The sequence below is a fragment of the Microbacterium esteraromaticum genome (genome assembly GCF_900163815.1).
GTDB lineage: Bacteria > Actinomycetota > Actinomycetes > Actinomycetales > Microbacteriaceae > Microbacterium > Microbacterium esteraromaticum_B.
Genome location: NZ_FUKO01000019.1, coordinates 57,672 through 170,842 on the forward strand (window position 1 = coordinate 57,672; position 113,171 = coordinate 170,842).

Sequence of the window (113,171 nt, forward strand, 5' to 3'; positions counted from 1 at the left end):
ACTCGTCGTCGTAAACCTGTATCCGTTCGTCGAGACCGTGGCCTCGGGCGCTGAGCCCGACGCCATCGTCGAGCAGATCGACATCGGTGGGCCCGCGATGGTGCGCGCCGCGGCGAAGAACCATGCGAACGTGGCGATCGTCGTGTCGCCTGAGTCGTACCCGGCCATCATCGAGTCGGTGCAGGCCGGGGGCACCAGCCTTATTCAGCGCCGTGAGCTGGCGGCCCGCGCTTTCTCGCACACCGCCAATTACGACTCCGCGGTCGCGCAGTGGTTCGCCGAGGGCACGCTCGCCGAGGACGGCGACCTGCCCGCCCACCTGACAGTGAAGGCCGAACGTCTCGCCACGCTGCGCTACGGCGAGAACTCGCACCAGCGCGGCGCGATCTACACCCGCGCTGGCGGCCACGGCATCGCGCAGGCCACGCAGCTGCAGGGCAAGGAGATGTCGTACAACAACTACGTCGACGCGGATGCCGCCCTGCGCGCCGCCTACGACATGGTGCTGCCCGCCGTCGCGATCATCAAGCACGCGAACCCCTGCGGCATCGCCACGACCGCACCCAACGCCCTCGACCCGATCGCCAGCGCCCACCTGCGCGCCCACGAGTGCGACCCGGTATCGGCGTACGGCGGCGTCATCGCGGCGAACGGCACCGTCACGCTGAAGATGGCCGAGAACCTGAAGGACATCTTCACCGAGGTCATCGTCGCCCCCGACTTCGAGCCGGCCGCCCGCGAGGTCTTCAAGGCGAAGAAGAACCTGCGGCTGCTGCAGCTGCCGGTCGACTGGCAGCAGGAGCGGATGGATGTGCGTCTCGTCTCGGGCGGCATGCTGCTGCAGGATGCCGATCGGTTCCCCGACGACATCGTCTCGGTGGCCAAGAACTGGGAGCTCGTCTCTGGTGAGCGCCCCGACGATGCCGAGATGGAGAACCTCATCTTCGCGTGGAAGGCGTGCCGCGCGGTGAAGTCGAACGCGATCGTGCTCGCCAAGGACAATGCCACGGTCGGCGTCGGCATGGGACAGGTCAACCGGGTCGACTCCTGCCGCCTCGCCGTCGAGCGCGCCGGCGATCGCGCTGCGGGTTCGGTTGCGGCATCCGATGCCTTCTTCCCGTTCGCCGACGGGCCGCAGGTGCTGCTCGACGCCGGTATCGCGGCGATCGTGCAGCCGGGTGGATCGGTGCGCGACAGCGAAGTGGTGGATGCTGCGCGCAAGGCGGGCGTGACGATGTTCTTCACCGGAGAGCGTCACTTCTTCCACTAATCCCCACGCCGCACTCGCGACAGCGCTCCGCGCTGCCGCGAGCCTCGGCGGCGCGGGGCCCCTCTACATGTCGATCGCTCTTGCGCTTCGCGCGGGGGACAGCGCTCCGCGCTGCCGCGAGCCTCGGCGGCGCGGGGCCCCTCTACATGTCGATCGCTCTTGCGCTTCGCGCGGGGGACAGCGCTCCGCGCTGCCGCGAGCCTCGGCGGCGCGGGGCCCCTCTACATGTCGATCGCTCTTGCGCTTCGCGCGGGGGACAGCGCTCCGCGCTGCCGCGAGCCTCGGCGGCGCGGGGCCCCTCTGCGGGTGGAGCGCTCTTGCGCTTCGCGCGGGGGACAGCGCTTCGTTGTCGCGTGAGAAATCGTCGAGACCCCAACTTGCTGTCGAGACCCCGGGCTGTGGGCGTCCGTAGCCCGGGGTGTCGGCGACAGGGCGGGGTCTCGGCGAAAAAGGGAGGGGGCGGGGAGTGCGTTCGGCGCCGTCAGACTGTGGCGGAGCTCAGCAGGATGCTGCTCTCGCTGTCGCGAATGCCGTCGATCTCGCGGATCGTGCCGAGGGTCTCGTCGAACGACGCCAGGCTGTCGCAGCTCACCTCGGCGACGAGATCCCAGCGGCCGTTCGTCGTGTGCAGCGCGGCGATCTGCGGCACACCCCGCAGGCTTCGGATGACTTCGCCGGTATTGCGCCCCTCCACGGCGATCAGCATGATCGCCCGCACGACGGATGCTGCTGAGGCGTCGCGCACCCGCACAGAGAAGCCGACGATCACCCCGCTGTCGATGAGGCGACGAAGACGACTGTCGACGGTTGCCCGGGTCACCCCCAGGCGTCGCGCGAGGTTCACGACCGATTCGCGACTGTTCGCGCGCAGCAGCGACAGCAGACGGCGATCGAGGTCATCGAGAGTGCTCATGACACAAAATGTACAGCAAGGCTGAACACAGTGCGTGCTTGATGGCTCAAATGATCCATGTTGGTGATTGAAAGTGACAACGGAGTTTTCTAGCCTGGAAGCATCTAGTGAAGGGATGGGCGATGGTCCGTTTTGTCGATGTTCCGAACATGCGCCGGTGGCTGATCGATACCGGCATCGAGTCCGCGATCTCAGGCATCGCCGACACCCTCGTGGAGGACTTTCTGCGGTGGCCGGAATTCGACAAGACCGCACGCGTCGCCAGCCACTCCGACATCGGAGTGATCGAGCTGATGCCGGCGAGCGACGGCCGACAGTACGGATTCAAGTACGTCAACGGTCACCCCAGCAACCCGGCTCGCGGACTGCAGACGGTGACCGCGTTCGGCGTGCTCGCTGACGTCGACAGCGGTTACCCGACGCTCTGGACCGAGATGACCATCCTCACGGCGCTGCGCACCGCAGCCACCTCGGCGATGGTCGCCCGCGTGCTCGCACCCGCTGGAGCGACGACGATGGCGATGGTCGGCACCGGCAGCCAGTCCGAGTTCCAGGCACTGGGATTCCGCGCGCTGCTGGGTATCGATCGCCTGCGCGTTTGGGACACTGATCCCGAGGCACTCGATGTGTTCGAGGCGAACATGCGACCGCTGGGCTTTGAGATCGTTCGCGCCGAGAGCGCCGCCGAGGCTGTCCAGGGGGCGCAGATCATCACCGTCTGCACCGCCGACAAGACCAACGCCACGGTGCTCACCGACGACATGGTGGGCCCCGGCGTGCACGTGAACGCGATCGGCGGCGACTGCCCGGGCAAGACCGAGCTCGACGCACGCATCCTGCTGCGCAGCGACATCTTCGTCGAGTACCCGCCTCAGACCCGCATCGAAGGCGAGATCCAGCAGCTCGATCCCGAGCACCCGGTCACCGAACTCTGGCAGGTGCTGCGCGGCGACGCCGCTGGTCGCACCTCCGCCGAGCAGATCACCATCTTCGACTCGGTCGGCTTCGCGATCGAAGACTTCTCGGCGCTGCGGTATCTCGACGCGGCCGTCGAAGGCACGGACTACTACACCGAGGTCGACATCATCGCCGAGCCTGAAGACCCCAAGAACCTCTTCGCGCTGGTGGCGCAGGGCGCTGCCGCGCCGAGCCTGGCGTGAGGGCAGCATCCGCTCAAGCGCCGGGGGCCGTGGCGCTGATCCGACCGCATCACTTCCGTCCCAACCCGCAAACCGCGGCCGACAACGCGTTTCAGAGCACTGCTGATCACGACGTCTCCACAGAGGCGTACGACGTGTGCACTCGCGTCGCCGAGCAGCTGCGCGAGGCAGGCGTGCGGGTGCATCTGTTCGAGGACGAGACGCACGAGCATCCCGACAGCGTCTTCCCGAACAACTGGTTCTCCACGCACGCGGGCGGCCGGGTGGCGGTGTACCCGATGTATGCGGCCAACCGCCGCGGTGAGCGTCGCCAAGATGTGATCGAGATGCTTAAGACCGAGTATCGCGTGCAGGAGGTCATCGACTACTCCGGCCTCGAGCCCGACGATCTGTTCCTCGAGGGCACCGGCGCGATGGTGCTCGATCATGTGTCGCGGATCGCCTATGCCGTGCGCTCGAAGCGCTGCGACCCGGTGCTCGTCGAGCGCTTCTGCACCGTGTTCGGCTACGAGCCCGTGGTGTTCGACGCCGTCGATACGCACGGTGTGCCGATCTATCACACCAACGTGATGATGTGCATCGGCACCGACATTGCCCTCATCGGCCTCGACGCGATCGTCGGAGATGCGCGGCGAGACGAGATCGCGCGCCGCATCCGCGAGACCGGACGCACCCTGATCCCGCTCACCGCGGCGCAAGTGGCCGCATTCGCTGGCAATGCTCTCGAGGTGCGCGGCCACGGCGGAGAGCGGATCCTCGTGATCTCCGAGACCGGACACCGCAGTCTCACCGAGGAGCAGCTGAGCGTCCTGTCCGAATCATGCCGCATCCTGGTGCTCGATGTCGCGCCGATCGAACTCGCCGGCGGCTCAGTGCGCTGCATGATCGCCGGCATCCACCTCGACCCGCGCTGACAGCTTCCGGACGCCACCGTCGTGTCCGATTTCCGCCAGCTGAGCGGTTTCGGACGTGGCAGAGTGGAGTCATGAGCAGCACCACGGACCACGATGAGCGCTACCGCGCGATCGTGGCGCGCGACACCCGCTTCGACGGGCAGTTCGTCACCGCCGTGCGCTCGACGGGCATCTACTGCCGCCCCAGCTGCCCGGCGCGCACGCCGAAACCCGAGAACGTCACCTTCTACCCGACGAGTGCGGCCGCGCACGAAGCCGGCTACCGGGCATGCAAGCGCTGCCTGCCGGAAGCAGCCCCCGGGTCTCCGGCCTGGAATCTGCGCGGCGATGCTGCAGCCAGAGCGATGCGGCTGATCTCCTCCGGTGTCGTGGAGCAGGAGGGCGTACCGGGCCTCGCCGCGCGGCTGGGCTACTCGCCGCGGCACCTGACTCGACTGCTCACCGCCGAGCTCGGCGCAGGTCCGCTGGCGCTGGCCCGAGCTCATCGCGCGCACACGGCTCGGATGCTGCTGGTCGGCACGGACATGCCGATCTCCGAGGTCGCGTTCTCAGCGGGCTTCGCCAGCATCCGTCAGTGCAACGAGACGATCCGCGAGGTCTTCGAGATGACCCCGGGGCAGCTGCGCGAACGGCGTCGCACGCGGGGGCCCGACTCGGGAGCCGAGGCGGATGTGACCGGCATGATCGATCTGCTGCTGCCGCACCGCATGCCGATGGATGCCGCTGGCATCTTCGCCTGGATGGCGGCGCGCGCTCTGCCCGGCATGGAGGCCGCGACGGAGTCCTCCTTCGCGCGGAACCTGCGCATGCCGGGTGGCCCTGCGCACCTCGAGATCAGGCAGACCCCGGCGGGGCAACTCCGGTTGCGCGCGCGAGTGACTCGGCTCGGAGACGTGGCACCTCTCGTCGCCACCGCGCGTCGGCTGTTCGATCTGGATGCCGATCCGACAGCGGTGGATGCCGCCCTCGCCGCCCATCCGGAGCTCGGCCCTCGGGTGGCGGCCATACCCGGCATCCGCGTGCCCGGCGCCGCTGACCCGCACGAGATGCTCATCCGCGCGATGCTCGGGCAGCAGGTCTCCGTGGCGCGAGCGCGAGCGATGCTGACCGCGCTGACTGAACAGCTGGGGGAGCGCACCGTCGATGGCGGTCTGCTTTTCCCGACCATGGCGGCGATCGCCGAGCACGGTGCGGAGGTGCTGCGAGGCCCAGCCGCCCGCATCCGCGCCATCACCAATGCCGCGGCAGCTCTCGCCGACGGCTCGCTGATCCTCACCGTCGGCGACGACGGCGCCGAGCAGCGCGCGCGACTCATGGCGATGCCCGGCATCGGGTCGTGGACCGCCGATTATGTGCGGATGCGCGTGATCGGCGACCCGGATGTGTTCCTGCCCGGCGACGTCGCCGTGCGCGCCGGGGCTGTCGCCTGCGGCCTGCCCGGCGACGCAGCGCCAATGGCCGCTCGGGCCGAACGCTTTGCCCCGTGGCGCAGCTACCTCACCGCGCATCTCTGGCGCGCGGCACCGGTGCGCCCGTCCCGCGCTGCGAAGCGCGAGCCCACCTCTCAGGAGTCCTCATGACTGCACTCATCCAGACCCTCGCCACCCCCGACGGCGCACTCACGATCCTCGCGGATGCGGAGCAACGGGTGCTCGCTTCCGGGTGGACCGACGACCACGAAGCCATCATCGCGCGAGTGCATCCGTCGTTGCGTCCGGGCGAGATCGTCGAGGGCGTGACGGATGCTGCCGACGCCGCACTCGCCTACTACGCGGGCGAACTGACGGCGATCGAGACCGTGCGCGTGCGCCAGCGCGGCACCGAACTGCAGCAAGCCGGATGGGCGGCGTTGCGGCGCATCGCGGCTGGAAGCCCGCTCACCTACAGCGAGTTCGCCATCGAGCTGGGCAGTCCGCAGGCGGTGCGCGCGGCGGCATCCATCTGCGCCCGCAACGCACCGGCGTTGTTCGTACCCTGTCACCGCGTGCTGCGCGCAGACGGCTCCCTGGGCGGCTTCGCGTGGGGGCTGCCTGTCAAGCAGCGTCTGCTGGATCGCGAGAGCGCGGGGCGTTAAAGCGGCTCTTCCCAGATGAGGGTGTAGGTCGGCCGGGCGCGTCGGTCCGCAGATAGACGTCGAGGTCTCCCGACGACGGAGGTTCCTACGCCATCCATCCGAAAGACCTCGACGTGACCGACGCTACCCCGCCGGCCGGCTTCGGCCGCCCTGACCTGACCGCCTTCGCGTCTCATCCCAATCGACTCTGATCGAGTCTGCTGACCCCCTCGACGAGAACGCAGCGACATCACAGCCACCCAACCCCGACCGTCCGGGAAGCCGGGACACGTCACATGACCTGTGCTGCGGGCGTGGGACTGTGGATTTAACGGTGTTTCCGGCCCTGACGCGCCGCGCGTGATGCGTGGTGGGAAAGCTGCCGTGATGACTACGACACTGGACGTTGTGAGTTCGAAGAAGCACCAGAACGATGACCGATCCGAGGAGGCTGCTGCGGCGGCCGAGCTGGTCCGGCTGGCCAAAGAACAGGGCCTTGCCCTGACGGGGCCGGACGGGCTGTTGAAGCTGTTCACGAAGAACGTGCTCGAGACAGCGTTAAACGAGGAGCTCACCGAGCACCTCGGGCACGAGAAGAACCGTGCCGGCCCTGACCGTGAGGGCGGAAACGTGCGCAACGGAACCCGACCCAAGACGGTGCTCACCGAAGCGACCGGTCAAGTCACGATCGAGGTCCCTCGGGACCGGGACGGGTCGTTCGAACCGCAGATCGTAAAGAAGCGCCAGCGCCGTCTGAACGGGGTCGAGGAGATCGTGCTGTCGCTGTATGCGAACGGGCTCACCACCGGCGAGATCAGCGCGCACTTCGCGCAGATCTACGGCGCCTCGGTCAGCAAGGAGACGATCTCGCGGATCACGGACAAGGTCATCGAGGAGATGAATGAATGGGCTGCTCGGCCTCTGGACGAGGTGTACGCGGCGATCTTCATCGACGCGATCGTCGTCAAGATCCGTGACGGGCAGGTCGCCAACCGGCCCATCTACGCCGCGATCGGGGTGACCTTGGCCGGGGAGAAAGATGTCCTCGGGCTGTGGGTCGGGACCGGAGGTGAGGGTGCGAAGTTCTGGATGAGCGTCCTCACGGACATCAAGAACCGTGGCGTGCGTGACACGTTCTTCCTCGTCTGCGACGGACTCAAGGGACTGCCCGAGGTTGTCAGCAACGTGTGGCCGCTCACGACGGTGCAGACGTGCATCCTTCACCTGATTCGCAACACGTTCAAGCTCGCCTCGAAGAAGGACTGGGACGCGCTGAAACGCGACGTGAAGCCGATCTATACCGCCCCGAGCCCGACCGCCGCTCGGGTGGCGCTGGAGGAACTGAACGAGAAGTGGGGCAAGAAATATGGGGCGATCATCCGGCTCTGGGAATCAGCATGGGAAGAGTTCATCCCGTTCCTGGACTACGACCTCGAGATACGGAAGGTGATCTGCTCCACGAACGCGATCGAATCCCTCAACGCCCGATACCGACGCGCGGTGCGGGCGCGGGGACATTTCCCGACCGAGCAGTCGGCGCTGAAGTGCCTGTATCTTGTCACCCGTAGCCTCGACCCCACCGGTCGCGGCCGCACCCGATGGACGATGCGGTGGAAGCCCGCTCTCAACGCATTCGCCATCACCTTCGCCGACCGCTGGCCGGCCGCGGAGACCTACTAAATGAAAACCGCCGGAAACACCGTTACTGAGATAGTCCCGCGGGCGTGTCGAGTGGGTCGTCCAGGGGCGACGCAGGAGCGTCGACGCGACGTGCTGAGAGGTGGTTCCAAGGCATGGCGTAAGGTCAGGAACGGCGTCGCTCCCTGCGCAGGAGGGAGCGCAGAGTCTCGGCGTTCGCGTAGCCGACCCGTAGCGCGATCTCGGCGGAGGTGAGGTCCGTGGTTGCTGAGAGGTGCCGAGCTCGTTCGATGCGAAGCCGTTGGACGAAGCCGAGCGGAGTGAGGTTGAGCGCCGCACGGACTCGTCGTTCGAGGGTGCGCCGGCTGGTGCCGAGCGACTGCGCGACGAAGGCGACGTTGAACGGTTCGTCCAGGCGGGCGCGCACGAAGCGTTCGAACTCGACGACGATCGGGTCCTCGTGCCGGAGATGTTCGTAGGCGACGAAGGCCGCCTGCGACGGACGCTCGTCGATGATGAGGAGCTTGGCGACATGTTGGGCCAGGTCGGGGCTGATCGATCGCACGAGTGAGAGCGCGAGGTCGATGTGGGCGAACGCTGCGCCGGCGGTGACGAGGTTCCCGTCGACCACGACCATGGTGTCGAGATCGAGGGCGACGGTCGGATAGCGCTTCAGGAACTCCGGTCCCAGGAACCAGCTGGTCGTCGCCCGCCGATGATGCATCCGTCCGGTCTCGGCGACAGCGAACACGCCGGTGCACGCCGCGGCGATCCGGGTGGTCGCCTCGTCGAGGCGCCCGAGCGAGGCGATGACCGCACGAGCATCTCGGCTCTGGAGGGCGTCGTTGGTAGCGGCGGCCGTAAGGGTTCCAAGTGCAGGGACGACGACCACGTCGAACTCTGCGGACTCCGACAGCGGGTGGTCCACCGACAGGGTCATCGATGCCGTCGTGGTCACTCTCCGTTTCGGTCCGAGGATGGCGAGTTCGATCGGGTCGATCCGCGGGTCGACATCGCCGCGGGCTCCGTCGGCCACCCGCACGATGTCGATGATCGACGCGATAGCCGAACCGAAGCAGCCGTCGATCGCGATCAGTCCGATACGCATGACGTAAACAATAGCAATACTGCCGTATACGCCACTTCCCACCGGCCATCGCTCGTCATACGCTGAACTCGTCCCACGAAGAACCACGACCTCAAGGAGAGTCCCTCATGTCCACACCCGCATCACTTCCGTATGCTTTCGTCGCCAAGATCGTCGCGGCCGATGGACAGCACGACGCGCTCGCCGATCTGCTCGCCGGCGCTGTCGCACTCGCCAACGAAGAAGTAGGAACGATTGTCTGGTTCGCGGTCAGGACCCACGCCGACACCTTCTGGATCTTCGATGCATTCCCCGACGAGGCCGCTCGAGACGCCCACGCCAACGGCGCCATCGTCGCAGCCCTGATGGCCAACCAGCACCTCCTCGGCGCAGCACCCGAGATCCTGGCGGCCGACGTCCTCGCGTCCAAGCTCCCGTAGTCCGCCAACGCACGAGACGATCGCGCCCCGCCGAGCCGTCGGACCCGACCGCCTCGACACCCGTACCACGTTGACGATCCCCGACGGGCCGATCACGGGGAGGCCAGGCAACACCAGGCGCAAGCCTGGAGCGGCACTGGTTCACCGGTGGTCATCGAGAGAGCCAGCGCGGTTCCATGGCAGCGCAACTGTGGCAACTTGCCTTCCGTCCCGCTAGGCGCTGTGGGCGGGTCTTGGTTGCGATCCGTTGCCGTGACGGGAGACGCGTTGCGCGTCGCAGCGATAACGGGTCGTTGGCGTTCCGGGGTCGTTGCGTTCGTGCGCGCCGCGCGTGCGGCATGGAGCATCTCGCTGCGCACAAAACGATCGCTGCGCCTACGCACCGTTGACACATCGCACGTCCAGGTCGCGACACAACGCCCCGCCGCGTTGCCAAGCGGAGCGAGGCCTACCGGCACACGGACAGGATGCCGGCCGCGAGCGCTCAGCCGGCGAGGGGTCCGTCGCAGAGGAGAGCGACGTCGGTGTCAGGCAGAGCCGTGAGGCCAGCGCATCGGGCGACCACCAGAACCGAACAGCCCCTGGCCTGCGTTTCCGCAGGTCAGGGGCTGTTCGCCGGAGCTGCCTGTCGGAATCGAACCGACGACCTAATCAGGCTCTTCCCAGATGAGGGTGTAGTTGGCGTTGGCGTGGCGGTCCCGGGATGGACGTCGAGGTCTCCCGAGGATGAAAGGTTCCTACACGCTGCATCCGAGAGACCTCGACTTGTCTGACGCTACCGTCGGCGAGCGCTCTGGCGCGTTCGCCCGCCCTGACCTGACCACGTTCTGCCGCCTCGATGAGCTCGACCTCGTCGTGACCGGTCAACGCCTCGAGCCCGCGCGAGCGGTGCTCGCCTGCCGGGTCCTGACCCCTGATGAGTGGTTCCGACGCTGCGGCGCCGAGGGCGCTGCTCGGGACACGGTCATCCGTTGACTCGCGCACGAGCCGCTGGGGTGGCGACCCACCGTCCTTGAGGTCGCGGTGCGTCGCTACCGCTGCACCGGCTGCGGACACGTGTGGCGCCAAGACACCACCCGCGCGGCCGAGCCACGGGCGAAGCTCTCGCGCCGCGGGCTGCGGTGGGCACTCGAAGCGCTCGTCGTGCAGCACCTCACTGTTGCCCGGATCGCCGAGGGGCTCGACGTCGCCTGGGACACCGCCAACGACGCGGTCCTGGCCGAGGGCAAGAGGGTCCTGATCGACGACGCCGACCGGTTCGACGGCGTGAAGGTCGTCGGCGTCGATGAGCACGTGTGGCGCCACACCAGGCGTGGCGACCGGTACGTCACCGTGGTCATCGACCTCACCCCGATCCGCGATGGCACCGGGCCGGCACGACTGCTGGACATGGTTGAGGGCCGCTCGAAGGAGGCGTTCAAGACCTGGCTCGCCGCCCGCCCCGACTCCTGGCGCGACGGTGTCGAGGTTGTGGCGATGGACGGGTTCACCGGCTTCAAGACCGCGACCACCGAGGAACTTCCCGACGCGGTCGCGGTCATGGATCCCTTCCACGTCGTCCGCCTCGCCGGCGACGCACTCGACCGGTGCCGCCGGCGTGTGCAGCAAGCCATCTACGGCCACCGCGGGATGAAGGGAGATGGCCGCCTCGAGCACCTCCGCGGCTCCGCGCTCGGGTTCCGCAATCTCACCAACTACATCGCTAGAAGCTTGCTCGAGACCGGAGGCTTCAGACCGCGCCTACACCCTGGATTGGGATGAGCCGTTAAAGCACGGGGCGTCAGAGCACGGGGCGTCAGAGCACGGGGCGTCAGGGGCCGACCGCGGTGCTCTCATCGTCGATATCGGTGATGAACGCAACGGCCGCGTAGACGATCTTCGCGAAGTCGAGCGCCCCGTCCTGGATCGCGGAATTGTCGATCACGTAGGCCAGCGACACCGGGAAATTCTTCATCCCCGCATGCGGCGCCTCGCCAGCGATCCGGCCCGCGAAGACGATCCCGAAGATGCGCAGATCGACGGAGCCGTCGTCGTTGATGCGGATCAACCGCGGATCCGCGGCATCCGGATTCACACCCTGTTCCTGCAGCGCAACCAGGGTGGTGCGGTAGGCGATGGCCTCGTCGAGAACCGCGAAGAAATAGTCGGGGCGGTCCGGTCCGGGCACCTGCCGCAGCAACCGCGCTTCGGCAGGAAGCTGTGCCGGCAGATCGGCGGGTCCGGTCTCGGCTTCGACGATGCGCAGGCGGGAACTCATACAGTCAGCGTACCGGCGTCGGCAATATCTCTTGCGACGCACTTCTGCACGGGAATAGGATGGAAGGCTGTCGCGCCGACCGGCCGACGAAGCCGAGCTGAGGAGGACACCATGGCCCCGACGACTGTCACGATGTCCATCGCCTCCGGCTCGCGCGCACACCACCAGCGCGACTGACCACCGCTCGCAGCTGGTCAGCGCTCCGCCCCGGCTGCAACACCGGATGCCGCAGCATCCGCCCTGTCTTCGTCTTCGTCTTCCGCTCGCAACGCAACTGAGAGTCATGTCTGTCACTTCCTCCTCGTCGTCCCTCTCCACCTTCGCCGCACTCTGGCGGCTGAAACCCTTCGTGCGCCCCATCGTGGGCCGCTTGATCGGCGGCGCGGCCAGCGCGCTCGCCGCCGCCGTCATCGCCCTGATGATCCCGATCGTGCTCGAGCAGATCGTGCAGGGCCCGATCAAGTCAGGCGTCTTCGGACTGCTTCTCGCGGGTGCATTCGCCGTACTCGCACTGGGTCTCGGCGAGGCCGCGATGGTGTGGCTGCGCCGCTGGTTCGTGCTCACGCCGGCCACCGAGGTCGAGTTCCAGATGCGGGCCACGCTGTATGCACGACTGCAGAACCTCCCGGTCGCATTTCATGACCGCTGGCAGTCCGGGCAGCTGCTCAGCCGGATGATGCAGGACATCAGTCTCATCCGCCGCTGGATCGCGTTCGGGCTGATCCTGCTGGTCGTCAACATCCTCACTATCGGCATCGGTGCCGTGCTGCTGTTCCGCTGGCACTGGCTGCTCGGCGTGATCTTCCTCGTCACCGGTGTGCCGATGTGGATCCAGGGATACCTCTTCGAGAAGCGCTACGGAGTGCTCGCTCGCCGCAGCCAGGACCAGGCCGGCGACCTCGCCACCAGCGTCGAGGAGAGCGTGCACGGCATCCGCGTGCTCAAGGCATTCGGCCGCGGCACGCACGCCCTCCGCCGATTCAGCAGCCAGGCCGAGACGCTGCGCGAGACCGAGATGAACAAGGCTCGGTCGGTCGGCCAGATCTGGTTCTGGCTCGACCTCATGCCGCAGATCGCCTTCGGCCTCAGCCTCATCACCGGCATGTGGCTGATCTCCATCGAGGCCATCGAGCTGCCGCAGCTGTTCGCCTTCTTCGCGATGGCCACGGTGCTGCGCTGGCCGATCGAATCGATCGGCTTCCTGTTCTCGTTCATGCTCGACGCCCGCACCGCCACCGACCGCGTGTTCGACATCTTCCAGGAGACGAACACCATCACCGACCCGGACGACCCGAAGCACCTGCAGAATCCGCGCGGCGAGCTCGCCTTCGAGGGGGCACGGTTCCGGTACCAGGATGCCGGCGTCGCCGAGCGCGATCTGCTCGACGGCATCGATCTCGTGCTGCGGCCCGGCGAGACCATGGCACTGGTGGGCCTGACCGGCTCCGGCAAGACGACGCTGACGACCCTGCCCGCACGCCTCTATGACGTGACGGGAGGCCGCGTGACGCTCGACGGCGTCGACATCCGCGACCTGGAACTGAGCGAGCTGCGGCGGCACATCGCGATGGCGTTCGAAGATGCCACGCTCTTCTCCGCATCCGTTCGCGAGAACGTGCTGCTCGGCCGGGCCGAACTCGACGTGCACAGCGCCGAAGCCGAACGTGTGCTGCGCGAAGCGCTCGACGTCGCGCAGGCGGGCTTCGTCGACACACTCCCCGAGGGAGTGGAAACGGTCATCGGCGAAGAAGGTCTGAGCCTCTCCGGCGGTCAGCGGCAGCGCCTGGCGCTCGCCCGCGCGGTGGCGGCCCAGCCGAAGGTGCTCGTGCTCGACGACCCGCTGTCGGCTCTCGACGTCGACACCGAGGCTCTCGTGGAAGAAGCGCTGCGTCGTGTGCTCGCCGAGACGACTGCACTGATCGTCGCGCACCGACCGTCTACTGTGGCGCTCGCCGACCGTGTCGCACTGCTCGAACGAGGCAGGATCACCGCTGTCGGCACGCACTCCGATCTGCTGCGCACCAGCGCCCACTATCGGCATGTGATCTCCAGCCTTGAGGCGGATGAGGCCGTGCGCACCGGAACGATCCCGATCATCACCGACGCCGTCGCAGCAGCTGACGCGCAGAACCGCGACGAGGGGGTGCAGGCATGACCGTCATCGGAACCCAGGGCGAGGACCGCTCGAACTACACGAAGGAAGAGAGCCGTGCCATCCGGCAGCGCTCGCTGCGCCTGCTCGGCTCGCTGATTCAGCCTTTGCGCCTGCGCATCATCGTCGCCGCCCTCGTGCTCGTGGTGTCGACGGCGCTGCAGGTCGCCGGCCCCATCCTCATCGGCATCGCGCTCGATGACGCACTGCCGCAGCTGCTGGAGGCTGCGGATTGGATGCCGGCCATCATGGTGACGGCGGTATTCCTGCTCGCCGGCATCTTCGGCGCCGCGCTCATCGGCATCTACGTCGTGCTCGCCGCGCGCATCACCCAGGCGGTGCTGCTCGACCTGCGAAAGCGCATCTTCCTGCACACTCAGCGCCTCAGCCTGGAATTCCACGAGTCGTACACCTCGGGCCGGATCATCTCGCGCCAGACCAGTGACCTCGACTCGATTCGCGAGCTGCTCGACGGCGGACTGAACAACCTGGTCTCCGGCGTGCTCTTCGGGCTGTTCACGTTCATCGCGCTCGTGATCGCCGACTGGAAGTCCGGTGTCATCCTCGCACTCGCCGGCATCCCGCTCGCGCTGCTGATGCGCTGGTTCTACCAGCGCTCGCAGCTCGTGTACCGCGAATCGCGCGTGATCAGCGCCAAGGTGATCGTGCAGTTCGTCGAGACCATGACCGGCATCCGCGCGGTGAAATCCTTCCGCAAGGAGCCGCGCAATGACGTCGCCTTCCGCAAGGTGGCCGGCGACTACCGCGACGTGAACCGACGCTCCATGGTGCTGTTCGGCACCTTCGAGCCGGGGCTGATGGCCGTCGCCGGGCTCACGCTTGCGCTCGTGGTGCTGTGGGGCGGCATCCGCGTCTCCGAGGGCACGCTGGGAGTCGGCGTGCTGCTGGCCGCCGTGCTGTACGTGCGCAACTTCTTCGCGCCCATGCAGGACGTGGCGATGTTCCTGAACTCGTACCAGTCCGCGACAGCGGCGCTGGAGAAGGTCTCCGGCGTGCTCGACGAGCAGCCGACAGTGCCCGACCCGGAAAAGCCGGTCGACCTGTGGACCGCGCGCGGCGCCGTCCGCTTCGACGAGGTGACGTTCGGGTACAACGGCGAGAAGACGATCCTGCCGAACTTCACACTCGACATCCCCGCCGGACAGACGGTTGCGCTCGTCGGCACGACCGGCGCCGGCAAGTCGACCCTCGCGAAGCTCGTCTCGCGCTTCTACGACCCGACGGTGGGTGCAGTCACGCTCGATGGCATCGACCTGCGGATGCTGCATCCCAAGGACCTGCGGCGTGCGATCGTGATGGTCACGCAGGAGGCGTATCTGTTCAGTGGGACCGTCGCCGACAATATCGCGCTCGGCAAGCCCGATGCGACGCTCGACGAGATCCGCGCGGCCGCGCGGGCCGTCGGCGCCGATGGCTTCATCTCGTCGCTTCCCGACGGGTACGGCACCGATGTGAACAAGCGCGGCGGTCGGGTGTCGGCGGGGCAGCGGCAGCTGATCTCGTTCGCGCGTGCGTTCCTCGCCGACCCGGCAGTGCTCATCCTCGATGAGGCGACCGCGTCACTGGACATTCCGTCCGAGCGGCTCATCCAGGAAGCCCTGCAGACACTCCTCGCCGACCGCACGGCGATCATCATCGCGCACCGACTGTCGACGGTGGCGATCGCAGACCGTGTGCTCGTGATGGAGCACGGCGAGATCATCGAGGACGACACCCCCGCGGCGCTCATCGCCGGCACCGGAAAGTTCGCGCAGCTGCACGCCGCGTGGCAGGAGACCCTCGTCTAGAACATGGGGCGCGGTGATGGCGAGCGTGATTAGGGTGAGTGTGTGGAACCGTTCTGGACGCTGGCAGCTGAGCTCTGGTGGATCGTGCCCGTCGTCGGCGGCACCGGAGCGGCGCTGTTCGCGGTATTCCGGAGGCACGAAGTCGTGAACGGCAAACGGCTCGGCTATGACGCTGCGCGGCTCGAGCTGCGACAGGCACAGGAAGACGCCAAGACGGCGACGGTCTCCGCGCGCGTGGCGCGAGCCGAGGCGGCGCGCGTGCACGCCGATCGTGCGGCATCACGGGCGGACGCTGCGGCCGTCGCCACCGCACGACGGGTTCTGCGCGAGGCCCAGCTGCAGTCGAAGGCAGCGGCCGCCAGGGTGAAGGCCGGGCGGGCGCGGGTGGCGGCTGAACGCACAGCACTGAGCGCCGGCGGATTGCGTCCCTTGGACCGGCTTCGCGGACGCCACGATGCCGTGCTCGCACGTTGGATGGAGTATGAGACCGATCCAGCGAAGATCCTCGCCTTCCCGGCGATGAGCGATGGCCGGCATCCGGTGACGGCTTCTTTCCTGGCTGCGCTGCAAGACGCGCGCGACCGGCGGCCCCATACCGATGGTGCGCGCTTCACGGCATCCGACTACGGCGCGTACCGCGATGCGGTGGAGCGGCTCGAGCGCAACTTCGACGCGGCCGAGCGCTCGGTGCGCGGTGAGTCGAGGTCTACGGACATGCCGGAGGCGCTGCGCGATGCGGCGCGCACCTTCGTCGAGAAGTCGACGGATGTGCTGAACCAGACCACCGACGCGCTGAACCGGTTCTGGCCGCCGCGTCGTCCGCACGACGGCTGATCGACCTCCGTCAACTCATGCGTGCGCGGGGGCGGCGACGGAGCCTCGGTGGGGGAGGGGATCCGAGACCCCGCCGCCGGTCTAGTTCGTGACGCGGATCTGTGCGATGACTTCGGAGTACTCGGTCTCGCCGACGGGTTCGAAGCCCATATGGCGGAAGAACGCCTCCGGGCCTTCCTCGCCGGCTTCGTAGATCACGTTCACGTGATCGACTCCGCGGGCGCGGGCCTCGTCGATCAGAGCCTTGACGGCGAAACTGCCGATACCGCGACGCTGATCATCAGCATCGACGTTGATGCGCCACAGCACGCTGCGGAAGTACTCGTCCGGAGTATCGGCGTCGAAGCTGGCACTGACGAAGGCGACGACCTCATCGCCATCGAGCACGACGCGCTGCCACGATGTCTGCGGGTTCACGACCGTGGCTGCGATCCCGTATGAGACCGGAGCCAGGAACTGCTCCTGCCCAGGTTTGAGGGACAGGTTGTTGACGGCGACGATCGTCGCCGCGGAGAGTTCTACCACGCGCAGTTCCGACATGCTCCCAGGCTAACCCCTGGAGGACGATCGTGGTGGAAACCGCAGAAACCGGCGACATGAATGGTCGCAAACGACGCACACCTGGCTCGGGTATCTTGGTATCGAGATAAAATCTGCACTTGCGAACGGAGATCCGGTGACCGACGACGCCATCATCTACACCTACACAGACGAGGCGCCAGCCCTGGCCACCGCCTCGTTCCTGCCGATCATCAAGGCCTACACGGGTCAGGCGGGCATCGAGGTGGAGACGCGCGATATCTCGCTGGCGGGCCGCATTCTGGCGGCCTTCCCCCAGAAGCTGACCCCCGAGCAGCAGGTCGGCGACGCGCTGGCCGAGCTCGGCGGCCTGGCCACGCTGTCCGAGGCCAACATCATCAAGCTGCCGAACATCTCGGCATCCATCCCGCAGCTGAAGGCCGCCGTCGCCGAACTGCAGGCCGCCGGCTACGACATCCCCTCCTACCCGGACGAGCCGCAGTCCCTCGATGAGAAGGACGTGCGCGCACGCTACGACCGCATCAAGGGATCCGCCGTGAACCCGGTGCTGCGCGAGGGCAACAGCGACCGACGCGCGCCGCTGGCAGTGAAGAACTACGCCAAGAAGCACCCGCACCGCAACAAGCCCTTCGCCGAGGGTTCCAAGACTCGCGTCGCCACGATGGGGCACGACGACTTCAAGCACAACGAGCGATCCTGGGTCGCAGCCCACGATGAGGTGCTCAGCTTCCGCCACACGGCGGAAGACGGCACCGTCACGGTCCTGAAGGAAGGACTGAAGGTGCTGCCGCGCGAGATCATCGACGCGACGTTCCTGTCGGCATCCCACCTCGACGAGTTCCTCGCAGAGACGCTCGAGGCCGCGAAGGCCGATGACGTGCTGTACTCGGTGCACCTCAAGGCCACCATGATGAAGATCAGCGATCCGATCATCTTCGGCCACGTGGTGAAGGTCTTCTTCAAGGACGTCTTCGCGCAGTACGGCACGCAGCTCAAGGCCGCAGGCCTCAGCGCCAATGACGGTCTCGGCTCGATTCTCTCCGGTCTCACCGATGTCGCCGACGGCGAAGAGATCGCCGCCGCCTTCCAGAAGGCCATCGAGCAGGGCCCCCGACTCTCGTACACCAACTCCGATAAGGGCATCACCAACCTGCACGTGCCCAGTGACGTGATCGTCGACGCGTCGATGCCCGCACTCGTGCGCAACGGCGGCAAGCTGTGGGGCGCTGACGGCGGCGAGAGCGACACCCTCGCGGTCATCCCCGACTCGTCGTACGCGGGCGTCTACCAGACGGTGCTCGACGACGTCATCGCGAATGGACCGCTCGACCCGGCGACCATCGGCACGGTGCCCAACGTCGGCCTGATGGCCCAGGCCGCCGAAGAATACGGCAGCCACGACAAGACGTTCGAGATCCCCACCGCTGGCGTGGTGCAGGTGCTCGACAGCGAAGGCGCGGTGCTCATCGAGCACACCGTCGGCGCTGGCGACATCTGGCGTGCCACGCAGACGAAGCACATCCCGGTGATGGACTGGGTGCGTCTCGCCGTGACCCGCGCCCGCGCGACCGGCGACCCCGCCGTGTTCTGGCTCGACGCGAACCGCTCGCACGACGCGCAGATCATCGCCAAGGTGCACCAGGGCCTCGCAACACTCGACATCGAGGGCCTCACCATCACGATCCTCGCCCCCGAAGAGGCCACTCGCTACACGCTCGCGCGCATGCGCCACGGCCTCGACACGATCTCGGTGACCGGCAACGTGCTGCGCGACTATCTCACCGACCTGTTCCCGATCCTCGAGGTCGGCACCAGTGCGAAGATGCTCTCGATCGTTCCGCTGCTCGCAGGCGGTGGGCTGTTCGAGACGGGAGCCGGTGGGTCCGCGCCGAAGCACGTGCAGCAGCTGGTCGACGAGAACTACCTGCGCTGGGACTCGCTCGGCGAGTTCTTCGCGCTCGCCGCATCGCTCGAGCACTTCGCTGATCACGCCGGCAACGAGAAGGCACGCATCCTCGCCGAGACGCTGGATGCCGCCACTGGAACGTTCCTCGAAGAGGACCGCTCACCCGGGCGCGCTCTCGGCACGATCGACAACCGCGGCAGCCACTTCTACCTCGCTCTGTACTGGGCGCAGGAACTGGCTGCGCAGACGAAGGACGCCGACCTCGCGGCCGCTTTCGGGCCGATCGCGGAGACCCTCGCCGCGAAGGAGTCGCAGATCGTCGAAGAGCTGAAGGCCGTGCAGGGTTCGCCGGTCGACATCGGCGGGTACTACCGACCCGACGTCGAGAAGGTCGAGAAGGCGATGCGCCCGTCAGAGACGCTGAACAGCGTCATCGACGCGATGATCTGATCGCACGCATACAGACGAAAGAGGGGCGGATGCTACGGCATCCGCCCCTCTTTCAATCTCTGATCGATCAGTCGTGCACCCAGACCTCTGTGCCCTTGGTGGCCCATTGCCAGACGAAGTGCGCGGAATCGGTGGTCATGTTCACGCAGCCGTGGCTCATCGGCTGGCCGAAGTTGCTGTGCCAGTAGGTGCCGTGCAGCGCTTCGTCTCCATTGAAGTAGGTGATGTACGGAACGTTCTCGGTGACGTACTTGCTGCCGTCTGCGTTGGACCCGCGCATGTCCTGTGTACGCAGCTGCGCGTAAACGCGGAATCGGCCGGTGTGAGTGGGGGTGCCGGATCGACCCGTCGAGACCGCCCACGACTTGACGAGCTTCTCGTTCTCGTACAGGTAGGTGCGCTGCTCGCTGAGATCGACTTCTACGCGACGGAAGAGGCTCGTCGATTCGAAGGGCGTCGCGGTCACCGGCAGGGCGAAAGCCGCATCACCGTCGGCGAGATGCGATGCGAAATCGGATGCCACGCCCGAGGTGTCTCCCAGCACACGACCCTCGACACCGGGTGTCAGCGCCTTCAGAACAGTGCCGGCGGAATCGACGATGTTGGTCGCGTTGACGATGTCACGGTTGACCAGGTCGGGAAGGGTGTCGACCATCGTCTGGATGGCCGTCTGATCGGCAGTGATCTTCAGCTCGCCGTCGACGGGGGCCACGTCCAGCCAGGTGGCGGCTACGGCCGGGGTGACTGGCACCGTGCGCTCGTCGCCGACGTAGAAGCCGATCTTGGACAGCATCTCGTTGAGCTGAGTGGCGGTGGCGGCGGCTTGGTCGTCGGTGATCTGTGCGCCGACTTCGGTGGAATCGGCAGAGAACGCGAAAGTGGTCTCGCCCTTGGCGGCCGCGGTGGAGAACGCCTTGGTCAGTGCATCGACTGAGATGCCCGTGCCGGCGGCGGCGGCGGTGGTCGTGTACTTCGCGGCCGCGGGATCGAACACGACGGTGGCGTCGGTGGGCTCGGTGTAGCTGATCGGCACGGCGGCGCGCAGCACGCGATCAGCCGCATCCTGGTTCAGCGTGATCTTCGCGGGGACGGGGTCGCCCATCCAGGTGGTGAGGTTCCACATCGGGCGGTCTGCGAATGCCTGCTCGGCGAGGGCAGTGGCGTCGACGCTGACGCCGAGGTCAGCGCCCTTGATCGTCGTGCCGTCTTCGGCTCCGGTCAGCTCGATCTGGGTCGACGCGAGCTGGCCGCTGACCGACTCCGCGGCCATACCCGGCGTCATTCCGCCGACGGAGACACCGGCGATCGTCGTGCCGGGCGCGATGAGGACAGTAGATGCTCCGGCCGCGGCCAGCAGCAGGACACCGACTCCGATGCCGATCCAGAGACCGAGGCGCCGCTTCTTCGGCGCAGGCTCGGCTGGAGCCCACTCGACAGGCTGGCTGCCATCGCTCGGCGGCAGCACAGCGGTGGGAGCGTCAGAAGAGGTCGCATCGTCAGCGCCCGTTCCAGGTCCGGTGATCAGATCAGTCACGAACTCACCCCCCAAGGCACAACGTGACGTATGAATTCATGCTACGGGACGGTATATAACGACGGGGCCACGGTGGGCAGTCGCACGCTTCTGGTGGGTAACATTTGGGTAACCTGCGGTGCCGAGATCGGGCTGCTCACCAAGGTGAGACAATCGGAGTTCGCCCTCGACAAGGAGATCCCCGCCCATGGCTGAAGTCGTCATCGTAGAGAACAAGTCCGCAGCCGGTGCACTGGTCGCCGATGAGATCGTGCGGCTGATCGACACGCTCGCCGAACCTGTTCTCGGACTGGCCACCGGCTCCACGCCGCTCCCGGTGTACGAGGCGCTGCGCGAGCGACTCGCCGGGCACGACATCGCGCATCTGCGCGGCTTCGCGCTGGATGAGTACGTCGGCATCGACCCCGCCCATCCCGAGAGCTATCGCTCGGTGATCATGCGCGAGGTGATCGAGCCGCTGGGTCTCGACCCGGAGCTCATTCGCGTTCCGAACGGCGCCGTCGAGACGATCGAGCACGCCGGAGCCGACTACGAGCAGGCGATCGCAGAGGCCGGTGGCGTCGATCTGCAGATCCTCGGCATCGGCACCGACGGGCACATCGGCTTCAACGAGCCCGGATCGTCGTTCGCCTCGAGCACGCGGGTGAAGACGCTCACCGAGCAGACCCGGAAGGACAACGCCCGCTTCTTCGACTCGATCGACGATGTGCCGCGGCACTGCATCACCCAGGGGCTCGGCACGATCCAGCGGGCGCGGCACCTGGTGCTGCTCGCCTTCGGAGAGGGCAAGGCACGCGCTGTCGCCGCCGCCCTCGAGGGGCCGGTGAGTGCGCTGGTGCCCGCATCATCGATCCAGCTGCACCCGCACGTCACGGTCGTGCTCGATGAGGCGGCCGCCAGCGAACTGAAGCTCGCGGACTACTACCGCTACAGCTTCGCGAACAAGCCGGCCTGGCAGGGCATCTGATCGTGCTGCTGTCGGTCGCGGCGGCTCAGGCCCACGCGATCGGCAGCAGATGCTCCTCGCTGAGCGGTGCCAGCGGCACACTGGTCCAGTCGCCGCGCTCCAGCCAGCGCAGTTCGGCGATCTCGGCCTGAACGACCACATCCGCTGGCTCTGCGCGCAGCGAGAAGGCATCCGCCACGACGCGATGATCCGGCTCATTCGCTGCGGCCGAGATGAACCGCCCGAGCGGCTGGAGGTCGGTCGTGTCGACCCGCAGCGACAGCTCTTCGTCCAGTTCGCGGACGAGAGTCTGCGCTGGTGTCTCGCCGGCCTCGGGTTTGCCGCCAGGCTGCATGAAGCGGGTCGTGCCCTGCTTTCTCACCACCAGGGCGCGGCCAGCGGCATCGACGATCACCGCCGCGCTCACATGGATGTCAGGCACGCGCGAACACCTTTCCGGGGTTGAGGATGCCCTGCGGATCGAAAACGCGCACGATCTGCCGCTGGAGCTCCCACTGGTCGTCGCCGAGCTCGTCGGCCAGCCAGCGACTCTTCAGCACCCCGATGCCGTGTTCGCCCGTGAGAGTGCCGCCGAGTCCGATCGCGGCGCGGAACAGCTCGTCGGCTGCAGCCCAGATGTGCGTGGGAACCTCGGCGCCGTCGAAGATGAAGTTCGGATGCAGGTTCCCGTCTCCGGCATGAGCGACCGTGGGGATGCTGATGCCGTACGACCGTTCGATGCGTGCGATCTCGTCGAACATCGCCGGCATGGCGCTGCGCGGCACGGCGACGTCCTCGATCAGTGTGGTGCCGAGCGACGCCATGGCGGCGTGCATTGAGCGGCGAATGCGCAGCAGCTCTTCGCCCTGAGCGGGATCATCGGTCATCGCGACGGCGCCTCCGGCGGCCTGCAGCACTTCGACGATGCGCGCAGCCTCATCGCGCGACGCGGGCCCGTCGGTCTGGATCGTCAGCTGCGCGGTGCCGTCAGCGGGAGTGGCCAGCGAGAGGAGGGTGTGCACTGCGGCGAGAGATGCGGCATCCATCAGCTCCATGATCGCCGGCTGGACACCGGACGCGGCCACCGCGGCGGCGCCCGCGGCCGCGTCGCGCACCGTGCGGAAGGATGCTGTCACCGTGCACACGGTGCCCTCGGTGAGCCGGCGCAGCTTCAGGGTGGCGGCGACAACGACGCCGAGCTGCCCTTCGGATCCGATGACAAGGGAGGTGAGGTCGAGGCCGCTGACGCCCTTGACCGTGCGGCGCCCGAGGCGCAGCATCCGTCCGTCTGCGAGAACCAGGTCGACGCCGAGTACGGCATCGCGGACGACGCCGTACTTCGCGCACAGCAGCCCGCCGGCCCCGGTGGCGATGTTGCCGCCGACGGTCGAGATGTCGCGGCTGGCGGGGTCGGGTGCCCACCACACGCCGTGGTCGGCGAGCAGGGTATTCAGCTGCGCGTTCAGGATGCCGGGCTCGACGACTGCGATGAGGTCATCCGGGCGCACGTCGAGCACCCGGTCCATGCCGGTCATCGACAGCACGATCTCGCCGGGGCCGGCGTTGGCGGCTCCAGCAAGGCCAGTGCCGGCACCGCGCACGACCACAGCGGTCGCGGTCTGGGAGGCGATGCGCATGGTGGCCTGCACATCGTCGACGGTTCGTGCGTGCACGACGGCGAGCGGCCGGCCGGTCGAGCGGTGCCCGCTGCGGTCGGCGCGGACGGCTTCGAGCAGCTCAGGTGAGGTGTCGACGATGTCGCCGAGCTCGTCCCGAAGCCGCTCGATGACACTCATGCGAGCGCGCGGCGCCCCGCGATGACGCCGGTGGCCACGGCCACGACGGCAAAGGCGATGCCGATGCCGGCCTGCCCCATCGACCACCAGGCGAGCGTGACGCCCGCGTAGATCAGCAGCTCGACGGCCGCGCGCAGGAACGGATGCAGGTGCAGCACGGGTCGGGGGGAGAGGAACAGTGCCCATACCAGCAGCAGCACGACCGGGGCGCCGATGCCGATGACGATGTTCCACGGCATCGCCCACGATCCGAAGCCCCAGAGGGCGAGCGTGGCGAGCGCCACAAGCAGCACGAGCACGCGAACGATCTCGAGCGGGCTGATGGCGGGGCGGTTCACGCCGGGTTCGGCGACGGAGTCGTGGGACATGTCATCAAGTCTATTCCGCGGGAGCATCACCGCAGACGGGCTGAAGGTTGTCGTCTAGCGCAATGAGCGCAGATCGGTCAGAGCCCATTCGCCGGGAACACCGTCGACGACGTAGCGGAAGCCGACCGATGGGTTCACGAGCAGGTCCTTGGCGCTCGGGCGCAGGTCAGCGATGCCGTTGCCGGCGTCGTCGAGGGTGATCTGATCACTGCGATCCGACTTCTGGTCGATCCAGACCTGCACGGTGGCGCCGGGAGTGCCGCTCACCGGGACCAGATAGTGGACCTTGAGTCCCTCGAACTGCACGGTTGCAGTACCCCAGCTCACCGCAACAGGTGCGGGGGCCTCGGGCTCCGTGCCTTCGTCGGGAGCCGGGTCCGGATCGGTACCGGGATCGGGCTTCGCGTCGGTGTCCGGATCCGTGCCGGGGTCTGGAGTGGGATCCGTTCCGGGGTCTGGAGTGGGGTCCGTGCCGGGGTCGGGTGTTGGTTCGGGAGCGGGATCCGGCGTCGGGTCCGTGCCGGGGTCGGGTGTCGGTGCTGGAGCCGGGCCCGGGTCCACGCCCGTATCGCCTCCTCCACCTTCGCCCGGTGAGGGCTTCAGTTCGGGAGTCACGTCGGGTTCAGGGGGGATCGACGCGGGCGGAACTACCGGCGCGAGCGGAACGGATGTCTCGATCGTCGGCGGCGCGTCTGCATCTGACGGCGGCTCGACTTCGGGAACCGGTGCCGGCACCGTCTGATCATCGAAGACATTGATGACGACGGGCTCATCTATCGCCATCGACGCGTCGGGAGACACCTCTGAAGCGATCGAGGAGCCGTCTGAGTCGGAGGCGTTGGGCGGCGATGTCGCGGGCGCGCCATTCAGCATCCCTGGCACAACGGCGGCTGCCGCAACGACCCCGGCTACGACGAGCGCAGCGGATCCCACACTGACCAGCGCGCCTATTCCCGCCGCTGCTCCGGATCCGGTGCTCGTAGAAGAGGCGGATGCCGTCGATGCGCCTGCGCCGCCGGCGGCGGCCGCGGATGGCGCGACGACGACCGCGCCTTCGATGATGGTGGAGGGCATCGCCGCCAGCGCGACGATCGGTGCACCCCCACCCTGCACAGCCGCGAGGTAGCCGGACGCGCCGGTGACACCGAGAACGAGTGGAAGGAGCACGAGGGCAAGGCGGCTGGAGACATCTTTCGCCTCGGCGGCGACGATCATGCATCGCGCGCATGATTCGAGGTGCTCATCTGCGCGCTTCTGTGCGCGGGCGCCGAGGTTTCCTCGTGCATGTGCGCCGAGCTGCTCAATCGTCCACTGGCATTCCGAGCCATCGCCGACGCTGCGCAGGTGCGCCTGGATCCACGCCTCGCGCAGACCTTCTCTGGCCCGGAACATGAGCTGGGAGACGGCTCCGGTGGTCATCCCGAGGAGCGGCCCGATCGCGGCGGGCTTCATCTGCTCGATCTCCGAATACCAGAGCACCTCCTGCCAGCGCGAAGGAAGAGCCCGGAAGGCCTGAGCCGTCAGGCCGTGATCGAGCGCCTCACTGGCGGCCGTATCGGTGGTGCTCGGATCAGCGATCGTCTCGAGTTCATCGATCGCCGTCTCGCGCTTCGCGCGGCCCCAGGCTGCCGCAGTGTTGCGGATGCTGGTGAAAAGGTAGGCGCGGAAGGATCCGTTGGGTCCGCCGCCCTTCAGGATGGCCTGGTAGATGCGGGCGTAGGCCTCTTGCACGAGATCGTCAGGGTCGATCGATGATGTGATCGACCTCGCGACTGTCATGCCGGATGCGTAGTGGCGGCGCCAGAGTTCGCCGAACGCATCTGCGTTCCCGGAGCGGGCGCGCAGTACGAGGTCAGCATCTGCTGACGCCTCGTGATCGCCGTTGTGCTCTACCACTGCTGCTTTCCTGTCGGTTCATGGGGAGCGCTCTCAGGTGATGCGAACGCTCTCACAAGAAGAGACGCGTGAATGACCGGTTCATCACGCGCCTCGTCCATTCTCACCCGAAAACGGTACTGAGGCCACCCCTGTGGAGAACTCGTCCAAGCCGCGGCCAGGTCGTCGAAAAGTTTTCGTGAGAAGTCGCGTAATGAAACCGGGATGAGGTCGTCTCTTCATGTGGAGCACTCCTGATGCACCGCCGGGGGGCGGTTGCTGAGGAGGTCGATGCCGGGGGTATCGCTTCGAGAATGGCCGGGCAGGAAACCTCGGGGGAGGAGCTTCCCGTCCGGCCAGCTCCGGGGAAGGGAAGGCCGCTGTACTGGGGAGTGCAGCGGCCTCCCGCACTTCCGCCGCGAGATCACAAGCGTCCGGTGGCACGATTCAGCGACTCGGCGCAGCTCCGGCCCATACGCCCCGAACGGTGAGGTCGGCGTCCAGCAGGACAGCATCCGCCACGAAACCCGCCTGCAGCAGCCCGAGCGACGAGCCGTACCCGATCGCGCTGGCAGGGGTCGCGGTGAGCGCGCGCACGGCGTCGACGAGCTCGACTCCCGCCTCAACCGCGCGCCGCAGCGCGATGTCCTGGGTGAGCGTCGAGCCGGCGATCGACCCCGTGTCGTCTGCGCGGGCGATGCCGTCCTTGACCGTGACCTTCACCGCACCGAGATCGTAGTGTCCGTCGGCGCTGCCGGCGGCGGCCATGGCATCCGTGATCAGGGCGACGCGGCCGGGAGCCGCGTCGAACAGCAACTTGATGATGTGCGGATCGAGGTGGATGTTATCGGCGATGCCCTCAAGCACCACCCGGTGGTCGGCCGCGGCGATCAGCACCGGCCCCGGCGCGCGGTGATGGATGCCGTTCATCGCGTTGAACGCGTGGGTGAGGATCGACGCACCGGCTTCGAATGCGGCCCGGGCGGCAGCAGCATCCGCTCCGGTGTGACCCACGGCGGCCGCCGCACCTGATGCGACGATCTGACGCACTGCATCGAGGCCGCCGGGCAGCTCGGGTGCGAGAGTGACCTGCCGCACGGTGCCGCGGCCGGCTTCCAGCAGACGCGCGACGTCGGCGGGTTGCGGATGCCGCAGCAGCGAAGGCTCGTGTGCGCCGTGCTTGCTCGGCTCGAGGAAGGGCCCCTCCAGGTGGCTGCCGAGCACATCCGGATCGCTCTCGACCAGATCTGCGATCACCGACACCTGCTCTGCGAGCTCGTCGAGCGTTGCCGTGACGAGCGAGATCACCGCGCGCGTCGTGCCGTGCGAGCGGTGCATTCCTCGGCCGGTGCGGATCGCCTCGACGCCGTCGTCGTACGCTACTCCCGCCCCACCGTGACCGTGGATGTCGATGAAGCCCGGGGTGAGCAGCGCGTCGGAGCCGGCGACGGCCGCGGCATCGACCACGTCATCGGCATCCGTCCAGTCGGATCCGGTGCCGCGTGCAGCGATGATGCCGTCTTCGAAGCGAACCCATGCGTTCGGGGTGGTCGTGCCGTCGCCGTCGACGAGCTGCGCGGAGTGGATGACTCGTGAGCCGCGGAAGTCAGTGATAGGGGTCATCGTTCGCGCCAGTCGATTTCGGCGGTGGGGTGGAACCGGATGCCGTCGGCCCGCCACAGCGGGGCCAGCTGGCCGACGCGGGCGCGGAAGGAACCCCAGCCGCGTCCGGTGGCATCCGGTGCAGACCAGGCGAGTTCCGCGACGGCCGCGATGCGCGGATACAGCAGCTGATCGGCGTCTTCGAGGGTGTGCACCGTCTCGGTCCACAGCGGAGCCTCGATTCCGGCGATGGCGTCGGCGGGGAGGTCGAGCAGCGACGTCGGCTCCCACTCGTATGCGCGACGCACATCGACGGTGCCGGCCCAGGTCAGCCCCAGTGGGAAGTCCTCGTCGTATTTGATGTCGAGGTAGATGGCATCGGCGGGCGAGAGGATCAGCCGGCCGCCCTGTTCGACGATATGCGCGACCTCGGCGGCGTGCGCATCGGTGGGGTCCAGCATCCCCCAGTACTGACCGTAGGTGCCTGGAGCGATCTTCTCGACGGCGCCTGCTTCATGCCAGGCGACCGGGATCTTCCCCAGTGCCATGACCATCTCGCTCACGCGCTCGACGAAGAATGCGAAGTCCTCGGCGGTCGTGCCTCGGGACTCGTCGCCGCCGATGTGCAGGTACGGGCCAGGGGTGAGCTCGCTCAGCTCGGTGAGAACGTCGCGCACGAATTCGTAGGTGCGCTCCTCGCCGATGCGCAGGCTCGAGTAGCCGACGCTGGTTCCGATGTACGGCTCGCCCATGATCGGGAGTTCCTGGCCGAGCTGGGCGGCGTCCGCTCGGAGCTGATCGGTGATCACCGGCTCTTCGACCAGTTCGGGGTAGGCGACACCGACCGCGTGGGTGTGCCCGGGCAGATCGATCTCCGGAACCAGGGTGACGTGACGGGATGCCGCGTGCGCGACGATCTCGCGGAAGTCATCCTTGCTGTAGAAGCCGGCGGAGTCGCCGTTCGCACTCGACGTGGAGGCCTTCTCCGACAGCAGCGGCCACGCGTCGATATGCAGGCGCCAGCCCTGATCATCAGTGAGGTGCAGGTGCAGGTGGTTGAACTTCAGTGCGGCGATGCGGTCGATGACCGCCTTCACCTCAGCGACGGGAAAGAAGTGCCTGGCGACATCGAGCATGACGCCGCGGTAGGCGAACCGTGGAGCATCCGCGACCTCGACGTGCGACCACCCCCAGCCTGCGTCCGTCTCCCGCAGCAGTTGCAGGAGAGTCTGGATGCCGTAGTACAGACCGGCAGCATCCGCTCCGACCACCTCGATGCTCTCCGCGATCTGCAGGGTGTAGCCCTCGGCGTCGGCAACTCTCGGGTCGACGCGCAGGGTGATGCCGCCTGTCGCCGCGTCGCCGTCGGCCTGGAGGCGGATACCGCAGCGGTGCTCGATCGCCGTGATGAGCCCAGCGGCTGCGGTGGTGTCGCCGAGCACGCGCACGACATCGGTGAGCGGCAGCCAACCAGCTTGCAGATCTGCGGTTCTCGGCATCGGAACGAGGGGAAGAACAGGAAGGACCATGAACAAAACCTACCTTGCCCACCGGGTCTATCCGCTAAGCTTTTCAACGTCGCGACTGGCGTCTGGGTGGGTCACCACCGGGGAGCGGCCTCATATGGAATCGACCGCGCGCCTGGGCCGATGAGGAACACCCCCTTTTCCCTATGTGAACTGGAGACAGCCATGACCGACCGTTACTTCGACGCCCCTCTCTCCGAGGTCGATCCCGAGATCGCCGATGTGCTCGAGCGCGAACTGAACCGCCAGCGCACGTACCTCGAGATGATCGCATCCGAGAACTTCGTCCCCGTCTCCGTGCTGCAGTCGCAGGGATCGGTGCTCACCAACAAGTACGCCGAGGGATACCCCGGTCGGCGCTACTACGGCGGATGCGAAGAGGTCGACGTCGCGGAGTCGCTGGCCATCGAGCGCGCCAAGAGCCTGTTCGGCTCCGCATTCGCGAACGTGCAGCCGCACTCGGGAGCCAGCGCGAATGCGGCGGTGCTGCACGCGATCGCACGCCCCGGCGACACGCTGCTCGGTCTGTCTCTCGACCACGGCGGCCACCTCACCCACGGCATGAAGATCAACTTCTCCGGCCGTCTTTACGACATCGTCGCCTACGGCGTCGACGCCGAGACCTCGCGCGTCGACATGGACGAGGTGCGCGCGCTCGCGCTCGAGCACAAGCCCAAGGTCATCATCGCTGGCTGGTCGGCGTACCCCCGCCAGCTCGACTTCGAAGCCTTCCGCGCCATCGCCGATGAGGTCGGTGCGCTGCTGTGGGTCGACATGGCGCACTTCGCGGGCCTCGTCGCAGCAGGCCTCCACCCGAACCCGGTGCCGCACGCGCACGTCGTCTCGTCGACCGTGCACAAGACGATCGGCGGACCGCGCTCGGGGTTCATCCTCACCAATGACGCCGACATCGCCAAGAAGATCAACTCGGCCGTCTTCCCCGGTCAGCAGGGTGGGCCGCTCATGCACGTGATCGCCGCGAAGGCGACCGCGTTCAAGCTCGCCGCGACACCGGAGTTCGCGGAGCGTCAGCAGCGTGTGCTGAGCGGCGCGTCGATCCTCGCCGACCGTCTTTCGCAGCAGGACGTGAAGGACGCCGGCATCGCCGTGCGCTCCGGTGGCACCGACGTGCACCTGGTGCTCGTCGACCTGCGTGACGCCGAGATCGATGGCAAGCAGGCCGAGGACCTCCTGCACGAGATCCACATCACCGTGAACCGCAACGCTGTTCCGAACGACCCGCGGCCGCCGATGGTCACCTCGGGCCTGCGCATCGGCACGCCCGCGCTCGCCACTCGCGGCTTCGGCGATGCCGAGTTCACCGAGGTCGCCGACGTCATCGCGCTGGCTCTGCTGCCCGGTGCCGATGTCGAGGCGCTGCGCGCCCGCGTCGACGCACTCGCCACGGCGTTCCCGCTGTACCCCGGCCTCTCCCAGTAGCACCCGTCTATATGGCGCAAAGTACCGCTATCACGGAGGTATAGCGGTACTTTGCGCCAAATAGATGCTCAGGCGTGGAAGAGAGGAATCGCGTGTCAGCGAAGTTGTTGGATGGGAAAGCCGCGGCGGCGGAGATCAAGAGCGAGCTCGGCGAACGGGTCGAGGCGCTGAAGGCCCGCGGCGTCGTCCCGGGCATCGCAACAGTGCTCGTCGGCGCCGACCCGGCCTCTCAGCTGTACGTCGGCATGAAGCATCGGCAGTCCGAGGCGATCGGGATGAACTCGATCCAGCGCGAGCTGCCGGCTGATGCTACGCAGGGCGAGGTCGAGGCGCTGCTCGACGAGCTCAATGCCGACGACAGCTGCCACGGCTACATCGTGCAGCTCCCGCTGCCGAAGCACATCGATACCGACGCGATTCTGGAGCGGATCGACCCCGCGAAGGATGCCGATGGCCTGCATCCGACCAACCTCGGTCGGCTCGTGCTGAACGTCAATGCACCGATTCACACGCCGTTGCCGTGCACGCCGCGCGGCGTGATCGAGCTGCTGCTGCGGAACGGCTACGACTTCAACGGCAAGCACGTGGTGGTGGTGGGGCGCGGTGTGACGATCGGTCGGTCGATCGGGCTGCTGCTGACGCGGCGCGATCTGAACGCCACGGTCACGCTCACGCACACGGGCACCGTCGACATGCCGAGATACCTCCGCGAGGCAGATGTCATCGTGGCCGCGGCCGGGGTCAAGCACCTCATCCGTGCCGAGGACGTCAAACCGGGCGCGGCTGTGCTCGATGTGGGGGTCACCCGTGAGGACGACCCGTCGACGGGCAAGTCGCGGGTGTTCGGCGATGTGCATCCCGATGTCGCGGACGTCGCCGGGTACCTGTCGCCGAACCCGGGCGGGGTCGGGCCGATGACGGTCGCGCTGCTGATGACTAATGTGGTCGAAGCCGCCGAGAGGTCGGTCGAGAGCCTGTAGCGCCCCCGGCGCACGGAGCTGTCGGCGTCACTGCATCAGGGTCGCTGCGGCGAGGGCTCCGAGCTCGGCGCAGGCGTCGTGCGCTGCAGCATCCGTCATGTCGACGAGGCGCAGCGGAGCCTGCATCCGCCGCCAGCGCAGCGCGGTCGCGATGCGCTCGACACTGCTCTCTGCGCCGGCGGTGTCGTTGTCTCCGCTCACCCAGAGCGCGTAGGGGAGACCCGCCGTGGCCTCAAGCACCGGGTAGTAGATCTGGTCGAAGAAGTGCTTGAGCGCGCCGGACATGTACCCGATGTTCGCGGGGGTGCCGAGCAGGATGCCGTCTGCCGCGAGCACGTCAGCGGGGCCCGCTGACAATGCCGGGCGGACGACCACGTCGACGCCCTCGATCGCATCGTCGTTCGCGCCCGCGAGCACAGCTTCCAGCATCGTCTGCATCCGCGGCGACGGCGTGTGGTGCACCACCAGCAGAGTCGTCACCGCGATCGGGTCCGCTCGTCGATGTTCTTCATGGCCCCAGGATGCCATGCCGCGGCGCGCGCGGGCGCGCACTCGCGGATGACCAGCGTCGCCCGGGGAACTCGATAAGGTCGAGGCACATACCGAAACGAAGGAGTTTCAGTCATGCCTACCACGCAGACGAAATCAGAGCGGCGCAGCATCATGCGCCCGGTGAACAGGTTCCTCGAGCGATGGGTGCCATCGGCGCTCACCTTCGCCATCGTGCTGACGCTTATCGTCGCCGTTCTGGCGATAACGCTCACTCAGACGAGCCCAGTGGATGTCATCAAGGGGTGGGGCGATGGGCTGGCAGGCCTTCTCGCCTTCATGACCCAGATGTCGCTCATCCTGCTGCTGGGGTACATGCTCGCCAACACCAAGCCCGTGCGCAAGCTGCTGCGCTGGCTCGCGCGCATCCCCACCAGCGCGGCGACAGCCTACGTCTTCGTGTTCATCGTGGCGGCACTGGCGAGCCTCATCACGTGGGGCCTCGGGCTGATCGTCGGCACGCTTCTGGCTCGCGAGATCGCTGTGCAGGCGCGCGAGCGCGCGATGAAGGTGCACTTTCCGCTGCTGGTCGCGGCCGGCTACTCCGGTTTCGTCGTCTGGCACATGGGGTACTCGGGCTCGGGTCCGCTGACTGCTGCGACGCCCGACTCCTTCCTCGCGGAAAGCCTCGGCGGCAAGGTCATCCCCGTCACCGAGACGATCTTCTCGACGTGGAACATGCTCGCGGCTCTCGCTGTCATCGTCGTGTGCGCACTGCTGTTCCTGCTCATCCGGCCCCGTAAGAACGACCCGATCTACGAGCTGCCGGCGAACGTCGGCTCGGAGCAGAGCGACGAGGCCGACGATGAGGTCGTCACGCCGGCCGACCGCATCGATGCCTCGCGCATCCTTACCCTGGTGCTCGGCGCCGCGCTCGTCGCATACCTGGTCATCCACTTCGTGCAGGGTGGCACGCTGACCCTCGACATCGTGAACTGGTCGTTCCTCGCACTGATCCTGCTGCTGGTGCGCAACCCGTTCGAGCTGATCCATCTCACGAAGAAGGCGGCGTCGAACGTCGGCGAGATCCTGCTGCAGTTCCCGCTGTATGCCGGCATCCTCGGCATCATGTCGAGTTCGGGTCTGATCACGCTGTTCTCCAACGCGTTCGTCTCGATCGCCACGCCGGTCACCTTCGGTGTGCTGGCGCTGCTCTCCGCCGGCATCGTGAACTTCTTCGTGCCCTCGGGCGGCGGGCAGTTCGCGGTGCAGGGACCGATCATGCTGGATGCGGCGAACCAACTGGGCGTCGATCCGTCGGTCGCGATCATGGCGGTCGCCTACGGCGACCAGTGGACGAATATGATCCAGCCGTTCTGGGCGCTGCCGGTGCTGGCGATCGCGGGGCTGAAGATGCGCGACATCCTCGGCTACACCTTCGTCACACTGCTCGGATCGGGCGTAGTGATGGCCGCCGTGCTGATCATCATCAGCCTGTGACCTGAACCCTCTCGGCCGGCGGAGCCGTCAGTAGGTGTCGGCGTCCGCCGCGTCGGATGCGGGGATCAGACGCGCGGCGAGAGCCTCAGCGCCCCGTGCCAGCAGCGTGACATCGGCGCTGGCCGAGAGGAAATCCGCCCCCGCGGCGAGGTAGTGCGCGGCCGCAGCCGGGTCGAAGGCGTTCACGCCGACCTTCTTGCCAGCGGACTGCGCGGCGGCGAACACGCGCAGCACCGCGGCCATGACTTCGGGGTGCGTCTGCTGGCCGGCGAGCCCCATGGATGCCGCAAGATCGGCCGGTCCGATGAGGATGCCGTCCACGCCGTCGACTGCTGCGATCTCGGCGGCATGCTCGACAGCATCCGCCGATTCGATCTGCACCAGCAGTGAGATCGTCTCGGAAGCCTGCTGCAGGTACCCCTCGACCCGACCCCACCGCCCGCTGCGCGCCAGCGCCGACCCGACGCCGCGGACGCCCTCGGGCGGATAGCGCACCGCGGCGACGGCAGCGGAGGCCTCTTCTGCCGACGCGACCATCGGCACGAGCAGATTCTGGGCGCCCGCGTCGAGCACCTGCTTGATGATCACCGGCTCGTTGCACGGCACGCGCACAACCGTCGTCACCGGGTACGCGGCGATCACCTGCAGCTGCTGCTGCACCGTGGTCAGTGTGTTCGGACCGTGCTCCATGTCGATCAGCAGCCAGTCGACACCGGAACCCGCGCAGATCTCGGCGTTCAGCGGCGAGCCGGTGCACAGCCACATGCCCACCTGCGCGCGATCGGCGTCGGCGAGCACATCGGCGAACGTGGGGGCTAGACGAAGCGACATTCGATGATTCCCATCTCTCGGTAATCGCACCGCACGACATCGCCGCGCGAGACCCACATGGGTCGTGTGAAGGATCCTGCCAGGATGATCTCTCCCGCCTCCAGGCGGGCGCCGTGCTGGTGGAACTTGTTCGCCAGCCAGGCGACCCCGGTGGCCGGGTGTCCGAGCACCCCGGCGGCGACGCCCGTCTCCTCGATCTCGCCGTTGCGGGAGAGCACGCCAGGCACCCAGCGCAGATCGATCTCGTCGGGGCGCATGCGCACATCGCCGAGCACCATCGCGCCGTACGCGGCGTTGTCGCTGATCGTATCGACGATCGTGCGGCCCTCGAGTTCGATGTGCGAATTGAGCACCTCGAGCGCCGGCACGGCGTAGTCGATCGCGGCGAGAGCGTCGTCGAGGGTGCAGTCAGGGCCCTCGAGCGGATGCTGCAGCACGAATGCCAGCTCGACCTCGATGCGCACATTCGAGAAGTCGTCGAACGGGATCTCTGAACCCGAGGCGTAGACGGTGTCATCGAACATCACGCCGTAGTCGGGCTCGGTGATGCCGGTCGCCTGCTGCATGGCCTTCGACGTCAGACCGATCTTGCGCCCGACGAGCGTGCGACCCGCGGCGATCTGAGAGTCGCGCCAGACGCCCTGGATCGCGTAGGAGTCCTCGATCGTCGCTTCCGGATGCCGGGCGGTGATGCGCGGGATCACGCTGCGTGTGCGCTCTGCATCGGCGAGTTCGGCAGCCAGCTGCGCGATCGTCTCTGCGGGGAGGGTCATAGCTGGTGACCGAGCTTGTACTCGCCCTGCTTCCACTCGGGCATCGACTCCTCGCCCTCCTCCGGGCGGGTGTAAGAGAACCCATCGGCGCCGATCGTGACAGCCATCTCGCTGCTGTCGGTGCGGGCGATGACGGGCTGCGGGTTGCCGTCGAGATCGAGTACGAGCGATGCGTCGGTGTACCAGCTGGGCACGACCGGGTTGCCCCACCAGTCACGGCGCTGGTTGTCGTGCACATCCCAGGTGATGACCGGGTTGTCGGGGTCGCCGGTGTAGTAGTCCTGCGTGTAGATCTCCACGCGGTGGCCGTCGGGGTCGCGCAGGTACAGGTAGAACGCGTTGCTCACGCCGTGGCGGCCAGGGCCGCGCTCGATGGCATCCGAGCGACGCAGCGCACCCAGCTTGTCGCAGATGGCGAGGATGTTGTGCTTCTCGTGCGTGGCGAACGCGACGTGGTGCAGGCGCGGGCCGTCGCCGCCGGTCGCCGCGGTGTCGTGCACGGTGGGCTTGCGCCGCATCCAGGCGGCGTAGACGGTGCCAGCCTCGTCCTGGATGTCTTCCGTGACGCGGAAGCCGAGGTCCTGGTAGTGGCGCACGGCGCGCGGCACATCAGGGGTGACCTGATTGAAGTGATCCAGCCGCACCAGTTCACCGGGCGTGTGCAGGTCGTACCGCCACGACAGCCGCTCGACGTGCGTGGTCTCGAAGAAGAACTCGTACGGGAATCCGAGCGGATCCACGACGCGCACCGAATCGCCGATGCCCTTGACGAATCCGTCCGGGTTGCGGCGCACATCGCATCCGAGCTCGGTGTAGAACTCGACCGCACGGTCGAGGTCCTCCGCCGCGCGCACGCGGTAAGAGAACGCCGCAGCGGCCGCGACCGGACCCTTGCGCAGCACGAGGTTGTGGTGGATGAACTCCTCGGTGGAGCGCAGGTAGATCGCCTCGTCGTCCTCTGCCGTGACGTACAGGCCGAGAACGTCGACATAGAACACGCGGGATGCCGCGAGGTCGGTGACGACGAGCTCGATGTATGCGCAGCGCAGGATGTCCGGCGGCGAGGCCTTCGGCGTCGCCACGGCGTTATCGGAGTGGATCTGCGCCTCCTGGCTCACGTAGTAGCCGGATGAGGTGAGCGTCATGCGTGCGCGGCGCGATGATTCGGTGGGATTGGTCATGTCAGCGTCCTTGCTTCTCTGAGGTTGTTTCGTCGTTCCGGGGTCAGCGGGGATCCGGATCGTCGAGATCCTGCTTGCCGAAGGCCGGGTTGTGAGGGTCGCCGAGCGTGATGTGCACGCTCTGCTGATCGGTGTAGAAATCGATCGAGCGGTAGCCGCCCTCGTGGCCGAGCCCCGAGGCCTTGACACCGCCGAACGGAGTGCGCAGATCGCGCACGTTGTTGGAGTTCAGCCACACCATGCCCGCCTGCACCGACTGTGCGAAGTTGTGAGCGCGCTTCAGATCGTTGGTCCACACGTAGGCGGCAAGGCCGTACTTCGTGTTGTTGGCCAGCTCGAGAGCTTCTTCGTCGGTGTCGAAGGGCGTGATCGCCACGACGGGGCCGAAGATCTCCTCCTGGAAGATTCGTGCGTCTGGCGACACATCAGCGAAGGCGGTGGGAGAGACGTAGTTCCCGGTCGGGAATCCCTCGGGGCGGCCGCCGCCGGCGATGAGACGACCCTCGGACTTGCCGAGTTCGACGTAGCTCATCACCTTCTCGTAGTGCTCGGGGTGTACCAGTGCACCCACCTCGGTGGTCGGGTCGTGCGGCAGTCCGACCTTCACTCGCTTGGTGATCTCGCCGAAGCGCTCGACGAACTCGTCGTAGACGTCACGCTGCACGAGGATGCGTGAACCTGCGGTGCAGCGCTCGCCGTTGAGCGAGAAGACGCCGAAGACGCAGGCGTCGATCGCCGTGTCGAGGTCGGCGTCGGCGAAGACGATGGCCGGGCTCTTGCCGCCCAGCTCCATCGAGAGTCCCTTCAGGAAAGGGGCCGAGTTGCCGAAGATGAGCTGTCCGGTGCTGCTCTCGCCGGTGAACGAGATCAGCGGCACATCCGGATGCTTGACGAGTGCGTCTCCGGCATCTTCGCCGAGTCCGTTGACGAGGTTGAAGACGCCGCGGGGGAGGCCGGCCTCTTCGAAGATGCCCGCCCATAGCGAGGCCGACAGCGGCGTGAATTCTGCAGGTTTGAGCACGACCGTGTTGCCGGTCGCGAGTGCCGGCGCGAGCTTCCACGATTCGAGCATGAACGGCGTGTTCCACGGGGTGATGAGGCCAGCGACGCCGATCGGCTTGCGATTGACGTAGTTCATCTGACGGCCCGGCACCTTGTAGGCGTCATCGGCCTGCGCGACGATCAGGTCGGCGAAGAAGCGGAAGTTCTCGGCAGCCCGTCGAGCCTGGCCGAGCGCCTGGGTGATCGGCAGGCCCGAGTCGAACGACTCCAGCTCTGCCAGCCGCTTGTCACGCGACTCGACAAGATCGGCGATGCGGTTCAGCACGCGAGAGCGCTCGCGCGGCAGCATCCGGGGCCACGGGCCCTCGTTGAAAGCCTTCGTCGCGGCTGCGACCGCACGTTCGATATCGGCCTTCTTGCCGGCGGCCGCGTGCACGTAGGTCTCATTGGTGACGGGGTTGAGCACCTCGAAGGTGTCGCCGTCGAGCGAGTCGAGGAGTTCGCCGTCGATGTAGTGCTGGATCTTCTCCGGCAGATCGGCCGGGATGTATGCGTCGGTCATGATCATCCTTCTTCGCGGTGGTTGGAGTGCCGGGCTTCGAGGAACGCATCCAGCGTGCGCCAGCGGTGGTTTCGTGCAGCGAGTTCGATCTCAAGCGGGTCGGCGTCGGCGCGGATCAGTTCGAGGATCTGAGAGTGCTCCTCGACGGAGTGCTGCGCGCGCCCTGGCACGAATGAGAAAGTCGTGTCGCGGATGCCGGAGAGCCGACCCCAACCGCGGTGGACCAGGTCGAGGATGTGCGGGTTCGGGCACGGTTCGTAGAGCACAGAGTGGAACTGCTGATTGAGCTGAGTGAAGCGGTGGGCGTCGAAATGCTCGAGCAGCTTCAGCATCCGCTCGTTGATCTCAGCGGCGCGGTCAAGGGCGACGCCGTCGAGGAGCGGAGCCGACAGGGCCGTCGCCGCGCCCTCGACGAGACCGAGCGTCTGCATCGTGTGTGCGTACTCGCTCTCGTTCACCAGCGAGACGTGCGCGCCGACATTGCGCTCGAACGTCACCAGACCCTCGGCTTCAAGTCGCCGGATCGCCTCGCGCACCGGGACGACGCTCATGCTCAGATCGCGCGCGATCGAACCCAGCACCAGGCGGTACCCGGGGCCGTACTCGTGCGAGCCGATGCGCTTCCGGATCCAGACATACGCCTGTTCGGACTTGCTCGCCTCGCGGACCGATGCGCTCATGCGTCGCCCTTGGGCTCTTGAGCCTGGTGAGCGACGAACTTCGCTCGCCACTCGGCGTTCATGGGGAACAGCCCATCGACGGCGTGCCCGGCCGCGACCTGCTCGGCGATCCAGGTGTCTTCGTCTTCTTGCGCGAGGGTGGCGTCAACGACTTCTTCCACAAGGTTCGCCGGAATCACGATCACGCCGTCGCCATCGCCCACGATGATGTCGCCCGGCTGCACCGTCGCGCCGCCGCAGGCGATGGTGACATCGAAGTCCCATGGCACGTGCCTGCGTCCGAGTACGGAGGGGTGAGCGCCCCGTGAGAACACCGGCAGGCCGATCTCGGCGACGGCGTCGAAGTCGCGCACGCCGCCATCGGTGACGACGCCCGCGGCTCCGCGGGTCTTCGCACGCAGGGCGAGGATGTCGCCGAGGGTGCCGGTGCCCGACTCTCCGCGCGCTTCGATGACGATGATCTCGCCCTCGTCCACCGCATCGAACGCGCGCTTCTGCGCGTTGTAGCCTCCGCCGTGCGTCTTGAAGAGGTCTTCGCGCGCTGGCACGAAACGCAGAGTCTTCGCCGTGCCGACGATCTTGGTCCCGGCGATGTTCGCCGTGACGCCGTCGATGAAGCAGGAGTGCAGACCGCGCTTGCGCAGCTGGCTGGAGAGCCCGGCGGTCGGGGCTTCGAGCAGCTTCGCACGCAGCGCAGGAGTGAGCGCGGCTTCGGCCTTCTCTGAGAGTCCGGCGGCCGCGCGCGAACCCCATGCTTCTTCGCGCTGCAGATCGTCGACGGCGGGCATCGAGCCCAGTGCGCTGTCAAACGGAACTTCCCCCTGGGTGACAGTGGTGCGCAGACGTCCGGAAGAGGGGGCGCCGGCAGCATCCGGAGCATCGACCTCGACCTCGACCACGTCGCCGGGCTCGATCACGCTGGATCCGGCCGGGGTGCCGGTGAGGATGACGTCGCCGGTCTCGAGCGTGAAGTGCTGAGACAGGTCGGCGACGAGCTGGGGGAGCGAGAAGAGGAGGTCGGCCGTGGTGTCGTCCTGTGCCAGGTCGCCGTTCACCCAGGCGCGCACGCGGAGTGCTGCGGGGTCGACCGATGCGGCGTCGATGAGCTCCGGCCCGAGGGGCGTGTAGCCGTCGCGACCCTTGGAGCGCACGTTCGAGCCCTTGTCGTTCGCGCGCAGATCGTAGAGCCCGAGGTCGTTGCTCGCGGTGACGTATGCCACGTGCGACCAGGCGTCGGCCAGCGAGACATGACGTGCCGGGGTGCCGATGACGAGCGCGATCTCCCCCTCGAAGGCGAGCAGTTCGGTACCGGCGGGGCGCTCGATTGTGCTGCCTGTGGCGGCGATAGAGCTGCTCGGCTTGAAGAAATACGAGGGAGCCGCGGGGCGTCGACCTCGCTGTTCTGCGCGTGACGGGTAGCTGAGGTGGATCGCGATGATCTTGCCAGGTCGAGGTAACTCGGTCACAGGGGCGCCTCCTCGCGCTCGGTTCACACATGTGCAGAGGATCCTGCGGACAGGGGTTGTGCGCCTGTCTTGTGCGTCGTATTTGAAATCGTATATGATCGTCGAACCGGTGGCAAGCAGGTCACCCGACGAAGATGTCAAAGGAGCATGATGAGCGATCAGCCCGACCCGTCCAGGGCCGCACACGCATCGGCCGGGTTCACCCCGACCGGAACCATTGCCAATCCCCACGACCGCCGCCGCGTCGTCGTTGCCACAGTGATCGGAACCACGGTCGAGTGGTACGACTTCTTCATCTACGCCTTCGCTGCGGCGACCGTCTTCGCGACGCTCTTCTTCGAGCCGATGGGCTCGGAATTCGCACAGATCGTCTCGTTCTTCACTGTCGGTGTGAGCTTCTTGTTCCGCCCCCTCGGCGCGTTCCTGGCCGGCCACTTCGGCGACAAGATCGGCCGTCGCCCGATGCTCGTGCTGACGCTGCTGCTGATGGGTGTAGCCACGACGCTCGTCGGCCTGCTGCCCACGCACGCCGCGATCGGCATCTGGGCCCCGATCCTGCTGATCCTGCTGCGCGTCATCCAGGGCATCTCGGCGGGCGGTGAATGGGGCGGCGCCGTGCTGATGGCCGTCGAGCACGCACCTAAGACCAAGCGCGGTGTCTTCGGCGCCTCTCCGCAGATCGGCGTGCCGATCGGCTTGCTGCTCGCGTCGATGATGCTCGCGCTGATGGCGCAGATCGCTCCCGGCGATGCCTTCCTCGAGTGGGGCTGGCGCGTTCCGTTCTTGCTGTCGATCGCCCTCATCGGAGTGGGCTACTGGGTGCGTCGTCGTGTGTCGGAGAGCCCCGTCTTCACCGAGATCGCCGAGCGCAAGGAAGAGAGCCGGATGCCGATCGTCCAGCTGCTGCGCAACCACCTGCCGCTGGTGATCGTCGCCGCTCTGGTGTTCTCGGGCAACAACGCGGTCGGTTACATGACGACGGGCGGCTACATGCAGCGCTACGCCACCGCCGTGCCAGGGCCGATCGAGCTCGACACGTCGGCGGTGTTCTGGGTCGTGGCGCTGTCGGGCGTGACCTGGCTCATCTCCACGTGGTTCGGCGGCTGGGTGTCTGACCGCTGGGGTAGGCGCAACACCTACATCGTGGGCTGGATCCTGCAGCTGGTCGGTGTATTCCTGCTGTTCCCGCTGACGAACGTCGGAACCGTGCCGTCGCTCGCGGCCGCGCTGGTGATCCTCACGGTGGGTCTCGGCCTCACGTATGGCCCGCAGGCGGCGCTGTATTCGGAGCTGTTCCCGGCATCCATCCGGTTCTCCGGAGTGTCGATCTCGTACGCGATCGGTGCGATCCTCGGTGGTGCGTTCTCGCCCATGATCGCGCAGGCGATCTTCCAGGCGACGGGTTCGACGATGGGCATCACCTGGTACCTCGCGGGAATGACCATCATCGGCCTCATCGCCACGCTCCTGCTGCGTGATCGCACTGGCATCCCGCTGGGGCCGGAGCATGAGGCCGAGCAAGCGAAGAGCCCGATCTACGGCCTGTCGAAGGCCTGACGCCACTCGACCCAGCAAGCGAAGGGGCCCTGCGCGAGAATCGATCTCGCGCAGGGCCCTCTTGCTTGCGGCGGGTCAACCGTTGATCACCTGCGGAACCGCCAGCGACTTCAATCCGTCGACGCCGAACTCGAGTCCATAGCCGGACTTCTTCACGCCGCCGAATGGGATGAGCGGGTGCACGCCGCCGTGCGAGTTGATCCACACGGTGCCCGCTTCCAGGCGCGCCGCAACGTCGCGTGCGCGGTCGCGGTCGCCCGACCACACTGAAGCGCCCAGCCCGACATCCAGCGAGTTGGCCATCGCCACAGCTTCGTCGATGTCGCTGTACCGCACGATCGGCAGAGCCGGGCCGAACTGCTCTTCGACGACCAGCGCGTTATCGGCAGGCAGGTCAGCGATCAGCGTGGTCGGGTAGAAGTTTCCGGCGGCGTCACGATCGGGCTCCCCGCCGAGCACGACGCGGCCGCCATCGGCCTTCGCCGCCTCGACCAGACGATCGACGACATCCCACTGCATCCGGTTCTGCAGCGGACCGAGCACGTTGTTCTCGTCGGTGCCGATGCCCATCGGCATCGCCGATGCGACTCCACGCAGAGCCTCGACCACCTGGTCGTACACATCGTCGTGCACGTACAGGCGCTTGAGAGCCGCGCAGGTCTGGCCGGTGTTGATGAAGGCACCCCAGAACAGATCCTCGGCGATTGCAACCGGGTCGACGTCCGGGAGCACGATGCCCGCGTCGTTCCCGCCGAGCTCGAGGGTGAGGCGGGTGATGGTGTCTGCCGAACCCGCGATGATCTTCTGGCCGGTGCTGGTCGACCCGGTGAACATGATCTTGCCGAACGCCGGATCGGCGACCATCGCCGCTCCCAGCTCCCCGTCGCCGCAGATCGCCTGCAGGACGCCTTCCGGCAGCACTTCATTCATCACAGCGATGAGGCCCAGGCCGCTCAGCGGCGTGTGCTCGCTCGGCTTCGCCACGACGGCGTTGCCCATGCGCAGAGCCGGCGCGATCTGCCAGATGGCGATCATCATCGGCCAGTTCCACGGTGTGATCGCCGCGACAAGGCCGATCGGACGGTAGTGCAGCTCGGCATAGTCGGTGCCGTCATCGACGACGACCTCGACGGGCAGGTCGGTTGCGGCAGTCGCGCGCAGCCAGGCAGCGCACGCACCGACCTCGAAGCGTGCGTTCGGGCCGTTCAGCGGCTTGCCCTGTTCGCGCGAGAGCAGCAATGCAAGCGGCTCGGCGGCGGCCTCGATGGCATCGGCGACGCGCATGAGCATGTCGCGTCGTGCCTGGTCGCTCAACGCGGCCCAGCCGGGCTGCGCTTCTTGTGCGGCGGTGATGGCTTCGGTCAGCGCTGCTGCGTCGTGCACGGGTGCGGTGCCGATGCGCTCGCCGGTCGCCGGGTCGAGCACGTCCCGAGTCGGGCCGTCGCTTGGCATGATCGCTGCGAGCAGCTCGTCGTAGCTGTTCATCGATTTTCTCCTTGTGTGAGGGTCTGCGGAAAAGTTGAAAGACAAGCGGCGCGCGTCTGGCTGGGCGAGCAGCCGAACTCGGCGCGGTAGGCGCGGCTGAAATGCGCGGCGTCGGTGAATCCGCACTCGACGGCCACGCTCATCACCGACTGCCGGGTGTGCGTCGGGTCTGCGAGCCTCGCTCGGGCGCGTTCGAGGCGTCGCGTGCGCACCCGTGTCGCCACGCTCATGCCGTGTTCTCTGAACAGCCCATGCAGCAATCGTGACGAGACGAAATGTGCGGCAGCGATGCGGGCCGGATCGAGGTGCGGAGAGGAGAGGTGGTCGTCGATGTACTGCAGCGCGGCGGTGAACAACTCGCGGCGCGGGTCATCGGGGCCGGCAGTGATGGCCAGGCGCTCGGCCAGAACTGTCGCGACCAGGTCGACGGTGTTTCGGGCCAGGCGTGTGCCGGTGCTCCCGGTGACAGCCTCAGGATGCTGCGCGAGTGCGTAGAGGTACGGCAGCAGCAGCGTCGCCGCACCCCGTTCTTCATGCAGTCCGCTTGCCGTGAGTTCTGCGACGGACGTGGCGGGCAGATCCAGCATCCGCGAGGGGAACATCAGCACGAGCGAGCGGAAGTCGCCATCGAAGGCCAAAGAATAGGGGCGGGCGGTGTCGTACAGCGTCAGGGCGCCAGGCTGCAGCACGACCTCGCGGTTGCCCTGCACCAGCAAGCCGTTTCCGGCCAAGTGCAGGCCGACCTTGAAGTAGCCGCCGGGTCGAGCTGCGATAAGCGCGGGAGTGCGTTCGACCATGTGCTCTGCAGCCTCGACGACCGACACATGCAGGTCTGTCGAATCGGCATGACGGATGGCGCCGCGAAATCGCGTCTCACGCACAGAGGTCACACGCAACGGGACGAACGACTGGTTGACCGCAGCTCGGAACTGCGGGAAATCGAGCACCGGGGTTGCGCGGGGGGTCAGGACAGCCATGGCGTCACCGTGCCCGCAGCTCATTGATCAGACCGCGTGCGGTGGTGATGCCGGTTTCGATGGCGCCGTCGACGACAACGCCGTTCCACCCCGTTGCCCAGTCGGCTCCGGCGAAGCGAAGCCGAGTGTCTGTGCCGCGGAAGAGGCTCCAGCCCTCGAGGAACTGTCCGGAACGTGGTGTCGCCCAGGTCTGGCCGGACCAGCGGTCCGCCGCCCAGTCGTGGCCGGTGCACTCGAGCACTTCGAGGTCGGGCCGCCAGCGGTTCAGGAGCTCCTGCACTTGAGTCTTGTCATCGAGATCGATGGCGGTGTGATCGGGGCCGAAGCCGACCATGATCGTCGTGTCGTCCTCGAGGAAGTACTCGCTCCGAACCAGCGCGAGAGGGTTGCCCGTGGGGGCGTACGCGATCAGTGAGTGGTGTCCGCGGATCTTGATCCAGATCTTGAAGCCGGTGCAGTTGAAGCCCTTCTCCACCACCGACTGCGCAGGCGCCGGCAGCGCGGGGCTGAACTCGATCGAGCCGAGGGCACCCAGCGGAGCGGTGACGATCACGGCATCCGATTCGACGACGGTTCCGTCCGCAAGCGTGACTCGCGCGCCGTCGGAGTCGTGCTCGACGGCGCTGACTGGCGTAGAGAGCTGGACGGGCGCGCGGAGATCCGCAGCGATCCCCTCATAGATTCCGCGCATGCCGTTCTCGAGCTTGAACCGGAGCGTCTGCTCGTCGAGCAACGACAGTCGATGGTCGCTCAGTGAGGCCCAGTGCTTGGCCATCAGTGGAGAGGCCGTGCGGGTGTAGCCGTTGTACCCTGCCGACCAGTAGGCATCGGCGAGGTCGATTTCCTCTTGGCTGAACGAGCCATCGCGCAGAACGTCGAGTACACCGCCCTTGTCGGCCGCCCGGAACCGCTCGACGAGTGCGGAGTCATCACCGTCGAGGATGTGCAGCGGGTCGTGCGGGAACGGGAAGAAGTCGCGGGAGTCCTCGAAGATGCGCTCTTGCGGGCGAATGAGCTTCTCGTCGAGATCAGCCTCGCTGCCGTGGTGGACCTCGCCGCCGCTGAGCCAGTACGCATCGTCGGCGACGGGGCTCGAGTAGATGCGCTGACCGTACCGGGTGATCTCGGTCCAGATGAACGGCTGCATCCAGTGCACCCAGGTGGCCCCCATCTCGAGGGTGTGGCCGAGACGGTCCTCGGTCCACGCGCGGCCTCCGATGCGATCGCGCGCTTCGTAGATGGTCACGTCGATGCCGCTCGCTTCGAGCTCGCGCGCTGCGACGAGCCCGGAGAAGCCTGCTCCGACGATGGTCACTCGTGGTCTGGTCGAGTCATGCATGGACAGCCGCCTTTGGTCGTGTTCCAAGTGGCCACGAGCGTATGACTATCCAAATGGATAGTCAAGCGGGATGCGAGGCTTCGCGCACGAGACGACGGATGCGCGTGAGCACGCGATCGATGTCGTCGCCGCCGCCGAGCGTCAACTGCTTCAGGACGATTCCATCGAGGGCGAACCAGATCGCCTGCATGAGTTCTTCGTCCTCGACGCCCAAGCGCCGCAGCCGCTCGTACGTCGCGTCGCGGTACGTCTCGTAGTAGCGCTCGACGTGGGGTCGCAGCTCTGGCCGCCGGCGTGATTCGAGCAGCAGCTCGTACTGGAACGCCTGCACATCGGTGCTGCGCGAGGCTATGGACTCGAGACCGGAGGCGAAGTCGTCAGCGTCTTCGATGTCGTCGTGCATGCTCGATTCGCGCAGGCTGTCCTCGATAGCGAACTCCAGCGCAGCGGCGATCAGCTGATCGCGGGTACCGAAATGATGTCGGACCAGCCCGTGCGACACTCCGGCGCGACCCGCCACCGCGCGGTAGGTGAGGGCACGCAGCCCCTCATTGGCGACGATGGCGATGGTGGCCTGCAGCAGCGCTTCGCGGCCCGGTGAGCTGGTCATTCGAGTAGGTTACGCGGCGCTGCGCACCTGGCTCGCCGGCGACGCCGCTGACACGCGCTGGTGACGGGCTGTGCGCTGTTCGTCAAGCACTGTGCATGATCCGACAACTCTGGTTCGCGACTGGCGAGCATGATGGTCAGCACCCGGCATGCACTCTACGACCATTGGAGTTCCTATGAGCGCCACCACCGACCCATCCGTCGGCACCCGCAAGAAGCTCGGTGTCGCATCGATCACGGTGATGATCATCGCGGCATCGGCGCCGCTGACTGTCATCGCTGGCGGTGCGACCACCGCGTTCTCCGTCACCGGCTCCGACGCTGTCCCGATTGGATACGTCGTATTGGCGCTCGCGCTGGCGATCTTCGCCGTCGGCTACGCAGCGATGAGCAGGTTCGTCACGAACGCGGGAGCCTTCTACGCCTATGCCGCGCAGGGCCTGGGTCGGCCCTTCGGCGTCGGTGCTTCATTGATCGCTCTCGTCGCGTACAACTGCATGCAGGTCGGAATCTACGGCATGTTCGGTTTTCAAGTTTCGATGCTGCTGACCGAGAAGCTCGGCTGGGATGTGCCCTGGTGGGTGCCGGTTCTGGTCTGCATCGCCATCGTCGGCGTCATGGGGGTGAATCGAGTCGATCTCTCGGCGAAAGTGCTGGGTGTCATCGTGCTCCTCGAGTTCGCCGTCGTGCTCATCTTCGACATCACGGCGTTCGCGAACCCTGCCGAGGGGTTCACCGCGCAGCCGATCTCACCTGCAGCTCTGTTCACCCCCGGAATCGGTGCGGTCCTCGTGTTCGGGATCGCGGCCTTCATGGGATTCGAATCCGGGGCGATCTACGGCGAAGAGGCGAAGGATCCCAAGCGCACCGTCGCCCGCGCGACCTTCAGCGCTGTGCTCATCATCGGCGCTTTCTACGCGCTCTCATCGTGGGCTCTGGCTCTTGCGATCGGCACGGAGAAGATCACCGGTGGCGGCATCACCCCCGACGAAGCCGGCCCGCCGCTGTTCTTCGACTTCATCGCACAGCGCATCGGCGTGCTATTTGTCGACATCACCTCGCTGCTGTTCATCACCAGCCTGTTCGCCGCGCTGGTCGCGTTTCACAACGCCGTCGCGCGTTACATCTTCTCCCTCGCCCGTGAACAGGTGCTTCCGCGTCAGCTCTCGGCAGTGCGCAACGATCACGGAGCTCCATGGGCGGGATCTCTCACTCAGACCGTTCTGGCCGCGGTCGTCATCGCGCTGTTCGCCATCGCGGGGGCGGGGTCCGAGTTGGGTCCGCTGTTCCCCGTCGTCACCCTCTTCTCATGGCTGACCAACACCGGAGCGCTGGGGCTCGTGCTGCTGATGGTGGTCGTCGCCGTGGCTGTGATCGGCTTCTTCCGTCGTGATGCACGCGGGGTGGGAATCGGCTCCAGGCTCATCGCGCCGCTGGTTTCGGTCGTCGTGCTGCTGCTGGTGTTCGTACTGATCCTGGCGAACTTCAACGTGCTGCTGGATCAGGCTGAGCCCGATCTGACGACCTTCGTCCTGCCGGCTCTGGTCATCGTGCCCGGCTTCATCGGAGTGGCCTGGGGTGTATGGCTCCGCCGTGCGAAGCCTGCCGTATACGCCCGGATCGGACACGGGGCAGAGCATCCGATCGAGGCCCCCGTCACGACGCGCTGATCATCGACCGAGGCTCCGTCTACCGGGCGGGGCCTCGACTCAGCCGCCGAGGGCCTCGCGGATCGCCGCGGCCGAATGCAGGAGACGCTGGGCGATCTCGGCATCCGGCACGGGCGACGCCACACGGATGACCGCGAGAGCCGCTGGGCGCCGACCGCGCAAGGCGAGTGGCACGGCCACCGACTGCACGGTCGGGATCACTTCGTCGTGGCTGGTGGCGTAACCGCGCCGCCGCACTTCGGCCACCTCGTCGGCGAGGCGCGACGGAGCGTGCGTCGGCCATTGCTCCGTGGGCATCAGCGAGAGGATGGCCTTGCCGGGGGCTCCCACCGTGACCGGATGCCGTGCGCCTGGGCGCTGCGCGACATTCGCGATGGTGTGCCGCGGTTCGACACTGCTGAGCGTGATGCATTCGTCTGCGTCGAGAACCGCCAGGAATGTCGTCAGAGCAAGTTCATTCGCCACGGCAGTGAGTTCGGGGAGGGCTGCTGCCTGCAGGTCGTGGGCTACCCCGGCCGCGAGCGCCGCCATGCGCGGGCCGAGCGCGACCAGCCCATTCGCTTCGCGTACGGCGAGACGGTGGTCCTCGAGGGTGCGCAGCAGTCGGTAGGCGATCGACCGGTGCACCTCGAGGCGGGCGGCGATCTCGTCGATCGTCAGCGGTTCGTCGGCGAGGATCTCCAGAATGCGGATGCCGCGGCTGAGGGTCTGTGAGGCGGGTACCGACATGCGTGCTCCTCGATGCTCCTTGTGAGTATGGCTCAGGTCGTATACGATCTGTTCAATAGTAGAACACAGCGTTCGATTATAGAACAACTGTTTCGACTCCCGCTTGACGATGACGTCCCGGAAGGACCCGATGATGCAGTTCCACCACCACGGCTACGTGTCCCAGGACCCGCGGGTGCTTCCCGCAGAGGGAATCGGAAGCGACCGTTCTGTCGATCTGCCCGACGAGATCGACGTCCTGATCGTCGGGTCGGGCCCGGCCGGCATGCTGCTCGCCGCCCAGATGTCGCAGTATCCGGGGGTGAACACTCGCATCATCGAGAAGCGCGAGGGTCGGCTCGTGCTGGGCCAGGCCGACGGCATTCAGCCGCGCAGCGTCGAGACCTTCCAGGCGTTCGGATTCGCCCCGCGGATCATCGCCGAGGCGTACAACATCGGCTGGATGAACTTCTGGGGTCCCGATCCCGACAACGTCAACAACATCATCCGCACCGCGCGCACCGCCGACTACGCCTACGACATCTGCGAGTTCCCGCACCTGATCGTGAACCAGGCGCGCGTGCTCGACTACTTCGCGGAGGCCGCTCTGAACGGCCCAGGGCGCATCGTCCCGGACTACGGGGTGGAGTTCCTCGGGCTCACCGTGCATGACGAGGGCGAGTATCCGGTCGAGGTGCGGGTGCGCGACTCATCCGGTGAGCGCACGGTGCGCGCGAAGTACGTGGCCGGCTGCGACGGTGCGCGCAGCGGTGTGCGCGAGGCCATCGGCCGCAAGCACGTCGGCGGCAAGTCGGCGCATGCATGGGGCGTCATGGACGTGCTCGTCAACACCGACTTTCCGGACTGGCGAACCAAATGCGCGATCAACGCCGAGGCGGGGAACATTCTGCACATCCCTCGCGAGGGCGGGTATCTCAGCCGGATGTACATCGATCTCGGGGCGGTCGCCGATGACGACGACCACCGGGTTCGGCAGACGCCGATCGAGGAGATCATCCGCCGGGCGAACGAGATCATGCACCCGTATTCGATCGATGTGAAGAACGTGGCCTGGCACAGCGTCTACGAGGTCGGCCACCGGGTCACCGACGGCTTCGATGACGTGATCGACGGGTCGGGGCGCACGCCGCGCGTGTTCCTCACCGGTGATGCTTGTCACACGCACAGTGCGAAGGCCGGGCAGGGCATGAACGTGTCGATGCAGGATGGCTTCAACCTCGGCTGGAAGCTCGGCTCGGTGCTCACCGGTCGCAGTTCTGAGGCTCTGCTGGCGACTTACGGCGCGGAGCGCAAGCCGGTGGCGCAGCAGCTCATCGACTTCGACCGGGAGTGGTCGAGCCTGATGGCGCGCAAGCCGGAGGAGATCTCGGACCCGCAGGAACTCGCCACGTATTATCTGGCGACGGCTGAGTTCCCCTCGGGCTTCATGACGCAGTACACGTCGTCGATGATCACCGGCACGGACGCGCACCAGGCGCTGGCTGTCGGCTTCCCGCTGGGCAAAAGGTTCAAATCAGCTGAGGTTATTCGCATCTGCGACGGCAATGTTATCCACCTCGGACACCATGCCAAGGCAGATGGCCGCTGGCGCGTCTACGCCTTCGGTGATCGCGATGGGTCAGCACTCGACGCGTGGGCAGCGCGGGCCGCGGACGTGTTCGCGCGGTTCACGCCGGCGGATGCCGATGTCGACGCGGTCTTCGATGTGAAGGCGATCTACCAGCAGCCGTTCGAGGAGTGCGAAGTCACATCGGTGCCCGAGCTGTTCCAGCCGAAGACCGGGCCTTTCGGGTTGACCGATTGGGAGAAGGCGTACTCGGCGGGGCCCAGCAAATGGACCGAGACCGACATCTTCGAGGCGCGTGAGCTGTCGCGTGACGGCGTCGTCATCGTGGTCCGCCCGGATCAGTACGTGGCGGGGATCTTCCCGCTGGATGCCGTCGACGAGCTCGGGGACTTCCTCGCGAGCGCGCTGCTGCCGGCCTGATCGGCATGCCGCCGCCGGACTGGCCGTAGTGCGGCTGTCGGCACGGATCAGAACGGCGCGCGTGCCACGGTCTCGATGGGGCCTTCAATGTCTGCGGCGTGTGCTTCGGAACGCGCCGCGATGTCGGCGAAGGTGACGTGCGCGGCTGTACCCGGTGGCCGATCGACATGTCGACGCCCTGTTGGACTGGTCCATTCCAGCACTCCGCCACCGAGCTGCTTGACCTTCCACGGCGTGTGGTGCTTGGTCACGTGGTGCCGCCGACAGGTGCCGGCGAGATTCTCGACATCCGTCGCTCCGCCATGCGCATGGTCGACAGTGTGATCGTCGTCGCATTTGCGCGCGATGATCCCGCAACCCGGGAACCGGCACCGTCTATCGCGCGCTCGGAGATGTCGGCGCATCTCCTCACTGGGGCGGTAACGGTCTACAGACAGCACTGCACCGCTGACGGGGTCGGTCATCACGCGATCCCACCCCGGCGCGTTCCCTGCCAGAATCCGCGCTGTCTCGGGATCGACCGGACCGATGCCCTCCAACTGTGCCGGCGGTTCGCCTGCTCCGGCGCGAGTGAGCGTCGTTACCGGAATGGTGACTTCGACGAAGCCCTGAATCGATCCGAGCAGTCCTGCCAGCGTGTCGTGCCCCGATGGGACACCGGAAAGAAGCAGATCAGCGGCGAGATCAGCTCGAATCTCGTTCAGCACGCGCTCGTCGAGCGCTGATTCGGCGCCGGCCAGATCTGCGGCCGCGCTGCCAGTCATGCCGCTCTTCTGGGCGCGTGCCTTCTGTGCTCTGGCCGTCTGGTCGTTTTCGGTCTTGACCGCATGACTCATCTGAGTGATGCGCTCGAAGATCCCGTGGATGATCGCGGATGGCCCTGTGACGCACAGCTGGCTCTGCCCGTCTTCTAGATCGCGCACCCATGCGGCGCGTCTCATGCGGGCTTGGTCGCTGCGCTCTTGGAACGACACTTCGCGATAATGCTCCGACAGGCGCTTCGCGAACGGGCGCAGCCGGTTCGGGGAATCGGTGCCGGCCTTGTCGAGCACGGCTTCTTCGAAGGCTGCTCGGCGCGCGGCATCCGTGATCTCCGCACCCGCCTCGGTGATCACGCGCACATGCGCGGGCGAGATGCGCCCTCGCTGGAACGCGGCTGCCGTCGCCGGGAAGTTCTGCAGCAGCTGGAAGGAATCGCCCATCTGCCGCTCGAGCGTGCGGTCGGACACGCGAAGCGCCGAGCCGAGCTCCGTGGCGACCGCCCGGTGGGCCATCTCGCGGGAGCGGACGTCTTCGATCTGCGGGTCATCGTCGGCGATGCGGTGGGCGGTCGCCAGCAACGATGCCCGCAGCGACTGAAGCTGGTTCAACGTCTGATCGAGCGCGACCAGCGTGCTCACGACATCACTCAGCAGCTCTTGCCGGGGAGGTGCCGTGGGCATCGTTTCGGTCATGAATCCATCAAAACAGCACCCTCTGACATTCGAACAAAGATTCCATCGAAACGCTCGACCTCAGGTTGAACCCAGTTCCATGCCGCACGGCAAACCCGCGCAGCGCACCCGCACATGACATCTGTCATGCGCAACGCATGACACCGGCATCCGGCACCCACTGGCCTGGGCGGTCAGGCTGGAAGCATGCACATCGCAACAGCTTCCCGCACTCAGGCTCCGCCGTCGTCGCGAACGGATGCCGTCATCGACCTGCGCGGCGTCCGGCGCCACTTCGGCTCCGGTGAACACCGAGTCCAGGCGGTTGACCTCGTCGACCTCACCATCGGCCGCGGCGAGGTCGTCGCGCTGCTCGGGCCGAACGGCGCGGGCAAGACGACCACCCTCGACGTGCTCCTCGGCCTCACCGACCCGAGTGAAGGCACGGTGCAGGTGCTCGGCGATCGACCAATCCGCGCGGCGAAGAGCGGTGCCATCGCCGGCGTCCTGCAGACCGGCGGACTGCTCTCCGACCTCACCGTCGGCGAGACGGTGCGGCTGATCGCTTCGCTGCATGGCCCCGCCTGCCTCGCGCGCGTTCCCGACGTGCTGCAGCGCACCGACCTCGAGCATCTGGCGCGACGGCGCGTCTCGAAGTGCTCCGGCGGTGAGCAGCAGCGCGTGAAGTTCGCCCTCGCGCTCGTCGCCGATCCGGAGATCCTCGTGCTCGACGAGCCGACCGCCGGCATGGACGTCACCGCCCGGCGCCGGTTCTGGGACGTCATGCGGGCGGATGCCGACGCCGGCCGTACCATTCTGTTCGCCACTCACTATCTCGAGGAGGCAGAGCAGTTCGCGCGTCGCACGGTGGTCATGCATCACGGTCGCATCGTCGCCGATGCGCCGACCGCGCAGTTGCGGGCGAGTCTCGGTGCGCGCTCTGTCGCAGCCACGCTGCCCGCCGATGCGGACGCCCTGCTGAGCACACTGCGCGGCAACGCTCAGATCGCCGAAGTGCGGGTGGATGCCGGTCGGCTCAGCCTCCGCGCCGCCGATTCGGATGCTGTCGCCCGCATCCTGCTCGCCGCCGGCGCCCACGATCTGGAGATCGCCGCGCCCACCCTCGAAACCGCATTCACCGCCCTGACGGAAGACTGACCCATGATGATCTCGCAGACGATGCTTCGCATCGAAGGGGTGCGCCAGTTGCGCAACCCGTACACGCTCGCCTTCACCCTCGCCATGCCGGTGCTGATGTACCTGCTGTTCGGCGCTTCTGCGTCGTACGGCACGCTCTCTGCCGGTCACGGCAACGTGTCGTTCTACGTGATGATCTCGATGGCCGCCTATGGCACCGCGGTGGCGATGAGTTCGCTCACGTCGCTGGCGGCCGTCGAGTCGAAGCAGGGCTGGGGTCGACAGCTCGCGATGACCCCGCTGACGACCGCCGGCTACGCGATGACGAAGCTCATCACCGCTGTTTCCTTCGCCGCGCTCGCCCTGATCGTCGTCTTCGCCGCCGGGCTGATGACCGGTGCGACCGCTGAAAACGGGTGGCGGTGGGCTGCTGCCGCCGGCATCATTCTCGCCGCGGGGCTGGTCTACGGTCTGTACGGTCTCGGCGTCGGGCTCTTCTTCAACTCCGACTCCGCCGCCGCGCTGGCCTCGATCTCGATGACGTTCTTCGCGTTCTTCGGGAACGTGTTCATCCCGCTGGACGGTGTCATGCTCGACATCGCGCGCTTCACACCGCTGTACGGATTCGTCGCGCTGAGCCGCTGGCCCCTCACCGATGGCGTACTGACAACCGGACAGAGCGACGCGCTGTGGATGGTGCTGCTGAACCTCGTCGTCTGGATGCTGGTCTTCGCCACGCTGGTGTTCGTCGGAGTGAAGCGCTCGCGCTCACGTCAGTAGGTTGGAACCATGACCCGCAACGACGTGCCGAGCGCCCGAGCGGCTGAGACCCGGCCGACGGCCGCCCAGAAGAATCCCTGGGAGCGGTTCGGATGGCTGATGGCCGTGATCTGGCTGGTATTCCTCGTCTATCCGATCATCGCGCTGATCGGTTCCGAAGCGTCGATCATCTGGATCGTGATCGGCTGGGCCGCGCTGGTCGCCTTCGTGCTGCTTTACGTAGTCGGGTTTCTGCGCGGGATGCGCGGTGGCGGTGGACTCGGACGACCGCCCATCCGTGGCCAGTGGCTCTTCTTCTCAGGCCTGATCGCCTGCGCTCTGATCTCGGTGCCGGCCGAGGGCGGGTCGGCGCTGAGCTACCTGCCGTTCATCATGTCGTTCGCCTCCTATGGACTGACCAGGCTGGCGCACTGGATCACGACGGTCGGCGCGATCGTGCTCACCGGCCTGTGCGTTCTGCTGCTCCCCGGTGGCAGTGAGAACCTCAGCGTCCTCGCGATCGTCATCATGCTGGGCGTGGTCAATACGGTATCGACCTGGCTGATCATCCGTTCGGCAGAGGCGGAGCGACTGGGCCTTGAACTGGCGACGAGCGAGGGGCGAGAGACCGTCGCTCGTGACGTGCACGACCTGATCGGCCATTCCCTGACCGTCGTGCAGCTCAAGGCGCAGTTGGCCAGGCGGCTGATCGACTCCGATCCGCAGCGGGCGAAGGCAGAGCTGGCCGACATCGAATCGCTCACTGCCGAGGCGATCGCCGGGGTGCGGGTGACCGTGTCAGGCGCCCGAGCGACCACGCTGATCGAGCAGCTCGCGTCGTGTCGGGATGCGCTGCACGCGGGAGACGTCGCGCTGCGGGTCGACGGCGAGCCGTCTGCGCTGTCACCGGTGCAAGCGCTGACAGCAAGTTGGATCCTGCGCGAGGCCACGACCAACGTGCTGCGACATGCGGAGGCGAGCGCGGTCGAGGTGACGATCGCCCCCGGTCTGCTGGCGGTCGAAGACAACGGTCGCGGGCCGGGCGACGGGGACGGGAATGGCGTGCGAGGAATGCGCGAGCGCGCGGCTGCAGCCGGCGCGGCGCTGGAGTTCGGCGCAAGAGCCGGCGCCGGCACTCGGGTGGAGGTGAGGTGGTGAGCATCCGTCTGGTCATCGCCGACGATCAGGCGCTTGTGCGCGGGGCGCTCGCCGCGCTGCTGGAGCTGGAAGACGACCTCGAGATCGTCGGCACTGCGGCCGACGGCGCCCAGGCCGTGCGCGTGGTGCGCGAGACCTCACCGGATGTCTGCCTGATGGATATCCAGATGCCCGACGTCGACGGCATCGAAGCGACGCGGATGCTGCGCGAGGCCAGCAGCGCCACCCGCATCCTCATCGTGACGACTTTCGCTCGCCCCGGCTATCTGCGGGCGGCGCTGGATGCCGGCGCCAGCGGTTTCATCGTAAAGGACACTCCCGCGGAGAAACTAGCCGAGGCGGTGCGCCGCGTGCACTCCGGGCTGCGCGTGCTCGACCACGCCCTCGCTGAAGCGAGCCTGTTCGAGGGCGCGAACCCGCTGAGCGAGCGAGAACAGCAGGTGCTGCGGCTGGCGGCGGATGGTCGGTCGGCAGGCGCGATCGCCGCGGAGGTCTTCCTGTCAGCGGGCACCGTACGCAACCACCTGTCGTCAGCCATCGGCAAGACGGGCGCGGCAAATCGTGCTCAGGCGGTGCGCTTCGCGCAGGACAAGGGGTGGATCTGACCGCAGGGGCGGTGTGCAGCGCTCCGGTCAGGAGTTCACGCGGATGATCTCCTCCTGGTACGGCGCGATCACCGCGCCGGAGATGCGCAGATCGAGCACGAGGAAGCGTCGTGCAGCCGGGTCTTCCGCCGTCCACGTGCGCAGGCGGTCGAGATCGTCGAGGGTGCGCACGACGACGCCCTCGGCGCCGACAGCACTGGCGAAGCCTGCGAAGTCGACCTCGGGGATCAGCATCGGGCCTTCGGCAAGACCCTTCAGCCCGTACAGGTTCACCTCTGCGCCGTAGGCGGCGTCGTTCCACACGACCGCGCAGCCATGACCGCTCGCCGCGCGAACGGCGGATTCGAGGTCGGAGATCGCCATCAGCCCGCCGCCATCACCCGATGTCAGCACGACGGTGGCCTCGGGGCGTGCGCGTGTCGCGCCGACGACGCTCGGCCAGCCCTGGCCGATCGATTGGAAGGCGGTGCCGATCATCATCATGCGGTCAGGTGAAGCCACCGGCCAGTACATGTTCGCCCAGCCGATGAAGTGCCCGCCATCCGAGACGACGACGCGATCCTCGGGCAGCAGCTCGGCCAGGCGACGCGCCGCCGAGCGCGGGTCCAGACGCCCATCGGGTGCGAGTTCGTCGCCCTCGGCGTAGGCGCGAGCGGATGCCACATCCACGCTCTCGCGCCACCGGGCGTGCGCTTCGCACGGAGATGTGCGCTCCGCGCGGAAGGAATCGGCCGAATCATCCGCGGCCGGCGTACTTTCCCGCGCCGAGCGCGCGGAGGCAGGGGAGGTGGCGGATGCTGTCAGACGCTCGACCAGGGCGGATGCCACGACCCGGGCATCTCCGCGCACGAAGCCGCCGACATGCGCGTGCGTCGCCGCCGCGCCGATATCGACCTGGAACACTCGCGTACCGGGGGAGAACAGCTCGCCGAAGCGCATCGTGAACTGGTTGAGCGACGCTCCGAACACCACGGCGACGTCGGCTTCGCGGATCAGCTCCATCGCGCCTTCGGCGCCGAACCCGCCGGTCACGCCCAGGTCGTAGCGACCGTCCGGGAAAATACCGCGACCGAGTGCGGTCGAGGCAGTGACGGCTCCAGTGGCATCCGCCAGCTCTCCCAGCGCATCGGCAGCGCCTGCGAGCCAGGCACCGCGCCCCGCGAGCAGGAATGGCCGTTCGGCGGTGCGCAGTGCGTCAGCGATCTCGTCGAGCATGCCTTCGGCGAATTCTCCGCGAGGTGCGAGTGGTGCCGGGATCCGCGGAGCGGGCGCGGCAGCGACGGGGCCTGCTTCGAGAGCCGCGACGTCATAGGGGATCGCGAGCACCACGGGCACCCGATAGGTGAGTGCGTGCTCGATGGCGATGACAGTGGTGGCGGCAGCATCCGCCCGCCCGGTCGTGTACGTGCGCGCACCGACGGCGGATGCGAGGGCGACCTGGTCGACGTCCCACGGACGCGGCCCGGAGGTGGGCTCGTCGCCGACGACGAGCACCAGCGGAACATGCGCCTGCACGGCCTCGGCGAGCGAGGTGAGCGTGTTCGTGAAACCGGCGCCATACGTCGACGTGGCGGCGGCGATCCGGCCGGAGGCGCGGAAGTGCGCGTCGGCGGCGACGACCGCGCCCTGTTCGTGGCGGACGGCGGTGAACTCTGCAGACGTCTGCGTCTCGATCGCGTCGAGGAAGTAAGCGTTTCCGTTGCCCATGACCCCGAAGACATGGTCGATGTGCTGGGAGAGGGTGAGGGCGACATGAGCGGACACGGTGGGCATGGAGAGGCCTTTCGACAGAACGGAGAGATCCGTATGTGTCTCGCGCCTCACGCGTCATAGAGGAGAGCTTCGTGCCCCTTTTTCGGGCACCGACCATGCCGGGTCGGACTCTTCGATAGTAGCCGTTCGATCACCCATGTGCGGCTGCGGACGACAGCTCGACGGTGGTGCGGGTGCGGTCATCGAGGCGGATCGCGGTCACCGATTCCGCGGGCATCGGTGTCCACCCCGCGCCGGTGACGCCCGTGGAGCCGATGGCGATCGTGCCGTCGGCGGACTCGCGCCAGCGCAGCGCGAAGTAGTCCTCATTGTGCTCGCTCGGCAGCTCGCGCGACAGCGGCAGGAGCCGGCTCAGGTCGTGCTCGGTGAGGAAGCTGCTCGCGCTGGCATGCACGACGACGAGCTGGTCGCGACCGAGCAGGATCGCATTCAGGCTGGCGAAGGGGAAGGCCTCCCGCAGCCGGCGCACAGCGTGCACGGTCGCGTCGAGCAGGGAGCGTCCTCGCGCGATGTGCTCGCGGATCAGCGCGAAGTACATCTCGCTGTCGGTGTCACCTGACAGCGCCGTGAGACTTGCGGGGGAGAGCAGAGTCCGCAGCGCTTCGATCGGCTTCAGCGTGCCGTTGTGCTCGAAGGCGATGCCATCGATGTGAAATGGATGCGCGTTGCACTCGCGCACCGGAAGCCCCGCAGTCGCCCAGCGCAGGTGCACCATGGCCGCACGCGCCTTGGTCGCGACGGCGGCTTCGAATCGTGGATCGGCCACCGCCGTATGCTCGGACTTGATGGACACGGGTGCCATGCCGGGGTCTTCGACTGCCGCCCATCCCCAGCCGTCGCCGTGCAGACGGGCAAGCGAGAGCAGACTCTCCATGCCGGCGTGGCCGAGTTCCCGTCGCGCGGATGAGCGATCGGGAGCCACGAAGGCGAACAGGCGGCACATGGATGCAGAACCTCGAGTCGTTGGAGATCACATCGGGTCGTGGTCTCTTCTCTCGTTTGTACCTCATCTGCGCGGTCGGCGCTGTGCGTGTCGCGGCGGACCACCCCATGGGTGGGAGGATGAGCACGTGACGGAAACTGCGATCGAGCGCGAGACGCTCACCTGGGACGGATTCGGCGACGCGACGAGAGATCTGGCCCGCCGTGTCTTGGAAAGCGGCTTCGTGCCCGAGGTGGTCGTGGCCATCGCACGAGGCGGGCTGCTGCCTGCGGGTGCCATCGCCTACGGCCTCGGCGCGAAGAACTGCGGCGCGATCAACGTCGAGTTCTACACCGGCATCGGCACGGTGCTCGACGCACCCGAGGTGCTTCCGCCCGAGCTCGACATGGCCTATCTCGATGGGCGGCGCGTGCTGCTCGTCGATGATGTCGCCGATTCGGGTCGCACGCTCGCGCTCGCCGTGCAGCTGCTGCAGGACAAGGGCGCCGATGTGCGCTCGGTGACGATCTACACGAAGCCTTCGACGATCATCCAGCCCGACTACGCGTGGAAGGACACCGATCTGTGGATCGATTTCCCGTGGTCGTTCAAGGGCACCGTCGTCGAAGAGGACCAGGGACTCGCACCTTCGGCGTGATGGTGCGCCGTTGAGCGCTGAGCGCCGAGCGCCGAGCGCCGGGCTCAGCGGCCGGTGAAGTCGGGCGTGCGCTTCTGCTGGAAGGCGGCGAAGCCCTCACGGTAGTCGTCGGTATCGCAGAGGGCGGCCTGGGCTGCGTTTTCGATGTCGACCGATTCCCAGAGCGCGAGACGTTCATCGCGGATGCGGGCCACGAGCGACTTGCTCGCCAGGAACGCCTGGGTCGCACCGCGGGCAGCCGTGCGGGCAGCATCCTCCGCGGCCTGAGCGACCTCGTCATCCGGGAAGACGCGGGAGAAGAGGCCGGATGTTACAGCCTCCGCGCCGGACATCAGCCGACCCGAGTAGATCAGATCGAGAGTGCGGTGCGCGCCGAGTCGATCGAGGAACAGCGCGTGTCCGCCGGAGTCGAGAGTCGCGCCGAGCGCGGCGAACGGCGAGCCGATCTTCGCCGACTCGGCAACGTAGACGACATCGGTGGCGATGAGCAGTCCGAGCCCGACTCCGAGGCAGGCGCCGTGCGCGACGGCGAACGTGGGTGCAGGAAACGCGGACATGCGCTTCAACAGCGGGGTGACGAGCCCGCCGAGATACCCGAGCACGTCGTCATCGCGCGGATCCACGCCCGAGATATCGCGACCAGCGCAGAACGCGCGCCCCTCGCCCCGCAGGATCAGCGCGCGAACACCCGCCTGCTCGGCCTGCGTGTAGGCGCTGTCGAGGTCATGCAGCGCCTGCTCGTCGAGCGAGTTCAGTTTTGCGGGCGCGTTGAGCGTGATTCGTGCGACGTCGTCGGCGATGGTGAGGTCGATCATGCTGCTCCTTCGAGTCGGTCACACGTCGTAGTCGACGACGATGCGGTCGCTGGTCGGGTGCGATTGGCAGGTCAGCACGTATCCGCGCTCGATCTCGTCGGGTTCGAGCGCGTAGTTCTCGGTCATCGTCACGCTGCCCTCCAACACCCGCGCGCGGCAAGTGCCGCAGACACCTCCCGAGCACGCGAACGGCGTATCGGGCCGCACCCGCAGGGCCGCATTCAGCACCGACTCGTGCGCGTCCACTGGACTCTCGACGGTCGATGAGACCCCATCGAGGTTGATCTCGATGCGCACGGTCTTCTCGCCCTGCCGCACCTCCACTTTGCGCGGCCCGCGCTCTGTCGGCTCGTCGCCGGTGGTGAACAGTTCGAATCGCACGTGCTCCTGCGCCACGCCCACCTCGGTGAGCACCTCACGACAGAGATCGACGAGCGCGAACGGGCCGCACAGGAACCACTCGTCGACTGTGGCCGGCAGAATGAGTGATTCGAGAATCGTCCGAAGCCGCGCCTCGTCCAGGCGCCCTGATAGCAACGGCGCGGTGCGCTGCTCGCGGGAGAGCACATGATGCAGAACGAGTCGTGTCGGGTATCGGTCCTTCAGATCGGCCAGGTCCTCGAGGAACATCACATCGCTGGTCGACTTGTTCGTGTAGAGCAGCGTGAAGCGCGTCGTGTCCGAAGCGGTCAGCAGATCGCGTGCCAGAGACATCATCGGTGTGATGCCCGACCCCGCGGCGATTGCCGCCACGTGGGCGCCGTCGAGTTCGGCGAGCCCTGAGGTGAACGTGCCCTGCGGGCTCATCACGTCGATCTCGAAGCCCGGGGTGAGCTCGGTCTGCGCCCAGGTGGAGAACAGGCCGCCCTCATCGCGCTTGACGGCCACGCTCAGGCTTGCGCGCCCTTCGCCGACCGGCGTCGGCGGCCGGCACAGCGAATACGAGCGACGCACCTCTTCACCGTTCAGGTGCACGCGCAGCGCGACGTACTGGCCCGGTCGGTAGTCGTAGTCGCCTGCGAGCGCGGCCGGAACGGTGAAGCTGACTTCGACGGCGTCGCGCGTGAGGGGACGCACATTCGACACGGTCAGCGTGTGGAAGCGGGCGCGGTTGCGAATGGCACCGACATCGCATGCTTTCCTGCTGGCGGCTGGGGTGGTGGGGATGCGGAACAGGCCCATCAGATCACCTTGAAATGGTCGAAGGGCTCGAGGCACGCACGGCACTCGTAGAGCGCCTTGCACGCGGTCGAGCCGAAGCGCGAGACCTCATGCGTGTTCAGCGAACCGCACTGCGGGCAGCGGATGCTCAGCGTCAGCGGGATCGGACCCTTCGGCAGACCGGATGCGCCGTGAGCCGCGAGGCCGCTCGGGGGCGCGATGCCGTAGTCGACGAGCTTGCGCTTGCCGTCTTCGCTCATCCAGTCGGTGGTCCAGGCAGGCGAGAGCACCAGGCGCACCTCGACGTCGCCGAATCCGTCGGCGGTGAGGGCCAGCACGACGTCATCGCGGATGGCATCCATCGCCGGGCACCCGCTGTAGGTCGGGGTGATGTCGACAGTGACGCGCTCGCCGCTGTCGTCGAAGCGCACCGCGCGCAGCACGCCGAGGTCCTCGATGGTCAATACCGGGATCTCGGGGTCGGCGACGCGCGCCACCACCTGCCATGCGCGGCTTTCGCGCTCGGTCAGGGCCTCCGCTGCGGTCACCATGTCGCCCCCGGATGCCGTCGCGCCAGCACCTGCATCTCGGCAAGGATGTGACCGAGCGGCGTCGCGTGCGAGCCTCGGCGTCCGCCGGCGGACGACGCCTTCGACTGGCGGAGCTCTTCGAGCAGATCACTGAGGTCGGCTTCGTTGAACACCGTGTCGACGACGGCGTCGAAACCGGCTCGAAGCAGCGAGGGGCGGGCGGCAGCATCCCCGAGTCGGTCGATCAGCGGCTCATCGCGGAACAGCTCATCGGCGTAGGGCCACAAATCTCGGAACGCGCGCGTGATCCGCTCGCGCGACTCATCGGTGCCGTCGCCCAGCCGCAGCACCCACTGCACGGCGTGATCGCGGTGGTAGTCAACTTCCTTGTGGGACTTGACGGCGATGGCCGCCAGCGTCGGATCGGTCGAAGAGCTCAGTGCGCGGTAGAGCTCGAACATATATGTCGAGGCGATGAACTGCCGGGCGATGGTCTGCGCGAAGTCTCCGTTGGGCTGCTCGACCAGCCACGAACTGCGGAACTCGCTCTCATCGCGGAAGTAGGCGAGGTCGTCTTCGCTGCGGTCATCCCAGGAGCCGGCGTATCTGAGCAGCGAGCGGGCGTGACCGAGCAGATCGAGGGCGATGTTGGCGAGTGCGACATCTTCTTCCAGCTCGGGCGCACGTGAGATCCACGCCCCCAGCTGCTGCGAGAGGATGAGCGCGTCATCGGCCAGCCACAGCGCGTACTCGGCGATGTCGGCAGAACCCGCTCGGGACTCGCCGCCGGAGAGTTCGGATGCCAGTTGCAGCTCATCGACGGAGACGTTGACGTCGGAAGAAGTCACAGGTGCGGCACCCCCTCAGAAGCCGTGTAGTACACGGCATGCCGGTAGTTCTTGCCAGCCGGGCTCTCGAAGAACGCGTCCTTGTCGTCGGGATCGCTGGTGGTGATGACATCGGCCGGAACGACCCAGATCGAGACACCCTCGCTGCGGCGCGTGTACAGATCGCGCGCGTTGCGCACGGCCATGCTCGCGTCGGGTGCATGCAACGATCCCACGTGCACGTGATTCAGTCCGCGGTTCGCGCGCACGAAGACTTCCCACAGCGGCCAGGTCTCCTGGCTGTTCGGGGTTTCCAAGCCGGCTGCAGCGCCTCCAGCATCCACCATCACGCCGCCTGCCTCTCCGCACGCAGGGCCTGCTTGCGCGTATACTCGGCCGCCGCTTCCCGCACCCACGCGCCCTCTTCATGCGCCGTGCGGCGGCGCTCCAGCCGCTCGGCATTGCAGGGCCCGTTGCCGCGCAGCACCTCGAAGAACTCGTCCCAGTCGATCTCGCCCATCGCGTACTCGCCGGTCTCCTCGTCGAAGCGCAGTTCGGGATCGGGGAGGGTGACACCCAGGATCTCGGCCTGCGGCACCAGCATCCCGACGAAGCGCTGGCGCAGCTCATCGTTCGTGAAGCGCTTGATCTTCCACTTCATCGACTGCGCCGAGTTCGGCGATTGGTCATCCGGGGGGCCGAACATGGCCAGACTCGGCCAGTACCACCGATTCACGGCATCCTGCGCCATCGCGCGCTGCTCTTCATTGCCCTGCATGAGCGTCAGCAGGATCTCGAAGCCCTGGCGCTGGTGGAATGACTCCTCTTTGCAGACGCGCACCATCGCGCGGCCGTACGGACCGTAGGATGCGCGGCACAGCGGCACTTGGTTCACGATTGCCGCGCCGTCGACCAGCCAGCCGATTGCGCCCATGTCGGCCCAGGTCGGGGTGGGGTAGTTGAAGATCGACGAGTACTTCGCTTTGCCGTCGATGAGCTGCTGCGTCATCGTGTCGCGGGTGATGCCGAGGGTCTGCGCGGCCGAGTAGAGGTAGAGGCCGTGACCGGCTTCGTCTTGCACCTTGGCCATCAGGATCGCCTTGCGCTTGAGGCTTGGTGCGCGGGTGATCCAGTTGCCCTCCGGCTGCATGCCGATGATCTCGGAGTGCGCGTGCTGCGAAATCTGGCGAATCAGCGTCTTGCGGTACGCCTCCGGCATCCAATCCCGCGGTTCGATGCGCTTCTCGTGCGCCACGAGCTCGTCGAAGACGCGCTCTGCGTCGGAGATCTCGTCGTCGGCGAGGTCTGCGGTCGTTGTCATCATCGACTCCTCGGATTGATCCTGTTTACTGACCGATCGTTAGGTTATTCTCGCATGATGTGCGACGGTGTGCAACGCGGTTTTCACCGTTGTGGCTCTCGCTTGAGCAAACCCGCCGGACTGCGGATGGCGGTGATAAAATCGTTTTATGAGCTTGATCGTGGAGTACCAGCGCGCAGTCCGTGATGCCGAGGTTGCCCGTCTGCGTCGCGTACTCGTCTTGCGCGCGATGCTTGCTGAGGGAGAGTCGCAGCGTGCGCTTGCCGCCAAGATGGGTGTGACGCAACCTGCGATCAGTTATCAGGTCGCGCGCGAGCGCACTAGCGGGTCGCGGCCGAGTGAGCTCATCGCTGCCGGAGGCCCAGCGCTCCGCAAAGTGGCGGAAAGATACGGATTCTCCAGACTCGCAGTGTTCGGCTCCGCCGCTCGCGGTGATGATCGAGCAGACTCAGACGTCGACCTCATCGTGCAGCCTCCAGCGAGTGCGACGTTGTCTGACTTGGTGTGCCTGGAGGAGACGCTCGAGATCATCTTGGGCCGAGATGTCGACCTCGTCAGCTACCGAGGGCTCGACCCGCATCTGGATCAGGACATCTTGCGCGACGCGGTGCTGCTCTGATGGAGATCAGGGTTGCGAAGGAATTGCTGCATGTTCAGCGATGGCTCGCCGTAGCCGCCAGCATCGTCGCGAAGGGTGCGGATGACTACCATGCCGACGAGGTCGCACAAGAAGCGGGGGACTCGCTGATGATCAAACTCGGTGAGGCATCGAAGACGCTCGCCGCGCGCGGTGTGCAGGCACCGCCGGGGGTGACCTGGAGCGACGCCGCGAAGAATCGGGAAAAGCTTGCGCACCACTACTCGGTAGTCGACCGCGACGTCACGTGGCAGACCCTGTCTGTCGCGTTGCCACAGTGGCAGGAGGCGCTTGCGCCACTGTTTGCGGAGGCTCGTGCGGAATTCGGGATCAATACGTAGAAGCGCACTGCTCGAGAAGCCCGGGGTGGAGTCGACTCCGACTGCCAGTTGTCGCTGACGCCAGACCGCAAGCCGCCTCGGTGTCGGCGGCCTGCGGCAGAGTGGGGGCATGGATCTCGTTGACACTCGTACGGCCGCGCTGGGTGCGCTGCGTGAACTCGTCGGTCGATCGGATGCTGAATTCCATGACGGCCAGTACGAGGCCATCGAGGCGCTGGTCGAGGGGCGGCGCCGTGCGCTGGTCGTGCAGCGCACAGGCTGGGGCAAATCGGCGGTGTACTTCGTGGCGACTCTGCTCCTGCGCAGACAAGGGGCCGGGCCGACGGTGCTGGTCTCGCCGCTGCTGGCGCTGATGCGCGACCAGATCGCGGCGGCAGAGCGCGCGGGGGTGCGCGCGGTGGCGATCAACTCCACGAACGCGCACGAGTGGACGGATGTGCTCGCGCAACTCGACCGCGACGAGGTCGACGTGCTGCTGGTCTCGCCGGAGCGGCTGAACAACCCGTCGTTCCGCGAGCAGCAGCTGCCGACTCTCGTGGCACGGATGGGCATGCTCGTCGTCGATGAGGCGCACTGCATCAGCGACTGGGGGCATGACTTCCGTCCCGACTACCGCCGGCTGCGCGATCTCATCTCGCAGATGCCCGCCGGGGTGCCGGTGCTGGCGACGACCGCCACCGCGAACAGCCGCGTCGTCGCTGACGTCGCCGAGCAGCTGGGTGCAGTGACGGATGCCGATTCGGCAGCCTCTGGAGTTCTGACGATCCGCGGACCGCTCGCGCGAACCTCGCTGCGGCTCGGCGTGCTGCGGTTGCCGGGGTCGGCGCAGCGACTGGCGTGGCTGCTCAGCCATCTGAACGACCTGCCCGGTTCGGGCATCATCTACACGCTCACCGTTGCTGCGGCTGTCGACACCGCGAGGCTGCTGCGCGAGCACGGCCATGAGGTGCACGCGTACACGGGGCAGACCGATACTGACGAACGGGCCGACCTCGAGGGCAGGCTCAAGCGCAATGAGGTGAAGGCGCTGGTCGCCACGAGCGCTCTGGGCATGGGGTTCGACAAGCCCGACCTCGGGTTCGTGCTGCACCTGGGTGCGCCCTCATCGCCGGTGGCGTACTACCAGCAGGTCGGGCGGGCCGGGCGTGCGAGCGAGAGTGCCGATGTGCTGCTGCTGCCCGGCACGGAGGACCGCGACATCTGGCACTACTTCGCGACAGCATCCATGCCCGATCGGGAGCGCGCCGAGCGCGTCATCAGCGCCCTCGGTGAGACGCCCATCTCGACACCCGCTCTGGAGTCGATGGTCGACATTCGCCGCACTCCGTTGGAACTGCTGCTGAAGGTGCTCGACGTCGACGGCGCGGTGCGCCGCGTGCAGGGCGGCTGGGTCGCGACCGGGCAGCCGTGGGTATACGACGCCGAGCGCTACGAGCGCATCGCCGCCGAACGCCGTGCCGAGCAGCAGCACATGATCGATTATGAGCAGACCGACGGATGCCGGATGGAGTTCCTGCAGCGTTCGCTCGACGACGACACCGCGGCGCCGTGCGGTCGGTGCGACAACTGCGCCGGCGTCTGGTTTCCGAGTGGGATCGGTTCGAGCGCGGCGGATGCTGCCGGGCAGTCGCTCGACCGGGTGGGCGTGCCCATCGAGGCGCGTCGCCAGTGGCCGAGCGGTGCGGATCGCGTGGGAGTGCCGGTCAAGGGGCGCATTCCTGCCGATGAGCAGGCAGGGGAGGGGCGGGCGCTGGCGCGCCTGACCGACCTGGGCTGGGGCACGACTCTGCGAGAGCTGTTCGCGGCCGGTGCTCCGGATGCGCCAGTGTCACCGCAGGTGCTCGGTGCCTGCGTGCGTGTGCTCGCGGGGTGGGGCTGGGAGCGGCGACCGGTCGCGGTGATCGGGATGCCCTCGCGCTCGCATCCGCTGCTCGTCGACTCGCTCGCGCGGGGGATCGCCGAGATCGGACGCCTGCCGTATATCGGGTCGCTCGATTTCGCGAATGGCGGACCGTCGGGTCAGCCTGGGGGCAACAGCGTCTTCCGTCTTGCTGGTCTTTGGGAGCGCTTCACCGCCGACGGACTTGAGGTGCCGGACGGGCCGGTGCTGTTGGTCGACGACCAGGCAGACAGTCGGTGGACGCTCACCATGGCGGCCCGCGAGCTGCGGCAAGCGGGCGCGAGTGAGGTGCTGCCGTTCGTGCTCGCGCTGCGCGGGTGACGCGGAGCCGGCGGAGCTTCGTTACCCGTCGAAGACATCACGGCTGGCAAATGCCGCATCGTCCGGCAGCAGATTCACGAGAGCTGCCGGACAGTCGGAGAATAGCGTGCGGTTGATCATCGGCCTCGGGGAGCGAAGGCCCGCTGTTATCCCGTAGCAGGTGTAGACCTGGCTCGGACCGACGTAATGGTGGCCGGCGTCTGTGGGGACGTCGGGGCGTGGTCCCGAAGAGATGAATACCGAGAACTCGGCGTCTGATGCAGTAGTGGTCAGGTCGTAGAACACGAGCCCGCCAGCGGTGAGATCCGGTAGCGTCCCGGTCGATCCGTCCCAACGGTCGCCACCGAGCTCAGAGACGTACGTCGATGGATCTTGCGTAGATGACTCGAAGAAGTTCATCGGGTCCTCAAAGCTCACGATCTGCCTCCACAGCACCCCGTCGATGCCGCTGTCATAGCCGTGATATTCGACCGGACCACAACCAGACAGCGTCAGCGCGCCCAGAATGAGGGCGGCAATGACTTCCCGATGCTTCACCCGACGCTTTGTCACCCGTACATCTTCACATCTAGCGTTGATCTGGACGGTCGTCGTGATCTTCGTTCCATTGGTGGGGTCGTTATCGTGGCTCCTTATCGGACGTCGTTCCGCGAACAAAGAGCGCGATGCGGCTCGAGTGCCGCATGACGCGCTGATCTAGCCGTTGCGACGGCAGGCTATCCGGCGGAGCGGTTCGTAGCGACCGAACGCCCGCGAAACTCCGCGACGATATCGCCGCTCTCATCGACCACGGTCACGTCGTACAGCCCGCTTCTCCCGCTGACGACCCGCCGCACGGCTGTGGCTGTGAGCACCTGTCCCACTCCCGTCGACTTCAGAAACGTGATGTCAGCGCCGGATGCCACGGTGATGCGCTCATCCTCGTTGCAGGCGATCGCGAAAGCGGTGTCGGCGAGCGCGAACACGAGCCCGCCGTGCGTGATCGCGAAGCCGTTGAGCATGTCAGCGCGCACGGTCATCGACACGACGGCGCGCCCTGGCTCATCGACCTCGACATTCATGCCGAGCATCGCCGACGCCGCATCGCGGCGCATCATCTCTCTCATGCCGTCACGACCTCGGCGGCCTACTCCTTCGACACCAGGGTGAGCACGTCGTACGTCGCCACGATCTCATCGTTCTGGTTGTGAATCACGGCATCCCACCGCACTTCGCCGTATTCATCGGTCTCGCGCGGCGTGATCTGCTTCGCAGTGAGATCGACGCGGATGCTGTCGCCGGGCGACACGGGCGTGATGAACCGCAGGTTCTCGAGCCCGTAGTTCGCGAGCACGGGGCCAGGCTCCGGATCGACGAACAGCCCCGCCGCCCACGACACGAGCAGGTAGCCGTGCGCGACTCGTCCGGGGAAGAACGGGTTCGCTGCGGCAGCATCCTCATCCATATGCGCGTAAAAAGTGTCGCCGGTGAATTGCGCAAACGTCTCGATGTCGTCCAGCGTCACTTCGCGGGTCGCCGAAGCCAGCTGGTCGCCGATTCGCAGCTCGGACAGCGACTTGCGGAACGGATGCTGATCATCGGAGTTCGTCGACGCGCCGGCGTGCCAGATTCCGGTCAACGCTGTCAGCATCTCGGGCGAGCCCTGCAGTGCGGTGCGCTGCATGTGATGCAGCACGGCGCGGATGCCGCCGAGCTCTTCCCCACCGCCGGCGCGACCTGGACCGCCGTGCACGAGGCCGGGCATCGGCGAGCCGTGACCGGTCGACGAGCGGGCATCGTCACGATCGAGCAGCAGCATCCGACCGTTGAACGGGGCGATGCGACTGGCGAGCGCGACCGCTTCGGCGGGGTCGTGCGTCGCGATGCTGGTGACGAGTGATCCGCCGCCGCGCGCGACGATATCGGCTGCCTCGGCGATCGTGTCGTAGGTGATCAGCGACGAGACCGGGCCAAAGGCCTCCACTGTGTGCACGGCCTCGGCCTGCGCGTCATCGAAACGCAGGAGGACGGGCGAGACGAAGGCCCCGTCAGATGCAACGCTGGTGGTGCCGTCGGCGAGACGTACCTCCGGTGCATCGGTCGACCCGATCACCATCTGCCCACCGCCGTCGACGAGCGCCTGCACCTGACGGCGCACCTCGTCGCGCTGAGCGATGGAGGCGAGCGGACCCATGGTGACGCCCTCGGCGCGCGGGTCGCCGATCACGGTCTTGCTTTCGAGGCGGGCACGGACCGCGTCGATGACGGCGTCGGCGGATGCTGTCGGCACCACCGCACGACGGATCGCCGTGCACTTCTGCCCGGCCTTCGTCGTCATCTCGGTGACGAGCTGACGCACGTAGGCGTCGAATTCGGGGGTGCCGGCGACAGCATCCGAGCCGAGGACGGAGGCATTGATCGAGTCGGTCTCAGCGGTGAAGCGCACGCCGCCGGTCTGCACCGCAGGGTGGCTGCGCAGACTCTCGGCCGTCGAGGCACTCCCGGTGAATCCGACGATGTCTCCGAGTCGCAGGTGGTCGAACAGCGTCGGGACGCTGCCGCTGACCAGCTGCAGGGAGCCTTCGGGGAGCAGCCCGGATTCCACGAGTATCCGCACCATCACCTCGGCGAGGTAGCCGGTCGGCGTCGCCGGCTTCACCAGCGTGGGCATGCCGGCGAGGAAGGCCGGCGCGAGCTTCTCGAGCGAGCCCCACACCGGGAAGTTGAAGGCGTTGATCTGCACCGCGACGCCCGGCAGGGTCGTGAACACGTGGCGGCCGAGGAAAGAGCCGTCCTTCGACAGCGGTTCCACTGGTCCGTCGACGTAGACATGACTGTTGGGCAGCTCACGGCGGCCCTTGCCCGAGTAGGCGAAGAGCACGCCGATGCCGCCGTCGATGTCGACCCAAGAATCGGTCTTCGTCGCGCCAGCGGCCGCGGAGACCGCGTAGAGCTCGTCCTTGCGCTCGGTGAGCGCGAGAGCGAACTGCTTCAGCAACAGTGCACGCTGGTGGAACGTCAGAGCACCCAGACTCGCCTGGCCGACGGTGCGCGCGTAGTCGAGGGCGGCTTCCAGGTCGAGGCCTTCGGTGCTGACAGATGCGACGACCTCGCCGGTCGACGCATCGCGCACCTCGGTGCCGCTCACTCCCGCTTCAGGGGTCCACCAGTCGCCGTTGACGTAGCTGGGCAGAATCTCAGTCATCGTTCCTCCTCATTCCACACGTAAAATCCTTCGCCGCTCTTGCGCCCGAGCAGGCCATCAGCGACCATCCGTCGCAGCAGCGCCGGCGGCTCGAAGCGCTCGCCGAGTTCAGCGGCGAGTTCTTCGGCGATGCCGAGCCGCACATCGAGCCCGACGATATCGGTCGTGCGCAGCGGGCCCATCGGATGCCGATATCCGAGTGTCATCGCCATGTCGATGTCGGCTGCCGTGGCGACGCCGTCTTCCAGCATCCGAATCGCCTCGAGCCCGAGCATCACACCGAGCCGCGACGACGCGAACCCGGGGGAGTCGCTGACGACGATCGGCGTCTTGCCGAGGGCGTCGACCCAGCCCCGCGCCGCGTCGACGACACTCGGGTCTGTGGCCGTGCCCTGCACGATCTCGACCAGAGCCGATGACGGCACCGGGTTGAAAAAGTGCAGGCCGATGAAGCGGCCGGGTGCGCGGCGGTGCGTGGCGAGCGCATCGATCGAGATCGATGAGGTGTTGGTCGCCAGCACGGCGCCATCGTCGACGGCGGACTCGACCCGGGCAAGCGCTTCTTCCTTCAGAGCGCGATCTTCGGGCACCGCCTCGATCACCAACTCGATACCGGCGAACGCCGCCGGATCGGTGTCGAGACGCAGGCGCGAGGCGAGTTCATCGGCAGAAACGTCGGGGTCGCGTTCGGCCGACCGGCGGATGCTGTCGCCGATGCGCCGTGCTGCAGCATCCGCACTGTCCGCATCGCGTTCGACAACGGTCACGTGCGACCCGGACAGCAGGAATGCGTGTGCGATGCCCGCCCCCATCCGGCCGCCGCCGAGGACACCGACTGTGGCCGGTGCGCCGCTGGCTGTGCTCGTCGGGGCGCTCATCGGCGGGACTTCCTCTCGAGGAACTCGGTCATGCGTCTCATCTTCTCGTCGCTCTCGAACAGCTCGGCCTGCAGCTCGCGCTCGATCTCGGGATGCTCGTGCCGGGGCGCGCGCAGTGCGCGTTTGGTGTGCTGGGTGGCGAGTGGATCATTCGCCGCGATGCGGTCGGCGATGGCGTGCGCAGCGGTCAGCAGATCCTGCACCGGAACGATGTTCGAGACGATGCCAGCAGCGAGAGCCTGATCAGCGTCGAGTACGCGTCCGGTGAGCAGCAGTTCGCTGGCCAGCGCATGCCCGACGATCTCGGGCAGCCGCCAGGTGGCGCCGGCTGCGGCCATGATGCCCAGACCCGTCTCGGGGTTGCCGATCTTCAGGCTCGGGGTGGCGATGCGGATGTCGGCGGCGAATGCGAGCTCGGCACCGCCGCCGAGCGCGTAGCCGCTGACGGCGGCGATCACCGGCATCGGCAGCTCGTTGATGCGGATGAAGGCCATCGCGTTGATGGCCTTGCGGGCGTCTTCGGCACGGCGCTCACGCAGCTGTGCAATGTCGGCGCCGGCGGCGAAGACGCTCTCGCTGCCGGTGAGGATCAGGATGCGGGGATCGGCTTCGAGGTCGGCGCATAGCGCATGCAAGGCGTCGATCATCTCCTGATCAATCGCGTTGCGCTTGTCAGGGCGGTTGAGCGTGGCGACGACCCGATCGGCTTGGTGTTCGACCAGCAGGGGAGCTGTCATCGGCGCACCGCCTTTGGAGGGTGGCGCATCGCGCTGTTCCGGTCGCAAATCCGCCCGCTGGGTGCTCGCTTCAACGGGAGAATTTGCGACCGGAAGGGCGTGGCTGCGGGTGAGACGGCGATCACACCGCGGGTAGAGGCGCTCATGACACGCGCTCCAGAATCATCGCCGTTCCCTGGCCGATGCCCACGCACATGGTGGCGAGACCACGCTCGGCATTCTCCCGCTCCATGCGTCCCATGAGTGTGACGACGATGCGGCATCCGCTCGAGCCGAGGGGATGGCCGAGGGCGATCGCCCCACCGTCACGGTTGACGATCTCGGGGTCGAGGCCGAGCCGGCGCATCGACGCCAGCGACTGCGTCGCGAATGCCTCGTTGAGCTCCACTGCACCGAGTGCGGAGATGTCCAGCCCCGCGCGTTGCAGCGCACGCTCGGTCGCCGGCACCGGTCCGAGCCCCATGATCTCTGGGGCGAGGGCGGCCGATGCCGAGGTGACGATGCGCGCCCGGGGCACGAGCCCGTACTTGCGCACGGCTTCGCCACTGGCGACGACCACGGCGGATGCGCCATCGTTCAGCGTGCTGGAGTTGCCGGCAGTCACGACAGTGCCACCCGCGACGACTGGGCGCAGCGCGGCGAGGGCTTCCATCGAGGTGTCGCGGCGAGGGCCTTCGTCGACGGTGAAGTCGCCCGCGCGGGTGGGCACGGCCACGATCTCGTCGGCGAAGTGACCGGCATCCACCGCGGCGGCGGCACGCTGCTGGCTGGCGAAGGCGAACGCATCGGCATCCTCACGGCTGATGCCGTCTTGCCGGGCGACCTCTTCGGCCGTCTCGGGCATCGAGAAGGTGGCCTTGTCTCGGGCCAGCAGCTTCGGGTTCGCGAACCGCCACCCGATCGACGTGTCGAAAGCGGCGCCGGGTTTCGCCCACGCGCGCTCGGGCTTCGCCTGCACCCAGGGGGCTCGGGTCATCGACTCCACACCGCCGGCGACCATCAGGTCGGCATCCCCGGCGCGGATCGCCTGCGCGGCCATCGCGATCGCCGACATTCCTGAGGCGCACAATCGGTTCACGGTGATGCCGGGAACGTCGTCGGGCAGTCCGGAAAGCAGCACAGCCATCCGTGCGACGTTGCGGTTGTCTTCGCCGGCCTGATTGGCGGCGCCGAGGATGACCTCTTCGATCGCCGCATCCGGCACTCCGGCCCGCTCCACCGCGGCGCGCACGACGAGCGCGGCCAGGTCGTCGGGTCGCACGCCGGCGAGTGCGCCGCCGTAGCGTCCGACTGCCGTACGCACGCCTCCGACAAGATACGCGTCTGTCATCTCTCTCCCTCTGCCATCCGGCTCTTCCGTCTATTTGGCGGAAAACCTCGGTATTCGGTTCGTTTTTCGGTACTTTGCGCCAAATAGACGGGGGTGGGGCATCAGATCCGCCCATAGGCGCGCAGCGGATGCTCGATCAGCTCGACCACGCGACGCAGGAATCCGGCTGCGTAGCCACCGTCGCACACGCGGTGATCGAACACGAGCGACAGTTGCGCGATGCGTCGGGCGACGATCTCGCCGTCGACGACCCAGGGGCGCTCCATCATGCGGCCGATGCCGAGGATCGCGACGTCCGGGTGGTTGATGATCGCTGCCGAGCCGTCGACGCCGAACCCGCCGTAGTTGTTCAGCGTGAACGTCGATCCGCGCAGGCGCTCGGGTGGCATCGTGCCGGATCGGGCGGTCTCGGCGAGATCGCGCAGCGAGCGGTCGAACTCGGCGACCGAGAGCGTGTGAGCGTTCGGGATCACCGGCACGAGCAGACCGCGTTCCGTATCGGCGGCGACGCCGAGGTTGACGCCATCGAACGAGATGAGCTCGCTGGCGTCGTCGCTCAGACGCGATGCCAGCAGCGGGAAGTCGCCGAGCGCGATGACGGCGAAGCGCGCGACGAGCGCTGTCAGCGACGGTGCCTTCTCGCCATCGGATGCCATTTCTGCGCGGGCATCCCACAGGCGAGTGGCATCGACATCGACCCAGACGGTCGCCTCGGGGATCTCGGCGCGGCTGCGCGAGAGCTTTGCACTCACGGCCTTGCGCAGCGGGCTCAACTTCTCGCGGCAACGCACGGCGAGACCATCGATCTCGGTGCTGCTCACGGCGGATGCCGGCTGATCGGATGCCGTCGGTGTCGCCGCTCCATCGACCGCGTGGTCGACGGCCGCGCGCAGCACATCACCCCGTGTGATCGCCCCGTCTGCCCCGCTCCCCGTGACCGTCTGCACATCGACCCCAAGCTCCCGTGCAAGCCGCCGCACGAGCGGCGACCTGACGGCGACCGGGCGCCGCGCTGAGCTGTCGTCGAGTGCCCCGCTTGTCGTCGAGTGCACGGCTTGGCTGCGTGCGGAAGCGGTGCGCTCGACGGCATCCGGTGCACTCGGCGGGGATGCGGGGGAGGCTGCGCGGGGGCGGCGGCGACCGGATCCGGCGCGCTCTGATGTTCCGTAGCCGATCAGCACATTGCCGGAGCCTGCGCGCTCCTCGGCCCGGTACGCTTCCTTCTCCGCCTGCGAGGGGGTGGCCGTATGCGAGGGGGCAGCGTCGTTCGCCGACACCTCCAGCACCACGGCGCCCACGGCGATCGTCTCGCCTGGCTCGCCGTGCAGCGCCGTCACGACGCCCGCGAAGGGCGACGGCAGTTCGACCACGCTCTTCGCGGTCTCGACCTCGGCGATCGCCTGATCGGTCGCGATCGTGTCGCCGACCTGCACCAGCCACTGCACCAGGCCGGCCTCGGTCAGCCCTTCACCGAGGTCGGGCAGCCGGAATTGCTGAGCTGTTGCGGTCGTCATCGCGCATCCTGTTCCACGTCATCATCCCAGTGCAGCGAATCGATGGCATCCAGCACGCGGTCGGCATCCGGCAGATACCAGTGCTCGAGCTTCGGGGGTGCGAACGGGGTGTCGAATCCCGTCACGCGTCGAACCGGAGCCTCGAGGTATTCGAAGCACCGCTCGAACACGCGGGCCTGGATCTCGCTGGCGACACTGACGTAGCCCGGCGCCTCGGCGACGACCACTGCGCGCCCGGTGGATCGCACGGCCGCGGTCACCGTCGCATCGTCGAACGGCGCGAGCGAGCGCACATCGATGACCTGCACGCTGCGTCCCTCAGCGGCGGCGATCTCCGCCGCCTCGAGTGCGACCGGCACCATCGCGGCATAGGCGATCACGGTGACGTCGGTGCCCTCTCGGGCGATGCGCGCCGTGCCGAGGTCTGCGGTGATCGACGTGTCGACCTCGCCCTTCGACCAGTACAGCTTCTTCGGTTCGAGGAAGACGACCGGGTCGGGTGAGGAGATCGCCGCCCGCAGCATCGAATAGGCGTCCTGCGGTGTCGCGGGTGCGACGACCGTGAGCCCGGGGGTGTGCGCGTAGTAGGCCTCGGAAGAGTCGCAATGGTGCTCCACTCCGCCGATGCCCCCGGCGAAGGGGATGCGGATGACCAGTGGCATCCGCATCGCGCCCCGGGTCCGATTGCCGAACTTCGCGACGTGACTGACGACCTGTTCGAATGCGGGCAGAGCGAAGGCATCGAACTGCATCTCGACCACCGGGCGCATGCCGTTCATGGCCATGCCGATGGCAGTGCCGACGATCCCCGATTCCGCCAGAGGCGTGTCAAAGCAGCGATCCTCACCGAAGCGCTCGGTGAGCCCGTCAGTGATGCGGAACACGCCGCCGAGTGCTCCGACGTCCTCGCCGAAGATGACGACCTCGGGGTCTGCCTGAAGCGCATCGGCGAGCGCACGGTTGAGCGCCCCCGCCATCGTCATCGCCTGAGTGACGGGGGCGGGCTCGGTGTCGAGACGGACGTCGTCGTGTGCGATGGTCATCGAGTGCCTCCTGACTCGGCGAGGGCGGTGCGATCGATCTCCCCGCGAAGCAGCTGCCACTGCTCCTCCAACTGCGGCGAACGGTCGGCGGTGACGAAGCGGAAGAGGTCTTCCGGATCAAGTGTCGAATCCGTGTTCAGCGCCACCCGCATGGCGGCGGCGATCTCTTCCGCGCCTGCGGCGAGCTGCTCTTCTGCGGCGTCATCGAGCACGCCCTGCGCACGAAGGAGGGCCCGCAGTCGAGCGAGCGGATCGCGAGCGACCCACGCCTGCACCTCGTCGCGCTCGCGGTAGCGGGTGTCGTCATCGGCGTTGGTGTGCGCCTGCATGCGGTACGTGTGCGCCTCGATGAGCGCGGGGCCGCCGCCGGATCGCGCTCGCTCGACGGCGTCGCCGAGTACTGCCAGCACAGCGGCGACGTCATTGCCGTCGACGCGCTGCCCAGGCATGCCATAGCCGATCGCCTTGTGCGCCAACGAGGGTGCGGCGGTCTGGCGAGAGAGCGGCACCGAGATCGCGAATTCGTTGTTCTGGATGAAGAAGACCACCGGCACGTGGAAGACCGCCGCGAAGTTCAGCGCTTCGTGGAAGTCGCCCTCGCTGGTCGATCCGTCGCCGCACATGGCCATCACCACTGTGTCTTCGCCGCGACGTTTGGCGGCGTATGCGAAGCCGACCGCGTGCAGCAGCTGCGTCGCCAGCGGTGTCGCCTGCGGGGCGACGCGATGCTCGGCCGGATCGTAGCCGGAGTGCCAATCGCCCTTGAGTAGCACCATGGCGTCCGCCGGTGTCACACCGCGCGCGATCACGGCGACCGAGTCGCGGTACGTCGGGAAGAGCCAGTCGTGTTCGCCGAGCACGAGTGACGCGCCGATCTGGCAGGCCTCTTGCCCATGCGAAGAGGGGTAAACAGCGAGACGGCCTTGGCGTACGAGCGCGTTGGCCTGGTCGTTGATGCGTCGGCCCTCGACCAGGCCGCGGTATGCCGCGAGCAGATGGTCGGCATCCGGCATCTGGTACTGAGTGTCTTCGACCGCCGTGCCGTCCTCGTCGATGAGACGCACCGGGACATCGCGGGGAAGCAGGTCATCTTGTTGCATCGGGTTCGCCCTCCTTGCCGAACTGATGCTTTCCAGCATGCCCCGGAGTGCGTCAATCGTTCAAGCAGGCCACCTCTAGTCTGAACGATTGTTTCAGTATTGCGGTTTCAAGCACCAAAGTGTCATGATTCGTTGACGGAACGAAGGGGTGCCATGAGTGAGATGGATGCGACGGATCACGCGATCCTCGCCGAGCTTCGCCGCGATGCGCGCGCATCGATGACGGCGATCGCCGAAGCCGTGCACATCTCGCGAGCCGGAGCCCATGCGCGGATCAAACGACTCACCGACCAGGGCGTCATCACCGGATACACGGTGCGCACCGACCCGGTGCAGCTCGGCCACCACGCTTCTGCCTACGTCATGCTCGCGATCGAGCAGGCCACTTGGCAGGACGTGCAGGCGCGGCTGCGGGCCATTCCCGAAGTCGAGCACATGGCGCTCGTCGGCGGCGACTTCGACGTCATTCTGCTCGTGCGCGCCAGCGACGCCCGCGACCTGCGTCGGATCGTGCTGGAGGATATTCAGGCGATCCCGTCGATCCGCTCGACGCGCACCACGCTGATCTTCGAGGACTTCACCCGCGACTGAGTGGGCTCGAGCGGCTCTGGTCAGGCGATCGTCAGCCCGAAGCCGTCTGCGCGCGCGGTGATCGTGATTCCGGTCAGATCATCGACCGCATACGTCGGGTCGTTCTCCGCTGCGAGCCTGCCGACGCCGATCACGGTCATGCCTGCGGCGAGCCCGGCCTGGATGCCGGCGGGTGAGTCTTCGAACACGACGCAGTCGGCCGGGTCGATGCCGAGAAGGAAGGCAGCTTTCAGAAAGCCCTCCGGGTGCGGCTTCGACGCCGTGACGCTCTCGGCGGTGATCGCGAGCTGTGGAACGGCGAGCCCGGCGGCATCCATTCGCGCGGTCATCAGCGCGACATCGGCGGAGGTCACGATGGCGTGCGGATGCTGCGCCAGTGCCGCCAGCAGCTCCTGCGCCCCGCCGATCGCGACGACGCCGTCGACATCGTCCGTCTCGCGCGCGAGCATCTCCTGGTTCTCGACGAGATTCACGGCGTGATCGCGCTCGGGCAGCATGATCGCCATGCTCTGATGCCCCTGCCGGCCGTGCACGACCTCCATCACGCGCGCGGCGTCGATGCCGTGCGGCGCCGCCCACTGCAGCCACAGTCGCTCCACGACTGCTGTCGAGTCGACGAGCGTGCCGTCCATGTCGAGCAGAACGGCGCGGGCGTGAATCGTGTGCGTCATGACCTCAGGCTAGCTTCTGGGCGTGCTCACCGATTCCAGAGCGGCGGCTTCGGCATCCGCATGGCGAGCCGCTCCAGCTGGGCGGCGACCGCGATGATCGCGGCTTCACCACCGGGACGGCCGATGAGCTGCACGCTCACGGGATGGCCGGCGTCATCGGTCGTCACAGGCAGCACGATCGCGGGAAGCCCTGCGACGTTGACGAAGCTGCTGTAGGGCGCATACTGCACCTGCTGCGAGAAGTTCCGTGCCGCATCGGCCTGGTCGAACCAGCCGATCGGTCGCGGAGGCAGCGCGAGCGCGGGGGTGAGTACGGCATCGAACGGCGCGAACGCAGTGATCGTCGCGCGCTCGAACGCGGAAGCGGCCGTGAGGGCATCCAGCACCTGCGCGCCGCTGAGCGTCCGCCCTTCGCGCACCAGCCAGGCGGTGATCGGCGCGACGAGCTCGAGCTCGGCATCCGACAGGTTCATCCGCGCCGCGCTGGTGCGCCACAGAGTCGTGAACATCTCGGGATATCCGCGTGGACGCCAGGCGAACTGGTCGACGCCGTATCCGGCCTCGGCGAGCAGCGTGGCAGCGATATCGACGGCGCGAGCCGCGTCGGAATCCAGTCGGATGTCATCCGCGTCGTCCCACGGCGAGACGGTGGTGACACCGATGTGAGCGGATGCCGGTGGCCGGCCGGCAGCATCCAGGAACGGACCCTCGCCCATTGCGCGTGTGGCGTACGGATAGGGGCGACCGGCGATCTGCACGTCCAGCAGCATCGCGGCATCTTCGACGGTTCGCGCAATGGGGCCGGAGACGGAGAGCCCCGCGGGGGACTCCAACCCGGTCGCGAACGGAATCCGCCCGCGAGACGGCTTGATGCCCACGACGCCGACTGTCGCGGCCGGGATGCGGATCGAGCCGCCGCCATCCGACGCAGGTGCCAGCGGCAGCAGCCCGGCGGCAACGGCAGCGGCAGCGCCACCACTGGATCCACCCGCGCCGTTCGCCGAGTGCCACGGATCGCGGGTCGGCGGTCCGATCAGCGTCTCGGTGTACCCGGTGAGTCCGAACTCCGGGGTCGCGGTCTTGCCGAGGCTGATGCCGCCTGCCTCATCCAGCACGGCGGCCTGGTCAGCAGTGGTGTCGGGGACGAAATCGCGGTGCAGCTGCGAGCCGTACCGGGTGGGCACTCCGGCCCGCGTCACGAGGTCCTTGTCGGCGAACGGCATCCCCCATAGCTGCCCGTTCCGCGTCTCGCTCGTCGCCTCGATCGTCAAGCGCTCCGCGCGGGCCATCGCCGCATCCGCGGTGATCTCGACGAACGAACCGATCTGTCCATCCAGTCGAGCGATGCGCGCGAGATAGTGGGCGGTCAAATGCAGCGGACTCACCTCGCCGGAGCGCAGCGCGTCACGCTGTTGGATCGCGGTGAGGTCATGCAATTGCGCCATGGGACGAGCCTAGACCGCCGAACTTCTGCGCTGTCGCGGCATCCGAATCGCAATTCTTAACGGGGCGGTCGCATCTTCCAATCTTGCCCCGTGGGTTGGCCAGGGGCCGAGCCATACGCCGCCTACGCTGGAAGCGGGCAGATCAGCCCTGACACACGCGCGCCGTGACCCCACCGGCGCTTCATCACCCATGCAAGGACGCACATGGACGATATCGCGATGCACCGCGACGACTGGCAGACCAAAGAAGAGCTCGCAGAGCGGATGATCCCGCTCATCGGCAGCCTGAACAGAAACAGCGACGTCGTGACGTCGCTGCACGGGCATCGACTGCTCGGTCTGTCGACCACCGGCATCCTCGAAGTGCATGAGCGGGTGGCTCAGCTCGGTCACGGCCAGCTTTCGCTCACCGACACGCTCGCCGTGCTCGAGGCGCTGCGCGAGATCGGACCCGGGGCGTCGTCGCTGGATGTCGCGCGTCTCGTCGAGGGCCACGCCGCCAGCGGTGCGGATCTCACCGAATACCTGCGCGAAGTACTGGCCCCCGCCATCGGCGCGGAACTCGCCGCGCCCGTCGACATCGTGCTGTACGGGTTCGGCCGCATCGGGCGCCTCCTCGCCCGCATCATCATCGCCCACACCGGCGGCGGCAGCGGGCTGCGCCTGCGCGCGATCGTGGTGCGCCGCGGAGCGGAGAACGACCTCGTCAAGCGGGCCTCGCTGCTGCTTCGCGACTCCGTGCACGGCCGATTCGCCGGCACAGTCGACGTCGATGAGGAGAACTCGCAGATCATCGCGAACGGCACCCGCATCCAGGTCATCTACTCCGATGACCCCGCGACCGTCGACTACACGGCCTACGGAATCCACGACGCGATCATCGTCGACAACACGGGTCGCTGGCGCGACGAGGAAGGCCTCAGCCGCCACCTCGAGGCGAAGGGCGCCGCCCGGGTGCTGCTCACCGCCCCTGGCAAGGGCGAGCTGAAGAACATCGTGCACGGCATCAATGACTGCACCATCGAAGACGACGACCGCATCGTGTCGGCAGCATCCTGCACCACGAACGCGATCACCCCGGTACTCAAGGCGATCGACGAGGCCTACGGCATCGTCCGCGGGCATGTCGAGACGGTGCACTCGTTCACGAACGACCAGAACCTGATCGACAACTTCCACAAGGGCGACCGTCGTGGCCGTTCCGCGGTGCTGAACATGGTCATCGCCGAGACGGGCGCCGCGAAGGCCGTCGCACGGGCGCTGCCGGAGCTTGCCGGCAAGCTCACCGGATCCGCTATCCGCGTGCCCACCCCCGACGTCTCGCTCGCCGTCCTGCACCTGAGCCTGGAGAACCGGGCCACGAAGGATCAGCTCAACGATTACCTGCGTCGCGTGTCGCTGCACTCGAAGCTGCGCCAGCAGATCGACTACATCGAGTCTCCCGAGGTCGTTTCGACGGACTTCGTCGGCTCGCACCGGGCGGGCATCGTCGACGGACTCGCGACGATCGCGAACGACCGCGATGTCGTGCTCTACGTCTGGTACGACAACGAATACGGCTACTCCTGCCAGGTGGTGCGGGTGCTGGAGGTCATGGCCGGCGCGCACCCGGTGGTGCTGCCGGTGCGCCGTGAGGTGACGCTCGAGAGCTGAGCCGGATCGGATGCGAGAGGATGAAGCCGTGACGAGCTATTTTCACCGCCTCTCTGAAACCGCATTCGCACCCACCGAGCATGTCGGTGGGGCGTGGAACCCCGACGAGCAGCACGTCGCGCCCGTGCTCGGGCTGCTGGCGCATGTGATCGAAGCCGAGCACCATGCCCGCCGCCCGGAGGCGCCGCTGGTGCTCGCTCGGGCGAGCTACGACATCCTCGGCGTCATCCCGATGGACGAGTTCGAGGTCGCGGCCCCGCGCGTGATCCGCGCGGGGCGCACGATCGAGCTCGTCGAAGCGACGCTCAGCCATGGCGGGCGTGCGGCGCTCACCGTGCGTGCCTGGATGCTGACGCAGAACGACACCTCGGCGATGGCGGGCGTCACGCTGCCGCCCATGCCGGAGCGGGAATCGCTGCCGGAGTGGGCGCCCATGGATGTCTGGCCGGGCGGGGCCATCCGTTCCATCGAGGCCCGTCGCGAGTTCATCGAGACGGGGCGCTCGCGCTGCTGGATCCGGCCGAAGCATCCGCTGCTGGAGGGCGAGCCCGTCTCGCACCGTGCACGGATGCTGGGCATGACCGACTTCGCCAACGGCATCGCCACGCGCGTGGCGCCGGAGACGGCGCTGTACCCGAACATCGATCTGACGGCGAGCATCTTCCGCGAGCCGGCCGGCGACTGGTTCGGCCTGGACACCTCGGTGTCGTTCGGATCCGACGGGATCGGGCTCACGGAATCCGTGCTCAGCGACGCGGCGGGCCCGGTCGGCACCTCATCGCAGACACTGACCGTCCGCCCGCGCTGACGCTCCGGAGCTCAGCATCCGGGCATCCGGGCATCCGGGTCGGTTTCCGCCGCCGTCCCCTGCGCCAGAACAGGAGAATCGGCCGAATCAGGACGATTCAGCTGGTTTCCGTCCTGGTCTCGCCGATCCGCCTGATCTGGACGCGGGGACGTCTGGGTCCGGGGGCATCTCGGTCCCGGAAGCGTCCGCGCGAGAGGCTACTCGCCGGCGTGCCGGTCGAGGAAGGAATAGACCTCGCTGTCGTCGACGCCGGGGAACGCCCCGCGGGGGAGCGGTGAGAACATGTGCGTGTGCACGCGGGCGCTCGGCCAGGCTCGTCCCTCCCAGCGCTGGCTGATCGTGGCGGATGCTCGACGGCAGCACGCCTCGTCAGGGCAGTTGGACTGGGCGCGGTGGCTGGTCTCGCGCCCCCGCCACCAGCGTGCATCATCGAAGGGCACGCCGACGGTGATGGAGAATCCGCTGTCGTGCGCCGAACCGGTCTGCGTTGCACACCAGAAAGTGCCCGACGGGGTATCGGTGTACTGGTAATGCTCGGTAGTGCGGTTGCGCTGCTCGAATGCCGCCCGGGCTGAGAACTTGCGGCACGCGGGCTGGCCCTCGACTGCTCCGGTGACATCCATCGGCAGCGGCAGGTCATCGTTCTCGTAGACCCGGGTGATCGCGCCCTTCTCGTCGACGCGCAGAAAATGCAGTCGCATGTCGAGGTGGTGCGTCATCAGGTTGGTCATCCGCATTCCCGCAGCCTCGTGCGTCACGCCGAAGGCATCGCGGAAGTCCTCGACAGCGAGGTTGCGATCCTTCTTCGCCTGCTGCAGGAAGGCAACCCCCGCGGTCTCCGGGATCAGGCAGCAGGCGGCGAAGTAGTTGATCTCGAGACGCTGCTGCAGGAAGTTCGCGTAATCGGTGGGTGGCGTGTGGCCGAGGATGCGATGCGCCATCGCCTGCAGCGCCATCGAACGCAGGCCGTGTCCGCCCGGAATCGACGCGGGCGGCAAGTAGATGCGGCCGTTCTCAAGATCAGTGATCGAGCGCGTGGAGTGCGGCAGATCGTCGGCGTAGATGAGCTCGAATCCGAGTTTGTCGGCCATCAGGCTCACGGTGCGGTGCGTCAGCGCGCCGGAGACGTGCCCCGCGGCCTTCAGGTGCTTCTCGGCCAGCACTTCGATCTCGGGCAGATAGTTCGCCCTCGCGCGCATGGTGAGGCGCATCTCGGTGTTGGCGCGGCGGGCCTCTTCGGGGGTCGCGATCGCTTCGCTCTCTCGGCGGTGCAGCTCGCGGTGCAGGCCGAGCACCGCCTCGATGGTCTCGTCGTTCATGCCCTTGGACACGCGAACCGGTGCGATTCCGAGCTGACGGAAGACGGGGCTCGCCTGGGCGCGATCGAGCTCGATCTCCAGCGCTGCGCGCCGGTTGGGCGGCTCGCCTGAGATCAGGTCAGCGACATTGGTGCTGCACGCCTCCGCGATCGCCTGCAGCAGCGACAGCTTGGGCTCGCGCTTGCCGTTCTCGATCAGGCTCAGCTGAGATCCGGCGATGCCCACCAGCGCGCCCAGTTCGTCGAGCGTGAAGCCCTTCGCGGTGCGGTGGTGTCGGATGCGATGCCCGAGGGTGCTGAGTTCAAGTCCACTGGTCGACATTCCTTGAGCATAGCGAAAGAATCATTCTTCTTTCGACCGTCTCGTCCGGTAAGTGCGGCAAAAGATGGCAGAAGATGGATTTACAGCATCCCTCTTCAAAGGAGCAGCCATGGCAATCGCTGAGTCGTACGCACCCCGCATCCCCTCCGTCGCCCCCGTACGGAACTATGGAACGGCACCGGCGTATGACACTCCTGCCATGACCGAGCTGCGCGAGTGGGTCGACGGCATCGCGAAGCTCACTCAGCCCGCCCGCATCCACTGGATCGATGGGTCTCGCGCCGAGAACGATGCACTGCTGCGCGAACTCGTCGACGAGGGCAAGATCATCAAGCTGAACCCGGAATGGCGACCCGGTTCCTACCTCGCCCGCTCGCACCCCAGCGATGTCGCTCGCACAGAGGGCCGCACCTTCATCTCCTCCGAGCGCGAAGAGGATGCCGGCCCCACGAACAACTGGGCCGATCCCGCTGAGATGCGAGAGAAGATGACCGAGATCTTCGAAGGGTCGATGCGCGGTCGCACCATGTACGTCATCCCGTTCTCGATGGGACCGGTCGGCGGAGCGCTCTCGCATATCGGCGTGCAGGTCACCGACAGCGCCTATGCCGTGGCATCCATCAGCATCATGACCCGCGTCGGCGACGCGGTCACTCGCCAGATCGCCGAGGGTGCGCCATGGGTCAAGACCGTGCACTCGGTCGGCGCTCCGCTGCAGCCCGGGCAGGCGGATGCTCAGTGGCCGTGCAACGACGAGAAGTACATCGTGCACTTCCCGGAGACGCTCGAGGTCTACTCGTACGGATCGGGCTACGGCGGCAACGCGATCCTCGCCAAGAAGTGCTTCGCGCTGCGGATCGCATCGGTGATCGCCCGCGATGAGGGCTGGCTCGCCGAGCACATGCTGCTCATTCGCGTGACCGACCCGAAGGGCAAGTCGCATCACGTCGCGGCGGCATTCCCCTCCGCGTGCGGCAAGACCAACCTCGCCATGCTCCGCCCGACGATCCCCGGCTGGTCGGTGGAAACGCTCGGCGATGACATCGTCTGGATCCGACCGGGCGAAGACGGTCGGATGTATGCGATGAACCCTGAGGCCGGCTTCTTCGGTGTGGCTCCCGGAACCGGTGAGTCCACGAACGTGACCGCTGTCGAGACGCTGTGGGGCAACACGATCTTCACGAACGTCGCGCTTCGCCCCGACGGGGATGTCTGGTGGGAGGGTCTGACCGACACGCCGCCCGCGAACCTGATCGACTGGGAGGGCAACGACTGGACGCCCGATTCCGGCCGCCCGGCCGCCCACCCGAACTCGCGCTTCACCGTGTCGGCGGCGCAGTGCCCGCAGATCTCCGAGGACTGGGAAGCGCCCGAAGGTGTGCCGCTCGATGTCATCCTCTTCGGTGGACGTCGCGCCAGCAACGTGCCGCTCGTCGTCGAAGCGACCGACTGGACGCACGGCGTGTTCCTCGGCTCGACCATCTCGTCCGAGCGCACAGCGGCTGCTGAGGGCAAGGTCGGCGAACTGCGCCGCGATCCGTTCGCGATGCTGCCGTTCTGCGGATACAACATGGGCGACTACTTCGCGCACTGGCTCAAGGTCGGTCGCTCGCTGCGCTTCGACCGTGCCCCGCGCATCTTCCAGGTGAACTGGTTCCGCCGCGGTGACGACGGCCGTTTCCTGTGGCCCGGCTTCGGCGACAACTCGCGCGTGATCGACTGGATCATCCGTCGTGTTTCAGGCGAGGTCGGCGCCGTCGACAGCCCGATCGGACGTCTGCCGATCCGAGAAGACCTCAACCTCGAAGGACTCGACATCCCGGAAGCCGACCTCGACGAGCTGTTCGACGTCGACGTCGACGCGTGGAAGGTCGAGGCCGATTCGACCGAGGAGTTCTACTCCATCTTCGGCGACAAGCTGCCGCCAGCGCTGCGCAGCGAACTGGAGGCGCTGCGCTACCGCCTCTCCGCTGCGCGCTGAGACTGGCGCCGCTGACGCTGGCGCGCCGATGAGACCCGCGGCGGCGGGATGCGAGGGCCAACCCATGGCTGAGTGGTTCTCGCATCCCGGCGCCGCGTTTTCCTTCGAAGCGGATGCTGGTCTTCGTTCTTCCTTTCGCGATACTGTGGAGGTATTCCACGGGATTCACTGTGGGTAAATGATGGAAGGTGGAGCGATATGAGCATTGCAGTTCGCAGCGCAACGACAACCTGGCAGGGAGATCTGGCATCCGGCACCGGAGTGCTCGGCGAGACCAGCAGCGGGGCACTCGATGACCAGCAGGTCACCTGGGCATCGCGGACCGAGGCTCCAGGCGGCAAGTCGAGCCCAGAGGAACTGCTCGCGGCCGCTCACTCCTCGTGCTTCTCGATGGCTCTCGCCCTGACCCTCGGCGAGCACAAGGTTTCTCCGCAGCGACTGACTGTCACCAGTGAGGTCGCCCTCGACCCCGTAGACGGCGTGCCCACGATCACGACATCGAAGATCACCGTGCGCGCACAGGTGCCCGGCATCGATTCTGCGGCCTTCGATGCGATCATCGACGAGGCATCGAAGCTGTGCCCGGTCTCGCGCCTGTTCGCCGGTGCAACGATCACGGTCGACGCCCAGCTCGAGGACTGATGACTGATACCGATCAGATCACCGATGCTCTCACCAGAGAGCATCGAGCGATCGATGGGGGCATTGCGGCATTCCTTGCTGACACTGTCGATGCCACGCCGTTGCGCGAAGCGATCTCCGCGCTGCGGCGGCATATCTATCTCGAGGAGACGTTTCTGTTCCCGCCGCTGAAGGCGACCATGATGATGCCGATCTTCGTCATGCTCCGCGAGCACGGAGAGCTGTGGCGCGGCATGGATGAGACCGAGGCTCGTCTCGACGAAGCACAACGCGCCGGTGACACCGATATTCAACAGCAGTGTCGCGACCTGCTCACGCTGCTGGACGCGCACAACAGCAAGGAAGAGCCGATCATCTACCCCCGTGCGGATGCCGACTTGGCGCCCGATGTGCGTGCAGAGCTCGCCGAGTTCATCGCGATCGGGGCATATCCCGATGGATGGGCCAGCGCTACGGCGTGACAGTGGTCGCTCGAGCTGCCCGCGTCAGTTGGTGAGCAGCTGGTGCCTGGCGAGATCACGGTAGAGCGGCGTCGATTCTACGAGCTCGGTGTGCGTGCCGTGGCCGACGACGACGCCGTTCTCGAGCACGACGATCACGTCGCTGTCCACGACGGTCGATAGCCGGTGGGCGATCACGAGCAGAGTGCGATCGGATGCTGCCGCGTCGATCGCCGCACGCATGCGCTGCTCGTTGACGCCATCGAGTGACGACGTCGATTCGTCGAGCAGCAGGATCGGCGCCTCGGTCAGCAGCGCGCGCGCGATGGCCAGGCGCTGGCGCTCGCCACCGGAGAGCATCACACCATCTTCACCGACGGGTGCCTCCAGACCGAGCGGGCTGCGCGCGAGAACATCGCCGAGGTTGACCGAGCGCAGCACGCGCTCGCAGTCCTCGTCCGACGCCGCAGGGGCAGCGAGCCGCAGGTTCTCCGCGAGCGATCCGGCGAGAGTGGGCGCATCCTGCTCGACATAGCCGAACTGCGCGCGCAGCTGTTCGCGCGGAAAAGTGCGCACATCGTGGCCGGCGACGCGGATCGATCCGCCGGTCGGGTCGTAGAACCGCTCGATGAGCGCGAGGATCGTGCTTTTACCCGCGCCACTGGGGCCGACCAGCGCGACACGGGCGCCCCGAGGGACGCTGAACGAGATGCCTTTCAGCACATCGCGGTCGACCTCGACCGGAGCGACATCGCTCTGATGCTCGAGGCGCGCATCGACGAGCAGGCTCTGCGCCTCTTTGGCAGCGGCCTCGCGCGCGGCGATGACGTTGTCGGGGTAGCGGAATCGCACATCACGGAATTCGATCGCGGGAGCCCCGACGACCGCGGCGGCGGTGACGTCAGGATCCGCTTCGTCGTTCTCGGTCTCGGTCGGGAGGTCGAGCACTTCCTGGATGCGCCCGAGCGCGCCGAGCGCCTGGTTGACGGAGGTGATCGCGCCGAACGCCTGCCCGAGCGGCATCACCAGCATGAACAGGAACATGATGAATGTCACCAGTGCCGCGATGGTGAGAGCACCGGATGCCACCCGGAACCCGCCCACACCGAGCACGACGAGCAGCGATACCTGCAGCGCGATGCCCGCGACGGGCACGACCATCGACGAGATCTTCGCGATGCGCACCCCGAGCCCATAAGCCTCGGAGGCGAGTCCGGCGACCGCTTCGGTCTCGCGCTCGGTGGCGCCCGAGGCGCGCACGGTGCGGATCGAGGAGATACCACGCTCGACACCGGATGCCAGCTCTCCCACCTTCTGCTGCTGCGCGGCGGATGCCGTGCGAATATGCCGACTGAGCAGTACGACCACCACTGCCGAGGCGGTGATCACGATGACGATCAGCACCAGCAGCAGCGGGTCGATGATCAGCATGGCGATCAGCGCGCCGAGGAACAGGATCGCGCTGCCGACGGCATCCGCAAGGCCCTGGGTGAGCACCGCGTAGAGCAGTGTCGTGTCGGTGCCGACGCGCGAGACGAGGTCGCCGGTGCGGCGGGCGTCGAACTCGCTGATGGGAAGGTGCAGGATGCGGGCGATCAGGCGTCGTCGGCTGGAGTACACCACCGCGGTGCCGGTGCGCTGCAGCAGGTAGTGCTGGTAGCCCGAGATCACCGAGGCGATGATGACGAAGCCGACCAGCAGCCACACCAGCATCCCGAGGGCCTCGTTCTTCTGCACCCGGTCGATCACCTGCCCGACCAGCAGCGGCTGCACGAGCGATGCCGCCGCGCCGACGATGCTGAGCGCCGCGGCGAGGGCGAGTACCGGCTTGTGCTCGAAGAGGAAGGGGAGGAGCTGACGGAACGTGGCGCGCGGGCCGTCCTGCTGCGCACCGCGTCCGCGCCGACGTGCTGTCGCCGTGCGAGACATGGAAGACCTCGTTCTGGGTGGGGAACCTCTCTATTCTTGATCCTTCGTCTATGTGCGGCCTGTCCGATGTCGTTCCGCCGCGCGACGTTGGATCACGAACGCAGCTTCCGCGGGCAATTTCGTGGCGTAAGTGATCCAACGTCACCAGGTCATAAGTTGGAAGGATGCTGAATCCGCCCAAGCTCCGCGCCGGAGACCGTGTCGCGGTGCTCTCACCCGCCTTCGCCGCTCCCGCTGTGTCGGAGGTGCTGCATGAACAGGCCATGCGCAGACTCACCGATCTGACCGGCCTCATCCCGATCGAGTATCCGACCACGCGGCTACTGGATGCGAGCGCCGAAGCCCGGGCCGCTGATGTCAACGCGGCGTTCGCCGATCCGAGCATCCGGGCGATTCTTGCGACGATCGGCGGCGATGACCAGATCACCGTCGTGCCTCATCTCGACGCGGCGCTCGCGCTCGCCGACCCGAAGCCCTTCGTCGGCTACAGCGACAACACCAACATCCTCAACTGGCTGTGGCAGCTCGGCGTTGCTGGCTTCTACGGCGGCTCCACGCAGGTGCACCTCGGTGCGGGCCCAGCCGTCGATGACGAGCACCTGCTGTCGCTGCGGGCGGCGCTGCTCGAAGGCGGCACGCGAGAGATCACCGAGCCCGGCGAGTCGGAGGACTTCGGACAGCGCTGGGAGAGTCCGGACGCACTCACGCGGTTCGGCGACAGAACACCCACCGAACCATGGGCATGGGCCGGCCCGGCAGACGCGGTCACCGGGCGCACGTGGGGCGGCTGCTTCGAGGTGCTCAATCAGCTCGCCCTCGCCGATCGGATGCCGTCGAACGACGACCTCGCCGGTGGCATCCTGCTGCTGGAGGCGAGCGAGCGGCTGACATCCGCCGAAGTCGTCGCCGAGCAGCTGCGTGCCTATGGCGAGCGCGGGCTGCTGGCATCCGTCGCCGGGGTACTCGTCGCGCGCCCACCGGTGAGCTCCTTCGACGTGTCGCCGACCGCCGCCGAGCGGGTCGAGCTGCGGGCTGCCCAACGCGACGCCGTGATCGAGCAGGTCGGCGCTTACAACCCGGATGCCGTCATCTGCGTCGGCCCGCCCTTCGGGCACACCAGACCGCAGTGGATCGTGCCCTACGGCCGCGAGATGACCCTTGACGGCGCTGCCCAGCGGGTCACGGCGAGGTACTGACGCCGTTCAGCCCAACGAGACTCGGCCGCGCAGCTCCCGCACGGTCGAGACGCCGGACAGCTGCATGGTGCGCACCGCCTCATCGCGCATGATCTGCAGCATCCGATCGACGCCGCGCTCGCCGCCGGCCATGAGGCCGTACAGATATGCGCGACCCACCATGCAGGCGTCCGCGCCGAGTCCGACCGCGGCGAGCACATCGGCTCCGGAGAGGACGCCGGTGTCGAGGTAGATCTCCGCGCGATCTCCAACGGCCGATGCCACCTCCGGAAGGAGTCGCAGGGGAGTGGGAGCCCGGTCGAGCTGACGGCCTCCGTGGTTTGAGACCACGAGTGCGTCTGCACCGGCATCCACCACGCGTTGCGCATCCGTCACCGACTGGATGCCCTTGACGACGAGTTTTCCGGACCACTGCTCGCGCAGCCAGGCGAGATCGTCGATCTTCAACGACGGATCGAACATCTTCGCCACCAGCTCGGCGACCGTGCCGTCGAAGGAGCGCAGGCTGGCGAATTCGATCGGATCGGTGGTGAGCACGTTGAAGCACCACGACGGATGCCAGGCCATGTCCCACATGGTTCTGAGGTTCAGCGTCGGCGGGATCGTCAGGCCATTGCGCGCATCGCGCAGCCTGTTGCCGGCCACCGGAGTGTCGACGGTGAGCATGAGAGTGTCGTAGCCCGCGTGACGCACCTGGTCGATCAGCCGCTGGGTGCCCTCGCGGTCCTTCCAGAGGTACAGCTGAAACCAGTTTGTGCCGCCGGGAACAGCTGCTTTCAGCTCGCCTGGAGACGTTGTTCCCATTGTCGACAGCGTGTAGGGCACGCCCGCGCGCTCGGCCGCGCGCGCGACGGCGATCTCGCCCTCGTGCTGCATCATCCGCGTGAACCCCGTCGGGGCCATGATCAGGGGCAAGGATGCCGGCGAGCCGAGGATCATCGTCGAAGTGTCGACATCCGCCACATCGTGCAGCACCCGCGGCTCGAATTCGACCTGGGCGAATGCGCGACGTGCACGAGCGATGCTGAGTTCTTCTTCAGCGGCGCCGTGCACGTAGTCGAACACCGACCGCGGCGTCGTCCGGCGAGCGATTCGGGCGAGGTCCTTCACCGACAGCGCCTGGGTCAGCCGACGATCCACGCCATTCCAGATGGGGCGGCGGAAGCCGAGCAGTGGAGCCACCGCGCCCCAGGTGGGGACACGCCGGGCGATGCGCGGTCGCGACGGCTCGTTCACCACTGGGCCCAGCCGTTCACTCCTTCGCCCGCCCCGTGCCCAGGTACGCCTGGATGATGTCGTCGTCGGCCAGCAGCGTCTCGGATGCTCCCGAGCGCACGATCTCGCCGTTCTGCAGGATGTGACCCTCGTCGGCGGCCTGCAGTGCACGGCGGGCGTTCTGCTCCACCAGCAGTACGGTCGTGCCGCCGGAGAGAACCTCTTCGATCACCTTGAACACTTCATTGACGATCTTCGGCGCGAGCCCCATCGACGGCTCGTCCATCAGGATCAGCTTCGGACGAGCCAGCATCGCGCGGGCGATCGCCAGCATCTGCTGCTCTCCGCCCGAGAGCGAACCTGCCGCGAGCTTGCGACGCTCGCCGAGCACGGGAAAACGCTCATACATCTCGTCGATGCCGGCGCTCGCGCCCGCCCCGTAGAAGCGAGCCCCCATCTGAAGGTTCTCCGCGATCGTCATCGAGGCCAGGATCTGCCTGCCCTCCGGCACCTGCACCAGACCACGGGGAACGAGCTTGTGCGACTTCAGTTTGGTGATGTCGGTGCCCTCGAAAATGACCTTGCCGCTCGAGGGGCGCACGAGTCCGGAAAGCGCATTGATGATCGACGACTTGCCGGCGCCGTTGGCGCCCACGAGGGTCACCAGCGAACCTGCGGCGACGTCGAAGGAGACGCCGCGCACTGCCTCGACCCGGCCGTACGAGACGGTCAGGTCCTGCACACTCAGCAGCGGCTCAGTCATGGTGCTCCTCCTTGCTCGCTGCGGCATCGGCGTCGACGGCCGGGCTGGCATCCGCCTCATCATCCGCCACACCGAGGTACGCCTCGATGACCCGCTCGTCGGCGGCGATCTCGGCGGGCGTGCCGTCGGCGAGCACCTCGCCGAAGTTCAGCACGATGATGTGGTCGCACGTGTCGAGCACCATGCCCACGTTGTGCTCGATGAACACCAGCGTCAAGCCATCAGCAGCCAGTGAGCGGATCAGCGTCGACAGGCCTTCGGCCTCGACGTGGTTCATTCCGGCAGCCGGCTCATCGAGGATGAGCAGCGACGGGTCTGCAGCCAGCGCACGAGCGATCTCGAGTCGGCGCTGGTCTCCGTACGAGAGGCTCTTTGCGGTGTCGTTCGCCTTGTCGAGCAGTCCGACGCGGCGCAGGCACCGGGCAGCGTGCTCCAGAGCCTGCTGCTCATCGCGACGTGCGGATGGCAGCCAGAGCAGGCGGCGCAGGAACGTCGGCTTGGCGACGAGGTGCGCGCCGATGAGCACGTTCTCCAACGCGGTCAGACGGTTGAACAGCTTGGAGTGCTGGAAGGTGCGGGTGACACCGGCTGCGGCGATCTTGTGCACCGGAGTGCGCCCGACCGTGACACCGAGAACCTGGGCCGTGCCCGATGAGGGCGGAATGAGACCGCTGATCATGTTGACCAGCGTCGTCTTGCCGGCGCCGTTTGGCCCGATCAGTCCCACGACTTCGCCGCTGCGCACCGTGAGGTCGACGCTGCGCACGGCATGCACGCCGCCGTACTCCTTCGACAGGCCCTTGAGCTCGACGATGATGTCGCCCTTCGCCGGGTGCTGGCGGCCGACGAATGGCACACCGCTGTCGAGCGTGCTCACATCGACCCGCTGCTTGCGCCGCGGGATGAGGCTGGCGATGCCACCGGGCAGGTAGAGGATCACCAGAAGCAGCAGCAGACCCGAGATGAATGGCCGGATCCAACCGGCTTCGATGCCGATCATGCGCTGCAGTTCGGGCAGCAGCGTCTGGAATCCGCTGCCGAGGATCGGCCCGAGGAAGTTCGCTGTTCCACCGACGACGGCGGTGACGAGGCCGTCGATGGCCTTGTCGAATGCGAAGTCCTCTGGTGCGATCAGGCGCAGGTAGTACGCCCACATAACCCCGTACAGGCCGGCGAGCACACCAGCGGCGACGAACGCACTCAGACGGTGCCCGCTGACGTTGATGCCGATCGAGCGCGCCGCCAGCTCATCCTCGCGGATGGCTTCAAGGGCGCGCCCGTAGCGGGAGCGGGCCTGACGCCAGAACCAGTACGCGACGATCAACAGGATCAGCCAGGCGATCAGCGGAGTCATGATCTTCGGAACGGGCATGCCCTGAGCGCCACCGGTCCATTCGGCGTTCAAGATGAAGATGCGGATGGCCTCGGCGAAGCCGAGGGTGGCGATGGCGAGGAAGACACCGCGCAATCGCATGGTGGGAAGCCCCAGGATGACGGCGGCCAGAGCGCCGACGAGCATGCCGACGACCATCGCGAACAGCAGCGTGGGAATCGGGCCCCACGTATCCGGGGTGGGCGTGATACTGGCCGCGGTGAAGGCCGCGATGCCCGCGAACCCCGCCTGCGCGAGGCTCAGCTGGCCCGCGATGAGCACCGCATAGAACGAGAACGCGAAGACGCCGTTCAGCGCGAGGAAGACGAGAGTCGATTCGGTGAACATCACACCTCCCGGATCTTGCGCTTGCCGAACAGACCCTGGGGGCGCAGCAGCAGGATGACGAACAGCAGGGCGAATGCGATCAGGTCGCGCCAGCTGGAGCCGACGTACTGGATCGCGAACACCTCGGCGATGCCGAGGATGAGTCCGCCGAGCAGTGCTCCGGGCAGCGAGCCCATACCGCCGACGATGATCACTGCCAGACCCTTGAGTTCGATCGCGCTGCCCATGCCCAGTTGCGCGCTGTTCACACTTAGCGCGAAGAGAACACCCGCGACCGCGCCGAGCGCTGTGGAGATGGCGAACGTCATGCCGGTCACCCGGTCGACGTTCACGCCGAGAACCCGAGCAGCGCCCGGGTTCTCGGCGACCGCACGCATCGAGCGGCCGAGCGATGACCGGCTGACGAGAACCGTCAGCGCGATCATCAGACCAAGCGACACGGCGATGATGACGATCTGCAGCGAGCTGACCGTGGTATCGCCGAATGTGATCGTGTCGTCCGGCACCGTGCCGGCGGGGAACCGGCGGGTGTTCGGTCCGAAGACGGCCTGCATGAGCGCGATGATCATCCCGCCCACCGCGATCGATGAGATCAGACCGGCGAAGTGCGCGTCCGGGCGGTCCTTCAACGGGCGGAATGCGATCCGTTCGATGAGCAGACCCATGATCGCGCCGAAGGCGAACACGAGGACGAGCACGACGGCGATCGGAAGGTCGAACGCGTCGGTGAGCCAGATGCCGACGAACGCCGAGGCGGCGAACGCGGCCGGATGGGCCAGGTTCAGTCGATCTAGGATCCCGAACACCAGCGTGAAGCCGATGGCGAACAGGGCATAGAGCGAACCGAGGAACAGGCCGTTCATCAGCTGCTGCATGAGAGGTCTTCTCCGATCAGAGGATCAGGCGATCAGGCGATCGGTCGATCAGTTCAGGACGGTGAACTTGCCATCCTTGACGATCTGCACGACGGCCGGGTGCTCAGCGTCGCGGTCCTTGTTGATGCTGATCGAGCCGAGCGGTGTGGCCAGATCCTTGACCTCGGTGAGGCTCTGCTGCACATCGGTGCGCTCGCCGGAGCAGTTCGCACGCACAGCGTGGTCGACGATCAGCATGCCGGTGTACGCCTGAGCGGCGAACTGGTCGGGGCCTGCGCCGTACTTCTCCTCGAACGCCTTCATGAAGGCGGTGTTCTCGGGGCTGTCGGATGCAGAGTTCCAGGCAGCACCGACGATCACGTCTTCGGCGGCCTGACCGGCGTCCTTCATCAGAGCAGGGTTGTTGAAGCCGTTGCCGCCGATGATCGGCTCGTTGATGCCGAGCTCACGCGCCTGGGTCACCAGCGGAATGGCAGCCTCGATGAGAGCCGACACCACGATCGCGTCGGGGTTCTTCTCCTTCGCTGCGGTCAGGAGGCTGCGGAAGTCGGTGTCCTTGACCGAGAACTTCAGGGTGTCCAGCACCTCGATGCCCTGATCCTTCAGCGCCGATTCCATGACCTCGAAGCCGGACTCCGTGAACGCATCGTCGTTGCTGTACATCACGACGACCTTCTTCAGGCCGAGCTTCTCGCTTGCGGCCTGGATGGTCTGCGGGATGACCTGCGCCTCGGTGAGCGAGTCGCGGAAGATGAAGTCGCCCTGCGCGGTGATGCCGGTTGCGGTGTTGGAGATGGCGAGCACGGGTACGCCAGCCTCCTGAGCCACCGGCTGCGCCTGGAAAGCGGTGTTCGAAAGGGTGGGACCGATGATGAGGCTGGTGCCGTTGCCGACGAAAGTCTCGAAGACGCTGATGGCCTGACGGGGGTCGCTGCCGTCGTCTTCGACCTTCAGGTCGTACTTGACGCCGTCCTTGGCGTTGAGGTCGGCGAGGGCCAGCTCGAGACCCTTCTGCTGCGACTCGCCGTAGCTGGCCGCACCGCCGGTGAGGCTGAGCGCCGCGCCCACGGGGACAGTGCCCTCGATGACGCAGCTGTCGCCGCTGCCGGTGCCCTTCAGGCCTTCGGCGGAGGTGCCGCCATCGCCGCCGTCGTTGGCACTGCAGCCGGCGAGAACGAGCGCAGAGGCGGACAGGGCGACCGCGGTGCGAAGAATTTTACGCATGTGATTTCCAATCGACGAGGCACAGGGATTGCAGACTGCCGATGGGGACACGAAGCACCGTGCCACCGGGGGAGAGCGCGTCAGCCTCTTCGTTGCGCACTCGGTACGGCATTGGGTCGATCATAATGCGGGTTGTCACCAGAGAACGGCGATACCCGCGTTCACGAGGGTGAGGATGCCGACGCCCCAGAACAGCACCGGCGGCACGGCGCCCGACTTCCGCTGACGGGCCTGCCCGATGCCGAGGAACGCGGCGACGATCAGCAGGATCACCAGCTTCGTGCCGATCTTCATCATGTTCATCTTCACGTCCTCGGGCAGGCCCCAGGGGGCGGCGAGAGCGAGGCCGGCGACGGCGGCGATCGTCACGCCGATCTGCATCAGGCGGGTGATCTCGCGCTTGCCTCCGAAGGCTTGTACGGCCCAGGCTCCGAAGAGCACGGCGAAGCCGATGAGGTGGATGAAAAGAACGATGTGGCGCAGGGTTTCCATGCCCCTAGGCTATCCATCTCTGTGCGTTGGCGTGGCCGCGCTCAACCGCGCAGCTGCTGCACGATGCGGGCGGTGCGGATCGCGGCATCCGCTGCCTCAGCGCCTTTGTCCTCTTTCGAGTCCGGCAGCCCGGCTCGGTCGAGCCCCTGCTGCTCGTCGTCGAGGGTCAGCACGCCGAAGCCGATCGGCTTGGCGGCATCGAGCGCGACGCGGGTCAGACCGTCAGTCGTGGCCGCGGAGACGTATTCGAAATGCGGCGTCCCACCGCGGATGATGACGCCCAGGGCGACCACGGCATCCGCTCCTCCGGCGAACGCGGCTTGTGCGGCCAGCGCCAGTTCGAACGACCCGGGAACGCGCACCAGCGAGTGCTCGGCGCCAGCGGCGTCGAGCGTGCACCGCGCCCCGGCGATGAGGGCGTTCGAGATCACTTCGTGCCAGGTGCCGGCGACGATGACGACGCGCAGACCGCTGCCGTCGATGGGGCTGGTGGGGGTGGGGGCTCCGGCGCCGCTCATGCGTCGTCCTTTCCGCTGGCGAGTGCCGCGGCCAGCTCGGCTTCGCCGATGATGTGGCCCATGCGATCGCGCTTGGTCTCGAGGTACTGGTGGTTGTTGGGGCCGACTCCGACGATCAGCGGAACCTGCTCGATGACGTCGAGGCCGAGTTCGCGCAGCCGCGCGACCTTCTCAGTGTTGTTGGTCAGCAGCCGCACCTTGGAGATGCCGAGGTCGGTCAGGATGCTGGCCGCTGCCGCGTACTCGCGGGCGTCGGCGGGCAGCCCCAGAGCGAGGTTGGCGTCGACGGTGTCGAGTCCGCCCTCCTGCAGGCTGTAGGCGCGCAGCTTGTTGATGAGGCCGATGCCGCGGCCCTCGTGGCCGCGCATGTAGATGACGACGCCGCCGTCGCGGTCGATCAGGTCGAGCGCGGTCTGCAACTGGGGTCCGCACTCGCACTTGAGTGAGCCGAACGCCTCACCGGTGAGGCACTCCGAGTGCACGCGAACCAGGGCGGTCTCACCAGGCTCACCGGAGACCACGGCGATGTGATCGGTGTTCGTCGTGCGGTCCTTGTATGCGAGCACACGGAACGTTCCGTGCTTCGTCGGCACGGTCGCGTCAGCGCGCAGACTCACCCGACGACGCCGCAGCGCTGCCGGGGTGCTGTCATCGAGTGGGTCATGCTCGTTGAGGTGCGCGATGAGCTGCTCGATGGTGATAACCGGAACGCCATCGCGGGCGCCGAGCTCCATCAGCTCGGGCAGGCGCATCATCTCGCCGTCTTCGGCGACGACTTCGGCGATCGCGCCGACCGGGCGCACCCCGGCCAGACGCATCAGCTCTACCGCGGCCTCGGTGTGGCCGCTGCGCTCGCGCACACCGCCGTCGACGGCTCGCAGCGGCAGCACGTGACCCGGACGGATGATGCTCGTCGCGGTCGACGCCGGGTCGGCGAGCACGTTGAGGGTGTGGGCTCGGTCGCTCGCGCTGATGCCCGTGGTGACACCGCTGGCGGCATCCACGCTCACCGTGTAAGCCGTGGAGCGCGCGTCTTCATTGTTCTCGACCATGGGCGGAAGATTGAGGTGATCGGCGAGGTCAGCGGGCATCGGCGCGCACACGAACCCTGATGACCAGCGCACCATCCAGGCGACGGCTGCGGGCGTGGCGAGCTCGGCCGACAGGATGACGTCGCCCTCGTTCTCGCGATCTTCGTCATCAGCGACGATAATCGGCTTTCCGGCGCGCAGCGCGTCGAGAGCCTCGGGAATAGTGGAAAGGCTCATCGTGAGCCTCCTTCCGTAGGGGTGCGGAACGCGAGCAGGCGTTCCACATGTCGGGCGAGAATGTCGGTTTCGAGGTTGACGACGTCGCCGACGGCGAGGGCGCCGAGAGTGGTCGCGGTGAGGGTCTCCGGAATCAGTGAGACCTCGAACCAGGCTTCGGAGGCGCCTGCCGAAGGTGCACTGACCGCGCTGACCGTGAGTGACGTGCCGGCGACGCTGATCGATCCCTTGTCGACGACGAGCGGCGCGAGAGTCGACGGGATGCTGAACCGCAGTACGCTCCACTGCTTGCCCGGGCGCACCTCGAGAACGGTGCCGACCCCATCTACGTGACCCTGCACGATATGTCCGCCCAGTCGCGCGCCGACGGGCATCGCCTTCTCGATGTTGACGCGCGACCCGACGTTCACCGCGCCGAGCGCCGAGACATCGAGCGTCTGCTTCATGACGTCGGCGTCGAAGGTATCGGCGGTCGAGCCGACGACCGTCAGACAGACGCCGCCTACCGCGATCGACTCGCCGTGCACGGCGTCGGATGCCGCATGCGGAGCGCGCACGGTGAGTCGCCAGCCGTCTCCGCTAGGCGAGATCGCGGCGATCTCACCGACCTCTTCGATGATTCCGGTGAACATCAGTGTCCTTTCGATTCCACGATGGGGTGAGCGATGGCGAGCATGTCGTCGCCGAGCGGCATCCACTCATCGACCTGCAGTCGGCGGGCATCGACGATCGTGCCGACGCCGACGTCCGTGAGGGCAAGACGGTCGCCGCCGAGCAGCACGGGGGCGATGTAGGCCAGCACCGTGTCGGCGAGCCCCGCGGCGATGAAAGCGCTCGCGAGCGTCGGGCCGCCCTCGACGAAGACGCGCTGGATGCCGCGTTCGCGGAGGTTGTCGACGACGGCGGTGAGATCGTGGGTGCGGTAGAAGAGCGGTGCGTGCGGATGCTGACGCAGCGCGGCATCCGATGGTGTCTCACGGCTGCCGATCACAACGGGGACGGGCTGAGTCGGGTACCGTGCATCGCCGTCCCGCGCGGTGAGCGCCGGGTCATCCGCGAGCACCGTCCCGGTGCCCACGATGATCGCGTCGGCGTCGGCGCGGCGACGGTGCACATCGGCGCGAGCGGCCGGTCCGGTGATCCACTGGCTGGTGCCATCTGATGCTGCCGCGCGGCCATCCAGACTCTGCGCCCACTTCACGGTGATGTGCGGGCGGCCGAGATGCTGCACCACCAGCCAGTCGGCCATGAGCAGTCGTGCGGCGTCGGCCTGCTCTCCCGAGGCGACGTCGACGCCGGCCGCGCGCAGCCGCGCAGCACCGCCGCTGGAGATGGCACCCGGATCATCGAGGGCGAAGACGACGCGGCTGATGCCGGCGTCGATGAGCGCCAGCGCACAGGGGCCGGTGCGTCCGGTGTGATTGCAGGGTTCGAGGGTGACGACTGCGGTGGCGCCATGCGTCTGCTCTGGAGTGAGCGCGGAGAGGGCCTCGATCTCTGCGTGCGGCGTGCCGGCGCCGCCATGCCAGCCTTCCGCGAGGAGCTCGCCGTCGGCGGAGAGAATGACAGCACCGACTTGCGGGTTGAGACCGCGCGGGCCGTTGGACGCGATCTCGATGGCGCGCAACATGGCGCTGCGCTCTGCCTCGGTCACTGCCATCCGTCGTCCTCTTCGAGGCTCCGGGGGTGGCCGAACTCGCGCGTAAGCGCTTTGTGCTGCCTCTCTTCCGGACTAGCGAGCTTTCGCTCGCATCACCGTCGGTTCCGGAATTTCACCGGATCGGCGCCTGAGAACAGGCGTTCGCGGACTATCACCGCCGGTTCGGATTCACACCGACCCCGGAGCACGTTGCTGCTCCGAGTGTACCCAACGCGGCGCATTCTGTTTCATTCCGGCCACTCGATGACGTCGGCGCGGGATGATTCCTACTTCAGCAGGCGCGACAGGCGGCGGTCGGCGAGCAGCTTGCCACCGGTCTGGCAGGTGGGACAGTACTCCAGCGAGCGATCGGCGAAGAACACGCTGCGGATCTCGTCTCCGCAGACCGGACACGCCTCGCCGCGCCGGGCATGCACCTGCATGCCGCGTCGCTTGGCGTCTTTGAGATCCGCAGGCGGCTTGCCCGCCGCCGCCTGAACCGCTTCTCGCAGCGTCGACTGCATTGCGCCGTACAGTCGATCGATCGTCGGCGCGTCGAGACTTCCCGCTGGCGCGTAGGGCGACATCTTCGCCGCGTGCAGGATCTCATCGCTGTAGGCGTTGCCGATTCCCGCGATGAGCCCCTGGTCCCGCAGCAGCCCTTTGATCTGCGTGCGCCGATCAGCGAGCAGACCGGCGAAGACATCGCGGGTGAACGAAGCATCCACTGGGTCCGGACCCAGTCTCGCTATGCCCGGCACGTCGGATGCTGATCGCACGACGTACACCGCCAGCGACTTCTTCGTACCCGCCTCGGTCAGATCGAAGCCGCTGCCGTCATCCATGGACACCCGCAGCGCAATGGGGCTCCGGCCGGGTTTGATGAGCGTCGTGGAGAGCTCGTCGTACCAGCGCATCCATCCGGCTTTCGCGAGGTGGAAGATCAGGTGCAGCTCATCACCGAGGCACACGTCGATGAACTTTCCGTGCCGCAGGACTCCCGTGATGGTCTGCCCGTGCAACGCCGTGATCGGCGGATCATAGGTCTTCAGCGCCGCGATCGTTCCGACGCTCGTGCGCGTGACTGCGCGTCCGGTGGCGCGCTCGGACAGGAAAGCGACGAGGCCCTGAACTTCCGGCATCTCCGGCATGCAGACATCCTGCCACGGGCACAGGACACTGACTAGGGCGTCAGCGGGTCAGAGCACCGGCCATTCGACGGGCGTGCAGTCATCGGAGGCGAGTAGCCCGGCGACCCAGCCGTCGTCGCGCCCGCGTGAGCTGGTCAGGCACTGGCGCAGCATCCCCTCGTAGCGGAAGCCGAGCGCCCGCGCGGTGCGAGCCGATGCGACATTGCCGACAACGGCCCGCCAGGACAGGCGCGCGAGCCCGAGTTCAGCGAAGGCCCAGTCGATGACGGCACGCGAGGCTTCGGTCATCACTCCGGCGCCACGATGCGCGGGCGCGCTCCAGTAGCCGAGCTCTGCCTCTCCGCCATGCGCATGCGCGACGATGCGGTGCAAGCCGACCATGCCGGCCAGCTGACCGTCGCGACGCACGGCCCACACCGTCTCGGCGTTGTCAGCCCACCAGTCGGCGACAAGATGCACGAAGTCGACGGCGTCGTCGCGCGTGTACGGGCTGGGCACGGTCGTCCAGCGCGGGATCTCCGGGTCCTGGCACGCCGCCGTGATCGCATCCGCGTCGGCTTCGGTCGGAATGCTGAGCACGAGGCGGTTCGTGCGCAGGGTGATCGGCTCCATCGCACCAGCGTAGTGAGCTCGGTAGGCTTTCGAGGGCCGTCGGCCGAGCTTTCAGCGCACAGAAGAGGGGGCATCGTGAACGCGAAGCAGTCCTCTCCGCGCGGTGTCCTCGTCTCAGTGCTCGCCTCGGTCCTGTTCGGGCTCATATTCTTCCTCGCTGGCGTGCTGAGCTCCTCGGCAGAGGTGGTCTTCGCCTGGCGGATCCTCATCACATTCGCCTGCTATGCGCTGGCGCTGTCGCATCCACTCGCCCGTGAGCAGCTGCGCCTGCTCGGCAGGCGCCTGCGCTCGCGCTGGTGGATGTCCTTTCTGCTGGTGGGGCTGGCTGCGATCATCGGCTTCCAGCTCTGGCTCTTCATGTGGGCGCCGATGCACGGGCATGCGCTGGACACGTCGCTGGGGTATCTGCTGCTGCCGATCTGTCTCGTGCTGGGTGGGCGCTTCGTATTGAAAGCGCCGGTCAGCCGCATGCAATGGGCCGTCGTCGCTCTGGCGACCGTCGCGATCGCGGTGAAGCTCGCGGCCACCCCGCAGCTGTCGTGGGTCACGCTGGCGATCTGCCTGCCGTACACGGTCTATTTCGTCGTGCGCCAGCGGTTCGGACTCGATGGCCCGATCGTCTTCGGCGCAGAATCGCTGCTGATGCTGCCGGTGGCCGTGGCATTCCTGCTTGCCGCGACTCCCGGAGTCATCGCTCCGGCAGAGCTCGCCGGCCTCGCGGGGATCGGAATCGCCAGCGCGGCGGCGATGTCGCTGTACCTCGCCGCCGCAGCTCTCCTGCCGCTGCCGGTCTTCGGCCTGCTCAGCTATGTCGAGCCCGTGCTCCTGGTCGGCATCGCGCTCCTGCTCGGCGAGCGGATGCAGGGCGCGGACGGCTGGGTCTACCTCATCCTCGCCGTCGCGCTCACGGTCTTGGCGGTCGAAGGGTTCCGCGTCTCTCGGCGTGCGCGCCGCGCGCGACCAGAGCTTCCGCCGCCGAGCGTGCCGGGCGCTCCCGGCATCGGCGAGCCCGATGTCGATCGACGCGACTAGAATCATCCAGTGACTGTTCCGGGGATTCTGCGCGCCTTGGAAGAGGCGAACCTGTACCGTGATGCCCTCACCTGGGCGAAGACCGACGCCGAGATCTCGGCCGTCGACGGGCTCGATGCCCCGATCCTTGCGGGGCTGATCGAAAAACGCGCTGCGGCCGGGCATCCGGCATCCGCTCTCGTGATCACCCCGACCGGGCGCCGCGCGGAGTCTGTCGCCGCCGCGCTGGGGTCATACCTGGGCGAAGCCGAGATCCTCATCTTTCCGGCATGGGAGACGTTGCCGCACGAGCGGCTGAGTCCGAGCCCCGACACTGTCGGCCAGCGACTGGACACGCTGCGCCGCATCACCACCTGGAACGGTGAGAAGCCGCTGATCGTGGTGGCATCCGTGCGCGCGGCGCTGCAGCCGCTGGCGGCGAACCTCGGCGACGCTGTGCCGCTCGAGCTGCGCGTCGGCGGCCGCGGCATCGAGCTCGAGCAGGCCATCGAACAGCTCGTGGAGCGCGCCTATTCGCGCGTGGACATGGTCTCCCGCCGCGGCGAATTCGCGGTGCGCGGCGGCATCCTCGATGTCTTCCCGCCGACGGCAGACCATCCGCTGCGCGTGGAGTTCTTCGGCGACGAGGTCGACCAGATCCGTGCCTTCTCGGTCGCCGATCAGCGCTCGCTGCCGGGCGATGTCGCATCCATCGAGCTGCCCGCCAGCCGCGAGCTGCTGCTGACCGCTGAGGTGCGCGAGCGCGCGGGTGCTCTCGTCGCCGGCTTCCCTGCAATCGCCGGGATGCTGGAGAAGATGTCCGAAGGCATTCCCGTGGAGGGAATGGAATCGCTGCTTCCGGCCGTCGCCGGGCCACTGGTGACTCTGGCCGAGTACCTCCCCGCGGGATCCGCGACGGCCATCGTCGATCCTGAACGCGCCAGCGCGCGTGCTCAGAACCTCGGCGAGACCAACCGGGAGTTCCTCGAGGCCGCATGGAGCGCTGCCACCTCCGGCGCATCCGCGCCGATCGATGCCTCTTCGATGCTCAGTGCGCGTCTCAGCGCCGGCGACTTCGTCTCGATCGCGCGGCTGCGCGAGATCGTCCACGAGCGCGATGGCGTCTGGTGGCGGCTCAGCCCGTTCGCGACCGATGACGACGACGCCGCGAACCTCGATTCCTCGGTGATCCCGTCTTTCCACGGCAACGTCGACGGCGCGATCGCGTTCGTCGAGGCACGGCTGGGTGAGGGGTGGCGCGTGGTCGTCGTCGCCTCGGGGCAAGGGCTCGTCGAGCGTGCGCGCGACGTGCTCAGCGATCGCGGCCTGGCCGCCCGTGTGCTGACCGAGCTCATCGACGCGCCGGATGCCGGAGTCGCGAGCCTTCTCGTCGGATCGGTGGAGTCCGGGTTCCAGGTGCCGGAGGCGCGCCTCGCCGTGCTCAGCGACAACGAGTTCTACGGTCGCACGGTCGGCGGCGATCAGCGCGTGGTGCGCAAACTCGCCTCGCGGCGGCGGAACGTCGTCGATCCGCTGCAGCTGAAGCAGGGCGACTACGTCGTGCACACCACCCATGGCATCGGACGCTTCATCGAGCTCACCAAGCGCGAGGTCTCCTCTGGCGGGCGCAACGCCACCAAGACCACTCGCGAATACCTCGTGCTCGAGTACGCCCCGTCCAAACGCGGCTACCCGGGTGACAAGCTCTACGTGCCCACCGACCAGCTCGACCTGCTCTCGAAGTACGTCGGCGGCGAAGCCCCGACTCTGTCGAAGATGGGCGGCAGCGACTGGTCGGCGGCGAAGGGCAAGGCGCGCAAGGCCGTGCGCGACATCGCGGTCGAGCTCGTCAAGCTGTACTCAGCGCGGATGAGCGCCAAGGGCTACGCTTTCGGACCCGATACCCCCTGGCAGCGCGAGTTGGAAGAGGCGTTCCCCTTCGCCGAGACACCCGACCAGCTGCAGACGATCGATGAGATCAAGGCAGATATGGAGCGCCCGATCCCGATGGACCGGCTGCTGAGCGGTGACGTCGGCTTCGGCAAGACCGAGGTGGCGATCCGCGCCGCGTTCAAGGCGATCCAGGAGGGCAAGCAGGTCGCCATGCTCGTGCCGACGACGCTGCTCGTCAAACAGCACATGGAGACGTTCACCGAGCGCTTCGCCGGGTTCCCAGTGCAGGTGCGCGCGCTCTCGCGCTTCCAGACCGACAAAGAGGCGCGGCTCACCCTGCAGGGGGTCCTGGACGGCTCGGTCGACATGGTCATCGGCACCCACCGCATCCTCACCGACAAGGTGATCTTCAAAGATCTCGGGCTGATGATCATCGACGAGGAGCAGCGCTTCGGTGTCGAGCACAAGGACACGCTGAAGAAGATGAAGACGAATGTCGACATCCTCGCGATGAGTGCCACGCCGATTCCGCGCACGCTCGAGATGGCCGTCACCGGCATCCGCGAGATGTCGACCTTGGCGACCCCGCCCGAGGACCGGCATCCGATCCTCTCCTTCGTCGGGCCCCGCAGCGACAAGCAGATGGCTGCGGCGATCCGGCGCGAGATCCTGCGCGAAGGACAGGTGTTCTTCGTGCACAACAGGGTGCAGTCGATCCAGCGCGTGGCATCGGAGCTCGCCGAACTCGTACCCGAGGCGCGGATCGCCGTCGCGCACGGAAAGATGGGCGAGCATCAGCTCGAGCAGGTTGTCGACGATTTCTGGGAGCGCAAGTACGACGTGCTGGTCTCGACGACGATCATCGAGACCGGGCTCGACATCTCGAACGCGAACACGATCATCATCGATCGCGCCGACAAGTACGGCCTCTCGCAGCTGCACCAGTTGCGCGGGCGCGTGGGACGCGGACGTGAGCGCGCGTACGCGTACTTCCTGTATGACGAGATGAAGCCGCTCAGCGAGACCGCTGCCGACCGGCTGCAGACCATCGCCGTGAACAACGAGCTCGGTTCGGGCATGCAGGTGGCGCTGAAGGATCTCGAGCTGCGCGGCGCGGGCAACATGCTCGGCGCCGAGCAGGCCGGCCATATCGCCGGCGTCGGCTTCGATCTGTATCTGCGGATGATCGGCGAGGCTGTCGCGACGTTCCGCGGTGACGAGACGTCGTCGGATGTCGAACTGCGGCTCGAGCTGCCCGTGGATGCAAGAATCCCCGAGCACTACATCGACAGTGAGCGCTTGCGGCTGGAGGCATACCAGAAGCTGTCTGCGGCAGCCGGTGCCTCGGCTGCCGATGAGGCGATCGACCTCGTGGTCGAGGAGCTGGTGGACCGGTACGGAGCTTTCCCCGACGAGGTGACGACGCTCGTCGCGGTTGCGCGGCTGCGTCGCCGGGCCGCACGTGCAGGGCTCACCGACGTCGTTGCAATGGGCTCGAACCTGCGCATCGCCCCCGCCCGCTTCGAGGACTCGATGAAGGTGCGCCTGCAGCGCCTGTACCCGAAGGCGAAGCTCGTCGGCGGGGGAGAGGCGCTCGTGGTGCCGATGCCCGGCCCCGACGGCCCTGCACTCATCGAATGGGTCGGCAACCTGTTCACCGCGATGTTCCCCGAACCGGTGAAGGCCGCGACCGACTGAGAACATCCGGGGTGCATACCCGGCAACCGGGCATCCTTCGGACTAGTCTGGCCGCATGATCTACGAGCACCTCGGGTCTCGGCCCCGCATCCATGACACGGCCGTCGTGGCGCCGACAGCGGTGATTTCCGGCGATGTGGAGATCGGGCCGGATTGCCAGGTGCTGCACGGCGCCATCATCACGGCCGAAGGCGGGCCGATCCGGCTCGGCGAGCACGTGATCGTGATGGAGAACGCGCTGATCCGGGCGACGGCGGCGGATGCTGTGCACATCGGCCCGCATACGCTCATCGGCACACTCGCGAGCATCGCGGGTGCGACCATCGGCGCCGAGGTCTTCTTCGCCTCCGGTGCGCGGGTGTTCAACGGCGCGCACGTCGGTGATCGATGTGAGGTTCGGGTGCATGCGATCGTGCATCGCCGTGCAGTGCTACCGGAGGGGACGGTCGTGCCGATCGGCTGGGTGGCGGTGGGCGATCCCGTGCAGCTGCTCTCCCCGGACCAGCACGAGGAGATCGCCGCCGCGCAGCCGGAGCTCGACTTTCCCGGCTATGTGTTCGGAGTCGACCGCGACACGCCTGATCTCATGGTGCAGCTCACCGAGCGCTATGGTCGCTCGCTGGCGCGCCACGCCGACGACCGCGAGCTCTGACTCGCCTGGCATCCCCGCCCGCCCGTTACCCGTCTATATGGCACAAAGTCTCGGAATTCGATCGGAATACCGAGACTTTGCGCCATATAGACGGGGCTCGACGGGGTGAGCGGAGGATCAGGGGGCGGAGGGTCAGGGGCGATGTGTCAGATGACGCCCTGGGCGAGCATCGCGTCGGCCACGCGCTCGAAGCCGGCGATGTTGGCCCCTGCCACGTAGTCGCCCGGAGTGCCGTAGCGCTCGGCAGCGCGGAAGGATGCATCGTGGATATCAGCCATGATGTCGCGCAGCTTCTGCTCGCTGTTCGAGAAGTTCCAGCGCTGGCGCGAGGCGTTCTGGCTCATCTCCAGCGCAGAGGTGGCGACACCTCCCGCGTTCGCGGCCTTGCCCGGGGCGAACAGCACCTCGGAATCCTGGAAAGCGCCGACGGCCTCCGGGGTCGACGGCATGTTGGCGCCCTCGGCGACGACGCGCACACCGTTCGCGATCAGCATGCGCGCGGAGTCCTCGTTGAGTTCGTTCTGGGTCGCCGACGGGATCGCGATGTCGACGGGGGTCTCCCAGACGTTGCCGCCTTCGATGAAGCGGGCGCCGGGACGACGGTTCGCATATTCGACGATGCGGCCGCGCTCGACTTCCTTGATCTGGCGCAGCAGGCTCAGGTCGATTCCCGCGTCGTCGACGATGTAACCCGAGGAGTCGGATGCCGTCACAGCACGCGCTCCCAGTTGCGTCGCCTTCTCGATCGCGTAGATCGCCACGTTGCCCGAACCGGAGACCGCGACGCGCTTGCCCTCGAGGTTCTCGCCGTGCACCGCCAGCATCTCCTGAGCGAAGAAGACCGCACCGTAGCCGGTCGCCTCGGTGCGCACCTGGGCACCGCCCCAGCCGATGCCCTTGCCGGTGAGGATGCCGGATTCGTGCCGGTTCGTGATCTTGCGGTACATGCCGAACATGTAACCGATCTCGCGACCGCCGACGCCGATGTCACCGGCGGGCACATCTGTGCTCTCGCCGATGTGGCGGTAGAGCTCGCTCATGAACGACTGGCAGAAGCGCATGACCTCGGCCTCGCTCTTGCCGTGGGGGTCGAAGTTCGATCCGCCCTTGCCGCCGCCGATGCCCTGGCCGGTGAGGGCGTTCTTGAAGATCTGCTCGAAGCCGAGGAACTTCATGATCGAGATGTTCACCGTGGGGTGAAAGCGCAGCCCGCCCTTGTACGGGCCGAGTGCCGAGTTGTACTGCACCCGGTAGCCGCGGTTGACCTGCAGCTTGCCGGAATCATCCATCCACGGTACGCGGAAGATGATCTGACGCTCGGGCTCGACGAGTTGTTCGAGCACACCGTTCTCGATGTACTCCGGACGGCGCTCAAGCACCGGCCCGATTGAATGCAGCACCTCATGGACTGCCTGGTGAAACTCCGGCTCATCCGGGTTGAGCGTGCGAACCGCATCGAACACAGGCTGTGCGGCAACGCTGAGCGGGTGGAAATCGGCAGTGGTATCGGTCACGCGGGAAGCTTTCTGAAAGAGGGCATGATTGTGCGATCGTGTCGCGAGATGCTTCGCCGGATCAGGCTCGGGGTCTCACTTTAGCGTGCGATTCCGAACAATTCTCACGGCGAGGCTTCACGGGTGGGTCACCCGGTGTTCTGCAGACCCGCCGCGACTCCGCTGACGGAGAGCAGCAGCAGACGCTGCAGATCGGGATCTGCGTCGGGCTGGGCCGGGGCGGAGCGCAGTGCACGAAGGGCGCGCAGCTGCAGCAGCGAGAGAGCATCGACGTACGGTGTGCGCAGCTGTACAGCGCGCTGCAGGATCGGCTTGTTCACCAGAAGACCGTCGCCTCCGGTGAGCCGGATCACCCACTCACGGGTCAGACGCAGCTCGTCCAGCACGATCTGGGCGAGGTCGTCGCGATCGCCCAGAGCGAGGTACTGACGGGCGATGCGCTCGTCGGTCTTCGCCAGACTCATGGCGACGTTGTCGATCATCGTGCGCAGCACCGGCCATTCACGGTAGGCCGCGAGAAGCGCCTGCTCGTCGCCGACGGCTTCCAGCGCCGATCCGAGACCGAACCAGCCGGCGAGGTTGATGCGCGCCTGCGTCCACGCGAACACCCACGGGATCGCCCGCAGATCTTCGAGCGATTCCACAGACAGTCCGCGGCGTGCGGGCCGAGACCCGAGCGCGAGCAGGCCGATCTCCTCCATCGGCGTCACGGTTGCGAACCAGGGTGCGAATCCGTCGGCGCCCACGAGCGAGAAGAACCGGTCGCGGGATGCCACATCCATCACCTTCGCGACGGATGCGAAGCGCTCGGCAGCGCCGCTGTTGCGCTTCTCGATGGTGGGGGAGGATGCCAGCAGCGTGGCCGCAGCGACCTGGTCGATGTGCCGCATGGCGATCGCCGGCTCGCCGTAGCGCGCGAAGATGACCTCACCCTGCTCGGTGAGCTTGAACCGGCCGTCGACGGAGTGCGGCGGCTGGGCGAGGATCGCCGAGTTCGCCGGTCCGCCGCCACGGCCGAGTGCGCCGCCGCGGCCATGAAAGAGCGTGAGCTGGATGCCGGCATCCACCGCCCACTGGGCGATGTCGCGCTGCGCCTCGTAGAGGGCGAGGTTCGCCGCCACCGGACCGACGTCCTTCGAGGAGTCCGAGTAGCCGAGCATCACCTCGAGACGGTTGTCCGTGGCCGCCAGCCGTGCGCGGAACTCCGGGAACTGCACGACCTCGGCGAGAATGCCGGGCGCTGCCTGCAGGTCGGCGAACGTCTCGAACAGCGGTACGACATCGAGCACTGGGGCATCAGCGCCGAGCGCGTAGTCGGCGAGTTTGTGCACCGCGGCGAGGTCGGCCGCCGACTGCGTGAACGAGACGACATAGCGGCCAGCTGCCCGCAGGCCGTAGCGCTGCTGAATCTCGGCGACCGCGCGGAAGACGTCGAGCACCTCCTCGGTCTGCTCGCTGAGCTCTCCACCGGCGTCCAGCTCGGCGAGAGCCTTCGCGTGCACCTGAGCGTGCTGGCGAACCTCGAGCTCGGTGAGGTGGAAGCCGTAGGTCTCGACCTGCCAGATGAGGTGCTGCACGCCGCCGTAGCCGTGTCGGCGCGCTCCCGCCGCGACCAGGGAGTCCTGCACGGCGTGCAAGTCGGCGAGAAGCTCGTCGGGCACGGCGTAGCCGCCATCTTCCTCGACGCGCGTCGCGTGGATGCGGTGCACGAGGGCGAGCATCACCCGGCGGTGCGGTTCGCTCGGCGAGCGCTTGGCGATGTCAGCGGCGAGTTCGGGGTGCCGGTCGGCGAACGACTGCCAGATCGCGGTGACCTCGGTGCTGGCCGGGGTGTCGGCGTCGTCGAGGGTGAGCGTGCGGCCGATGCGCTCGACAGCGCGCTCCAGCCCGAGGAGCACATGCTCGGAGGCGATCTTCGCGGCCTCGCGGGTGACGGATGCTGTGACGAAGGGGTTGCCGTCGCGGTCGCCGCCGACCCACGAGCCGACGCGCACGAAGGCCGGAACGACGGGGGCACCGGATCCGGAGTCCTCGCCGCGCAGTTCGTCATCGATGCGCCGGTACACGTGCGGCACAGTGGTGAACAGCGTCTCGTCGAAGACGCCCATGACAGTGCGGACCTCATCGGTGGGAGAGGGCTTCTGCGCGCGCAGCGGCGCGGTGCGCCACAGGGTGTCGATCTCTTCCAGCATCCGGCGGTGTGCACGGTGCTGCTCGGCGCCTTCGGGACTTGCCGCGTCGTTCTGTGTGAGCAGCTCGGCCAATCGGCGGATGCTGCCGGATACAGCGCGGCGACGCGCCTCGGTCGGATGTGCGGTGAAGACCGGGTGGAATCGCAGAGCGGCGAGCCGCTCTCGGGCAGCTTCTTCGCCGATCTCCTCACTCAGCCGCGCGAAGGCCGTCGCGACCGTGTCGGGGGCGTGCGCGGGGGCGCCTGAACTCGTCGGACGGTCGGGCTGCCCGGCTCGTTCGCGGAGGATCCGCACGCGCTGGTGCTCTTCGGCGAGGTTGACGAGGTGGAAGTAGCAGGTGAATGCGCGCGCGACCTCGTCGGCGCGTTCGATCGTGAACGAGTCGGCGATGGATGCCGCGCGTTCGAACGCCTCGTCGTTGTCGGCATCCGCCGCTTGGATCGTGGCGAGGCGCAGACGCTCGACGTCTTCGTACAGGCCCGCAGTCCCGGATTCGCGCAGCACCTGGCCGAGGAGAGCGCCGAGCATGCGCACATCGGCGCGCATCTGATCGGGAATGCCATTCGATGCCTCGAAGCGGGTGATGACACGGATGGCTTCAGTATTCGTGGGCTCGGGGGTCATCCTTCGAGCGTATCGCCGGGGGCGAGTGGCTCCGTGCACGATGACGCCGATGGCGGATGCTGCTGCTTCGGCTCGGTGTTCATCGGCTCGGTGTTTTGTCGGCACGCTGTCAGCGAGACAGCGACGATCTACAATGGAGGGGATGCGCATCTCGGCTAACCCTCTCCGCGGCCAGCAGTTTCCCGCCGCCCTGCTTCTCGTCGCCGCGGCCCTCGGGCTGCTGCTGGCGAACCTGCCCACGCACGATGGGATCGCGGCGATCCTCGATGCGCATATCTCGATTCCCGGCACCACGCTGGATATGTCGATTGCGCATTGGATCTCCGACGGTCTGCTGGCGATCTTCTTCCTGATCGTGGCGATCGAACTGCGGCACGAGCTCACCCATGGTGAACTCGATTCGCCGCACAAGGCGATGCAGCCGGCGATCGCGGCCGCTGGCGGCGTGATCGTTCCGATCGCGGTCTACCTGCTGATCGCGGGCGGTGGCGATACGGCCACGGGCTGGCCCATCCCGACCGCGACGGATATCGCCTTCGCCCTGGGTGTGCTGGCGATGTTCGGCCGGGGACTGCCATCGGGCGTGCGGGTGTTCCTGCTCGCGCTGGCGATTCTCGACGACATCATCGGCATCATCTTCATCGCCGTGCTGTTCGCGCACGACGTGGATTGGCTGATGTTCGCTTTCGCGGTCGTCGCTGTCGCGCTCTTCGGCGTGCTCAGTGTCTGGCTGCGCAAGACCGGGTCGGCAGCGATCGCCGTCCTGATGGGCGTGATCGGCGTCATCGCATGGGGGCTGATGGCGGGCTCGGGAATCCACGCCACCATCGCCGGTGTGCTGCTCGGGCTGGTGATGTCGCCCGCGCCGGCAGAGCGGCTCAGGCACGGTCTGGAACCCACTGTCAACGGTCTGATCCTCCCGGTCTTCGCGTTCGCTGCCGCGTTCGTGGTGATTCCGCAGGTCTCGCCGACCGAGCTGTCGCCGGCGTTCTGGGCGATCCTCATCGCCCTGCCTGTCGGCAAGATCATCGGCATCGGCGCATTCGGCTGGCTGGCGATGCAGCTGCGCCCGCGCGGGACTGCCCCGGCTCTTGGGCTGCCTGATCTGCTCGCAGCTGGAGCGCTGGGTGGTATCGGATTCACGGTGTCGCTGCTGCTGGCGAACCTCGCCTTCGCTGGAGCCGGTGCCGTGCGCGACGAGGCGATCCTCGGCGTGCTGGGCGGCTCGCTGATCTCGCTGCTGGTGTCGGCGGTCGTCGTCTCGATGCGAGCGCGGTCGTACCGTCGTCTGGCAGCGGCTGCCGAGTAGGAGGCCCCGATGAGTGATCCGCTGCGCGACGCCGCCGACACGATGAGGCAGGTGCGCGAGCGCTGCGTGTGGTCGCAGCAGATCACTCACCGCGATCTGGTGCCTTATCTCATCGAAGAGTCGCATGAGGTGATCGACGCCGTCGAGTCCGGTGACCGTGCCGAGCTGCGCGAAGAGCTGGGCGACCTGCTGTGGCAGGTGCTCTTCCACTCGGCTGTCGCCGCGCAGGACCCGGATGATCCGTTCGACGTCGACGACGTGGCGCGCGGGCTGAACGAGAAGATGGTTCGTCGGCATCCGCATGTCTTCGGTGATGCGGTCGCGGCGACGCCGGAAGAAGTGCTCGTGCACTGGAACGCAGCCAAAGCCGCCGAGAAGCGCGAGCGACGCAGTGCGCTCGACGGCATCCCCGTCGGCATGCCCGAGCTGGCGAAAGCGCAGAAGGTGCTCGGGCGCGCAGCGAAGGTCATCTCCATCCCCGAGCACGTCGACGGCCCCGCATCCGAAGCCGATCTCGGTGATGCGCTGCTCGGTCTGGTTGCTCACGCACGCTCACAGGGCTGGGATGCCGAGCGCGCACTGCGCGAGCGCCTGCGGACGCTGGAAGCTGACGTCCGCGCCGCCGAAACCTCCGCCTGAGTCCGGGGCATTGGATCACTAGCGTCTCGGAAATCAACGCTTCAGCAGCGTTAGTGATCCAACGTCGGCGCAGCGTAACCGCACGTCGGCGCGCCGCCGGAGATCCTCTGGAAAGATAGACGGGTGGCATCTGTGAACCCGCCGCGCGGAATGCGCGATTTTCTCCCCGCTGACAAGGCTCGTCGCGAGCGCGTCCTCGCCGTCATCCGCGAACGCTATCGCGCACACGGATTCGACGAGATCGAGACGCCCGTCGTCGAGGAGCACGCCCGGCTGCATGCGGGGATCGGGGGCGACAACGAGAAGCTCTCGTACAACATCCTGCGCCGCGGATTGGATGCCGATGGCATCCGCGCTGCTGCCGACGATCCTGCGGCTCTCAGCGATCTCGGGCTGCGCTACGACCTCACTGTTCCGCTCGCGCGCTTCTACGCGACCAATCGCGGCCAGCTGCCGACGGTGTTCCGTGCGATCCAGATCGGTCCGGTCTGGCGCGCCGAGCGCCCGCAGAAGGGCCGGTATCGCCAGTTCGTGCAGTGCGACATCGACATCATCGGGGATGACACCGCGCGTGCTGAGGCCGAGCTGATCACCGCCTCACTCGACACGATCGACGCGCTCGGGCTCGAGGGCGGCTCCGTGCGCATCAACGATCGCCGCGCACTGGAGTGGATGCTCGACTCGTTCGGGTTCACGGCCGATGAGCGTCCTGGCGTGCTCATCACCATCGACAAACTCGACAAGGTCGGGCCGGAT

At 67.1% G+C, this 113,171-nt stretch carries 99 protein-coding genes, 1 pseudogene and 2 riboswitches (2 of these 102 cut by a window edge); of the genes and pseudogenes, 41 read left to right on the forward strand and 59 right to left on the reverse strand.

All coding sequences use genetic code 11. The annotated features are described in order from the left end of the window. Window positions 1-1,270, forward strand: the 3' portion of a protein-coding gene (gene purH / locus FM104_RS05730) for a bifunctional phosphoribosylaminoimidazolecarboxamide formyltransferase/IMP cyclohydrolase (RefSeq protein WP_087130499.1). The gene continues 338 nt to the left of window position 1, outside the view; only the last 1,270 of its 1,608 coding nucleotides appear in the window; the start codon falls outside the window, past its left edge; it ends in the stop codon at window positions 1,268-1,270. 481 nt (window positions 1,271-1,751) lie between these two features. On the opposite strand, the gene FM104_RS05735 is transcribed toward purH, so the two are convergent. Next, window positions 1,752-2,183, reverse strand: a complete 432-nt coding sequence (locus tag FM104_RS05735; protein ID WP_087130500.1) for an Lrp/AsnC family transcriptional regulator — start codon at window positions 2,181-2,183, stop codon at window positions 1,752-1,754. A 122-nt stretch (window positions 2,184-2,305) separates the two neighbouring features. On the opposite strand from FM104_RS05735, the gene FM104_RS05740 reads away from it, so the two are divergent. The 5 genes from FM104_RS05740 to FM104_RS05765 all read left to right on the forward strand — a co-directional run bounded on the left by FM104_RS05740 (window position 2,306) and on the right by FM104_RS05765 (window position 7,990). Then, the gene (locus FM104_RS05740) at window positions 2,306-3,343 is read left to right on the forward strand and encodes an ornithine cyclodeaminase (RefSeq protein WP_087130501.1); all 1,038 of its coding nucleotides are present in this window, start codon (window positions 2,306-2,308) and stop codon (window positions 3,341-3,343) included. Next, the gene (ctlX, locus tag FM104_RS05745; RefSeq protein WP_087130502.1) at window positions 3,340-4,257 is read left to right on the forward strand and encodes a citrulline utilization hydrolase CtlX; all 918 of its coding nucleotides are present in this window, start codon (window positions 3,340-3,342) and stop codon (window positions 4,255-4,257) included. The genes FM104_RS05740 and ctlX overlap by 4 nt, the downstream gene beginning before the upstream one ends. A gap of 71 nt (window positions 4,258-4,328) precedes the next feature. Then, window positions 4,329-5,837: an Ada metal-binding domain-containing protein gene (locus FM104_RS05750; protein WP_087130503.1), complete on the forward strand. Its 1,509-nt coding sequence runs from the start codon at window positions 4,329-4,331 to the stop codon at window positions 5,835-5,837. Continuing rightward, window positions 5,834-6,331 (forward strand): methylated-DNA--[protein]-cysteine S-methyltransferase, encoded by a 498-nt coding sequence (locus FM104_RS05755; RefSeq protein WP_087130504.1) that lies wholly within the window; start codon window positions 5,834-5,836, stop codon window positions 6,329-6,331. Before FM104_RS05750 ends, FM104_RS05755 begins: the two co-directional genes overlap by 4 nt. A gap of 366 nt (window positions 6,332-6,697) precedes the next feature. After that, the gene (locus FM104_RS05765) at window positions 6,698-7,990 is read left to right on the forward strand and encodes an IS256 family transposase (protein WP_087131111.1); all 1,293 of its coding nucleotides are present in this window, start codon (window positions 6,698-6,700) and stop codon (window positions 7,988-7,990) included. Between the two features lie 124 nt (window positions 7,991-8,114). Here the strand turns inward: FM104_RS05765 and FM104_RS05770 are convergent, their stop codons facing one another. Next, complete coding sequence (locus FM104_RS05770; protein WP_087130506.1) at window positions 8,115-9,056, reverse strand: GlxA family transcriptional regulator; 942 nt, start codon at window positions 9,054-9,056, stop codon at window positions 8,115-8,117. 107 nt (window positions 9,057-9,163) lie between these two features. Between FM104_RS05770 and FM104_RS05775 the strand changes: the two genes are divergently transcribed. Then, window positions 9,164-9,475: a putative quinol monooxygenase gene (locus FM104_RS05775; protein WP_003941073.1), complete on the forward strand. Its 312-nt coding sequence runs from the start codon at window positions 9,164-9,166 to the stop codon at window positions 9,473-9,475. Window positions 9,476-10,240: 765 nt separating this feature from the next. After that, window positions 10,241-11,116: pseudogene (locus FM104_RS05780) on the forward strand (ISL3 family transposase); the annotation flags it as partial. Between the two features lie 169 nt (window positions 11,117-11,285). Here the strand turns inward: FM104_RS05780 and FM104_RS05785 are convergent. Beyond that, a complete protein-coding gene (locus FM104_RS05785; RefSeq protein ID WP_087130507.1) occupies window positions 11,286-11,732 on the reverse strand; it encodes a hypothetical protein in 447 nt (148 codons plus the stop codon). Between the two features lie 283 nt (window positions 11,733-12,015). On the opposite strand from FM104_RS05785, the gene FM104_RS05790 reads away from it, so the two are divergent. Genes FM104_RS05790 through FM104_RS05800 form a run of 3 tightly spaced genes read left to right on the forward strand, consistent with a single transcriptional unit; the run spans window position 12,016 to window position 16,526 of the window. Then, window positions 12,016-13,887, forward strand: a complete 1,872-nt coding sequence (locus tag FM104_RS05790) for an ABC transporter ATP-binding protein (RefSeq protein ID WP_087130508.1) — start codon at window positions 12,016-12,018, stop codon at window positions 13,885-13,887. After that, the gene (locus FM104_RS05795; RefSeq protein WP_087130509.1) at window positions 13,884-15,692 is read left to right on the forward strand and encodes an ABC transporter ATP-binding protein; all 1,809 of its coding nucleotides are present in this window, start codon (window positions 13,884-13,886) and stop codon (window positions 15,690-15,692) included. Before FM104_RS05790 ends, FM104_RS05795 begins: the two co-directional genes overlap by 4 nt. Before the next feature lie 42 nt (window positions 15,693-15,734). Further along, on the forward strand, window positions 15,735-16,526 hold the full coding sequence (locus tag FM104_RS05800; RefSeq protein WP_087130510.1) for a hypothetical protein: 792 nt from the start codon (window positions 15,735-15,737) through the stop codon (window positions 16,524-16,526). An 81-nt stretch (window positions 16,527-16,607) separates the two neighbouring features. On the opposite strand, the gene FM104_RS05805 is transcribed toward FM104_RS05800, so the two are convergent. After that, entirely contained in the window at window positions 16,608-17,066 is a 459-nt protein-coding gene (locus tag FM104_RS05805) for a GNAT family N-acetyltransferase (RefSeq protein ID WP_087130511.1), read from the reverse strand. Window positions 17,067-17,202: 136 nt separating this feature from the next. Between FM104_RS05805 and FM104_RS05810 the strand changes: the two genes are divergently transcribed. Beyond that, on the forward strand, window positions 17,203-19,422 hold the full coding sequence (locus FM104_RS05810; RefSeq protein WP_087130512.1) for an NADP-dependent isocitrate dehydrogenase: 2,220 nt from the start codon (window positions 17,203-17,205) through the stop codon (window positions 19,420-19,422). 67 nt (window positions 19,423-19,489) lie between these two features. Here the strand turns inward: FM104_RS05810 and FM104_RS05815 are convergent, their stop codons facing one another. After that, window positions 19,490-20,956 (reverse strand): L,D-transpeptidase, encoded by a 1,467-nt coding sequence (locus tag FM104_RS05815; protein WP_087130513.1) that lies wholly within the window; start codon window positions 20,954-20,956, stop codon window positions 19,490-19,492. Between the two features lie 187 nt (window positions 20,957-21,143). Between FM104_RS05815 and FM104_RS05820 the strand changes: the two genes are divergently transcribed. Further along, window positions 21,144-21,923 (forward strand): glucosamine-6-phosphate deaminase, encoded by a 780-nt coding sequence (locus tag FM104_RS05820; protein ID WP_087130514.1) that lies wholly within the window; start codon window positions 21,144-21,146, stop codon window positions 21,921-21,923. Window positions 21,924-21,948: 25 nt separating this feature from the next. Here the strand turns inward: FM104_RS05820 and FM104_RS05825 are convergent, their stop codons facing one another. The 6 genes from FM104_RS05825 to FM104_RS05850 form a co-directional block, all read right to left on the reverse strand. After that, window positions 21,949-22,344 carry an NUDIX hydrolase gene (locus tag FM104_RS05825; RefSeq protein ID WP_087130515.1) on the reverse strand — a complete coding sequence of 132 codons (396 nt, stop codon included), beginning with the start codon at window positions 22,342-22,344 and terminating at the stop codon, window positions 21,949-21,951. Next, window positions 22,337-23,698 carry an FAD-binding oxidoreductase gene (locus tag FM104_RS05830; RefSeq protein WP_087130516.1) on the reverse strand — a complete coding sequence of 454 codons (1,362 nt, stop codon included), beginning with the start codon at window positions 23,696-23,698 and terminating at the stop codon, window positions 22,337-22,339. Before FM104_RS05830 ends, FM104_RS05825 begins: the two co-directional genes overlap by 8 nt. Further along, on the reverse strand, window positions 23,695-24,066 hold the full coding sequence (locus FM104_RS05835) for a YrdB family protein (RefSeq protein WP_087130517.1): 372 nt from the start codon (window positions 24,064-24,066) through the stop codon (window positions 23,695-23,697). The genes FM104_RS05830 and FM104_RS05835 overlap by 4 nt, the downstream gene beginning before the upstream one ends. Window positions 24,067-24,120: 54 nt before the next feature. After that, a complete protein-coding gene (locus tag FM104_RS05840) occupies window positions 24,121-25,962 on the reverse strand; it encodes a sigma-70 family RNA polymerase sigma factor (RefSeq protein ID WP_087130518.1) in 1,842 nt (613 codons plus the stop codon). A gap of 426 nt (window positions 25,963-26,388) precedes the next feature. Next, window positions 26,389-27,564 (reverse strand): N-acetylglucosamine-6-phosphate deacetylase, encoded by a 1,176-nt coding sequence (locus FM104_RS05845; protein WP_087130519.1) that lies wholly within the window; start codon window positions 27,562-27,564, stop codon window positions 26,389-26,391. After that, the gene (locus FM104_RS05850) at window positions 27,561-29,072 is read right to left on the reverse strand and encodes a family 20 glycosylhydrolase (protein ID WP_087130520.1); all 1,512 of its coding nucleotides are present in this window, start codon (window positions 29,070-29,072) and stop codon (window positions 27,561-27,563) included. The genes FM104_RS05845 and FM104_RS05850 overlap by 4 nt, the downstream gene beginning before the upstream one ends. A gap of 41 nt (window positions 29,073-29,113) precedes the next feature. Next, window positions 29,114-29,197, forward strand: a riboswitch (ZMP/ZTP riboswitch). Window positions 29,198-29,234: 37 nt separating this feature from the next. On the opposite strand from FM104_RS05850, the gene glyA reads away from it, so the two are divergent. Further along, entirely contained in the window at window positions 29,235-30,509 is a 1,275-nt protein-coding gene (glyA, locus tag FM104_RS05855; RefSeq protein WP_087130521.1) for a serine hydroxymethyltransferase, read from the forward strand. Window positions 30,510-30,601: 92 nt separating this feature from the next. Further along, window positions 30,602-31,489 carry a bifunctional methylenetetrahydrofolate dehydrogenase/methenyltetrahydrofolate cyclohydrolase gene (locus tag FM104_RS05860; RefSeq protein ID WP_087130522.1) on the forward strand — a complete coding sequence of 296 codons (888 nt, stop codon included), beginning with the start codon at window positions 30,602-30,604 and terminating at the stop codon, window positions 31,487-31,489. Between the two features lie 27 nt (window positions 31,490-31,516). Here the strand turns inward: FM104_RS05860 and FM104_RS05865 are convergent, their stop codons facing one another. Next, on the reverse strand, window positions 31,517-32,041 hold the full coding sequence (locus FM104_RS05865; protein ID WP_256971536.1) for a flavodoxin family protein: 525 nt from the start codon (window positions 32,039-32,041) through the stop codon (window positions 31,517-31,519). A 72-nt stretch (window positions 32,042-32,113) separates the two neighbouring features. On the opposite strand from FM104_RS05865, the gene FM104_RS05870 reads away from it, so the two are divergent. Further along, window positions 32,114-33,478 carry a short-chain fatty acid transporter gene (locus FM104_RS05870; RefSeq protein WP_256971537.1) on the forward strand — a complete coding sequence of 455 codons (1,365 nt, stop codon included), beginning with the start codon at window positions 32,114-32,116 and terminating at the stop codon, window positions 33,476-33,478. A gap of 27 nt (window positions 33,479-33,505) precedes the next feature. On the opposite strand, the gene FM104_RS05875 is transcribed toward FM104_RS05870, so the two are convergent. Genes FM104_RS05875 through FM104_RS05900 form a run of 6 tightly spaced genes read right to left on the reverse strand, consistent with a single transcriptional unit; the run spans window position 33,506 to window position 39,973 of the window. Then, window positions 33,506-34,309 carry an HpcH/HpaI aldolase family protein gene (locus tag FM104_RS05875; protein WP_087130523.1) on the reverse strand — a complete coding sequence of 268 codons (804 nt, stop codon included), beginning with the start codon at window positions 34,307-34,309 and terminating at the stop codon, window positions 33,506-33,508. Next, entirely contained in the window at window positions 34,294-35,082 is a 789-nt protein-coding gene (locus tag FM104_RS05880) for a fumarylacetoacetate hydrolase family protein (protein ID WP_087130524.1), read from the reverse strand. The genes FM104_RS05875 and FM104_RS05880 overlap by 16 nt, the downstream gene beginning before the upstream one ends. Then, window positions 35,079-36,263, reverse strand: a complete 1,185-nt coding sequence (gene hpaD / locus FM104_RS05885; protein WP_256971538.1) for a 3,4-dihydroxyphenylacetate 2,3-dioxygenase — start codon at window positions 36,261-36,263, stop codon at window positions 35,079-35,081. Before hpaD ends, FM104_RS05880 begins: the two co-directional genes overlap by 4 nt. A 43-nt stretch (window positions 36,264-36,306) precedes the next feature. Continuing rightward, window positions 36,307-37,827, reverse strand: coding sequence for a 5-carboxymethyl-2-hydroxymuconate semialdehyde dehydrogenase (gene hpaE / locus FM104_RS05890; protein WP_087130525.1), 1,521 nt, complete (start codon window positions 37,825-37,827; stop codon window positions 36,307-36,309). Window positions 37,828-37,829: 2 nt separating this feature from the next. After that, window positions 37,830-38,507 carry a GntR family transcriptional regulator gene (locus FM104_RS05895; protein ID WP_087130526.1) on the reverse strand — a complete coding sequence of 226 codons (678 nt, stop codon included), beginning with the start codon at window positions 38,505-38,507 and terminating at the stop codon, window positions 37,830-37,832. Further along, window positions 38,504-39,973, reverse strand: coding sequence for a fumarylacetoacetate hydrolase family protein (locus FM104_RS05900; protein WP_087130527.1), 1,470 nt, complete (start codon window positions 39,971-39,973; stop codon window positions 38,504-38,506). Before FM104_RS05900 ends, FM104_RS05895 begins: the two co-directional genes overlap by 4 nt. A gap of 150 nt (window positions 39,974-40,123) precedes the next feature. On the opposite strand from FM104_RS05900, the gene FM104_RS05905 reads away from it, so the two are divergent. Next, window positions 40,124-41,530: an MFS transporter gene (locus FM104_RS05905; protein ID WP_087130528.1), complete on the forward strand. Its 1,407-nt coding sequence runs from the start codon at window positions 40,124-40,126 to the stop codon at window positions 41,528-41,530. Window positions 41,531-41,605: 75 nt separating this feature from the next. Here FM104_RS05905 and FM104_RS05910 read toward each other — a convergent pair whose 3' ends face one another. The 4 genes from FM104_RS05910 to FM104_RS05925 form a co-directional block, all read right to left on the reverse strand. Next, on the reverse strand, window positions 41,606-43,015 hold the full coding sequence (locus FM104_RS05910) for an aldehyde dehydrogenase family protein (RefSeq protein ID WP_087130529.1): 1,410 nt from the start codon (window positions 43,013-43,015) through the stop codon (window positions 41,606-41,608). Next, window positions 43,012-43,992 (reverse strand): AraC-like ligand-binding domain-containing protein, encoded by a 981-nt coding sequence (locus FM104_RS05915; protein ID WP_179206691.1) that lies wholly within the window; start codon window positions 43,990-43,992, stop codon window positions 43,012-43,014. Before FM104_RS05915 ends, FM104_RS05910 begins: the two co-directional genes overlap by 4 nt. Before the next feature lie 4 nt (window positions 43,993-43,996). Further along, the gene (locus FM104_RS05920) at window positions 43,997-45,331 is read right to left on the reverse strand and encodes an NAD(P)/FAD-dependent oxidoreductase (protein WP_087130531.1); all 1,335 of its coding nucleotides are present in this window, start codon (window positions 45,329-45,331) and stop codon (window positions 43,997-43,999) included. A gap of 61 nt (window positions 45,332-45,392) precedes the next feature. Next, window positions 45,393-45,941 (reverse strand): TetR/AcrR family transcriptional regulator, encoded by a 549-nt coding sequence (locus FM104_RS05925; protein ID WP_087130532.1) that lies wholly within the window; start codon window positions 45,939-45,941, stop codon window positions 45,393-45,395. 175 nt (window positions 45,942-46,116) lie between these two features. Between FM104_RS05925 and FM104_RS05930 the strand changes: the two genes are divergently transcribed. Further along, window positions 46,117-47,610, forward strand: a complete 1,494-nt coding sequence (locus FM104_RS05930) for an APC family permease (RefSeq protein ID WP_256971539.1) — start codon at window positions 46,117-46,119, stop codon at window positions 47,608-47,610. A 39-nt stretch (window positions 47,611-47,649) separates the two neighbouring features. Here FM104_RS05930 and FM104_RS05935 read toward each other — a convergent pair whose 3' ends face one another. After that, the gene (locus FM104_RS05935; protein ID WP_087130533.1) at window positions 47,650-48,339 is read right to left on the reverse strand and encodes an IclR family transcriptional regulator; all 690 of its coding nucleotides are present in this window, start codon (window positions 48,337-48,339) and stop codon (window positions 47,650-47,652) included. Window positions 48,340-48,472: 133 nt separating this feature from the next. Between FM104_RS05935 and FM104_RS05940 the strand changes: the two genes are divergently transcribed. Further along, window positions 48,473-50,326, forward strand: a complete 1,854-nt coding sequence (locus FM104_RS05940) for an FAD-dependent monooxygenase (RefSeq protein ID WP_087131125.1) — start codon at window positions 48,473-48,475, stop codon at window positions 50,324-50,326. A gap of 47 nt (window positions 50,327-50,373) precedes the next feature. Here the strand turns inward: FM104_RS05940 and FM104_RS05945 are convergent, their stop codons facing one another. Beyond that, on the reverse strand, window positions 50,374-51,780 hold the full coding sequence (locus FM104_RS05945; RefSeq protein ID WP_087130534.1) for an HNH endonuclease signature motif containing protein: 1,407 nt from the start codon (window positions 51,778-51,780) through the stop codon (window positions 50,374-50,376). Window positions 51,781-51,966: 186 nt separating this feature from the next. Here FM104_RS05945 and FM104_RS05950 point away from each other — a divergent pair, with 186 nt between their 5' ends. From FM104_RS05950 to FM104_RS05965, 4 genes are read left to right on the forward strand one after another with little or no spacing between them, the layout of a single operon-like run. Continuing rightward, the gene (locus tag FM104_RS05950; RefSeq protein ID WP_087130535.1) at window positions 51,967-52,917 is read left to right on the forward strand and encodes an ABC transporter ATP-binding protein; all 951 of its coding nucleotides are present in this window, start codon (window positions 51,967-51,969) and stop codon (window positions 52,915-52,917) included. A 3-nt stretch (window positions 52,918-52,920) separates the two neighbouring features. Then, entirely contained in the window at window positions 52,921-53,676 is a 756-nt protein-coding gene (locus FM104_RS05955) for an ABC transporter permease (protein ID WP_087130536.1), read from the forward strand. 9 nt (window positions 53,677-53,685) lie between these two features. Beyond that, complete coding sequence (locus FM104_RS05960) at window positions 53,686-54,813, forward strand: sensor histidine kinase (RefSeq protein ID WP_087130537.1); 1,128 nt, start codon at window positions 53,686-53,688, stop codon at window positions 54,811-54,813. Then, the gene (locus tag FM104_RS05965; protein ID WP_218778557.1) at window positions 54,807-55,418 is read left to right on the forward strand and encodes a response regulator; all 612 of its coding nucleotides are present in this window, start codon (window positions 54,807-54,809) and stop codon (window positions 55,416-55,418) included. The genes FM104_RS05960 and FM104_RS05965 overlap by 7 nt, the downstream gene beginning before the upstream one ends. A 27-nt stretch (window positions 55,419-55,445) precedes the next feature. Here FM104_RS05965 and FM104_RS05970 read toward each other — a convergent pair whose 3' ends face one another. Then, the gene (locus FM104_RS05970; protein WP_087130538.1) at window positions 55,446-57,191 is read right to left on the reverse strand and encodes a thiamine pyrophosphate-binding protein; all 1,746 of its coding nucleotides are present in this window, start codon (window positions 57,189-57,191) and stop codon (window positions 55,446-55,448) included. A gap of 130 nt (window positions 57,192-57,321) precedes the next feature. Next, entirely contained in the window at window positions 57,322-58,134 is an 813-nt protein-coding gene (locus tag FM104_RS05975; RefSeq protein ID WP_087130539.1) for a class II glutamine amidotransferase, read from the reverse strand. Window positions 58,135-58,261: 127 nt separating this feature from the next. On the opposite strand from FM104_RS05975, the gene FM104_RS05980 reads away from it, so the two are divergent. Continuing rightward, the gene (locus FM104_RS05980) at window positions 58,262-58,771 is read left to right on the forward strand and encodes a phosphoribosyltransferase (RefSeq protein WP_087130540.1); all 510 of its coding nucleotides are present in this window, start codon (window positions 58,262-58,264) and stop codon (window positions 58,769-58,771) included. A 44-nt stretch (window positions 58,772-58,815) separates the two neighbouring features. On the opposite strand, the gene FM104_RS05985 is transcribed toward FM104_RS05980, so the two are convergent. The 6 genes from FM104_RS05985 to paaA are packed head-to-tail and all read right to left on the reverse strand — an operon-like array spanning window position 58,816 to window position 63,425. Continuing rightward, on the reverse strand, window positions 58,816-59,586 hold the full coding sequence (locus FM104_RS05985) for an enoyl-CoA hydratase/isomerase family protein (protein ID WP_087130541.1): 771 nt from the start codon (window positions 59,584-59,586) through the stop codon (window positions 58,816-58,818). Between the two features lie 18 nt (window positions 59,587-59,604). Then, window positions 59,605-60,768 (reverse strand): 1,2-phenylacetyl-CoA epoxidase subunit PaaE, encoded by a 1,164-nt coding sequence (gene paaE, locus FM104_RS05990; RefSeq protein ID WP_087130542.1) that lies wholly within the window; start codon window positions 60,766-60,768, stop codon window positions 59,605-59,607. Beyond that, window positions 60,768-61,298, reverse strand: coding sequence for a 1,2-phenylacetyl-CoA epoxidase subunit PaaD (gene paaD, locus FM104_RS05995; RefSeq protein ID WP_087130543.1), 531 nt, complete (start codon window positions 61,296-61,298; stop codon window positions 60,768-60,770). The genes paaE and paaD overlap by 1 nt, the downstream gene beginning before the upstream one ends. Further along, on the reverse strand, window positions 61,292-62,125 hold the full coding sequence (gene paaC / locus FM104_RS06000) for a 1,2-phenylacetyl-CoA epoxidase subunit PaaC (RefSeq protein ID WP_087130544.1): 834 nt from the start codon (window positions 62,123-62,125) through the stop codon (window positions 61,292-61,294). Before paaC ends, paaD begins: the two co-directional genes overlap by 7 nt. Next, complete coding sequence (paaB, locus tag FM104_RS06005; RefSeq protein WP_179206693.1) at window positions 62,122-62,451, reverse strand: 1,2-phenylacetyl-CoA epoxidase subunit PaaB; 330 nt, start codon at window positions 62,449-62,451, stop codon at window positions 62,122-62,124. The genes paaC and paaB overlap by 4 nt, the downstream gene beginning before the upstream one ends. Beyond that, window positions 62,451-63,425 (reverse strand): 1,2-phenylacetyl-CoA epoxidase subunit PaaA, encoded by a 975-nt coding sequence (gene paaA / locus FM104_RS06010; protein ID WP_087130545.1) that lies wholly within the window; start codon window positions 63,423-63,425, stop codon window positions 62,451-62,453. The genes paaB and paaA overlap by 1 nt, the downstream gene beginning before the upstream one ends. A gap of 148 nt (window positions 63,426-63,573) precedes the next feature. On the opposite strand from paaA, the gene FM104_RS06015 reads away from it, so the two are divergent. From FM104_RS06015 to FM104_RS06025, 3 genes are all read left to right on the forward strand, one after another. Beyond that, window positions 63,574-64,044, forward strand: a complete 471-nt coding sequence (locus FM104_RS06015; protein WP_087130546.1) for a nucleotidyltransferase domain-containing protein — start codon at window positions 63,574-63,576, stop codon at window positions 64,042-64,044. After that, window positions 64,044-64,403 (forward strand): HepT-like ribonuclease domain-containing protein, encoded by a 360-nt coding sequence (locus tag FM104_RS06020; protein WP_087130547.1) that lies wholly within the window; start codon window positions 64,044-64,046, stop codon window positions 64,401-64,403. Before FM104_RS06015 ends, FM104_RS06020 begins: the two co-directional genes overlap by 1 nt. Before the next feature lie 109 nt (window positions 64,404-64,512). Then, the gene (locus FM104_RS06025; protein WP_087130548.1) at window positions 64,513-66,624 is read left to right on the forward strand and encodes a RecQ family ATP-dependent DNA helicase; all 2,112 of its coding nucleotides are present in this window, start codon (window positions 64,513-64,515) and stop codon (window positions 66,622-66,624) included. Window positions 66,625-66,645: 21 nt separating this feature from the next. On the opposite strand, the gene FM104_RS06030 is transcribed toward FM104_RS06025, so the two are convergent. Next, window positions 66,646-67,176 (reverse strand): hypothetical protein, encoded by a 531-nt coding sequence (locus tag FM104_RS06030; protein WP_179206685.1) that lies wholly within the window; start codon window positions 67,174-67,176, stop codon window positions 66,646-66,648. Between FM104_RS06030 and FM104_RS16885 the strand changes: the two genes are divergently transcribed. After that, window positions 67,142-67,324, forward strand: a complete 183-nt coding sequence (locus FM104_RS16885) for a PLD nuclease N-terminal domain-containing protein (protein ID WP_179206694.1) — start codon at window positions 67,142-67,144, stop codon at window positions 67,322-67,324. The two genes, FM104_RS06030 and FM104_RS16885, sit on opposite strands and share 35 nt — an antisense overlap. A 16-nt stretch (window positions 67,325-67,340) precedes the next feature. On the opposite strand, the gene paaI is transcribed toward FM104_RS16885, so the two are convergent. The 8 genes from paaI to pdhA all read right to left on the reverse strand — a co-directional run bounded on the left by paaI (window position 67,341) and on the right by pdhA (window position 76,410). Further along, the gene (gene paaI, locus FM104_RS06040; protein WP_218778558.1) at window positions 67,341-67,730 is read right to left on the reverse strand and encodes a hydroxyphenylacetyl-CoA thioesterase PaaI; all 390 of its coding nucleotides are present in this window, start codon (window positions 67,728-67,730) and stop codon (window positions 67,341-67,343) included. 20 nt (window positions 67,731-67,750) lie between these two features. Next, window positions 67,751-69,808 (reverse strand): phenylacetic acid degradation bifunctional protein PaaZ, encoded by a 2,058-nt coding sequence (paaZ, locus tag FM104_RS06045; RefSeq protein ID WP_087130552.1) that lies wholly within the window; start codon window positions 69,806-69,808, stop codon window positions 67,751-67,753. Next, window positions 69,805-70,686, reverse strand: a complete 882-nt coding sequence (locus tag FM104_RS06050; RefSeq protein ID WP_087130553.1) for a 3-hydroxyacyl-CoA dehydrogenase family protein — start codon at window positions 70,684-70,686, stop codon at window positions 69,805-69,807. The genes paaZ and FM104_RS06050 overlap by 4 nt, the downstream gene beginning before the upstream one ends. Beyond that, window positions 70,683-71,423 (reverse strand): enoyl-CoA hydratase/isomerase family protein, encoded by a 741-nt coding sequence (locus FM104_RS06055; RefSeq protein ID WP_087130554.1) that lies wholly within the window; start codon window positions 71,421-71,423, stop codon window positions 70,683-70,685. The genes FM104_RS06050 and FM104_RS06055 overlap by 4 nt, the downstream gene beginning before the upstream one ends. 142 nt (window positions 71,424-71,565) lie before the next feature. Beyond that, the gene (locus FM104_RS06060) at window positions 71,566-72,753 is read right to left on the reverse strand and encodes a thiolase family protein (protein ID WP_087130555.1); all 1,188 of its coding nucleotides are present in this window, start codon (window positions 72,751-72,753) and stop codon (window positions 71,566-71,568) included. Window positions 72,754-72,854: 101 nt separating this feature from the next. After that, the gene (locus FM104_RS06065; RefSeq protein WP_087130556.1) at window positions 72,855-74,267 is read right to left on the reverse strand and encodes a dihydrolipoamide acetyltransferase family protein; all 1,413 of its coding nucleotides are present in this window, start codon (window positions 74,265-74,267) and stop codon (window positions 72,855-72,857) included. Beyond that, window positions 74,264-75,310, reverse strand: a complete 1,047-nt coding sequence (locus tag FM104_RS06070) for an alpha-ketoacid dehydrogenase subunit beta (protein WP_087130557.1) — start codon at window positions 75,308-75,310, stop codon at window positions 74,264-74,266. The genes FM104_RS06065 and FM104_RS06070 overlap by 4 nt, the downstream gene beginning before the upstream one ends. Next, entirely contained in the window at window positions 75,307-76,410 is a 1,104-nt protein-coding gene (pdhA, locus tag FM104_RS06075; RefSeq protein WP_087130558.1) for a pyruvate dehydrogenase (acetyl-transferring) E1 component subunit alpha, read from the reverse strand. The genes FM104_RS06070 and pdhA overlap by 4 nt, the downstream gene beginning before the upstream one ends. Before the next feature lie 153 nt (window positions 76,411-76,563). Between pdhA and FM104_RS06080 the strand changes: the two genes are divergently transcribed. Beyond that, complete coding sequence (locus FM104_RS06080) at window positions 76,564-77,001, forward strand: Lrp/AsnC family transcriptional regulator (RefSeq protein ID WP_179206695.1); 438 nt, start codon at window positions 76,564-76,566, stop codon at window positions 76,999-77,001. A gap of 20 nt (window positions 77,002-77,021) precedes the next feature. On the opposite strand, the gene FM104_RS06085 is transcribed toward FM104_RS06080, so the two are convergent. After that, complete coding sequence (locus tag FM104_RS06085) at window positions 77,022-77,672, reverse strand: HAD-IA family hydrolase (RefSeq protein ID WP_087130559.1); 651 nt, start codon at window positions 77,670-77,672, stop codon at window positions 77,022-77,024. Window positions 77,673-77,698: 26 nt separating this feature from the next. After that, window positions 77,699-79,117, reverse strand: coding sequence for an amidase (locus tag FM104_RS06090; protein ID WP_087130560.1), 1,419 nt, complete (start codon window positions 79,115-79,117; stop codon window positions 77,699-77,701). A 204-nt stretch (window positions 79,118-79,321) separates the two neighbouring features. Between FM104_RS06090 and FM104_RS06095 the strand changes: the two genes are divergently transcribed. Then, a complete protein-coding gene (locus FM104_RS06095; RefSeq protein ID WP_087130561.1) occupies window positions 79,322-80,770 on the forward strand; it encodes a glyceraldehyde-3-phosphate dehydrogenase in 1,449 nt (482 codons plus the stop codon). Window positions 80,771-80,798: 28 nt separating this feature from the next. Further along, on the forward strand, window positions 80,799-81,578 hold the full coding sequence (locus FM104_RS06100; RefSeq protein ID WP_256971540.1) for a thioesterase family protein: 780 nt from the start codon (window positions 80,799-80,801) through the stop codon (window positions 81,576-81,578). A gap of 197 nt (window positions 81,579-81,775) precedes the next feature. On the opposite strand, the gene FM104_RS06105 is transcribed toward FM104_RS06100, so the two are convergent. Beyond that, entirely contained in the window at window positions 81,776-83,218 is a 1,443-nt protein-coding gene (locus FM104_RS06105; protein ID WP_087130563.1) for a helix-turn-helix domain-containing protein, read from the reverse strand. A gap of 109 nt (window positions 83,219-83,327) precedes the next feature. Here FM104_RS06105 and FM104_RS06110 point away from each other — a divergent pair, with 109 nt between their 5' ends. From FM104_RS06110 to FM104_RS06120, 3 genes are all read left to right on the forward strand, one after another. Continuing rightward, entirely contained in the window at window positions 83,328-85,199 is a 1,872-nt protein-coding gene (locus FM104_RS06110) for a phosphoenolpyruvate carboxykinase (GTP) (protein WP_087130564.1), read from the forward strand. 198 nt (window positions 85,200-85,397) lie between these two features. After that, complete coding sequence (locus FM104_RS06115) at window positions 85,398-85,841, forward strand: OsmC family peroxiredoxin (protein ID WP_087130565.1); 444 nt, start codon at window positions 85,398-85,400, stop codon at window positions 85,839-85,841. After that, window positions 85,841-86,302 carry a hemerythrin domain-containing protein gene (locus FM104_RS06120; protein WP_087130566.1) on the forward strand — a complete coding sequence of 154 codons (462 nt, stop codon included), beginning with the start codon at window positions 85,841-85,843 and terminating at the stop codon, window positions 86,300-86,302. The genes FM104_RS06115 and FM104_RS06120 overlap by 1 nt, the downstream gene beginning before the upstream one ends. A 24-nt stretch (window positions 86,303-86,326) precedes the next feature. Here the strand turns inward: FM104_RS06120 and FM104_RS06125 are convergent, their stop codons facing one another. Continuing rightward, complete coding sequence (locus tag FM104_RS06125; RefSeq protein ID WP_087130567.1) at window positions 86,327-88,210, reverse strand: ABC transporter ATP-binding protein; 1,884 nt, start codon at window positions 88,208-88,210, stop codon at window positions 86,327-86,329. A gap of 164 nt (window positions 88,211-88,374) precedes the next feature. Here FM104_RS06125 and FM104_RS06130 point away from each other — a divergent pair, with 164 nt between their 5' ends. Next, complete coding sequence (locus FM104_RS06130; RefSeq protein ID WP_087130568.1) at window positions 88,375-89,406, forward strand: S66 family peptidase; 1,032 nt, start codon at window positions 88,375-88,377, stop codon at window positions 89,404-89,406. Between the two features lie 6 nt (window positions 89,407-89,412). Here the strand turns inward: FM104_RS06130 and FM104_RS06135 are convergent, their stop codons facing one another. The 12 genes from FM104_RS06135 to FM104_RS06190 all read right to left on the reverse strand — a co-directional run bounded on the left by FM104_RS06135 (window position 89,413) and on the right by FM104_RS06190 (window position 100,883). Next, entirely contained in the window at window positions 89,413-90,645 is a 1,233-nt protein-coding gene (locus FM104_RS06135) for an alpha-hydroxy acid oxidase (protein WP_256971541.1), read from the reverse strand. Between the two features lie 13 nt (window positions 90,646-90,658). Further along, the gene (locus FM104_RS06140; protein ID WP_087130569.1) at window positions 90,659-91,384 is read right to left on the reverse strand and encodes an ABC transporter ATP-binding protein; all 726 of its coding nucleotides are present in this window, start codon (window positions 91,382-91,384) and stop codon (window positions 90,659-90,661) included. After that, window positions 91,377-93,104 (reverse strand): branched-chain amino acid ABC transporter ATP-binding protein/permease, encoded by a 1,728-nt coding sequence (locus FM104_RS06145; RefSeq protein WP_087130570.1) that lies wholly within the window; start codon window positions 93,102-93,104, stop codon window positions 91,377-91,379. The genes FM104_RS06140 and FM104_RS06145 overlap by 8 nt, the downstream gene beginning before the upstream one ends. Next, complete coding sequence (locus FM104_RS06150) at window positions 93,104-93,979, reverse strand: branched-chain amino acid ABC transporter permease (RefSeq protein ID WP_087130571.1); 876 nt, start codon at window positions 93,977-93,979, stop codon at window positions 93,104-93,106. Before FM104_RS06150 ends, FM104_RS06145 begins: the two co-directional genes overlap by 1 nt. A gap of 48 nt (window positions 93,980-94,027) precedes the next feature. Then, complete coding sequence (locus FM104_RS06155; RefSeq protein WP_087130572.1) at window positions 94,028-95,203, reverse strand: ABC transporter substrate-binding protein; 1,176 nt, start codon at window positions 95,201-95,203, stop codon at window positions 94,028-94,030. 135 nt (window positions 95,204-95,338) lie between these two features. Continuing rightward, window positions 95,339-95,695, reverse strand: a complete 357-nt coding sequence (locus FM104_RS06160; protein ID WP_087130573.1) for a Fe-S protein — start codon at window positions 95,693-95,695, stop codon at window positions 95,339-95,341. 41 nt (window positions 95,696-95,736) lie between these two features. Continuing rightward, window positions 95,737-96,213: a 6,7-dimethyl-8-ribityllumazine synthase gene (gene ribH, locus FM104_RS06165; protein ID WP_087130574.1), complete on the reverse strand. Its 477-nt coding sequence runs from the start codon at window positions 96,211-96,213 to the stop codon at window positions 95,737-95,739. Further along, on the reverse strand, window positions 96,210-97,481 hold the full coding sequence (gene ribA / locus FM104_RS06170) for a GTP cyclohydrolase II (RefSeq protein ID WP_087130575.1): 1,272 nt from the start codon (window positions 97,479-97,481) through the stop codon (window positions 96,210-96,212). Before ribA ends, ribH begins: the two co-directional genes overlap by 4 nt. Then, window positions 97,478-98,113 carry a riboflavin synthase gene (locus tag FM104_RS06175; protein WP_087130576.1) on the reverse strand — a complete coding sequence of 212 codons (636 nt, stop codon included), beginning with the start codon at window positions 98,111-98,113 and terminating at the stop codon, window positions 97,478-97,480. The genes ribA and FM104_RS06175 overlap by 4 nt, the downstream gene beginning before the upstream one ends. Beyond that, on the reverse strand, window positions 98,113-99,141 hold the full coding sequence (gene ribD, locus FM104_RS06180; RefSeq protein WP_087130577.1) for a bifunctional diaminohydroxyphosphoribosylaminopyrimidine deaminase/5-amino-6-(5-phosphoribosylamino)uracil reductase RibD: 1,029 nt from the start codon (window positions 99,139-99,141) through the stop codon (window positions 98,113-98,115). The genes FM104_RS06175 and ribD overlap by 1 nt, the downstream gene beginning before the upstream one ends. Window positions 99,142-99,192: 51 nt before the next feature. Next, window positions 99,193-99,331, reverse strand: a riboswitch (FMN riboswitch). 76 nt (window positions 99,332-99,407) lie between these two features. Continuing rightward, window positions 99,408-100,271 (reverse strand): Fpg/Nei family DNA glycosylase, encoded by an 864-nt coding sequence (locus tag FM104_RS06185; RefSeq protein WP_087130578.1) that lies wholly within the window; start codon window positions 100,269-100,271, stop codon window positions 99,408-99,410. A gap of 48 nt (window positions 100,272-100,319) precedes the next feature. Next, a complete protein-coding gene (locus FM104_RS06190; RefSeq protein ID WP_087130579.1) occupies window positions 100,320-100,883 on the reverse strand; it encodes a GNAT family N-acetyltransferase in 564 nt (187 codons plus the stop codon). Window positions 100,884-100,958: 75 nt separating this feature from the next. Between FM104_RS06190 and rarD the strand changes: the two genes are divergently transcribed. From rarD to FM104_RS06205, 3 genes are read left to right on the forward strand one after another with little or no spacing between them, the layout of a single operon-like run. Beyond that, window positions 100,959-101,915 carry an EamA family transporter RarD gene (rarD, locus tag FM104_RS06195; RefSeq protein WP_218778559.1) on the forward strand — a complete coding sequence of 319 codons (957 nt, stop codon included), beginning with the start codon at window positions 100,959-100,961 and terminating at the stop codon, window positions 101,913-101,915. Between the two features lie 9 nt (window positions 101,916-101,924). Then, a complete protein-coding gene (gene mfd / locus FM104_RS06200; protein WP_179206696.1) occupies window positions 101,925-105,485 on the forward strand; it encodes a transcription-repair coupling factor in 3,561 nt (1,186 codons plus the stop codon). 55 nt (window positions 105,486-105,540) lie between these two features. After that, window positions 105,541-106,137, forward strand: a complete 597-nt coding sequence (locus FM104_RS06205; protein ID WP_087130580.1) for a gamma carbonic anhydrase family protein — start codon at window positions 105,541-105,543, stop codon at window positions 106,135-106,137. A 146-nt stretch (window positions 106,138-106,283) separates the two neighbouring features. On the opposite strand, the gene gdhA is transcribed toward FM104_RS06205, so the two are convergent. Beyond that, entirely contained in the window at window positions 106,284-107,600 is a 1,317-nt protein-coding gene (gene gdhA / locus FM104_RS06210; protein WP_256971573.1) for an NADP-specific glutamate dehydrogenase, read from the reverse strand. A 179-nt stretch (window positions 107,601-107,779) separates the two neighbouring features. Next, a complete protein-coding gene (locus tag FM104_RS06215; protein ID WP_087130582.1) occupies window positions 107,780-110,467 on the reverse strand; it encodes a phosphoenolpyruvate carboxylase in 2,688 nt (895 codons plus the stop codon). Window positions 110,468-110,609: 142 nt separating this feature from the next. Here FM104_RS06215 and FM104_RS06220 point away from each other — a divergent pair, with 142 nt between their 5' ends. The 3 genes from FM104_RS06220 to FM104_RS06230 all read left to right on the forward strand — a co-directional run. After that, complete coding sequence (locus FM104_RS06220; RefSeq protein ID WP_087130583.1) at window positions 110,610-111,776, forward strand: Na+/H+ antiporter NhaA; 1,167 nt, start codon at window positions 110,610-110,612, stop codon at window positions 111,774-111,776. A gap of 9 nt (window positions 111,777-111,785) precedes the next feature. Further along, window positions 111,786-112,415, forward strand: a complete 630-nt coding sequence (locus tag FM104_RS06225) for a MazG family protein (RefSeq protein WP_087130584.1) — start codon at window positions 111,786-111,788, stop codon at window positions 112,413-112,415. Between the two features lie 150 nt (window positions 112,416-112,565). Then, window positions 112,566-113,171, forward strand: the beginning of a protein-coding gene (locus FM104_RS06230) for a histidine--tRNA ligase (RefSeq protein ID WP_218778562.1). The gene runs 660 nt beyond the window's last position; 606 of the gene's 1,266 nt are visible here — the first part of the coding sequence; the start codon lies at window positions 112,566-112,568; its stop codon lies beyond the right edge, outside the window.

What these genes read in the sequence shown, in the direction of transcription:
- FM104_RS05735 (WP_087130500.1), bottom strand. Translation starts at nt 2,183, where the DNA reads ATGAGCACTCTCGATGACCTCGATCGCCGTCTGCTGTCGCTGCTGCGC.
- FM104_RS05740 (WP_087130501.1), top strand. Translation starts at nt 2,306, where the DNA reads ATGGTCCGTTTTGTCGATGTTCCGAACATGCGCCGGTGGCTGATCGAT.
- FM104_RS05750 (WP_087130503.1), top strand. Translation starts at nt 4,329, where the DNA reads ATGAGCAGCACCACGGACCACGATGAGCGCTACCGCGCGATCGTGGCG.
- FM104_RS05755 (WP_087130504.1), top strand. Translation starts at nt 5,834, where the DNA reads ATGACTGCACTCATCCAGACCCTCGCCACCCCCGACGGCGCACTCACG.
- FM104_RS05765 (WP_087131111.1), top strand. Translation starts at nt 6,698, where the DNA reads ATGACTACGACACTGGACGTTGTGAGTTCGAAGAAGCACCAGAACGAT.
- FM104_RS05770 (WP_087130506.1), bottom strand. Translation starts at nt 9,056, where the DNA reads ATGCGTATCGGACTGATCGCGATCGACGGCTGCTTCGGTTCGGCTATC.
- FM104_RS05775 (WP_003941073.1), top strand. Translation starts at nt 9,164, where the DNA reads ATGTCCACACCCGCATCACTTCCGTATGCTTTCGTCGCCAAGATCGTC.
- FM104_RS05785 (WP_087130507.1), bottom strand. Translation starts at nt 11,732, where the DNA reads ATGAGTTCCCGCCTGCGCATCGTCGAAGCCGAGACCGGACCCGCCGAT.
- FM104_RS05790 (WP_087130508.1), top strand. Translation starts at nt 12,016, where the DNA reads ATGTCTGTCACTTCCTCCTCGTCGTCCCTCTCCACCTTCGCCGCACTC.
- FM104_RS05795 (WP_087130509.1), top strand. Translation starts at nt 13,884, where the DNA reads ATGACCGTCATCGGAACCCAGGGCGAGGACCGCTCGAACTACACGAAG.
- FM104_RS05805 (WP_087130511.1), bottom strand. Translation starts at nt 17,066, where the DNA reads ATGTCGGAACTGCGCGTGGTAGAACTCTCCGCGGCGACGATCGTCGCC.
- FM104_RS05820 (WP_087130514.1), top strand. Translation starts at nt 21,144, where the DNA reads ATGGCTGAAGTCGTCATCGTAGAGAACAAGTCCGCAGCCGGTGCACTG.
- FM104_RS05830 (WP_087130516.1), bottom strand. Translation starts at nt 23,698, where the DNA reads ATGAGTGTCATCGAGCGGCTTCGGGACGAGCTCGGCGACATCGTCGAC.
- FM104_RS05835 (WP_087130517.1), bottom strand. Translation starts at nt 24,066, where the DNA reads ATGTCCCACGACTCCGTCGCCGAACCCGGCGTGAACCGCCCCGCCATC.
- FM104_RS05845 (WP_087130519.1), bottom strand. Translation starts at nt 27,564, where the DNA reads ATGACCCCTATCACTGACTTCCGCGGCTCACGAGTCATCCACTCCGCG.
- FM104_RS05850 (WP_087130520.1), bottom strand. Translation starts at nt 29,072, where the DNA reads ATGGTCCTTCCTGTTCTTCCCCTCGTTCCGATGCCGAGAACCGCAGAT.
- glyA (WP_087130521.1), top strand. Translation starts at nt 29,235, where the DNA reads ATGACCGACCGTTACTTCGACGCCCCTCTCTCCGAGGTCGATCCCGAG.
- FM104_RS05870 (WP_256971537.1), top strand. Translation starts at nt 32,114, where the DNA reads ATGCCTACCACGCAGACGAAATCAGAGCGGCGCAGCATCATGCGCCCG.
- FM104_RS05875 (WP_087130523.1), bottom strand. Translation starts at nt 34,309, where the DNA reads ATGTCGCTTCGTCTAGCCCCCACGTTCGCCGATGTGCTCGCCGACGCC.
- FM104_RS05880 (WP_087130524.1), bottom strand. Translation starts at nt 35,082, where the DNA reads ATGACCCTCCCCGCAGAGACGATCGCGCAGCTGGCTGCCGAACTCGCC.
- hpaD (WP_256971538.1), bottom strand. Translation starts at nt 36,263, where the DNA reads ATGACCAATCCCACCGAATCATCGCGCCGCGCACGCATGACGCTCACC.
- hpaE (WP_087130525.1), bottom strand. Translation starts at nt 37,827, where the DNA reads ATGACCGACGCATACATCCCGGCCGATCTGCCGGAGAAGATCCAGCAC.
- FM104_RS05895 (WP_087130526.1), bottom strand. Translation starts at nt 38,507, where the DNA reads ATGAGCGCATCGGTCCGCGAGGCGAGCAAGTCCGAACAGGCGTATGTC.
- FM104_RS05905 (WP_087130528.1), top strand. Translation starts at nt 40,124, where the DNA reads ATGAGCGATCAGCCCGACCCGTCCAGGGCCGCACACGCATCGGCCGGG.
- FM104_RS05910 (WP_087130529.1), bottom strand. Translation starts at nt 43,015, where the DNA reads ATGAACAGCTACGACGAGCTGCTCGCAGCGATCATGCCAAGCGACGGC.
- FM104_RS05915 (WP_179206691.1), bottom strand. Translation starts at nt 43,992, where the DNA reads ATGGCTGTCCTGACCCCCCGCGCAACCCCGGTGCTCGATTTCCCGCAG.
- FM104_RS05920 (WP_087130531.1), bottom strand. Translation starts at nt 45,331, where the DNA reads ATGCATGACTCGACCAGACCACGAGTGACCATCGTCGGAGCAGGCTTC.
- FM104_RS05925 (WP_087130532.1), bottom strand. Translation starts at nt 45,941, where the DNA reads ATGACCAGCTCACCGGGCCGCGAAGCGCTGCTGCAGGCCACCATCGCC.
- FM104_RS05930 (WP_256971539.1), top strand. Translation starts at nt 46,117, where the DNA reads ATGAGCGCCACCACCGACCCATCCGTCGGCACCCGCAAGAAGCTCGGT.
- FM104_RS05935 (WP_087130533.1), bottom strand. Translation starts at nt 48,339, where the DNA reads ATGTCGGTACCCGCCTCACAGACCCTCAGCCGCGGCATCCGCATTCTG.
- FM104_RS05940 (WP_087131125.1), top strand. Translation starts at nt 48,473, where the DNA reads ATGCAGTTCCACCACCACGGCTACGTGTCCCAGGACCCGCGGGTGCTT.
- FM104_RS05945 (WP_087130534.1), bottom strand. Translation starts at nt 51,780, where the DNA reads ATGACCGAAACGATGCCCACGGCACCTCCCCGGCAAGAGCTGCTGAGT.
- FM104_RS05950 (WP_087130535.1), top strand. Translation starts at nt 51,967, where the DNA reads ATGCACATCGCAACAGCTTCCCGCACTCAGGCTCCGCCGTCGTCGCGA.
- FM104_RS05955 (WP_087130536.1), top strand. Translation starts at nt 52,921, where the DNA reads ATGATGATCTCGCAGACGATGCTTCGCATCGAAGGGGTGCGCCAGTTG.
- FM104_RS05960 (WP_087130537.1), top strand. Translation starts at nt 53,686, where the DNA reads ATGACCCGCAACGACGTGCCGAGCGCCCGAGCGGCTGAGACCCGGCCG.
- FM104_RS05970 (WP_087130538.1), bottom strand. Translation starts at nt 57,191, where the DNA reads ATGCCCACCGTGTCCGCTCATGTCGCCCTCACCCTCTCCCAGCACATC.
- FM104_RS05975 (WP_087130539.1), bottom strand. Translation starts at nt 58,134, where the DNA reads ATGTGCCGCCTGTTCGCCTTCGTGGCTCCCGATCGCTCATCCGCGCGA.
- FM104_RS05985 (WP_087130541.1), bottom strand. Translation starts at nt 59,586, where the DNA reads ATGATCGACCTCACCATCGCCGACGACGTCGCACGAATCACGCTCAAC.
- paaE (WP_087130542.1), bottom strand. Translation starts at nt 60,768, where the DNA reads ATGGGCCTGTTCCGCATCCCCACCACCCCAGCCGCCAGCAGGAAAGCA.
- paaD (WP_087130543.1), bottom strand. Translation starts at nt 61,298, where the DNA reads ATGGTGACCGCAGCGGAGGCCCTGACCGAGCGCGAAAGCCGCGCATGG.
- paaB (WP_179206693.1), bottom strand. Translation starts at nt 62,451, where the DNA reads ATGGTGGATGCTGGAGGCGCTGCAGCCGGCTTGGAAACCCCGAACAGC.
- paaA (WP_087130545.1), bottom strand. Translation starts at nt 63,425, where the DNA reads ATGACAACGACCGCAGACCTCGCCGACGACGAGATCTCCGACGCAGAG.
- FM104_RS06015 (WP_087130546.1), top strand. Translation starts at nt 63,574, where the DNA reads ATGAGCTTGATCGTGGAGTACCAGCGCGCAGTCCGTGATGCCGAGGTT.
- FM104_RS06020 (WP_087130547.1), top strand. Translation starts at nt 64,044, where the DNA reads ATGGAGATCAGGGTTGCGAAGGAATTGCTGCATGTTCAGCGATGGCTC.
- FM104_RS06025 (WP_087130548.1), top strand. Translation starts at nt 64,513, where the DNA reads ATGGATCTCGTTGACACTCGTACGGCCGCGCTGGGTGCGCTGCGTGAA.
- FM104_RS16885 (WP_179206694.1), top strand. Translation starts at nt 67,142, where the DNA reads ATGACTTCCCGATGCTTCACCCGACGCTTTGTCACCCGTACATCTTCA.
- paaI (WP_218778558.1), bottom strand. Translation starts at nt 67,730, where the DNA reads ATGAGAGAGATGATGCGCCGCGATGCGGCGTCGGCGATGCTCGGCATG.
- paaZ (WP_087130552.1), bottom strand. Translation starts at nt 69,808, where the DNA reads ATGACTGAGATTCTGCCCAGCTACGTCAACGGCGACTGGTGGACCCCT.
- FM104_RS06050 (WP_087130553.1), bottom strand. Translation starts at nt 70,686, where the DNA reads ATGAGCGCCCCGACGAGCACAGCCAGCGGCGCACCGGCCACAGTCGGT.
- FM104_RS06055 (WP_087130554.1), bottom strand. Translation starts at nt 71,423, where the DNA reads ATGACAGCTCCCCTGCTGGTCGAACACCAAGCCGATCGGGTCGTCGCC.
- FM104_RS06060 (WP_087130555.1), bottom strand. Translation starts at nt 72,753, where the DNA reads ATGACAGACGCGTATCTTGTCGGAGGCGTGCGTACGGCAGTCGGACGC.
- FM104_RS06065 (WP_087130556.1), bottom strand. Translation starts at nt 74,267, where the DNA reads ATGACGACCGCAACAGCTCAGCAATTCCGGCTGCCCGACCTCGGTGAA.
- FM104_RS06070 (WP_087130557.1), bottom strand. Translation starts at nt 75,310, where the DNA reads ATGACCATCGCACACGACGACGTCCGTCTCGACACCGAGCCCGCCCCC.
- pdhA (WP_087130558.1), bottom strand. Translation starts at nt 76,410, where the DNA reads ATGCAACAAGATGACCTGCTTCCCCGCGATGTCCCGGTGCGTCTCATC.
- FM104_RS06080 (WP_179206695.1), top strand. Translation starts at nt 76,564, where the DNA reads ATGAGTGAGATGGATGCGACGGATCACGCGATCCTCGCCGAGCTTCGC.
- FM104_RS06085 (WP_087130559.1), bottom strand. Translation starts at nt 77,672, where the DNA reads ATGACGCACACGATTCACGCCCGCGCCGTTCTGCTCGACATGGACGGC.
- FM104_RS06090 (WP_087130560.1), bottom strand. Translation starts at nt 79,117, where the DNA reads ATGGCGCAATTGCATGACCTCACCGCGATCCAACAGCGTGACGCGCTG.
- FM104_RS06095 (WP_087130561.1), top strand. Translation starts at nt 79,322, where the DNA reads ATGGACGATATCGCGATGCACCGCGACGACTGGCAGACCAAAGAAGAG.
- FM104_RS06105 (WP_087130563.1), bottom strand. Translation starts at nt 83,218, where the DNA reads ATGTCGACCAGTGGACTTGAACTCAGCACCCTCGGGCATCGCATCCGA.
- FM104_RS06110 (WP_087130564.1), top strand. Translation starts at nt 83,328, where the DNA reads ATGGCAATCGCTGAGTCGTACGCACCCCGCATCCCCTCCGTCGCCCCC.
- FM104_RS06115 (WP_087130565.1), top strand. Translation starts at nt 85,398, where the DNA reads ATGAGCATTGCAGTTCGCAGCGCAACGACAACCTGGCAGGGAGATCTG.
- FM104_RS06120 (WP_087130566.1), top strand. Translation starts at nt 85,841, where the DNA reads ATGACTGATACCGATCAGATCACCGATGCTCTCACCAGAGAGCATCGA.
- FM104_RS06125 (WP_087130567.1), bottom strand. Translation starts at nt 88,210, where the DNA reads ATGTCTCGCACGGCGACAGCACGTCGGCGCGGACGCGGTGCGCAGCAG.
- FM104_RS06130 (WP_087130568.1), top strand. Translation starts at nt 88,375, where the DNA reads ATGCTGAATCCGCCCAAGCTCCGCGCCGGAGACCGTGTCGCGGTGCTC.
- FM104_RS06140 (WP_087130569.1), bottom strand. Translation starts at nt 91,384, where the DNA reads ATGACTGAGCCGCTGCTGAGTGTGCAGGACCTGACCGTCTCGTACGGC.
- FM104_RS06145 (WP_087130570.1), bottom strand. Translation starts at nt 93,104, where the DNA reads ATGTTCACCGAATCGACTCTCGTCTTCCTCGCGCTGAACGGCGTCTTC.
- FM104_RS06150 (WP_087130571.1), bottom strand. Translation starts at nt 93,979, where the DNA reads ATGCAGCAGCTGATGAACGGCCTGTTCCTCGGTTCGCTCTATGCCCTG.
- FM104_RS06155 (WP_087130572.1), bottom strand. Translation starts at nt 95,203, where the DNA reads ATGCGTAAAATTCTTCGCACCGCGGTCGCCCTGTCCGCCTCTGCGCTC.
- FM104_RS06160 (WP_087130573.1), bottom strand. Translation starts at nt 95,695, where the DNA reads ATGGAAACCCTGCGCCACATCGTTCTTTTCATCCACCTCATCGGCTTC.
- ribH (WP_087130574.1), bottom strand. Translation starts at nt 96,213, where the DNA reads ATGAGCGGCGCCGGAGCCCCCACCCCCACCAGCCCCATCGACGGCAGC.
- ribA (WP_087130575.1), bottom strand. Translation starts at nt 97,481, where the DNA reads ATGAGCCTTTCCACTATTCCCGAGGCTCTCGACGCGCTGCGCGCCGGA.
- FM104_RS06175 (WP_087130576.1), bottom strand. Translation starts at nt 98,113, where the DNA reads ATGTTCACCGGAATCATCGAAGAGGTCGGTGAGATCGCCGCGATCTCG.
- ribD (WP_087130577.1), bottom strand. Translation starts at nt 99,141, where the DNA reads ATGGCAGTGACCGAGGCAGAGCGCAGCGCCATGTTGCGCGCCATCGAG.
- FM104_RS06185 (WP_087130578.1), bottom strand. Translation starts at nt 100,271, where the DNA reads ATGCCGGAGATGCCGGAAGTTCAGGGCCTCGTCGCTTTCCTGTCCGAG.
- FM104_RS06190 (WP_087130579.1), bottom strand. Translation starts at nt 100,883, where the DNA reads ATGGAGCCGATCACCCTGCGCACGAACCGCCTCGTGCTCAGCATTCCG.
- FM104_RS06205 (WP_087130580.1), top strand. Translation starts at nt 105,541, where the DNA reads ATGATCTACGAGCACCTCGGGTCTCGGCCCCGCATCCATGACACGGCC.
- FM104_RS06215 (WP_087130582.1), bottom strand. Translation starts at nt 110,467, where the DNA reads ATGACCCCCGAGCCCACGAATACTGAAGCCATCCGTGTCATCACCCGC.
- FM104_RS06220 (WP_087130583.1), top strand. Translation starts at nt 110,610, where the DNA reads ATGCGCATCTCGGCTAACCCTCTCCGCGGCCAGCAGTTTCCCGCCGCC.
- FM104_RS06225 (WP_087130584.1), top strand. Translation starts at nt 111,786, where the DNA reads ATGAGTGATCCGCTGCGCGACGCCGCCGACACGATGAGGCAGGTGCGC.